This is a genomic window from Clostridium sp. CTA-5 (assembly GCF_054768135.1).
This window is the reverse complement of the sequence record NZ_BAAAAT010000005.1, coordinates 173,015-288,357: the sequence shown is the minus strand read 5'-3', so window position 1 is coordinate 288,357 and position 115,343 is coordinate 173,015. Positions and strand designations below refer to the sequence as shown.

The window sequence follows — 115,343 nt, the reverse complement described above, 5'->3', positions numbered from 1 at the left end:
CATTTAATATTGTTGGCATAAGTCCACCTATTTTTCCAGCTTTAAATGCAAGCTTTAATGCTTTAAAAGTTTCTAAATCAGGTTTTTCAAATGTCAACTTAGAAACTTCATAAAAATCTAATGTATTAGCAATAAGATTTTTTCTTTCTGTATAATTAAGTGCATATTGTATTGGTAACCTCATATCGGGTGCACCTAACTGTGCAATTATACTTCCATCAGTATATTCAACCATTGAATGTACTACACTTTGAGGATGAACTACTACTTGTATATCTTCATATGCACATTCAAAAAGCCAATGAGCTTCTATTACTTCAAGACCTTTGTTCATTAAAGTAGCAGAATCAATCGAAATCTTTCTTCCCATATTCCATTTAGGATGTTTTAATGCATCTTCTACTTCTATAGATTTTAACTCATCTAATTTTTTACCTCTAAAAGGTCCTCCAGAAGCAGTTAAGATTATTTTCTTTAAAGTTTTTAAATTATTTCCCCTTAATGATTGGTATATTGCACTATGTTCTGAATCCACTGGTAATATTTTTACACCATATTTTTTAGCTTCATTCATAACAAGTTCTCCAGCAACAACTAAAGTTTCTTTATTAGCTAAAGCTATGTCTTTTTTAGCTCTTATCGCTTTTATAGTAGGTTCCAATCCTATCATACCAACTAAAGATGTCAATACTATGTCAACCTCTTCTAACGAAGCTATTTTATTAATTCCATCCATTCCTGAAAATACTTTTGTGCATTTATTATTATTCTTACAATATTTTTCTATTTCTTCTGCACACTCTATATTCATCATTCCCACATATAAAGGATCAAATTCATTTATTATTTTAATCATCTTCTCAACTGATGAATTAGCTGTAGCACCAATTAGTTTTAATTCTCCTTTAGATTTTTTAATTACATCTAGAGTTTGAGTTCCAATAGAACCTGTAACCCCTAATATAGAAAGTTTCTTCATTAATTTATCCTCCTAAAAGTATATTATGGATATTATAAAAATAATATTTGTGTATTAATTTTACATTTTAAAATACATCTAACTATAAATTATTTCTTTAGCTAAAATACTATACATAGGCCCAACTAATATTCCAAGTATACCAAAAATTTGTACACCAATATATATAGAAATTAGTACTAATAAAGGATGTATATCTAGTTTATCACTTAAAAATTTAGCCTCTAAAATTTCTCTTATCACTTGAACTAATATATATAAGCACATAAGACCAAAGGCATGTATAAAATCTTTCATTATAATATTGTATATTATAATTGGAATAAATACAATTATAGTCCCAACATATGGCAATATATCTAATGCACCACAAAGGGTTCCTAGAATAAATGAATTCGGTATTCTAAGTATCAAAAAACCAACCATAATCTCAAGAGTAGAAATTAATACTAAAATTATTTCTATAGTAAACATTTTACCAAAATTCTCTTTTTGTTTTTTTATTTTTATCATCATTTCTTGAGGAAATAATATTAAAATTATATTTTGAAGTTTTTCCATATCCACCAATATAAAAAAAGCTGATATATTACCTATAAAATATGCTATTATTCCTTCCCCAGTAGTTAAAGCACCTTTTCTTATAGTTTCCTGATTTATAATAGAAATTACACTTTTCCCAAACTCCAACTTTTCAAATTTAAAGTTAATTGCAGAGCATATATCCTGTATAATTCTATTTATAGTTTCCATATTTTTTATATATATCTTTTGAACAATATCAAAAATTCCACTCCCCAAATATAATATCAAGAGAATCATTAAAATATTTATTATAACAATACTTAAAGCCCCTGCTATTTTATCAGGAATATCTAATTTAATAAGCACTTTATATAAAGGACTCGCTATTAAGAATATTATAATCATAGATAAAAATGGCTTAAAATAATATTTAATAACATATGTAATTATAAGCATTATTAAGAGTAATATAACTAACGAAATAATTTTTTTATATTTTTGAAAAATACTATCCACCACCCATAAATTACTTTTTATAATATATGCTTTAAGTTACATTTAAATTATTATTTTATAGTAAAAAAATAGCCAAAATAATTATAGAACTGTCGTTTTTTATTTTTTTAAAGGTTTATAAAAAACAAAAAACTATCCCAAAACATAAAAATGTTTTTGAGATAGTTTTTTATATAACAATAATTATATATTAACTATAAAAGTTAAATAATAAAATAACACTGTAGCTGAAAATAGTATACTATCAAATCTATCAAGTATTCCTCCATGTCCCGGAATAAGATTACTATAATCCTTAATTCCAACATACCTTTTAATTGATGAAGCAACTAAATCACCAAATTGACTAAATACTCCACATAAAGCACCTATAATTAAATAATGGTATAACGGCATAATAAATTGATAATTGTTAACTATAAATCCAAAAATACCACAAAATAAAATAGAACCTAAAAGTCCTCCTATAGACCCTTCTATTGTTTTCTTTGGTGAAACCTTAGGACACAGTTTATTCTTTCCAAAAAATCTTCCTGCATAATACGCACTTGTATCAGTCATCCAAGAACCTATAAATATAAGCCACACTAAAAATTCCCCATTAGGTTTTGTATTAACTAAATATACAAAGCTAAAAAGAATTCCTGCATAAATAAAACCTAATAGTGTTAAAGAGACATCTATAAAAGTATACTTTAAATTTATAACAGGTATTATCAATAATATAAACATAGCAAATATAATAACATACATCATAATATTAAAATCATTATTCAAAAAATAATATGCTATTAGTAATAAATATCCTATTAATGATACTGGTTTAAATTTTGCATTTTTTAAAGCCTCATAAAATTCCCAAAGTCCCATAGCTGATAATAAAATTACAAAAGTTTTAAGATAAATTCCTCCAAGAAAAATAAATATTATAAATGGAGCAATCATAAGCGCGCCTAAGTATCTGTTATTAGATTTCAAAAAACAATCACTCCTTTTTTTACTTTATTCCACCAAATCTTCTATCTCTATTTTGGTAATCTAATATAGCTTTTTGTAAATCATCTTCGTTAAAGTCAGGCCAAGCTATATCAGAATACCAGAATTCTGAATAAGCACATTGCCATAATAAAAAATTACTAAGCCTTTGTTCCCCTGAAGGTCTAATAATCAAATCTGGATCTGGCATTCCTTTAGTATATATGTAATTTGATATTAACTCTTCATTAATATTATCAGTTTTTATTTTTGCTTCTTCCAAATCTTTTATTATAAGTTTTACAGCTCTAACTAATTCATCTCTTCCACCATAATTTAATGCAAGATTTAAATTTATATCAACATTTTTGCTTGTTATTTCCATGGCTCTTTCTAAACTTACTTTGCATTCTGTAGGAAATTTTTCTATATCACCCAGAACATTTATTTTAACTCCATTTTTATTAAGTTCATCTACTTCTTTTTTTAAATACAAAACTAAAAGTTTCATTAATGCATTTACTTCTTCTTTAGGTCTTTTCCAATTCTCAGTAGAAAATGCATATAAAGTTAAATATTTAACTCCTAATCTTTTAGCTTCTTTAACTATTTTTCTTATAGTTTCAACTCCAGCTTTATGTCCAATACTTCTAGGTAAATTTCTTTTTTTAGCCCAACGTCCATTCCCATCCATTATTATAGCTATATGTTTAGGTACGTTATTCATATCTAAAATAAGTTCTTCTTTATAACGCTTTTTTGCCTTAAATATTTCTAACATGTTCATCCCCCTTTTGATCTGTGCTTTTATCTTTTCCTTATATAAGGATTTTAGACATATGAATGAAAATAACGAGTCCAAAATACCATGATTATTTTTCATTAGACAAGAAAGTAAATTGGTCTCATAGCCATCATGTTAGGCAAATCTATTGACTCAGTATAATGAAAAATAAGCTTGGCAGATGGACTTGTTATTTTTTTGATTATGCCTTAAAACACAAATTTAAGATTTAGCCATATTAAAGAAAACAATAGTTTAAAGATACTTCTTATATCTTGTTTCAAACAAGGAAATAAAATCAAGATAATAGTAAGATTATTATCTAAATTTACTAACAAAGCATGAAATAAAATATAAAAGCATAGTAATCTATTATTTTTTTGAATATTACATTATTAATTAAGGAAAAAACCTGCTAAATAGCAGGTTTTTAAGATTTATATTGACAGAATCTCTTTTTCTTTTGCAACTATTATATTATCTATTTCTTTTATAATAGCATCAGTCTTCTTCTGAACATCATCTTCACCTTTTTTGATTTCGTCCTCAGATATTTCACCGTCTTTTTTTAATCCTTTAATTTTTTCATTAGCATCTCTTCTTATCGATCTTACTGCTACTTTAGACTCTTCTCCTGTTTTCTTTACTTTCTTAACAAGATCTTTTCTAGTTTCTTCAGTTAATTCAGGTATAATTAATCTGATTACTGAACCATCATTTGAAGGATTTAAACCTAAATCTGATTTTAGTATAGATTTTTCTATATCTTTTAATAGTGTTTTTTCCCATGGTGTTATCATTAATACTCTAGGTTCTGGAGCAGAAATATTTGCCACTTGTGATAATGGACACATGCTTCCATAATAATCTACCTGAATTCTATCAAGCATACTTGGATTCGCTCTTCCTGCCTTCATAGTGCTTAAATCTGTTTCTAAAACAGATATAGTTTTTTTCATTTTGGTTTCTGCATTTTTAATGATATCCTTGATCATGATTATCCTCCTATTTCTTTTTTACCAAGGTTCCGATGTTTTCACCAGTTATTGCTCTTTTAATATTTCCTGGTTCATCCAATCCAAATACAAGTATTGGAATTTCATTATCCATACATAATGAAGTTGCAGTTGAATCCATTACTTGTAATCCTTGATCTAAAACTTCTATATATGATAGTGTATCATATTTTTTAGCATCTGGATACTTTACTGGATCTTTATCGTATACTCCATCAACTTTTTTTGCTAGAAGGATTACTTCTGCTTCAATTTCAGCTGCTCTTAAAGCTGCAGTAGTATCAGTTGAGAAATAAGGATTTCCAGTTCCCGCTGCGAAAATAACAACTCTTCCCTTTTCTAAATGTCTCATCGCTCTTCTTCTGATAAAAGGTTCAGCAACTTCTTTCATCTCTATAGCAGTTTGGACTCTTGTTTTAACTCCAACTTGTTCTAAAGAATCTTGTAATGCTAATGCATTTATACAAGTTGCCATCATACCCATGTAATCTGCAGTAGTTCTATCCATACCTTCTCCGCTTCTACCTCTCCAGATATTTCCTCCTCCAACTACAGCTCCTACTTCTACACCCATATCAATCAATTCTTTGATTTCTAAAGCTATTCTTTTAGCTACATTAAAATCAAGACCAAATCCACTAACTCCTGCTAGCGCTTCTCCTGAAAGTTTTAAAATTACTCTCTTGTATTTACAATTTGTCATTAAAAAATCCCTCCCGAATATTAGGTGTTATAAAAATGTATGAAATTCAAGTTATTCTCTTTAAAAAAAGAGAACACAGAGTGTCCTCTTTAGTTTTATATATTTTACTATTTTCCGATTTGTTTAGCAACTTCTTCAGCGAAGTTTTCTTCAACTTTTTCGATTCCTTCTCCTCTTTCGAATCTTACATATCTATTAACTGTAATTGGAGAACCTACTTCTTTAGATTTTTCTTCAATAAACTTAGTTATTGTTTTATCTCCGTCTTTAACCCAAAGTTGTTCAAGAAGACAAACTTCTTTATAGTACTTTTGAATTCTTCCCATAACCATTTTATCAACGATTTTTTCTGGTTTTCCTTCATTTAGAGCTTGAACTCTGTAGATTTCTTTTTCTTTTTCAATAGCGTCTTGATCCACTTGATCTTTTGATAAGAATAATGGATTTGCAGCAGCTATTTGCATACAAAGTTCTTTTGCTACTTCTTCAACTACTGGTGATTCTGTATCACAAGCAACTTCTACTAAAACTCCGATTCTTCCGCCACCATGGATATAGCTCTTAACTACACCATTATCTAATGAGAATTTAACAAATCTTCTTACAGTCATGTTTTCGCCAAGTTTAGCGATCAATCCTGTTAAAGCTTCAGTAACTGTAGCTTCTCCATCAAATTTTCCATTAACAAACTCTTCTACTGTTGTAGCTGATGTTGTAACAGCTATTTTAGCTAAAGTATCAGCGAATGCTATAAATTCATCATTTGCAGCAACGAAATCTGTTTCACAGTTAAGTTCAACAATTGCTCCGCTCTTTTTATCTTCAGAAATATATGTTTTAACTAGACCTTCAGCAGCAACTCTTCCTGATTTCTTAGCAGCAGCCGCAAGTCCTTTTTCTCTTAATACTTCGATAGCTTTTTCGATATCACCATCTGTTTCTGTTAATGCTTTTTTGCAGTCCATCATTCCTGCGCCAGTTCTTTCTCTTAATTCTTTAACTGATTTTGCAGTTATCATTATTAAATTCCTCCTTAAATATCTATTAATCCTTATATTTAGTTTAATAATTTATCAAACTAAATTTTAGAAGAACTTATCTAAGAGTATACGTTTATATTAGACTTTATAAAAGTTAATTTTCTATATTCTTAGATAAAGGTAACCCTTGCAATTTAGGGTAGAAGACAAAACATATATGTTTTGCCTTCTATTATCTAAACTATTCAGCTAATTCTTCGCCTTGTCTTCCTTCCATGATAGCATCAGCCATTTTAGCAGTTATTAACTTAACAGCTCTTATAGCATCATCATTACCAGGAATCACATAGTCAACTTCTTCTGGATCACAGTTAGTATCTACAATAGCAACTACAGGTATTCCAAGAATTTTTGCTTCTGATATAGCATTCTTTTCTTTTCTTGGATCAACTACGAACATAGCACCTATGTTACCTGCATCTAAGTTTTTGATACCGCCAAGATTCTTTTCTAGTTTTTCCATTTCTCCCTTTAATTTTATAACTTCTTTCTTAGGAAGAACTTCGAATGTTCCATCTTCTTGCATTGTTTCTATTTCAGCTAATCTCTTAATTCTTGCTTTAATAGTACTGAAGTTTGTTAACATTCCACCTAACCATCTATTGTTTACAAAGTGCATGTTGCTTCTGATAGCTTCATCTTTGATAGCTTCTTGTGCTTGCTTCTTTGTTCCAACGAAAAGTACATCTTTACCTTCAGTAGCTACTTCTTTAATAAAGTTGTAAGCTTCTTCAGCCTTTTTAACTGTTTTTTGAAGGTCTATGATATAAATACCATTTCTTTCTGTGAAAATATATGGAGCCATTTTAGGGTTCCATCTTCTTGTTTGGTGTCCGAAGTGTACACCTGCTTCTAATAATTGTTTCATTGATATTACTGACATTTTGTTACCTCCTTGGTTTTTACCTCCATCATCTTCTACTCACAATTCTTCCCTAAAAGGGCACCAAAATTATGAATTGGATAATGTGTGTATTTGTTACCTTAAACAGTATAACATAAGGTATTTAAGGTATCAACAAAAAAAAATCTTTTTTTTATTTATTTCAATAAATAATTTAATAAAATAAAAGAAACTAAGTTTTGCTTAGTTTCTTTTATTTATAGCTCGTCTAATTTTAATATAGAATATACCAATAATTCAAAATATTATTTTATTTTTTTAAGTTCTTCTAATAATTTTTCATTTAATACTCTAATATAAGTACCCTTCATTCCTAAAGATCTAGATTCAATTACTCCTGCACTTTCAAATTTTCTTAATGCATTAACAATAACACTTCTAGTTATTCCTACTTTATCAGCAATTTTTGAAGCAACCAAAAGACCTTCATTTCCATTTAGTTCTTCAAATATATGTTCTACTGCTTCTAGTTCTGAATATGAAAGAGTACCTATAGCTAATTGAACAACAGCTTTTTTTCTTGTTTGCTCACTAATTTCTTCTTGCATTGCTCTAAGCATTTCCATTCCTACTATAGTAGCACTATACTCTACTAATACTAAATCATCATCAGTAAATTCTGTACCAAATCTTGCCAATATAAGTGTACCTAATCTTTCTCTACTTCCCATAATAGGAACTATTGTAGATACCTTATCTTTTGCTTTGCAATCTCCGATTTCAGCAAATACACATCTACCTTGATTATAAAGATTAGCTAAAGTTTCATTACTTTCTAAAAGTGTAAGGTTATAATCTTCTGGAAATTGTTTATCTTCTATAACTTTTTTCTTCATTGCTTCACATTCAAAGCCTTTAGAAAAAGTATATCCTAGAACTTTACCTTTTTTGCTTACTATATATGCATTACATTCTAAAACTTCACTTAAAAGTGAACATATATCTTGAAATGCTAAAGGATCAGTTCCTGATTTTTGTAAAATTTTATTTAATCTTCTTGTCTTATTTAATAGAGACGACATCTTTTATCCTCCTTGTTAACCTCACAATAATATTTGATTATACAAACAGAATATAATCTTTTTGAAAATTCTTAATTTAATGAATTTTCTTGTAAGTCCTAATAGTTTTAGTCTATCACATAAAATATAGGTTTACAACAGTATTTTTTTAAATTCGACATAATAATATAAGTATTTTTTATATTTAGGCTATTCATTTTTTTCTTCAGGTAATTCTTTGGTATAATCACATTCTTGATTAGAACATTTAACATAATTTCCTTTATTTTTTGAGTATTTAAGAACCATATAGGAATTACACTTAGGACATTTTTCCTCAACTGGTTCATACCAAGTTACAAATGTACATTCAGGATATCCTGAACATCCAAAAAATTTCTTTCCTTTTTTGCTCTTTTTGACAACTATTTTCTTTCCACATTCAGGACATGGAACATCTAATTCTTCAACTATAGGTTTAGCATTCTTACATTCTGGATAACCCGGACAAGCTAAAAATTCCCCATACCTTCCTCTTTTTATTACCATCATACGTCCACATTTATCACATTTAACATCACTTACTTTATCTTCTATAACTACTTTAGATATTTCCTTTTCTGCTTTTTCAATAGCTTCTTTTAACGGAATAAAGAATTCTTCAACTATTTTAGTCCAATTTTCTTTTCCTTCTTCAACATTATCAAGCTTTTTCTCCATATCTGCAGTAAAATCCACATCTACAATTTGTTTAAAATATTCACTCACTATATTATTTACTATAAATCCTAGTTCTGTAGGAATTAAATTTTTCTTTTCACGAACTACATAAGCTCTTCCAAGCAATGTTGAAATAGTTGGAACATAAGTACTAGGTCTTCCAATACCTTTTTCTTCTAATAGCTTAACAAAAGAAGCTTCTGTATACCTTGGAGATGGTTGAGTAAAATGTTGTTTTCCTTCAATAGAAGAACTGCTTAATTCTTCTCCTTCTTCTAATATAGGTAAAGTAACTGATTTTTCATCATCTTCATTTAAATATTCATATAATTTCATAAAACCGTCGAATTCTATTGTTGAACCAGATGCCTTCAATTTATATTCTCCATTTAATATATCAATTGAATTTGTATTTAAATTGCATGATGCCATTTGGCTAGCAACAAATCTATTCCATATTAAAGAATATAATTTATATTGTTCAGGTGTTAAATTTTTCTTTGCAACTTCTGGAGTAATATCAACATACGTAGGTCTAATAGCTTCATGCGCATCTTGTATATTTTTCTTTCCTTTATATACTCTTGGTGAAGCTGGTAAATACTCTTTTCCATATTCGTTTTCTATAAACGTCTTAGTGCTTGCTTGTGCTTCATCTGAAATTCTTACAGAATCTGTTCTCATATAAGTAATTAAACCAACAGTGCCATATCCTTTTACTTCTACTCCTTCATAAAGAACTTGTGCAATTGACATAGTTCTTTTAGTCATAAAATTTAATTTTTTACTTGCATCTTGTTGAAGAGTACTTGTTGTAAATGGTGGTAAAGGATTTTTAATTTTTTTTCCTTTTTTTATTGATTTTACTATAAATTTATCTGCATTTAATTCTTCTATTATTTTATTAGCTTCTTCTTCAGTATTAATTTCAAATTTTTTACCTTTATATGTTGAAAGTCTTACCGGGAATTTTTTTCGTTCTTTTTTTAATATACAATCAACTGACCAATATTCTTTTGGAACAAAAGCCTTAATTTCCTCTTCTCTATCACATATTAATTTTAATGCTGCTGATTGCACTCTTCCTGCACTAAGTCCCCATTTAACATTTTTCCATAAAATCGGACTTATTTCATAACCTACAAGTCTGTCTAATATTCTTCTGGCTTGTTGTGCATCAACTAAATCTAAATCTACTGTTCTCGCTTGTTTTATAGCCTCTTTAACCGCTGTTTTAGTAACCTCATTAAAAACTATTCTGCAATTTTCTTCTTCAGATATTTTTAAAATATTAGCTAAATGCCATGAAATTGCTTCTCCTTCACGGTCGGGGTCAGTTGCCAAATATACTTTATCAGCTTTTTTAGCAGCTTTTCTAAGCTTATCTATTAATTCTCCCTTACCTCTAATAGTTATATACTTAGGTGTATAATTATTTTCTATATCTACACCTAATTTACTTTTGGGCAAATCTCTAACATGCCCCATAGAGGCTTCCACGATATAATTTTTTCCTAAATATTTGCCGATTGTTTTTGCTTTTGCCGGCGACTCTACAATTACAAGTTTTTGACCCATAGCTACCACTTCATAAAAATTTTATGAAGTACTCACCCCCTAAATTCTTTAGATTATTTTTATATAGTAATTACCAGGAAGGCAAATTATTTCATTCTTTATTTGCATTTCAAATAATAACGCATATAAAGCCCCTCTGTCAACACAGGTATTTTTAAATATCTCATCAATATGAACCGGCGAATCCGTAATAATGTCTAAAATTTCACTTTTTTCTGGCCTAATTGGCATAGGTCTTATATTTATATTATTTCCTTCAAAAAACCTATACAAATCTTCCACCTCTGTTAAAATTTCACATCCATCTCTTATCAGTTTATTAGATCCAGCTGATCCTTTATATAAGATAGAACCTGGTACAACTAAAACTGGCTTACTTTGTTCTTGTGCTTTTCTAGCTGTAATCAAAGAACCACTTTTTTCTGTTGCTTCTATAACGATTACGCCATCACTTAATCCACTAATTATTCTATTTCTTAATGGAAAATTGCACTTTAACGGTGGCATTCCAAATGGAAACTCTGAAAGAATTAATCCATTTTGAATAATTTTAGAAAATAAAACTTTATTTTCTGGAGGATAAACAATATCTATACCGCATCCTAGCACTACTATTGTTTCACCATTATTTTCTAATGAAGTTTTATGAGCAATAGAATCTATTCCTCTTGCTCCACCGCTTATAATCGCTATATTATTAGTAATAATCTCCTTTGTCAAGAGCTTTGTTACAGCCAAACCATAATTAGAGCATTTTCTTGCACCTACAATGGCTAAAGATTTTTTATTTATTAAGTCAATATTTCCTTTATAAAATAAATAATAAGGTGGATTATCCATTTGCCTTAACTTCTCTTTATATAAAGGATTAGAGTAGGTTATATATCCTACTCCACTCTTATTTAATAGTTTATTTAAATTTATTACTTGATATAACAAATTATTCTTTTCAAAATTTTTTAATTTTTTTGATAAACTCTTGTTTTGTTTTAAAATGTCCTCAAAATTATTATATATATTTTCTTCATTTTCATACTTATCTATTAATTTAATTTTTTGATTATTACTTATATCTAATAACATTAACCATAATTCATAATTAATCATATAAATTCTCCTTTTACTATTTATATAACTTCTCCATTTATATTTTTTCTATAACTAAAAGCCTCTAATATATGGCCTTCTAAAATTTCTTCACTTTTTTCTATATCTGCTATTGTTCTTGCTAACTTAATTACCTTTCCATATCCTCTTAGGGATACACTAGAAGTATTATAATAATGTTTTAATATTTGTTCACATTTCTTACCTATTTTACATATATCAAATATATCTTTTCCTTTTATATCAGAATTATATTTATACTTAGTATTTTTAAATCTTTCTTTTTGAACTTCTCTTGCTTTCATTACATTTTCTTTCATTGCTTCAGAATCATAGGAATCTTCCCTCTTTTCAATATCTTCATAATTTAATCTAGGCACAAAATTTAATATATCAATTCTATCTAACAAAGCACTTGAAAATTTTTTAAAATACTTTTTAGTATGATATCCTGAATATAGTCCACCATCTAAAACCTCATCTTGTCTTTCTTCTGTCGGATTAAAGGCACCCACTAATAAAAAATTAGCTGGCATTGTATAACTTCCACTAATTCTAGTTATATTAATATGTTTTTCTTCTAATGGTTCTCTTAATGCTTCTAAAACATCTTTTTTAAATTCTAATACTTCATCTAAAAATAATATTCCATTATGTGCTAGTGTTATTTCTCCAGCCTTAACTTCTCTTCCTCCGCCAGTTAAAGCCGTTTTTGTTGTTGTATGATGTGGCGCTCTAAAAGGACGTCTTAAAACTGAATTTTTTATCATAAGACCTGATGCACTATATATCTTAGCAACCTCTATTAATTCTTCTTTAGATAATGGTGGTAATATTGATGTTAATGCTTTTGCAAGCATTGTTTTTCCTGATCCTGGTTCCCCGTACAGTAGTATATTATGATTACCAGCAGCAGCAATTTCTAATGCTCTTTTAGAGGAATATTGCCCTATAACTTCTCCATAATCTAATATTCCTATATCATTGTCTCTAACTATTAAATTAGCATTCTCATAAGGAAGTAAGTCATTATATGTAATATAAGAAATAACTTCTTTTAAATTCTTAAATGGATAATACTTTCCTTCTTCAAAATAATAACTTTCTTCTAGATTTTCATAAGGAAAAATGAATTTATTTATGTCTTTCTTTATGCCTTCTATTATTATTGGTATTGTTCCTTTAACACTTTTTAATTCTCCAGATAAAGATAATTCTCCAAATACTATATGTTCATTTGTTAAATTATTTTTTATCTGCCCAGATGCAATAAGTATTCCTATTGCAATAGGTAAATCTAAAAGCGAACCTATTTTCCTTACATCGGCTGGCGCCAAATTAATAGTTATCCTCCCTAAAGGAAAATCAAAACCACTATTTAAAATAGCTGCCCGTACTCTTTCTTTTGATTCTTTAACAGATGTATCTGCAAGACCTACTATTGAAAACATGGGTAGACCCTTTGATATATCAACTTCTACTTCTATTAAAAATCCTTCTAAACCGTTATTTGTTGCACTTATTATTTTTACAGACATATATATCACCCCTTTAAGATTATAGACATAGATTACCAAATTAATCATATTAACATTTTTTTCGAATGATTTGCTTTTTGAAACATGTGTCGAAAAAAATTATAGGGAAATATATCTTATTTTTTTATATCCTTTGTAAATATTTTTATAAATTACATTTTTATATAAGTTATTATTAGATTTGAATTTATTATAAATCACTAAAAGAATCTTTTTGATAATATTCTTATAAGATATGTATAAAGTTTATTTAAGTAGTTAATTAATAAAATAACGATTTTTAAGCTTTATCTAACAATTAGAACTTAATAATATGTTTTAGGAGAATTTATTAATGAAAAAATTAAACAAAGATATTGGTGATTATTGTGAATTATTAGCAAAAAATTATTTAATTAAAAATAAATATAAAATTTTGGATTGTAATTTTAGAAATTTTTTAGGTGAGATAGATATTATCTGTTTAAAGAATGATATATTAATAATATTAGAAGTAAAAGGAAGATATAATTATGATTATGGAATGCCAAAAGAAGCTGTATCTATTTCTAAACAAAATTCTATAATAAAAGTTACCAAATCATATATGGTCTATAAAAATATTCAATATATAAATGTAAGATTTGATGTTATTGAAGTATATTTAAATCTATATAATCAATTATTTAAAATAAATCATATAAAAGATGCTTTTAGATTATATTAAAAATCGTCCTACAAATGTTTTTCTTTACATTTATAGGACGATTTTTTTAATTGTGCCTTATTAAATATTATCAGATAAAATTTTAGTTAAAAAACTATCTCTATGTATATCACACTTTCCATATTTTTTTAATCCATCTATATGTTTTTGTGTTCCATATCCCATATTATTTTCAAAATCGTAATAAGGATATTTTAAAGCATATTCAGTCATAAGCTTATCTCTATAAACTTTAGCAAGTATCGATGCTGCTGCAATACTTGCACTTTTAGTGTCTCCTTTTATTACAGATTTATTATCTATTTTTACATTCTTAATTAAATATCCATCTGATAAAACTAAGTCTGGTTTTATTTCTAAAGAATTGCATGCATCTAGAAAAACTTTATTATTTGAAAAAGCTATTCCTTTCTCATCTATTTCATAACTTGATGAAATTCCTATATGATATGCCAACGCTTTTTCTTTAATAATCTCTGCAAGTTCCTCTCTCTTACTAGGTTTTAACTTTTTTGAATCATTTAAATATAAAATTAAATTTTCTTCTAATACATCTAAATCCAAAATAACAGCACAAGCAACAATTGGTCCTGCTAAAGGTCCTCTTCCAACTTCATCAACCCCTGCAATAATCTTGTAATCTCCAAAAGATTTATCAAAATTATACATTGTTTTTACTCTTTTAATTTCATTTAAATATAAATTTAATTCTTTCTTTATATGATTTCCTAGTGAAGATACATTCTTTCTTTTATCATTTAATAAAACTTCAATTAAATCTATTAGTTGTTTATTTTTATAATTTTCTTGAATCGAAATACAATTTATCTCTTCTTTTATGTTTTTATATGATAATTTACTTATGTCAAGATTAAGAAAGTTCTTCATTTTTAACACCTGGACGTTCTAATGATATTTTTCCGATTTTTCCACCTCTAAATTCATCTAATAAAATAACTGCTATTCTATTATAGTCAATTTGACCACCTGAAATTAATGTACCTCTTTTTCTTGCTATAGCGTTTAAAGTTTCTAATGGATCTTCAAAAGTTTCTAATATCTTATATCTCTCTTTTAGTTTATCAGCATAGTACATTTGTAATCTTTCAACAAGCTTATAAGAAAGCTCTTCGATATCCATTATTTCATCCTTTATAGCACCTGTAAAAGCTAAGTTTAAAGCTGTTTCATCATCCTCAAATTTAGGCCATAATACGCCTGGAGTATCTAAAAGTTCTATACCTATAGAAGTTTTTATCCATTGTTTACTCTTAGTAACCCCTGGTCTATCTCCTGTCTTAGCTATACTATTTCTAGCCATTTTATTAATAAAAGTTGATTTACCTACATTAGGAATACCTACTACCATAACTCTAGTGGTTATATTAACCATTCCCTTTGCTTTTAACCTATCGTGTTTTTCTTTTAGTAATGATAATAACAGTGGTTTAATAGCCTTTAATCCATCACCTTTTAAACAATTTACTTCTAATACCTTAACCTCTTCTTTTATTAAATCTTTAATCCATTGTTTAGTAACCTTATCTTCTGTTAAATCACTTTTATTTAAAAGTATTATTCTTGGTTTACCTTTTAATAAATTATCAATATCTGGATTAGCCGAACTTCTTGGTATTCTAGCATCTCTTATTTCTATGACAGCATCAACTAACTTTAAATTTTCTTTTATCTCTCTTTGGGTTTTTTTCATATGCCCTGGGAACCAATTAATTGCCATTTGTTATTCCTCCTTAAATGTATATGTTCTAATTAAGTTAATACATTTATAATTTTTATTTAATTTTTATAAAAATTAATATCTATATTAACATTATCCTCTTTAGAATCATATATAATAATTTTTTTATATAAGTTCTTTACTATAATAGTTAAATTATAGAATTTATAAATATCGTAAAAGTTATATTAATAAATAAATTTTATTAGAACTTATATACTTTTAATTAACTATTTATTTTTATAAACTTAATTTTTATTCTTTAGATTATCTAGCCTTATTTTCTCTAAACTTCGTTTAATAAAATTATCTTAAATTCTAATTTTTATATCTGTTACAAGTTTACATCTACAGTAAAATCATAAAAAGTAATATTAAATAAAGATGGATAATTGCAACATCTTTATAGTATTCTAGAGAATAAAAAGGGGCTTAAAGCCCCCCAATCAGCATACTTTTTATTTAATATAGAAAAAAAGAGGACTGAAACAGTCCACCTTTTAATCTAACTATCTAGTTAATAATTCTTTAACTTTTGCAGCCTTACCAACTCTATCTCTTAAGTAGTAAAGTTTAGCTCTTCTTACTTTACCTCTTCTTGAGATTTCGATCTTTTCGATTATTGGTGCATGCATTGGGAATGTTCTTTCAACACCACATCCATAAGCAACTCTTCTTACAGTGAAAGTTTCTCTTAATCCACCGTTTTGTTTCTTAATTACAGTACCTTCGAACATTTGTACTCTTTCTCTTGTACCTTCTTTAACCTTAACATAAACTTTTACGTTATCACCAATCTTAAAGTTTGGTAGGTCAGTTCTTAATTGTTCAGCTTCAATAGCTCTTATTATTTCGTTCATTGTGCATTCCCTCCTTAAAAGATAATTTGACGTTCTTAACAGAATTTCTACGTGACAGAGGAACGCCCGTACTAGCACAGAGTCAATAATAACATATTTTTTTATATGTTTCAATATAATTTATTTATTTTTTATTCCTAAAAGTTTTTTATCTTCTTTTGTTAAATTAATATTTTTATATAAATCTGGCCTTTTTTGTTTTGTTATATTTAATGATTGTAGTCTTCGCCATTTTCTTATATTTTCATGATGACCTGATAAAAGTATTCCCGGTACACTCTCACCTTCAAATTCATATGGTCTTGTATACTGAGGATATTCTAACAACCCATCTGAAAATGATTCTTCCATAAAACTTTCTTCTTTTCCTAAAACTCCCGGTATAAGCCTAAGTATAGAATCAATAACTGGAATTGCAGCCATTTCACCACCTGTTAAAATAAAATCACCTAAAGAAAATTCCATATCAATATATTTATATACACGTTCATCTATTCCCTCATAATGTCCACACAAAAATATTAATCCATCTTCTTTTGATAATTCTTTTGCAACTTCTTGATTAAATGTTTTTCCTCTAGGACCTAAAAAAATCACCTTAGCATTATTAGTTTCTTTAGCAACTTTTATTGTATCTACAATAGGTTGAGGAGCCATAACCATCCCAGCACCTCCACCATATGGATAATCATCTACTTTTTTATGCTTGCTTAAAGTATAATCACGTATATTAAATATATCAAAATTTATTATATTATTTTCTTGTGCTCTTCCTATAATGCTATGATTAAAAATTGAAAACATTTCTGGAAATAATGTAAGTATACTAATCTTCATCTTGCCACTGCCCAACTGGTTTAATTACTATTTTCTTTTCTGTTATATCAATACTTAAAACTATATCTTTTAAAACAGGAATTAATAATTCTTTAGGCTCCTTTATCCAGTATACATCATTATTAGGAGTATTTATTACATCAAATATTTTTCCTAGTTCTACTCCTTCAGTATCATATACGTTGCAACCTATTAGATCTACAATATAATATGTATCTTCTTCAAGTGGCTGTTGCTCATTTCTAGGTGTCTCAATATATTTTTGTTTATAAGTTTCAGCATCATTCATAGAGTCTATACCTTCTATTTTTAAAATAACTCTATCTTTTTGAAATTTAACACTTTGTATTTCTCGTTCTTCACCATTAATTAAAACAGTTTTTAACTTTTTAAACTTTTTAACATCATCAGTTAATGGATATACCTTAACTTCCCCTTTAATTCCATGAGTATTTATTATTTGTCCAATCTTAAATAACTCCGCCAATATTTTCACTTCCTTCAGCTTTTTGTTTAATTCATATATATTTTACTATATTATAATCAATGTTGATATTTTATTATAATATTAAAACAAGTTTTTATACTAAAATATCAACACTGATTTTAAAATATAATCTTTATTTTAAATGCTTAAAAAGAGTTAGGACTAACCCTAACTCTTTATTTTTAAATAATTTCTACTATAACTCGTTTATTTTGTTTAATGGCTACGGATTTTATAACGGTTCTTATGGCTTTTGCTATTCTTCCTTGCTTACCAATAACCCTGCCCATATCTTCTGGGGCTACTTTCAACTCTAAAATTATTGATTGCTCTCCAATTATTTCATTAACAGTAACTTCATCTGGATTATCAACAAGTGATTTAGCTATAAACTCAACTAATTCCTTCATAAACCTCTATAATTAGTAATACTAATTATAGACTTCACCTCCACAAAATTACTTGCTAATACCTGCTTGAGCAAAAAGCTTTTTAACTACATCTGTTGGTTGTGCACCATCTTGTAACCATTTGTTAGCTTTTTCTTCGTTAATCTTAACTTCAGCTGGTTCAGTTATTGGATTGTAGTAACCAATTTCTTCGATGAATCTACCATCTCTTGGGCTTCTTGAATCTGCAACAACTACTCTGTAGAAAGGTGCTTTTTTAGCTCCCATTCTTCTTAATCTAATTTTAACTGCCATTTTAATTTCACCTCCTTCAAAAAATAACTATCTATAATTCTACTCTAGAAAGGCATCTTTCCAAACAAACCTTTTTTAGCTTGTTTTTGTAATGATTTCATTTGTTTCATGTTCTTTTTCATCATATCATAGCTTTTCATGAGTTTATTAACTTCTTGTACTGTTGTACCTGCTCCTTTTGCTATTCTCTTCTTTCTAGAACCTGCTGTAGATCCTGAAGTAAGCAAACTAGGATTTCTTCTTTCTTTAGCTGTCATTGATTGAATTACAGCCTTTGTTTTATTCATAGCTTCTTCACCTTTAGCTAAATCAACACCTTGAAGTTCTTTTGAATTCATTCCAGGTATCATTTCTAAGATTTTGTTTAAAGGTCCAAGCTTTTTCATTTGTTCCATAGCCATTAGGTAATCATCAAAATTAAATTCTTGATTTAACATCCTTTTACCTAAATCAGCTGCTTCTTTTTCATCTATTGCTGATTGTGCTTTTTCTATAAGAGACAATACATCTCCCATACCTAAAATTCTTGAAGACATTCTATCTGGATGGAACACTTCAAAATCATTCATCTTTTCACCAGTACCAATATATTTTATTGGTCTATCAGTAATTGTTCTGATAGAAAGTGCAGCTCCACCTCTAGTATCACCATCTAACTTAGTTAATACAACTCCAGTTATATCTAAATCATTATTAAAACTTTCTGCAACATTTACTGCATCTTGACCTGTCATCGAGTCAACAACTAAAAGTATTTCTGACGGCTTAACATTTTCCTTAATATCTTGTAATTCCTTCATAAGACCTTCATCTATATGAAGTCTACCAGCTGTATCTATAATAACAACATTATTACCATTATCTTTAGCATGAGCTATACCAGCTTTTGCAATATCAACTGGATTAACTTTATCCCCCATAGAGAATACTGGAATTTCAATTTGCTTTCCAACTACCTCTAATTGTTTTATAGCTGCTGGTCTATAAATATCACATGCAACTAATAATGGTTTTTTATTGTTTTTTCTAAGTTGTAATGCAAGTTTACCACACATTGTAGTTTTACCTGCCCCTTGTAAACCAACTAACATAATAACTGTAGTGCCTGAACTAGAGTAATTAAGTTTACTCTCACTTCCACCCATAAGATTAGTAAGTTCTTCGTTAACTATTTTAATAACTTGTTGCCCTGGTGTTAAGCTTTCAAGTACTTCACTTCCAACACATTTAGAGCTAACATTTGAAATAAATCCTCTAACAACTTTATAGTTAACATCTGCTTCTAATAATGCAAGCTTTACTTCTCTCATGGCTTCTTTTATATCTTTTTCAGTTAGCTTTCCTTTACCCTTTAACTTTCTAAAAGTTTCCTGTAATTTTTCGCCTAAACCTTCAAAAGCCATGTTTACCTCCTCCTTATAAATTTTCTAGTCTTTCTTTTAATATTAAATATTCATCGTTATTTATAGAATACTTTTCTTTTATATCTTCTAAAAAATTCATAATATCTTTTTCTCTTTTTATACTCTTTTGAAGTAAGTTAAGCTTACTTTCATATAACAGAAGTTGTTTATAGCATCTTTTAATTAAATCATGAATTGCTTGACGACTTGTTTTGTTTAATTCAGCTATTTCTGCTAAAGATAAATCGTCATTATAGTACAATTCCATAATGCTACGTTGTTTTTCAGTTAATAACGGACCATATAAATCCATAAATAATGAAATTTCAACTCGATCTTCCATAAAATCACCTTACCCACAAAAGAGATTTTAACAGGATTTATTATAGCTGTCAAGTATTTTTACTTAACAGCAGATTTTTTAATACCATTCAAAAGTAATATACCAGTATATTTATATATTTTCCTACTTACTTTGTCAGACAAATAATCTAATAACCGATTTTTAACTTATTTTTCTTCTTACATTTGAAACAAAATTTACAGTATATCTTTAAGATATTGTTTTTATTTAATATATATATGTTCTAATTAAGTTATTATCTTTATAAATATTCTAAGATTTATATTAACGGACAAATTTTATCAGAACTTATATACTTAAATTAATGCTTCTGCAAAACTTTCTGCATCAAATTCTTGTAAATCATCTATTCCTTCTCCTACCCCTATATATCTAACAGGAATATTTAAACTTTGTTTTATAGAAAGTACTACCCCTCCTTTTGCAGTTCCATCTAATTTAGTTAAAATTATACCATCAATCGGGCATACTTCCATAAATTGTTTTGCTTGAATAACTGCATTTTGACCTGTTGTTGCATCTAGTACTAATAAAGTTTCTTTTTTTACACCAACCAATTCTCTATCAATTATTCTATTTATCTTTTCTAATTCATTCATTAAATTCTTTTTATTATGAAGTCTTCCTGCAGTATCACATATCAACACTTCAGTATTTCTAGCTTTTGATGCTTCAATAGCATCAAATACTACTGCTGCTGGATCTGCTCCTTCTGTATGTTTTATTAAATCAACCTCTGCTCTTTTACTCCACACTTCTAGTTGGTCTATTGCAGCTGCTCTAAATGTGTCTGCTGCAACAAGTAAAACTTTTTTTCCATTTCTTCTATTTTTAGCTGCTAACTTTCCTATTGATGTAGTTTTTCCTACGCCATTAACTCCAATTACTAGCATCACTTTCTTTTCATCATTATTATCTTCATAGTTACCTTCTAAAAGCATTTCTTTTATTACTTCTTTTAATGCTGGTTTAACTTCTTGTGGATCATTGATTTTTTCTTTACGTATTTTACTTCTTAATCTTTCTATTATATCTATAGTTGTATCCATACCTATATCAGATGTTATTAATATTTCTTCTAATTCTTCATATAAATCTTCATCTATAGATATAGCTATATTTAAAGCTTCATTTATTTTATCAGTTAAGTTATCCCTAGTTTTAGTTAATCCATCTTTTAATTTATTAAACAAATTTCCAAACAAGTCTAATTCCTCCTAAATTTTAAGTATATTTATACTATAATACAAATGTTATTTCAAAACATAACTTTATAGTAATATCTATTATTTTAATTATTTGATAAATCTACAGATACAACTTTGGAAATTCCTTTTTCCTCCATAGTAATTCCATATATAACATCACTTACTTCCATAGTTCCTTTTCTGTGAGTTATAACTATAAATTGTGTGTTCTTTGAAAACTTAGTTAAAAACTCAGCATATCTATAAACATTAGCATCATCTAACGCTGCTTCTATTTCATCTAATATACAAAATGGTGTTGGTTTCATTTTTAATATTGAAAATAATAATGCTATAGCAGATAAAACTTTCTCTCCACCAGACATTAGATTTATATTTTGTAATTTTTTTCCTGGTGGCTGTACATTTATTTCTATATTAGCTGTAAGTTCATCACCGTCAGATAAAATAAGTTCAGCACTTCCACCTTTAAATAATTCTTTAAAAGTTTGATTAAAATTATAATTTAACACCTTAAAATTTTCTTTAAACAACTCTTTCATCTTAATTGTCATTTCTTCAATTACAGACTGCAATTCTTTTTTAGCATTTTCTAAATCATTTTCTTGAGATGACATAAATTCAAACTTTTCTTTAACTTCTTCATATTCTTGAATAGATGCTAAATTCACTATACCTAATGCTGTTATCTGAGACTTTAATTTAAAAATTATTTCTTTTACTTTTTCTTCATCTTCGACTTCTGCTGCGATATCTAAAGCTTCTACATATGTTAATTCCAATTCTTCATTTAATTTTTTATAATAATTTTCTTTTTCTATTTCTTTTTTAGCCTTACTAAGTTCACTCTTATTAAGATCTTTTTCTTCAAGAGTAATCATTTGAAAAATATTATTTATTAAATTATCCTTTTCTGTGAACTTTTCTTTTAGTTTTTCCTTCAATAATTCTTTATCTTTAAATATTTTTTCTAAACCTTGAATTTTATTATTATTTTCTTTAATTTTAACTAATTTATTCTCTATATCATCTTCATTTTTTTTCAGATTATAGATATTATTTTGATTTTCATTTTTAAATTCTTTTTCTTTTATAAATAAACTTTGTAAATCTTTTTCTAGCCTTAAAAACTCATTTTTTTTATTTTGAATTGTTTCATCTAGTGTTGCTTTATATATTTTAGCTTCAGTGATTTTTTCATTATTCTCATTTATTTCTTTAGATTTATTTTTTATAAGTTCATCTAATTGTAAACTTCTATCCTTATTAAATGTATTTTTATTTTCAATAGACTTAATTTCTATTTTTTTATTTTCGAGTTTATTATTAAAGTTAATTATTTCATTAGCTATTCGTAAAATTTCATTATTAGTAATCTCTAAGTTATCTTTAAATTTCTTTGTATCGGTTTGTAGCCTTTGAACTTCACTTTGTTTTTTAGTTATTTCAATATTTTTATCATGAATTTCATCTTTTTTATTTAATATCTCTTCATCTAAAACTTTAATCTTCTCTTTTAAATCAACTATTTCTTTTTGGTATTCAATATACTTTAGTTTACTTTTTTCTATTTGTAATGAGATTTCTTCAATTTCTCTTTTTCTACCAAGTACATTAGTATGTTTTGAATATATACTTCCTCCTGTCAATGCTCCACCAGGACTTATTATTTCTCCACCCAAAGTAACAATTTTATATTTATAGCTACCTAATTTTGATATTTGTAACGCTGAGTCCATGTCTTTACATATTATTATTCTTCCTAATGCATAATCTAAGACATCTTTATATTCTGGTGCACATGAAATTATTTCACTTCCCAAACCAATATAGCCATTAACACTTGCGATTTTGTTATCTAAAATTAATCTTTTACCTTTTATTATATTTAAAGGTAAAAATGTAGCTCTTCCTAAATGATTATCCTTTAAATATTTAATTAATCTCTTAGCATTTTCTTCATTTTCGGTAATTACATTAGAAATTGATGCTCCTAGCGCTATCTCTATAGCAACTTCATATTCCTTAGATACACTAAAAATATCGCCTAATACTTTAGTATTTTTTACATTCGATATTTTTTCTTTTTCAATAGCTTCCATTAGTCTTTTAACTGACTTATTATATCCTTCGTACTGCTTTTCTAGATTCTCTAACATGTTTTTATTCGCATCTAGCTTGGCCAAATTATTGTTTAAATTTCTAAGTTCATTTTCTGTATTCGATAATTTTCTAACTAATGCAGTCATAGAACTCTTTTCTTCTAATATAGCTTTTTCAAGAGAATTTATTTTATCTTTTTCATTGTTTATAATATCTAATAATTTTTCATAAGTCGCTGCATTGATAGATATATTATGACTTATAAACTCACATGACTTCTCTAATTCAAGTTTCTTTTCTTCTTTTAATGAAATATCTCTGCTTATTAATGTTATTTCATTTTTTATATCTGAATTACTTCTTAAAAGTTCAAATTCATTTTCCTTTAATTCATTAAATTCTTCTTCCATTTTCTTAAATTCATTTGAAGAATTTAATTGTGATTTTTCTAATTCATCTATAAACAACTTCTTTTGTTCTTGTTCACATAATTTAGAATCTAAAGATACATTTAGTTTATCTTTTTCTTCAGTCAACTGCTTAATCTTAGATTCTATATTCTTAATTTCTTCCTCATTCTTTTCTATTTTCTCTTGAAGATTTTTTATTCTCTCTCTAGCTAATTCTATATTTTTAGAATCTTCATTAATTATATCTTTAATTTCATAATATAAATCCTTATCTTTATTAGTTTCTTCTTCTAAATTTTCTATATCTTTTTCAATTAATTTAAGTTCTTGTTTTTGAATATTTAACTTATTTCTTTTTTCTTCTATAATATAATTCTTTTTATTCAATTCATCATTGAAGTATTTTAATTCTTCCTCTTTTGTTTTTATATGTTTAACTAAAAGAGAAACCTCATTTTTTCTTAAATCACAAGAAATCTCATTAAATTTAATCGCTTTTTCTCTTTCAAGTTTTAATGGTTCTATTCTCTCTTCATAAGTGGATATTATGTCTCTTATTCTAATTAAATTATTATCAGTATTAGATAATTTTTTTTCTGCTTCTTCTTTTCTAGTTTTAAACTTAACTATTCCTGCTGCTTCTTCTAAGAGTGCTCTTCGTTCTTCAGGTTTCCCACTTAAAATAGATTCTATTTTCCCTTGTCCAATTAGTGAATAACCTTCTTTACCTATACCAGTATCCATAAAAAGATTGGTTACATCTTTTAATCTACATTTCTTATTGTTGATTAAATATTCAGATTCTCCTGATCTAAATATTCTTCTAGATACAGTAACTTCATTATATTCCGTTGAAAGCTTCTGATCACTATTATCTAAAGTTAAAGAAACTTGTGCTAATCCTACTGGTTTTCTGTATTGAGTTCCAGCAAAGATTACATCTTCCATCTTCCCCCCTCTTAGAATCTTAATGCTTTGTTCTCCTAAAACCCATCTTACCGCATCTGAAATATTACTTTTACCACTACCATTGGGTCCTACTACTGCAGTTACTCCATTGTTAAACTTTAATTCTGTCTTATCTGCAAAGGATTTAAATCCTCTTATATCTAGTGATTTTAAAAACACTCATCCCACTCCTTATAGTAAAAATAATGCTGGTAAAAATCCTATAATGAAACTTAAAATAATAAAAACAATCATTACTATTTTCAATTTTTCTCTAGTCTTTCTTTTCATAAACAACACTCCTTATTTCTATTAATTTTATCTTAAAGACACTAAAATATCAATAAATTCTGATATACACTTAAAAAGCGAGAGTCCCCTCTCGCTAATATTTTATAATTAAATTTTTACCTTTAACTGATAATTCTATACTACCCCTATCAATTTTAGGATTTTGTATTACCGAAATATCTTTATTTTTTATCATATTAAAATATTTCTTCTTATTTGAATAAAGTTTACTTATATCTTTAGGATTTATATTAATTATCAATTTATCTGATTCTTTTATATTTTTAATAATTAAATTTGAAATTAAACTTCCTTCAACTAGTTCTCTAAATGCTGGATGAAATGGTCCTGCAACTATATCTCCACCTTCATTTATGCTTTCTGTAGGCTGTAATCCAATTCTAATTACAGTTATATTATTCTCCCTATATAACTCATACATAGTTCCACTTATTTCAACAGCCTGATCTAATGAATAAGGAGTATACTCTCCTCTATAATACATTTCTTCCATAGGTGTATCTTTTATAACTAAAGATGGATATATTCTACAAATATCTGGTTTCATCTGAATTGATAATTTAGTTGTTTTAATATCTGTTTCAAATGTATCTCCAGGTAATCCCGGCATGATTTGATGCCCTAAAATAAACCCATATTTTTTAATTAACTCCGAGGCATTCTTAACATCTAAAACACTATGTCCTCTTCCAGCTCTCCTTAAAATTTCATCATCCAAAGATTGAACACCAAGTTCTATTATATCAACACTGTATTCTTTTAAATATGTTAATATATAATCATTAATTGCATCTGGTCTTGTAGATAACCTTATTTTATTTATAAGCTTTTTATCTTTATACTCTTTTGCAATTTCTAAAAATTCTCGCTGCTTTTTTTCTTTGATAGCTGTAAATGTTCCTCCAAAGAATGAAACTTCTATAGTTGCTTCTTTATTTTTTATAGTTTCTAAATATTCATCTATAGTTTTTCTTACAATCTCTGTAGTTACAGTATCCTTAAGACCTGTTATTCTATCCTGATTACAAAATACACAATTATGTGGACAACCTTCATGTGGCACAAATATAGGTATTATATAATAATTTTTACTCATTAATACTTTCCAATCTTCTTAATGCTTCTTTTGCTGAATTTTGTTCTGCTTCTTTTTTACTATATCCAGATCCTTCTCCCATAACCTCACCATCTATAATTACATTTGTAAAAAACTTTCTTCTATGTGGCGGACCCTCATATTTAACTAATTCATATTGTATTAAAATTTCTCCATCTTTTTGTAGTAATTCTTGAAGCTTAGTTTTAAAATCTAAAACTATTTCATTGTTTATTGCTTTTTTTATTATTTCTTCAAAATGAAGTAATATAAAATCTTGAGCAAACCCACTACCTTTATCTAAGTAAACAGCAGCTATTACTGCTTCTACTGCATCTGCTTGTATTGATATTCTATCTCTACCACCAGTAAGTTCTTCACCTTTACTCATACGTATATATTCACCAAGATTTAATTTCTTTGCAATTTCATAAAGCGAATTTTCACAAACTATTAAGCTTCTAATTTTAGTTAATTCACCTTCTGATTTAGTTTTAAAATTATTAAACAGATACTCTGTAATACAAAGTTGTAATACAGCATCTCCTAAAAATTCTAATCTTTCATTATATTTAGCATCTTTAAATTGATTTCCAAATGAACTATGAGTTAATGCCGTCTTTAATAATGAAGGATTGTTAAAATAAACTCCTAAGTTATTTTCTATATCACCAATTTTATATTTATTCATTTTATACACTCCTTGAAGTTTATTCTTCAACTTGCTAGAGAGTTTTAAATAAATAATATTTACCATTTATTTTTCTAACATAACAAATTCAAGAATAAACTAGTTATAAATAAAATCCCGCTTATAGGCGGGATTATTTTATTCTTCGTGATGAGCTTTTACATAGTTAACGACATCTCCAACTGTCTTAAAGCCTTCAACATCTTCGTCTGGTATTTCCATATCTAATTCATCTTCTAACGCCATTATAAGTTCAACTATATCTAATGAATCAGCATTTAAATCTTCAATAAATGATGAGTCCATAGTAATACTTTCTAAATCTATGCTTAGCTTATCAGCTACAATATTTTGAATCTTTTCAAACATTTATTTCACCTCCCAAACTCTACATTTAGATAATAGTATATATTATCTTGCTCGTCAATATGAATTTTATAGTTTATTAAGAAGATTTATATTTCACTTGAAAATTCTTTTTTTATTTCTTCTAATACACCACTATCATAAAAAGTTTTTGTTTGTCTAATAGCATTCTTAAAAGCCCTTCCATCTGAACTTCCATGCGCTTTTATACAAATACCATTGACACCAAGAAAAGGTGCTCCACCATATTCTTTATAATCAAACTTTTTCATTATACCTTTTAAAAATGGTTTTAAAAGTAAAACTCCTAGTTTGCTTTTAATGTCCGTCTTAATTACTTCATCTTTTATCATACCCAAAAGATTACTAGCTGATCCTTCATACATTTTTAATGCTGTATTTCCTGAAAAACCATCACTTACTAAGATATTAGTATCACCTGTTGGTATATCCCTTGGTTCTATATTTCCTATAAATTTAATAGAATTTTCTTCTTTTAAAAGTTTATATGTTGCTTTTGTAAGCTCATTTCCCTTTTCTTCTTCAACCCCAATATTTAAAAGTCCAACGCTAGGTTCATTTACATTAAAAATATTTTTATAATATATACTACCCATTTTTCCAAACTGAACTAAATATTCTGGTTTACAATCTACATTTGCTCCAACATCAACAATCATAAAGCTTCCTCTTCTACCTGGCATTATAGGAGCTAGAGCTGGTCTTTCAACACCTTTTATTCTTCCTACAATCAACGTACATCCAGCTAAGAATGCACCTGTGCTTCCTGCTGATATTATCCCATCACATGTTCCTTCTTTCACTAAATTTAAAGCCTTAACTATACTAGAATCTTTCTTTTTTCTTAAAGCCATAACTGGATGCTCATTAGTTGATATTACTTCTTTTGCATCAATTAATATTACTCTTTCTTTTGGATAATCATATTTAGAAAGTTCTGATAAAATTTTTTCTTCTGGCCCTGTAATGTAAAATGTAATTTCTTTATATTCATTTATCGCCTTTATAACTCCATCTATAACAGCGCTTGGTGCATTATCGCCACCCATTCCATCAATAGCTATCTTCATAAATTTAACCTCTCTCTTTAGAAATTTTAAAGAAAATACTAATTGTAGTATTTTCTTTAAAATTTCTAAATATATAAATAAAAGAAAGTCAAAAGACTTTCTTTTATTTTTCTGAAGATACAACTTCTTTACCTTTGTAGAATCCACAGTTTTTACATACTCTATGAGCAAGCTTCATTTCGTGGCATTGAGGACACTCAATTATGCCAGGTAAGCTAGCTTTAAAAGTTTGAGCTCTTCTAGAATCTCTTCTTGCGCTACAACACTTTCTTGCAGGATTTCCCATAATTACACCTCCTTATTGTTGAACAGACTTTTTAGGACATCAAATCGAATATCTACATCACCTTTAATACAAGAACAAGATTCTTTATTAAGGTTAGCACCACATTCTTGACATAGTCCTTTACAGTCGTCCTTACAAAGTCTTTTAATAGGTAAGGTTGAAATTATATTATTTTCAACAATTTCTGTGATGTCTAAAACGTCATCAAGTACAATAATAATCTCTTCTGATTGAAGCTCATTATTATTTGTAAACCTCTCCTCTATATCAATATCTATTGGATAGATAAAGGTATCTAAACATCTTGAACAAATCATTTCTAAAGTAACTATTGCTTTAGCTTCCATTATTAAAATGTCTTTATCTGATTTGATCACTCCTACTACTTCACAATCGCTTATAGGAGTAATTATATCGCCTTCAAACTCAAATTTAGGCATTTGAAATTTGTAGTCAATTTTTTTACTTCTTTCTTTTCTTGAAATAAGATCTGAAACTCGTATTTTCATAATCACGGAATCTCATTACACAATATAAATAATTTTTATTATGTAACAAACTCTTCCTTCACTCCTTAGCTTCTATATTTGTTAAACAAACACAATTTATTATATAAAGTGTGTCGATAAAAGTCAAGAATTTTATTATTTAAATTGCTTTTAATATTACACTAATGCCAAAGTTTCTTTAGCTATCATTAATTCTTCATTTGTAGGAATAACATAAACTTTAACTCTAGAGTCTTCAGTAGAAATTATCATTCCATCTCCAACATCATGGCTATCATTCTTAGTTACATCTAATTTTATTCCTATAAATTCAAGGCCAGTTAATGCTCTTATTCTAACTTCAGGTGCATGTTCTCCAATTCCTGCTGTAAATACAATAGCATCAACCCCACCCATAGCAGCTGCATATGCTCCTATTTGTTTCTTTATTTGATATCCAAATATATCTGTTGCAAGAATTGCTCTTTTATTATTTTCTCCAATAGCACTTCTTATATCTCTGAAATCTGTTCCAACACCTGAAACACCTAAAATCCCAGATTTCTTATTTAAAATTTCATTTACTTCATCAATATTATGACCCTTTTCTTTAACTAAATACATAACTATTGCAGGATCTATATCTCCACATCTTGATCCCATTATAGTTCCAGCAAGCGGAGTGAATCCCATTGTAGTATCTACTGATTTTCCACCATCAACAGCTGTAACACTAACTCCATTTCCTAAATGACATGTTATAATTTTTAAATCTTTAATATCTTTTTCCATAGTTTCTGCAACCTTGTTAGCTACATATTTATGAGATGTTCCATGGAATCCATATCTTCTAATATGATCATTTTCATAGTATTCATAAGATAATGGATATACATATGCCTTTTCTGGCATTGTTTGATGAAATGCTGTATCAAATACACAAACCATAGGAGTATTTGGCATAAGTTTTTGACATGCCTTTATTCCTATTATATTTGGTGGATTATGAAGAGGTGCTAACTTAATAAACTCTTCTATATTTTTCATAACTTCTTCATCAACTAATACTGATTGAGAATATTTTTCTCCTCCATGGACTACTCTATGACCAACAGCACTTATTTCATCCATTGATTTTATAACTCCAAATTTTTCATGAACTAAACTATTTAATACAAGTTCAATCGCATCTTGGTGATCCTTTAAAGGATTTTCTACTATATATTTATCTCTTCCTTTAACCTTTTGAGTTAATATAGAACCTTCAATTCCTATTCTTTCAACAAGACCTTCAGCTAAAGCTTCCTCAGTACTCATATCTATAAGTTGATATTTTAATGAAGAACTTCCACAGTTTATAACTAGTACTTTCATTTTTCCATCTCCTTGTAAAACTTATTTAATATTTTGTGCTTGAACAGCAGTTAATGCAACAACATTAACTATATCATCTGCACTACATCCTCTTGATAAATCATTTATAGGCTTTGCAAACCCTTGACAAACTGGTCCAATAGCGTCTGCATTAGCAAATCTTTGAACTAATTTATAACCTATATTTCCTGATTGTAAATCAGGGAATACTAAAACATTGGCCTTTCCTGCCACTTTACTATTTGGTGCTTTTTGATCAGCTACTTTTTTTACTATTGCAGCATCTAATTGTAATTCACCATCTATCATTAAATCCGGTCTTAAAGCCTTTGCTTTTTCTGTTGCATTTCTAACTTTATCTACCATTTCATTATCTGCACTTCCCATTGTAGAGAATGATAACATTGCTACTCTTGGTTCCATATTACAAAGTCTTTTAGCTGTTTCAGCTGTAGTAATAGCAATTTCAGCTAATTGATCTTCATTTGGATTTGGATTAACTGCACAATCTGCAAATATTAAAGTACCATCAACTCCATAATTTGAATTTGGCACATTCATTATAAAAAAGCTTGAAACAACTGATGCACCTGGTGCAGTTTTTATGATTTGTAATCCTGGTCTAAGTAAATCTCCTGTAGTGTGTACAGCTCCTGAAACCATTCCATCTGCATCATCTAATTTTACCATCATTGTAGCAAAGTAAAGTGGATCTCTTACAATCTTTTCAGCCTTTGCCATAGTCATCCCTTTATTTTTTCTAAGTTCATAGAAAGCTTCTATATATTTTCCCAAGTTTTCTGAGTCATTAGGATCTATTATTTTTACTTGAGATATATCTATATCAATTTCATTTGCTTTATTTAATATTTCTTCTCTATTTCCAATTAGAATTGGATTTGCTAAACCTAGTTCAACTATTTTTTGAGCTGCTGTAATATTTCTTTCCTCATTACCTTCAGGTAATACTATATTTTTTTTATCAGCCTTAGCTCTATCCCACATTTTTTCCATAAGTTGCATATAAAATTCTCCTTTCAACTTTATCGCTCTTTTCTAATATACTCCTATATGACTAACTTTTTCAACTAGTTTTCATCATAAAAATAGAAGTTTATACATTTCAAATACTCAAAATTATCTGACAATTTTTTTTACTTTTTATTTATTTTTACCCTGTCTAAATAATAAATTCAATTTTATACATACTTTTTTTTATTATATTGATATTTTTTTAACGATAAACAGCTATCTTTTTAATATGTTATAATAACATAATATTATACTTAATTAAGGAGTGTTTTTATTATGATAACAGGAATAATTACAGAATATAATCCATTTCATAAAGGTCATGAATATCACTTGAATAATTGCAAATCAGATACAAATTCAGAATACATAGTTTGTGTTATGAGTGGTAACTTTATGCAAAGAGGAATTCCTGCTTTAATAGATAAATGGAAAAGAACTGAAATGGCTCTTAAAAATGGTATTGATTTAGTAATTGAACTACCATTAGTATATTCATTATCATCTGCTGAACATTTTGCTTTTGGCTCAGTATCATTATTAAATTCATTAAATATAATTGACAATTTGTATTTTGGAAGTGAAGAAGGAAATGTTAAAACATTAGAAAATATAGCTTCTGTATTAATATCTGAGCCAGAAAAGTTCAAGAGTATGTTAAAAAATTATTTAAGTTTAGGGCTCCCTTTTCATTTAAGTAGAGCGAAATCTCTTAATGATTTTTTTAAATTAGATAACATTTCTGATGTAATTTCAAACTCAAATAATATTTTAGGCATTGAATATATTAAGGCTTTAAAATTACTTAACAGTTCTATAACACCTATGACTATAAAAAGAACAGGTTCTAAATATAATGAAAAAAGCTTAAACAATAATTTTTCATCAGCAACTTCTATAAGAAATCATTTAAAAAATGGTTCCTTAGAAGATTTAAAAAATTATTTACCTACAGAAAGTTATGATATTTTATACAAATTATCATGCGAAAACTACCCTTTTATATTTGAGGAAGACATGTTTAAATATATTAAATATAAATTATTAATAGGTGATGATTCACTAAAAAATTTACCTGATATTTCAGAAGGCTTAGATAATAAGATACTAAACGAATTATCAACATCCTTTTCTTTAGATGACTTGATACTAAATTCAAAAAGTAAAAGATATACTTATACTAGAATAAATAGAATTTTAGCTCAATCATTCTTAAACCTTGAAAAATATGATTTATTAAATTTATCTAAACAACCTACCCCTTATTGTAGAGTACTCGGGTTCACTTCTAAAGGAAAAGAGATTTTAAAAAACATAAAAAAGAATAGTGATATTGATATCATTACAAAAGTCCCTAAAAAAAATCTTAACGATCATATGAAAATTGATATTATGGGTACTAAAGCATATTCCATATTAAATCCTAAAGTAAACCCTATGCAGGATTATTTAACTAGTCCTATCATAATATAATAATATTTAACATAACCATAAAATATATATACTAAAGGTGGGAGTGATTTTATGAATTATATTTTTATTTTATGGTTAATGATTATATTATTAATTATTCTGCTTATAAAACAATTAAACATAAATAAAAATTTTATTTTATGTATACTTTTCTCTATATTTATAGTACTTTTTGTAATCAATATACAAAAATGTACTTCAGCAGCTATTGATGGATGTAAACTTTGGTATAAAGCTGTTATTCCAGTCACTTTTCCATTTTTAGTGATTTGTAATTTATTAATTTCTTATGATGGTATATCACTTTATTCTAAAATTCTTGGACCATTAATTTGTAAACCATTAGGCTTATCAAAAAATTGCTCTTTTCCTATGGTTGCTAGCTTCTTATGTGGTTATCCATTAGGAGCTAAATATTCTATTGATTTATGGAATTTAGGCTATATTGATGATTCTGAATGTCAAAGATTATTAAATATAGCCTCTAACGCAGGACCATTATTTTTAATAGGATCTGTAGGTTCAGCTCTTTTAGGAAACCCCAAATTAGGCTATTTATTACTTGTAGGTAATTATATATCATCAATTTTAATTGGAATTATAACAAAAAAAAATAGAATCATAAGTAAAATTTCTCATTATGATTCTACAAATCAGAAAAAAATTAATTTTGGACAAGCAATAAAAGATGCAGTTAGTAACGGAATAAATACAACTTTGTCTATAGGCGGGTTTATTGTTATTTTTTCCGTTATAATATCCTTTATTAAAGATAGTACTTATATAAAACATATGTTTATGTGTATTGAAAATTTATTAAATATAACAGATGGAACTTTATTTCCATTATTTTTAGGAAGTATAGAAATGACTAACGGTTGCAATCTTATTTCTAATTTAAGCATATCACTCCCTATGAAATTAGGAATTATAAGTTTTTTATGTTCTTTTTCTGGTCTTTCTGTAATTGCACAAATTAGTTCATTTATGAACAATTTTAAAATATGTTATTCAAAATATATTTTTCTTAAGCTTGTCCAAGGCACTTTTAGTTTTATAATAACGTATTTTTTAATTAACATTCTACCTACAACTGTTACTACATCTACTTTAAATTTAAGTTATAATATAAAACCATATGTTAATATTTTACCTATAATACTACTTATAATATTAACATTATTACTTAAGATATTTTATAATTTATTTTTTCATTCCTCTTAGCTCTTTAATATTTTCTCTAATTGTTGTACATGCACTTGCTAAAGTTTCATCAACATCTTTAGCTACAGTTTCAAAACTATTTTGAAGACCTTTAATTAATAATGCTTTTTGTGCTTCTATCTCTCTATCAAGTTCAGATAAAATTTCATCTGAATAATCTCTTGATCCTAATCTTATGGCCTTAGCATCTCTTTGTGCTGAGGCTATAATCTCTTGTGCTCTAATTTTAGCTTCTTTAACAACATCATGATTTTCAACGTTTTGTCTCATTATAATCATTGTTTCTTGCTTAACAGAATCATACTCTTTTTTAGCTTCTCCGAGTATTCGTTCTCTTTCATTCATAACCCATTGTGCTTTTTTAAATTGATCTGGTAAGTAATTTATTATCTGATCTATTACTTCAAGAATTTCTTTTTTATCCACCATTACCTTTCCACTGATAGGTACTTTAGGTGAAGTATCAACTAAATCCTGTAAATATTCTAATAATTCCATAATATTTACATCCACTTTATCCATAATATCACTCCTTAAACTTTGATCCTATTCATAACATCAGGAATAATCTCTTTTGGTACAAGACCCTCAATACATCCCCCAAATTTAGCTACTTGTTTAACTGATGAAGAACTTAAATATGAATATTGTGCAGATGTCATCATGAAAACAGTTTCTATATTAGGATCTAATTTATTATTCATAAGAGCCATTTTAAATTCATATTCAAAGTCAGATACTGCTCTAAGACCTTTTAAAATAACTTGCGCTTCTCTTTCTCTTAAAAAATCTATTAAAAGTCCATTAAAACTAACAACTTCTACATTTTTTAAATGTTTAGTTACTCTTTTTATCAATTCTACTCTTTCCTCAATCTCAAAAAGTCCTTTTTTATCAACATTAACCAAAACGCCTATGATAAGTTTATCAAAAACCTTAGCTCCTCTTTCTATTATATCAATGTGCCCATTTGTTACTGGATCAAAACTTCCTGGATAAACAGCAACTTTCACGTTTAGTCCTCCTTATATGCATAAAAACATACAGTAGTATTTCCATACTTCCTGCTTTTTGTTAAAATTATATCTTCATAACCATCATAAATTTCTTCTATACTATCGATTTTAGTTACAATTATTCCATTTCTATTTAAAATATTTTCTTTTTTAATAATTTCAATAGCCTTTGGAATCATTTCTTTACAATATGGTGGATCAATAAAAATCAAGTCAAAAACCTTTCCCTTTTTAGATAAACTTTTTAACACTTCATAAGAATCCATATTTAAAGGGAAACAAAAATCTTGAAATTTTAAATTTTCCACATTTTGTTTAAGCAAAGGAAAAGTAACTGCACTTTTATCTACTAAATAAACTTCTTTTGCTCCTCTACTTGCTGATTCTAATCCCAGACTTCCAGTTCCTGCAAAAACATCAATAACAACAGCATCAGGTATATAACCTTGAATCATACTAAACATAGCTTCTTTTACTCTATCAAGTGTTGGTCTAGTTTCCATTGTTGCAGGAGGTATTAATTTACGTCCTCTAGCTTTTCCTGATATTATTCTCAAAATTATTCCTCCTTAACAGCATATATTAAATATATTAACATATTTATATATATTAATTCAAATTAATTGAAACAAATGTATCTGCTGCTTTTCTCTAAGTTTTTTTGCATTTGATCTATTAGTTGAAAACCCTCTTCATAATTATTATGTATCACATTATAAGCTTCAGCTTTTGCTGCTCTTAATATATTAACATCTTCATATAAATTAGCTAAAACAAATCCCTCATCTCCGCTTTGTTTTCTTCCAAACATCTCTCCTGCTCCTCTTAATTTCAAATCTTCTTCTGAAATAAAAAAACCATCAGAAGATTCAGTCATTATCATCATTCTTTTCTTAGTTATATTACTTTTAGCTTTAGCTATTAGAATACAATATGAAGCATATTTTCCTCTTCCAACTCTACCCCTTAACTGATGAAGCTGCGCTAATCCAAATCTTTCAGCATTTTCAATAATCATAACAGAAGCATTAGGTACATTAACCCCTACTTCTATTACTGTTGTAGCTATCAATACCTTAAATTCATCATTTTTAAATCTAGTTATAATATCTTGTTTTTCACTAGCTTTCATCTTTCCATGAAGTATTTCAACACCTATATCTTTAAATTCACCATTTACTAACTTATTATGTAAAGTTTCAACTGAATTTAATTGTTCTTTTTCATCTTCTTCAATTAAAGGACATACAATATATACTTGCCTTCCTTTTTTTATTTCTTCAAGTGCTAATTCATAAGCAAGATTTTTATTATTATCTTGATAAAATCTAGTATCTATTTTTTTTCTACCAGGTGGCAACTCATCAATTATTGAAACATCTAAATCTGAATATAAATAAAGAGCTAATGTTCTTGGAATAGGTGTAGCTGTCATAACAAGACAGTCTGCTTGTTTTCCTTTATTTATTAATTTACTTCTTTGTTCAACGCCAAATCTATGTTGTTCATCAGTAATTATTAAACCCAACCTTTTAAATTCAACATCTTCTTGAAAAAGGGCATGTGTACCTATTATTAATATAGGTTGTTCTTTTTTTATTCTTTCTTTAATACGTCTTTTTTCTTTTAACGATGTACTACCAGTCAATAATTCAATTTCTATATCAAAACCATCAAAGAGCCTTTTTGCTTCTTCATAATGTTGAGTAGCTAAAATTTCAGTTGGTGCCATAAATGCACATTGATAGCCATTTTTTATAGCATTAAATATAGCAATCAAAGCAACTACTGTTTTTCCACTTCCAACATCTCCTTGAACTAACCTATTCATTGGATGCGAAGATTTTTGATCTCTTAGAATTTCTCTAACGACCTTTGTCTGTGCATTAGTAAGTTGATATGGTATTTTATTTTTTAAGTCTCTAAGTTCATCAACCCACTCAAATATTATTCCATTTCTATTTTCTTTAAGTTTATATTTTATTAATAGTAATTTTAGAGAATAAGTAAATAATTCTTGAAATTTTAATCTAATAGTAGCCTTTTCTAAACTAATTTTATCATCTGGAAAATGTATGCTTTTTATCGCATTATTTAATGATATAAGAGAATATCTATTTAATATATCAATTGGTAAATTCTCTTGTATTTCTATAGATGAAATTATATTATTTATTAATTTTTCAATTGTTTTGTTACTTATATCACCTTTTAAAGGGTATTTAGGTAAAATATTATTTTTTAATGCTTCTTCACAAACAATAACAGGATTAATTACTTCTAGTGTTTTTCCTATCCTTTTAAATTTGCCCATTAAATTATATGTCTTATTTATATAAATAGTATTTCTTATATAACGCTGATTAAACCATTTTGCAACCACTTTATGATTGCAATAATCAAATTCTATTGTTGTTAAAATCTTACCTGTTTTAGTTTTAAAATCACTTTTTACCTTTATCGTTTTGCACATTAGAATCTGCTTTTCATCATCAATTATTTCATCGAATTCTAAATTTCCACTTACAAATTCATAATCTCTAGGAAAATATAATAAAAGATCTAAGATATTAAAAATTCCACATTTATTTAATTTTTCTGTTAGTTTTGGGCCTACCCCTTTTAATGAAGAAATATTACTATATATATCCATTAAATTTATCCTCCAAAAAAAGCACCAATTAAGGTGCTTTTTTAATTCTTTAACATCTATAAATTTATTTTCATTGATAAAGAATTACTTTTCATTAGGCATATGAAGGAAAACAACAAGTCTAAAATGCCCTAATTATTTTTCATTAGACAAATCTACTGACGCAGTATAATGAAAAATAGATTTGGCATATGAACTTATTATTTTTTGATTATGCCTTATTCTACTGACATTAAGAAATAGTATAAAGGTTGATTTCCTTTGTAAGCTTGAATATCTAAATCACCATATTCATCTTCTAATTCACTTATAAACTCATTAACCTTATCTTCTTCCATTTCTTCACCATAGTAAATACTAACTAATTCACTTTCGTCATCTAACATATCTTGTAAAACTTTTTTAGCAACAGATATTGAATCTTCTCCTACTTCTTTAATTTTACCTTCTATTAGACCTAGCATGTTTCCTTCTTTAATTTCTATTCCATCAATTTCAGTATCTCTAACAGCATAAGTTACAGAACCTGTTTTTACTGATTTTATAATTTCATTTAATTCTTCAACATTTTCATCAACTTCATGTTCTGGATTAAACATAGTTATACATGCAATACCTTGTGGAATAGTTGTTGTAGGTATTACTATTATATTTTTATCAGAGATTTCTGCTGCTTGATTAGCTGCCATAATTATATTTTTATTATTTGGCATTATAAAAATATTATCAGCACTTAATTTATCAATACAGTCTAATATATCTTGAGTAGATGGATTCATTGTTTGACCACCCTCTATAACATAATCAACACCTGAATCTTTAAATATCTTTACAAGCCCATCTCCCATTGCCACAGTTATAAATGCATACTTTTTATGTTCAGCCTTATCTACAGCTATATCATCTACCAATTTTTCATTAGATTCTTCAGTTTCAGATAACAATTCTCTATGCTCTTCTCTCATATTATCAATTTTAATTTTTGATAATTCACCTATTTTTACAGCATGAGATAAAACTAATCCTGGATCATTAGTATGAATATGCACCTTAATTACATCTTCATATCCAACAACAATCATAGAATCTCCTAGAGACTCTATCTTATCTTGAAATTCTTTTGCTCTCTTTGCATCTCCAAGTATTATAAACTCAGTGCAATATCCAAATTTAATATCTATGTCTTCTATTGACTGCGCCCCAACTTTTTGACCTTCTGAACTAATATTTATGTCTTTGATTTCCGCTTCAATTCCTTCTGTTAATGCTTCAAGCATACCTTCAAGTATAATATAAAGTCCCATACCACCGGAATCTACTACTTTTGCTTTCTTTAAAGCTGGTAATAATTCTGGTGTTTTATCAAGCATTATTTTAGCTTCTTTATTTACTTCTTTCATTAAAGTTACAATATCACCAGCATTAGAAGCCACTGCTGCCTCTGACGCTGCTCTTATTACTGAAAGTATAGTTCCCTCTGTTGGTCTCATAACTGCTTTATAAGCTGCATTACACCCTTCAAAAAAGCCAATTGCAAATTCAGTTGGGTCTACTTCACCTTTACCATCTAAACCTTTAGAAAATCCTCTTAGTATTTGAGATAAAATAACTCCAGAGTTTCCTCTTGCACCCATAAGTGCACCTTTTGCTAACTTTTTAGATATTTCTCCAATTGAACTAGAATTTATATTTTCTATTTCTTTAACTGCCGCTTTAAAAGTCATTGACATATTTGTTCCTGTGTCACCATCGGGTACAGGAAATACATTTAAAGCATTTACGAAATCACTTTGTTCTAATAATCTATTGCTAGCATTTACAACCATGTTATAAAAATCATGGCCATTTATTTTTTTAAATTCCATCTAATTTAACCTCCTAGACTCTTACCGCTTGAACATTTACTGTTATTGATGAAACCTTTAACCCTGTGTAATTCTCAACACTATAACGAACTTTTTGAATTATATTATTAGCTATAACAGATATTTTCGTTCCATATTCAACCATAACAAATAACTCTACTTGTAATCTATTTTCTTCTATTAATTTTAATTTTACACCTTTGCTCAAGTTTTCTATACGCATAAGCTCCCAAAATCCATCAGTAGCATTTTTAGAAACCATGCCAACTACACCATAACATTCCATTGTTGATAATCCAACAATTTTAGCTAAGACTTCTTCTGAATAACTTATATTACCATTTTCGTTTGAAAATCCAACCATTGCTATTCCTCCTAAATATTATATCCTTATTGTATATTCTATATTAGAACGGTATTTTATTCAAGAAATATCTCTTTAAATAATAATATTATTGCCTTTTCTTTTAAAAATTAACTTGCATCCTTTATACTTTATGTGATATAATTCATTCTGTCCTATTGAAGATAATTATCTTTACAATATAAGGAGGTGTTTTCTAGTGGCAAGAAGATGCGAAATTTGTGATAAAGGTGTTGTATCTGGTGTACAATTCAGCCATTCACATCGTCAATCAAAGAGAACTTGGGCTCCTAACATAAAGAAAGTAAAGGCTTTAGTTAACGGAACACCAAAAACTGTTCATGTATGTACAAGATGCCTTAGATCTGGTAAGGTTCAAAGAGCAATATAGTTCAAATAAAAAATGCAATTGTTATCCCAATTGCATTTTTTATTTTTCTTATTTTTAGAGTTATATGTATACTCTATTTATTTTTTCTAAAGAATTTTATTATACTTGAAAAAAATCTAGGTAATTTAAATGCTACAATCTTCATTCTAGTCCTCCTGAAAATTAATATATAAATACTCTTAATATATTAATATTCATAAATGATAAAAATGTTCCTGTTTTTATCATTTTATATAAAAATAAATTCAATAAATACAGATTGAAATACTATTTCTATTATTATCTTAAAGTAAAAAAAGTATACTTAAGACATCTCTAAATAAATAACTAATTTAAATTACAAAATTATTTTTTCTTTTATAAAAATTTAATCAAAAGAATGTAATATTAATAATTCTCCTTCTTTATACTCAACCTCAATTGGAGTATCTATAAATTCATTACATATTGCCCTTGGCGCGAGCAATGGTACATCACATTCTAACAAGTTATACTTAGCGCCTTTTATTTTTAAAGACTTCACTTCATCAGATAAAGCATGAAAAGATATGTTTTCTCCATATTTTCCAAACAGCGTTATCTTTTTATCACCTAAATACATTCTGTTATTATTGTCTATAATTTCAAGATATACACCTTTCTTTTTTGCATTTAAAAGTAATCCTATATTCCCTAGTGTATGATCTAACCTCGTACCTGTTGCTCCAAATAAATATATTTTATCTCCACCTCTTTTTATTGACTCTAAAAGTGCAATTTCTGTATCAGTAAAGTCTTTTTCTGGTGGATATTGTATAACTTCATTTACTTTATTTTCAAGTTCTTTTAAAACTTCTTTTTTCATTGAATCAAAATCTCCAAGAAGCACATTCGGAGTAATTCCATAATTTAAAAGACACTCTCCACCTTTATCTGCTGCTATAATAAAATCTTTATCTTTAATATAATTCTCTAAAAGCTCTTTAGATGGGGGATTGCCTCCACTTACAATTATTACTCTCATTTTGTTAGTTACCCCCTTAAGGCATTTATGTTCTCTTCTATATTACCACTATTGAATACTGCTGAACCAGCTACTATTACATTGGCTCCTGCTTCAATTACTGATTTTACATTAGAAGAATCAACTCCTCCATCTACCTGTATTAATAATGATGGATTTAATGTCTTACTTAATTCCTTTACTTCTTTAATTTTTTCTAAAGCATATGGAATAAACTTTTGACCCCCAAATCCAGGATTTACAGACATTATTAAAACCATATCTAATTGAGGTATTAAATCTTTTAATACTATTGTTGGTGTTCCAGGATTTAATGAAACAGCCGCTTTTTTTCCTTTTGATTTAATATATTGAATTGTTCTATCAATGTGTTTATCTGCCTCATAATGCACAGTTATAATGTCTGCTCCTGCTGCTATAAATTCATCTATATATTTTGATGGATTTTCTATCATTAAATGCACATCAAAAACTTTTTTAGTTTTATTTCTTATAGCTTTTATAACTGGAAAACCAAACGATATATTAGGTACAAAAGACCCATCCATAACATCTATATGAATAAAATCTGCTCCTGCTTTATCTATTCTTGCTATATCCTCTCCTAATTTTGAAAAATCTGCTGATAATATTGATGGTGCTACTTTTACCATTTATTTTTTTCCCCCTCTATTATTTCTTCTAATGTTCTTATATAAAATTCATACCTGTATTTATTGATTTTACCTTCTTCTACATCTTTTTTTATTGCACATTGAGGTTCTTTATTATGCAAACAACCCCTATATTTACAACTTTCATTATGTTCTTCAAATTCTGGGAAACAGTATTTCAACTCCTCTTTACTCATAAGTTCCTTTACCTCTAAAGTTGAAAAACCTGGTGTATCAACAATATACCCATCTGCAACCTCTATTAATTCGCTGTGCCTTGTTGTATGCTTACCTCTTCCTATTTTTTCACTAACAGTTCCTGTTTGCATATGTTCTTTAGATGTAAGTTTATTAATTAAAGTAGATTTTCCTGCACCTGATGGACCACATAAAACTGTTATATTTCCATTAATTCTATCTTTAAGAAGCTCTATACCTAGTCCTTCTTTAGCATTTATGTATAACACTTCATATCCTATATCATTAATTTTATTCTTAATTTCTTCTCTTTCTTCTTCTGATACTAAATCCACCTTATTTAAACAAACTATAGCTTCAATATTATTATACTCACATAAAACCAAAAACCTATTTAATAAGTCGAAATTTATATCAGGATTTTTAATTGCAAATACCACAAATGCTAATGATATGTTAGCAACAGCTGGTCTAACTAATTTAGAAGTTCTTTCACTAATCTCTTCAATAACACCTTTACCATTTTCAAGTTTTATAATAACGTTATCTCCAACCATTGGTTTAATATCTTTATGTCTAAATTTCCCTCTTGCTTTACATTCTATTAATTTATCACCAACTTTTACATAGTAAAATCCAGCTATTCCTTTTATTATTTTTCCCTTCATACATTCCTCCATAATTAAATTTTTCTTATTACTATAATAAACAAAATTTTATAAATAATTCAACTTTTATAAAAAAGAGAGGTTGGTTTTACCCCTTGCCTCTCTATTATTATTAATGTGGTTTATTGTTAGTCATTTTTCCTGGACCTTGAGTTGGTACATCTTGGTTTTCTGCTTGATCTTCAGATATTGGAGGGGTAGTACCTGGTTTATTATTATTGTTATTATTACCAGGTGTTGTTCCTCCAGGTGTATTTGTTCCAGGTGTATTTGTTCCAGGTGTCTCTTGTGGTGGAGTAATTGGTTCTGGTTTAGGTTCTGGTTTTACATATTTACCAACAGTAATTGTAACTGTACTCCATTGTTTTACATTACCACCTTCATTAGATTGTGATAATACTTTACCATTATTAGACTCATCATCTGTTTCTTTTTCTACAATTGAAACTTTTAATTTTGCATTTTCAAGTTTAACTTTTGCTTCATCCAAAGTTAATCCTGTAACACTAGGAACAGTTGAATATTTCACCTCTGATCCCTTACTTATAACTACCGAAACCTTTGTAGATGTAGTTATCTCTGTATCTTTACTTGGATTTTGACTTATTATTTGTCCTTTTGGAATATCATTACTATATTCTTCTGTAGTATTATCTATCTTTAAGCCAAGTGATTCTAAAATCTTTTTAGCTGTATCTAAATCATCTTCTCTTAAATCAGGCATTTTAACCTTAGTTTCACCCGAACTTACAATAACTCTAACTTTACTTTTCACCTTTACTTTAGTTCCTTCTTTAGGATCTATTTTTATGATTGTTCCTTCTGGTTGATCACTTTTTTCAGTTCCAGCATCTACTAAAACTAAATCCATACCTTCAAGTTTAGTTTTTGCTTCATCTAATGTACTACCTACAATATTAGGAACTTCTACCTCTTTATTCGCACCTGCTGAACTAAATAATGTAAATAATCCCATACACAATAATATTAGAAGTACTACGCCTCCTATTGCCATTCCAATTTTCATAATATTTTTCTTATTAATTTTTTTTGATTTTGGTTCATCATCATCTTCATAATCATCATCATAATAGTAATCATCATCTTCTTCATAATCACTATTATTTAAATTAGATTGTTTTGACATTTCTTCTGTTACTGCTGACATTATTATTGTATGTTCGTTATCTGCAACACTATCTATTATAGCATTAGGATTTTCTTTTATCTTTTCAAGATCTAATATTACTTCTTTAGCAGTTTGATACCTTTTATTAGGATCTTTTTCCATACATTTTAATATTAACTTATTTAAACTGTCTGGTATTTTTGAATTAAGATTTTTAGGTGGTATAACACTTTCTTGTAAATGCTTTAATGCAATAGTTACAGCAGTATCTGCTTGGAATGGTAGAACACCTGTAACCATTTCATATAATACAACTCCTAGTGAATATAAATCCGTTCTATAATCTATAAAGCTTCCTTTGGCTTGTTCTGGAGAAAGATAATGAGCTGATCCCATTATAGTGCTAGTATTAGTAATAGTTGATGAGGAGGTTGATTTAGCTATTCCAAAATCAGTTACTTTAATTGTACCATTTTCAGCAACTAAAATATTTTGTGGTTTAACATCCCTATGAATTATTTTGTTCCTATGCGCACAATCTAATGCTTTCGCTATTTGTATAGCTGTTACTATAGCTTTTTCATAATTCATTTTACCAAATTTATTTATGATATCTTTTAATGTTTTACCATCAACTAACTCCATAACTATATAATTTAAATCATCTTGTGTTCCTACATCTAATATATTTACAATATTGTTATCGGATAAAGTAGCAATTGCAGTAGCTTCTCCTTTAAACTTTTCAACAATATCAGCATTATTACAAAACTCTTTTTTAAGAATTTTAACTGCTACAAATCTATTTAATTTGTTACATCTTGCTTTAAAAACTTCAGACATTCCACCTTCGCCTATTTTTTCAAGCAATTCATATCTATTACCTAATATAATACCCTTCATGTTACATCTCTCCTCCAAACAACAATACGGTTATGTTATCTCTCCCACCTTTTTCTTTCGCCAAATTTACCAATCTATTAGCTGCATTAGTATAATCATTTTCCTCATTAATTATAGACAATATTTCTTCATTTGTTAATTCATTTGTAAGTCCATCTGAACATAAAATATATAAATCATATTCATTGTTTTTTAATGGGAAAATATCTACGTCTACTTTTCTACTAGTTCCTAATGCTCTTGTTATTATATTTTTTTTAGGATGATTTATTGCATCTTCTTCTGTTATACTTCCACTATCTATCAATTCTTGTACTAAAGAATGATCTTTTGTTATCTTTGTGATTTTTCTATCTTTTACTGCTAAGCACGAACTATCTCCTACATTTGCAATATGAATAAAATCTTTAGTTATTAAACAAGCAGTAACTGTAGTCCCCATTCCATTTAGAGTTTCATTAGTCTTTGAGTATTCAAAAATTAATTCATTTGATTTTTGAATTGCCGATTCAATTAATTCTTCTTTAGTTATAGAAAAAAACTTTTCCTCTACATATTTTACAATTTGTTCTGCTGCCATTTTGCTAGCCACTTCACCAGCATTATGTCCACCCATCCCATCTGCAACTACGTATATTTTAAAATCTTCTTTTTCTAAATAAATAGTAAAATCTTCATTTAAAGTTCTTTTTAATCCTACATCACTAACTAAGCCAACCAATTTATTCTCCCCCTATCTTTTGGGTATTTATATAACTACGTCTAAGTTGTCCACAAGCTGCATTAATATCGCTTCCCATTTCTCGCCTTACAGTTACCTCTACTCCTAGGTTTTTTAATACATTTGAAAAATTTTGTATAGATTCTTTAGAAGATCTTTTAAAGAAGCTTTCCTTTATTTCATTAACTGGTATTAAATTAACATGACAAAGTAATCCCTTTAATAATTTACCTAAAGCTTTGGCATCTTCTTTAGTATCATTAATTCCTCTTACTAAGGCATATTCAAAAGTAACTCTTCTATTTGTCTTATTAATAAAATATCTACAAGCTTCTAAAATTTCTTCTATACTATATTTATTAGCTATAGGCATAATTTCTTTTCTTTTTTCATCACTGAATGCATGAAGTGATATTGCTAAAGTAATACTTAAGTTTTTATCTGCAAGTTCATATATTTTAGGAACTATACCACAAGTAGATAATGTTATATGCCTTTGACCTATATTTAATCCATAATCTGCACAAACTAAATCTAAAAATTTCGTAACATTATCATAGTTGTCCAACGGTTCTCCACTTCCCATTAAAACAACATTTGATATTCTTTCTCCAATATAATCCTGTACTACAATTATCTCAGATAAAATTTCCCCAGCTGTTAAATTCCTAACTCTTCCATCAATTGTTGATGCACAGAATTTACATCCCATTCTACAACCTACTTGAGTTGATATACATATAGAATTTCCATGTTTATATCTCATAAGTACACTCTCTATTAAATTTCCATCTGAAAATTTTAATAGAAATTTTTCAGTGCCATCAATATTAGATTTATAGACTTCCTCTATTTTAGGAAAACTAATTTCAAAATTTTCTTCAAGTTTATTAATTAAAGATTTAGATATGTTTTTCATATCCTTAAAATCTTTAATTCCTTTATATATCCATGAAATTATTTGCTTTGCTCTAAAAGAACTTTCATTATTTTCTTTCATCCATAACATAAGTTCTTCTAGAGTGTAATCTAATAAATTTCTCATTTATTCACCTACTATGTTATTGCTTTTCTAATTTTGCAACAAAGAATCCATCCATATTTTCATTAGGCATTATAGTTAATGAACCATCCCTATTATAAACTAAATTATCTTGCTTACCTATGAAAATTTTCTTTATTTTGCAATCTTTATTAGCATTTAAAAACCACTCTATATTTTCCTCATTTTCTTCTTTATTAAGAGTACAAGTTGAATATATCATGATTCCACCTGTTTTTAAATATTCCCATGCATTTTTCATTATCTCTCTTTGAATAGGAATAATTTCTCTTAAATCAGTTCTTTTTTTATTCCATTTTATTTCAGGTTTTTTTCTTATTATACCTATTCCAGAACATGGAACATCTATTAATACTCTATCTGCAGAAGATATAAGTTTAGGATCTAACTTAGTTGCATCCCCTAATTGGACTTTTACATTAGTAACTCCTAGTCTTTCGCAATTTTCTTCTATTAAAGCTAACTTAGAATCATGAACATCAAAAGCTAATACTTCTCCTGTATTCTCCATTATTTCTGATATATGAGTTGTTTTTCCTCCTGGTGCACTACATAAATCTAAAACTCTCATATTTTGTTCTAATTCAAGTAATGGTGCAACTAACATAGCACTTTCATCTTGTACTGTAATTTTACCATCTTTAAATAAAGGATTTTCTTGAATTGAACTTCCACCCTTAATAGAAATAGCTTCAGGACAAACAAAACCTTCCTCAATACAATATCCCATTTCATCTAATTCATCATAAACATCATCATAATTACATTTAATGTCATTCACTCTAACACTAATTTTAGGCGTTTGATTCAGTCCTGCTAATATTCTTTTTCCTACTTCTTCTCCATATTGTTTAATTAAAAGTCTTATCATCCAAGGTTCAAATGAAAATTTATATGCATATTCATCAATTTTATTACCTTCAACTTTAATATCATCTGGATTTTTAGTATAGTTTCTAAGTATACCATTTACAAGTTTAGATGCATCTTCAGATATATTTTTCGCATCATCAACAGCTTCATTACAAGCTGCATAACTTGGTATCTTATCTAAGAATGCCATTTGATATATTGCTACTCTTAATATATTTAAAACATCATTATCCATTATTTTAATATCTTTTACAAAATTGGAAATAATTATATCAAGTGTTTTCTTTCTTCTTAAAACTCCATATACTATTTCTGTTAATAATGCTTTATCCTTTTCAGATAAATCTGAATTACTTAATTCTTTTGAAATAACTATATTTGAATACGCTCCTTCATTTATAACTCTTTTTAATATTTTTACTGCTAAATTTCTACAATTCATATACTACCTCTTTTACTTAATCTCTATTACTAATTGCAATAAGTCTAATTAATTGTGATATTGACATTAATGCGGCTGCAACATAAGTCATAGCTGCTGCATCCAAAACTTTTGTTGCTCCATTAACTTCATCATTATATAAAATATTTCTGGATTTTAATATATTTAACGCTCTACTTGATGCATTAAATTCAACAGGTAATGTAATTAATTGAAAAATTACAGCTCCTGAAAATAATACTATTCCTAAAGTCACTAAACCTTTAAATCCCATTAATATCCCTATAAAAAATAAAATCCATGAAGCACTTGAACTAATATTAACAACTGGTACAATTGAATTTCTTACTACTAAAGGCTTATATGCCTCTTTATGTTGCATCGCATGCCCTACTTCATGTGCTGCAATACCAGCTGACGCTATTGTTTGACCTGAATAAACTTCTGGTGATAATCTTAAAACTCTACTTGAAGGATCATAATGATCTCCTAATTTAGAATTTATAACTTCTATTGAAATATCCCAAAGACCTGCTTCATCTAACATCATCCTGGCTACCTGTTGACCAGTATAACCATTCATTGTTCTTACTTTACTATACTTGTTATAGGCAGAATTAACCTTATTTTGTGCCCAAAAAGCAATTATTATTGCAGGAAGTAATATTATCATTGTAGGATCAAAATAAAACATAATTTTTCCCTCCTATATTCCTAAAATAATACCCTTTTCTATACTATTACCATTTATGTATTGTGCTATAGTAAGTGGCTTACCATTAGGGAATTGTACTTTTTCTATAAGAATTACTTTTTCTTTACAAGCAACCTTTATTCCATCTTTTGTTACATCAACTATAGTTCCTGGAACTTTGGCTGTTTGCTCTTCTAAAACCTTTGTTTTATATATTTTCATTCTTTCACCCTTATATTGTGTATAAGCAATTGGCCAAGGGCTTAAACCTCTTACAAGATTATGAATATCTTTTGCACTTTCTGACCAATTTATATTGGCTAATTCCTTATCAAGCATCTTTGCATAAAAAGTTTTATCATTTTGCTTTATAGGATTTATTTCACCTTTATAAAGTCCTTCCATAGTTTTAATTAAAAGATTTGCTCCTCTTATCATTAAAATATCATGTAATTCTCCACTTGTCATGTCATTACTTATTTCAACTTCATCTTTAAGAAGCATATCTCCTGTATCTAAACCTACATCCATCAGCATAGTAGTATTTCCTGACATTTTTTCACCTTTTATTATAGCCCAATTTAGTGGTGCTGCACCCCTATACATAGGAAGAAGTGATGCATGTAGATTTATGCAACCATATTTCGGTATATCCAATACCTCTTTTGTTAAAATTTGTCCAAATGCAACTACAATGATAAAGTCTGGATTTATTTCTTTTAATTTATTAATTAATTCTCTATCTTCTTTAAGCTTTATAGGCTGATAGATTGGAATATCATATTTTAATGCTTCTTCCTTTACAGCCGAATAAGCCATTTTCTTACCTCTACCTTTTGGCTTATCTGGTTGAGTTATTACAGCTTTAACATCATATGTTTCTATTATCTTTTTCAACGATGGAACTGCAAAATCTGGTGTTCCCATAAATACTACTTTCATTTATTATGGCCTCCTATTTTCTTTTGGCTCTATCTACAAATAGAGTTCCATTTAAATGATCATACTCATGACATATAGCTCTTGCTAAAAGGTCTTCAGCTTCTATTTCGAACTCTTCGCCTTTTTCATTTAATGCTCTAGCTCTAACAAATTTAGGTCTTTTTACTGGTGCTGTTTCACCTGGTAAACTTAAACAGCCTTCTTCATCTACTTGTATTCCTTCTGTTTCTAATATTTCAGGATTTACAAATACCAAAGGACCTTCTCCAATATCTATAACAAATAATCTTTTTAGTATTCCTACTTGTGGTGCAGCTAAACCAACACCATCTGCATCATACATTGTTTCAAACATATCTTTAATTAAAGTTACTAGTCTATCATCAATATTTTCAACTTCTCTACATTTCTTTCTTAAGATTGGATCTCCAAATTTTCTTACATTTCTTAATGCCATTTTAATTGTTCCCCCTAAGTCATATTATTTGGGTTTATATCGATACTAACCCTTATTTCATTATATACACTCTTATTTAATAGATAAAGTGTCTCTTTTACTTTTTTGTTAAAATTATCAGTTAAATTTCCTTTTATAAGTATTTGCCAACGATATTTTTCCTTTAATTTGGTAATTACGCATGGTACTGGGCCTAATAACGTTAAATCTTTCTCGTTTATTAATTTTTCCAATTCTTCTCCTAAATTATACATAAAGTTCTTTAATTTTTCTTCAAACCTACTAGAAGCATTAATTAAAAGTATTTTTCCAAAAGGTGGATTATTCATAACTTTTCGCAAAGTTAACTCTTCTTTAAATAAAGATTCATAATCTTCTTCTTTCGCATATTTTATACTATAATGCTCTGGATTATAAGTTTGAACTATAACTTTCCCTTCTTTTTCTCCTCTTCCTGCTCTTCCTGCAACTTGAGTAATTATTTGAAATGTTCTTTCTCCAGATCTATAATCAGGAATGTTTATTGAAATGTCAGCCGCTAATACTCCAACCAAAGTAACATTAGGGAAATCTAAACCTTTAGCAATCATTTGAGTCCCTACTAAAATATCACCCTCACCTTTTTTAAATGAGTTATAAATAGATTCATGTGAATTTTTATGTCTTGTTGTATCCACATCCATTCTCAACACCTTAGCTTTAGGAAAATATTTTTTAACTTCTAATTCAACTCTTTCAGTTCCAGCTCCAAAAAATTTGACATATTTACTTTTACATTTAGGACACACCTTAGCAACCTTTTCCGCTCTACCACAATAATGACATATTAAATATCCATTTTTGTGGTAAGTCATAGAAACATCACATTCTGGACATTTAAACACATAACCACAACTTCTGCATGAAACAAAAGTAGATAATCCTCTTCTATTTAAAAATAAGATTATTTGATTCTTATCCTTTAAATTCATATCAATAGCATTGTAAAGTTTTCTACTAAATAAAGAAAGATTGTTAGCCTTTAATTCTTCTCTCATATCTATTATATCAAATTTAGGCATTTTTCTCATATTAACTCTTTTAGTCATCTCTATTAATGTATATTCACCTTTTAATGCTTTATAATAACTTTCAACACTTGGAGTAGCTGAACCTAAGACTAATTTACACTTTTTCATTTGACTTATAAACTCTGCTACTTCAATTGTATGATATTTAGGATTTTGTTCAGACTTATAACTTGATTCATGTTCTTCATCTATTATTATTAATCCTAAATCATTCATTGGTAAGAAAAGTGCACTTCTTGCACCAATAACAAGCTTAGCTTTTCCTTGCTTAATTCTATACCATTCATCAAACCTTTCCCCATCAGAAAGTCTACTATGGAAAAGTGCAATATTACTACCAAATCGACCTTTAAACCTTTCAATCATTTGAGGTGTTAAAGATATTTCTGGAACTAAAACTATACAACTTTTGCCTTTTTTTAAAGTTTCATTTACTAAGTTCATATAAACTTCCGTTTTTCCAGAACCTGTAACTCCCTTTATTAAATATTTTAAATTATCTCCATTCAAAATTGTATTTAATGCATGTGTTTGTTCATCATTTAATACTTTTGATATATCTTTATCATAATTACGGACATTATATCTAAATACTACTTTTTCTTCACATTTTAAGAAACCATTCTTTATTAAATTATTTAAAGAATAAAGTGAAAACCCTTTTTCTTTAGTTAATTCAGTTTTGGTAAAGATACCTTCATTTAAAGATATAAAATTATAAAGATTTATATAATTTTCTTTTTTAAATTTTTCTTCATTTAACGGTTTTTCTGTAAATATCACTATCTTTTTCTTATTTTTAGATCCCTTCATAATTCCAACTGGAATTAATAATCTTATAGCATCAATAAATTTACAAAGATATTTTTCTCTTAAAAACTTAATAAGTTCAATATCGCTATTAGTTAAAATAGCTTTATCATCAGAACAACTTATAATATTTTTAACTCTATATTTTAAATCTACTTCTTCTGTTAAAATTGAAAATACAAAACCATCAATGATCCTATTACCTCTTCCAAATGGTACCTTAACTCTAAATCCAATATTAACTTTATCAAAAAGTTCATCAGGAATTTTATAGGTAAAAGGTCTATCAACCTCGTTTGCATCACTATTTATAATTATTTCAGCATAAATGCCCATATAAATTCACCCTTTTTCAAGATGCATTTGATTTAAGCCACACAAAATAAAATAATAGCACTAGGATAAGTTGTATATTCTATGTCAGACAAGAAAACAAGTTCATGTTAATAGCCAATCTTTTAGCTAAATTTGCTGATACAGTATGACATAAAATATACGAACATACTGGTCCATTATTTTTTGAATGTGCCTAATATAAGAAGAAAGCGCAAATTTAGCGCTTTCCAACAATAATATCAAATAAATTTCTAGCAACTTCAGTCTTACTCATCTTATCTAATTTAATTTCTTTACCTTCTTTAGATAAAATAACAACTTTATTATCCTCTGAGCCAAAGCCAGTATCATTGCTTGTTATATCATTTGCCACAATATAATCTAAATTTTTCTTTAAAAGTTTCTTTTGTGCATTTTCTTTTAAATTTTGACTTTCTGCTGCAAAACCAATTAAAATTTGCTTACTTTTTTTATTTCCTAATTCCATTAAAATATCACTATCTCTAGTGAAAGTTAACTCTAGGTCTCCTTCAGCTTTCTTTATCTTTTGTGTGCTATATTTTTTAATTTTATAATCAGCTACTGCTGCTGATTTTATTATGATATCGGAATCTCCAAAATATTTATTTATCTCGTCTTTCATTTCACTATTAGTTGAAATTTTAACAAGATTAATATTTTGAGGTATGTCTAATGTTGTAGGTCCAGATATTAATGTAACATCAGCACCTCTATCTCTAGCTTCTTTAGCTATTGCATATCCCATTTTACCAGTAGATTTATTAGTAATAAACCTAACTGGATCTATTGGTGATACAGTAGGCCCCGCTGTAACTAACACTTTTTTTCCTAGTAAATCTTTATTTACAAACTCTGACATTACTTTGTCAACTATTATTTCTGGACTTTCAAGTTTACCTTTACCAATATCACCACAAGCAAGTCTTCCAGATGCTGGTTCTATAAACTCATATCCTAAACTCTTAAGTTTTTCTATATTTTCTTGAAGTATAGGATTATTGTACATATTTGTATTCATAGCAGGTGCAAAAATAACCTTTGCTTTAGTAGCCATTATAGTTGTAGAGAGCATATCATCAGCTATACCATTCGCTACTTTTCCAATTATATTTGCAGTAGCTGGTGCTACTAAAAAAATATCTGCTTTTTCTGCTAAACTTATATGCTGAATTTCCCAAGCTTTCGGTTCAGAAAACATATCATAAGTTACCATATTTTGACTAAGTGATTGAAAAGAAAGCGGTGTAACAAATTCAGTAGCTGATTTTGTCATTATTACTCTAACTTCAACGTCTTTTTTTCTAAGCAAACTTACTATCTCAAGAGCTTTATAAACCGCAATTCCTCCACTTACTCCTAATACAACACATTTTTTCATTTTTCTTAAATTCCTTCTTCCGAATTTGCATATTTAACTGCATCTTCATTTACTTCATTTATTGCGATTGTTAAAGGTTTATTGGAATCAACATTAACTAAAGGTTCTGCACCTTCAATTATTTCTCTAGCTCTCTTTGAAGTTAAAATAACTAAAGAATATCTGTCCTCCACCTTTGTTAATAAGTCTACTATTGATGGATTAATCATAGAGTTGTTCATGTATTAAGTCCTCCTTTGAATCTAATATACTGTGTTTTAATCTATCTACTCTACATTTTTCAGCTAATATTATAGCTTCTAATTTTGAAACTGCAACATCAACTTCATCATTTACTACTGCATAATTATACTTAGAAACAAAATTTATTTCTTTATATGCAGATTTAAATCTCTTCATAAGAGATTCTGGAGTTTCACTTCCTCTTTTTATAATTCTTTGCTTTAATTCTTCCATAGATGGAGGAAGAATAAATACAAATACTCCTTCTTCAGTGTTTTCTTTTACTTTTAGTGCTCCTTGTATATCTATTTCTAAAATAACATCCTTACCACTTTCTAATATTTCTTCAACATTAGATTTAGGAGTTCCATAGTAATTTCCATAGACTTCTGCACTTTCTAAAAAATCATTTTCTTCAATTCTTCTTAAGAATTCTTCTTTAGATAAAAAATGATAATTAATACCATCTATTTCTCCATTTCTTGGAGATCGTGTAGTTGCAGAAACAGATAAAGATAAATTATCATTATTTTTAATTAATTCCTTACATATTGTACCTTTTCCCGCACCTGATGGTCCTGATATAACAATCAATAAGCCTCTCTTTTTTTTATTCATTATTCATCAACCTCATCAACAACATCTTCTTTAGTAGCTAATCTATGTGCTACAGTTTCTGGTTGAACTGCTGATAAAATAACATGATCACTATCTGTTATTATTACTGCTCTTGTTCTTCTTCCATAGGTCGCATCTATTAACATTCCTCTGTCTCTTGCTTCTTGTATTATTCTTTTAATTGGTGCTGATTCTGGGCTTACAATAGCAACTAATCTATTAGCAGAAACTATATTACCAAAACCTATGTTTATTAATTTTATTCCCATTTTTTTCCTCCTAATTACTCTATATTTTGAACCTGTTCTCTTATTTTTTCAATTATGTTTTTTATATTTATAACTTTATTAGTCATATCTATATCTGTAGATTTTGATCCTATTGTATTAACTTCTCTATTCATTTCTTGAATTATAAAATCTAATTTTCTACCAACTGGTTCCTCTAAATTTAAAGTTTGTCTAACTTGGCTTAAATGACTTCTAAGTCTTACAATTTCTTCATCAACCGCTGCTTTATCAGATAAAATTGCTACTTCTTGTGCTATTCTAGATTCATCTACCTCTACACCTATCAACATATCTTTTAATCTTTCTTCAAGCTTTTGTTTATAAGTCTTAGGAATCTGATCTGCTATCTCTTCAATTTCTTCAACATATACTTCTATAATATTTAATTTTTTTAAAATATCACCTTTTAATTTTTCTCCTTCTTTTAATCTCATTTCTTCCATTAAATCAAGTGAATTTTCTATTAAAGGTCTTATTTCATTTAAAATATCATCTAAATTTTCTTCTTTTTCAACTAAAGTAATAACTTCAGGTAATGACGTTATTTTAGTAGTAGTTATATCATCAACCAAATTTAATTCTTGTTGTACTTTTCTTAAACAATCATAATACTTTTGAGCTAACTCACTATTTAAGATTGGTTCAGCATTTCCTTTAGAATAGTTTTTATAATTAATAAAAACATCTACTTTACCTCTATTTAATCTCTCATTAATTACACTTCTAATTTTCTCTTCTAGTGCTAACATAGATTTAGGCATTCTAATATTTATGTCCAAATATCTATGATTAACACTTTTCATTTCAACTGAAAAACATAATTCTTTACCCTCTTGGCTTTGAGCCCTTCCAAAACTGGTCATACTCCTTGTCATATATCACACCTCCTCTTAGAATTTCATTACATAACTAGCATATGTAAAATTCTATAATTCATAAATAACTATTGAGCGTTCATGAATAGTTCTTTCTAGATTCCATATAAGAATTAAATATCAAGCAATATTTAACGAAGTTTACTTCTTAATCGAATACAATCTCCAATTAATACTAAGAATTCTGCTTATATCCTGTAAATATAATAATTAATTATATATTTTTAGTCAATTATTTATTCACATTTTGTTCATATTTATTTTATAAAATTATAAAAGGTACAGAATTTAGCAATAAACTAAATTCTGTACCTTATTTTATCATTATTTCTTTATAAGAAAAATAATTTTAATAAAAATATTATTGCTAAAATTACCATAACTAAAGATACTTTTTTCTTCTCTTCTTTATTTTTAGCAAAGAATATATTATAAATTACATTTATAAACACATATGATAATACTCCCATAATCAATCCATCACCAATACTATATGTAAGCGGCATTAAAGCAATTGTTATAAAAGCTGGAAGACCTTCTGTTATTTCATTAAAATCTATATTTTTAACTGAGCCAAGCATTAAATATCCAACATAAATCAAAGCAGGCGCAGTTGCACATGATGGAATTGCTATAAATATTGGTGAAAAGAACATCGCAATTAAAAATAATATTCCAACCGTAATTGCTGTCCAACCTGTTCTACCACCTTCTTCAACACCTGTTGAACTTTCAACATAAACTGTTATAGCTGAAACACCAAGACAAGCTCCTACTGTAGTACCAACTGCATCTGCAAGTAGTGCTCTACCTGCGTTAGGTACATTTCCTTCTTTATCTAACATTCCAGCTCTTGAACTAACTCCAACTAGTGTTCCAACACTATCAAAAAAATCTACAAATAGAAAAGTAAATACTACAGTACCAAAAACCATTATATTATCCGGATTTAATAAATAGTTAAAGTTTATCTTCCCTGCAACTGGCGCAATATTTTCAAATTTAAATATCCCACTTGGTAAATATATACCAAGTTCTGCTGCTGTAGTTGGATTTATCAGTGCATATCCCCATGCTAATAAAGTACTAACTAAAATACCAATTAACATAGAACCTTTTATTCCTTTTTTATCAAAAACTGCAATAATTATTATACCAATACAAGTAATCAAAACTGTTGGAAGAGTAAAATTTCCTAAAGTTAAAAAAGTAGCATCACTTTTTATTACTAGCTTACTTCCTGTAAAACCTATAAATGCAATAAATAACCCAATTCCTGCTGTAACTGCATATTTCATATTCATTGGAATGGCATTTACAACCCATTCACGTATTTTACATAATGACATTAAAATAAATAAAATACCTTCTACAAATACTGCTGTTAAAGCTATTTCCCATGGAATACCTTTTCCTAAAACTACCGAAAAAGCGAAATATGCATTTAATCCCATACCTGATGCTAATGCAAAAGGTAAATTAGCGAACATCCCCATAAGTATTGTTGTAAATGCTGCTGATAAACACGTTGCTGTTACAAGAGCACCTCTATCCATTCCAGTTTGTCCTAATATATTAGGATTTACAGCTATTATGTACGACATTGTTAAAAATGTTGTAATACCTGCTATTATCTCTCTTTTAAAATCAACTTTTTCATTTGAAAATATCTCCAATATTCTTTTTGGTTTTTTTTCTTGTTGCATTTTTCTTCCTCCTAATTCATAGAACTAAAAAAGTCACCAGGATTTCTATAACAGATAACCCATAGCGACTTAAATTTAATAAAAATTAATACAGCCATACTCATAGTCAGATTATTTACGGCATCTGGTAGATACTTGTGAACCATATTATCACAATTATATGAGCTATCTCATCACGAATATTATTATATATTTTAATCCGAACGTTGTCAATTAATTTTCATATATTCTATGCATTTTTGCTTATTTTTACGAATATTACCTTTCTATTTCAAGAGTTTTATTCAGCTTTTCAATTTCATAAACACCATATTCGAACATTTTTCTTATTTGTTGTATATTAAATCCGTAATTTATAGCTATCAATAACTTAATCCTAGCTTTTTGACCAGTTAATACATCTCCAAATATAGCACCATATCCTCTTATGTTTTTTCCGCCACCTTCATATCCATATGATTCAAACACTCTTCCTTCAAAACATCTAGATACAATTATCACCGGAATATTTTTTTCTATTGCTCTTTTAATTCCTAACGCCATTAAAGGTGGTACATTACCTCTTCCTAATGCTTCTATAACTATACCAGAATATCCACTATCTATTGCAAAATCTATAAAATCAGACTTCATTCCAGCAACACATTTAATTAATGCAACATCTTTTTTAACATTATTAATTTTAATATGTATAGATTCTGGACTATTTCTATAAAAAATAACTTTATTATTGTCTACAATTCCTATTGGTCCAAAATTAGGTGTACTAAAAGCATTTAAAGCCATAGAATTTTCTTTTGTAACTTCTTTCGCACTATGTAATTCTCCATTAAAACAAACCAGCACTCCTCTATTTTTTGCTGCTTCTGAAATAGCAGTACATATAGATGTAGCTAAATTAAACGGTCCATCATATCCTAATTCATCACTACTTCTCATAGCACCTGTAACCACAACTGGTTTATCAGTTTTTAAAGTTAAATCTAAAAAATAAGCTGTTTCCTCTAAAGTATCAGTTCCATGTGTTAAAACAACTCCATTTATATCTTCTCTATCTAATAAATCCTGTACTAGTTTTGATAATTTCAACATTAATTCTGGTGTCATATGAGGTGATGGTAAATTAGAAAAAGTATAATTTTCTATTTGAGCATATTCGGGAATCCCCGTAACCATTGCCATTATATCCTCTCCACTCAAACTTGGAACTGCTGCTTTAATTTTTTCATCTACCTTCATTGAAATAGTTCCACCGTTAAATACCACTGCTACTTTCTTCATTATTATTCCTCCAAATTTAATTTATATTCCAATATTTTATAATTCCTTTTAAAAAAATCATCAAGACAACTATAACCTCATATTTTTTATTCATTTGCCTATTTATTCATATATAGGAAATTTATTACAAGTAAATATATTTTATTTTTTAGGTTATATATACACTTTTCTAAACTATATTTTTGTATAACTTGTCTACAGATTTAATTTTTATATAACTTATCTAAAGAATAAAAATACTCTTGGTAATCCAAGAGTATAAAAATTATTTTTGGCAGGTCGGCGTATCCTGCATCTCTGTTTACTAAATAATATAGCGTATGAGGAGCCTTTTCTCACCTCAAAAATTAATTTTATTTATAAATTTTAATAGTCTATTTTAATACATCATTACAACTTATCAAACGTCCACTATTTAATCTAGCATTTATTTTTGATTGTGTGATAGGATACATAGTTGCTACGTATATATATTGTTCTTCTTCATCAACTTCTAAACCTAAAAGAAGACTATTGTCAACTTTTTTTATTAATTCTAAAGATCCACTTTCTCCTCTTAATTTATCTAAACCAATATAATCAGGATTTTTAATTATTTCTTCCATAGTTTCTATTATATTGTGTTTAACCTTTTTTGTGAGTTGTTTTCCATGTTTTTTTATTATATGATTTATAACTCCTGGAGAGGCATAAACAGTGGATGGAAATTCAAATTTCACAAGTTTAGTTATTGAGAGTTTTAATTTCCCAACTTTTCTGTAGGCTTTATATACTCTTCTCATGATATCCCTCATTTATATCCTTTCTTTTATTATATAATATTAAAACATTATTTACTATGTATTTATTAAAAATATTTCTTATCTTAACTGTTTAATTTATGTATATATTTATTTTTTAAAATTATTATTTAAAATTAAAATGGAGTTTAAAAGTATACTCTTAAACTCCACTAATTATTACCTATTATTTATTAAAGTATTATACAAATTAATCCACCATTACCTTCATTAATAATCTTTTGAAGTGTTTTTTGAATTTTAACTTGTACATCTTCAGGCATTTTATATAATTTATTTTGGAGTCCTTCTTTAACAAGAACTTCTAATGATTTACCAAACATATTACTTTGCCACAATAATGCTGGATCAGTTTCAAATTGTTCAAGCAATCCTTTAACAAGTTCTTCAGATTCTTTTTCTGAACCCATTATAGGACTTATCTCTGTTTTTATATCACATTTTATAAAGTGCAAACTTGGTGCACTAGCTTTAAGTTTTACCCCATACTTATTTCCTTGTTTTACTATTTCTGGTTCTTCAAATTTCATTTCAGCTAGTTGTGGTGCTACTAATCCATATCCTGTTTCTTTAACATCTTCTAATGCATCTTTAACTTTATCATACTCCATTTTTGCATGAGTCAAATCTTTAATTATACCTAGAAGGTCACTTTCTGAATTAACTTCTAAATCACAGATTTCACTAAGTACTTTATAGAATATTCCATCTTTAGGCTTCATAAGTATATCAGCTGTTCCGTCTCCTAAATCAATCTCTTTTATTGAAGCTACTCCAATAAATTCTTTTTCTCCAAAACTATCTAGTATAAACTTAATGTCTCTTACTTTTGAAACATCATTACTCATATCCATAATTATGTTGAAAAAGTCTTTTTTTAACCAATGATTCCCATCTAATTTTTCTAACCATTCCGGAATATTTATATTAATTTCTTTTATTGGGAATTCTTTAAGTACATGCTCAAATAAATTTTCAATATCTTCTTCATTCATGTTGTATATATCCATAATTTTAACTGAAACATTATATTTTTCTTCTAATTCTTTTTTTAAAACTTTAGTTTCTTGAGAATTTGGTCTATTTGTATTAAGAACAACAACAAATGGTTTATTTAATGATTGAAGTTCATGAATAACCCTTTCTTCTGCTTCTACATAATCTTCTCTAGGTATTCCTGTAATGCTACCATCTGTTGTAATTACTAGGCCTATGGTTGAATGATCACTTATAACCTTTCTTGTACCAATTTCAGCTGCATCTTCAAAAGGAATTTCATACTCATACCATGGTGTATGTACCATTTTACTTTCTTCCCCTTCCAAGTATCCTAATGCACTCTTTACAATATATCCTACACAATCCACCATTCTTATTTTAAATTTAGTTTCATCTCCCAAATTGATTTCAACTGCTTCATTTGGAACAAATTTAGGTTCTGTTGTATGAATACTTTTCCCTGATCCACTTTGTGGTAATTCATCTTTTGCTCTCTCTTTTTTATAAGTATTATCAATCTTTGGTATAACCATAAGGTCCATAAACTTCTTAATAAAAGTAGATTTTCCTGTTCTTACAGGTCCAACTACTCCTACATATATGTCCCCTTGAGTTCTTTCAGCTATATCTTTGTATATGTTAAAGCTGTCCACACGATTCCCTCCTTATTCTTTTTACCAATATATATATATTCTGGTAAGATAAAAAATATACAACTTATAAAAAATAATAATAAATTTTTATTACACCTTGAGTAATCATTCACATAATGTATAAAAAACTTAATATTAAAAATTACTTTTTAAAAATAATTAAACTTTAAAATAAAAAGTCCCAAAAAGACCTTCTACCAATATTTATGGTTTGAAATTTCTTTTTAGGACTAAATATTAAAATATTTCATTTTTTTTATCTCTAAGCATAAGTTCTTTAACCCCTTGCTTAGGGTCTTTAGAATCAAATAAAACTTTATATAACATATCCGTTATAGGCATTGATATATTTATTTTTTCTTTTAATTCATAAAAGGCTTTACATGCCTTTATACCTTCTACTACCATTCCAATGTTTTCAAGTACTTTATCAACTGGCATACCTTCTCCTATTAGTAATCCTGCTCTTCTGTTTCTCGAATGCATAGAGGTACAGGTTACTATTAAATCTCCCATACCAGTTAAACCATAAAAAGTTTCTTCTTTTCCACCAAGTTCTATTCCAACTCTTGCAATTTCTTTCATTCCGCGTGTCATTAAAGCAGCCTTAGTATTATCTCCATATCCTATACCATCTAAAACACCTGCTGCTAATGCAATTATATTCTTTACTGCACCACCAACTTCTACACCTATTATGTCATCATTAGTATAAACTCTTAAAAAAGGTGACATAAATAAATTTTGAACGTCATCTGCATATTTCATAACTTTTGATGTTGCAACCAAAGTAGTTGGAAGTTCTAATGCTACTTCTTCAGCATGACTAGGTCCAGATAAAACCACCACTGGGTTATCTAACTCTTCATTAATCACAACGGATAATCTTTTATTACTATTTTCTTCAATACCTTTAGCAATTGAGATTATTGGTATATTATTTGGTATCTTACCTTTTAATCTTTTTGAAACACTTCTTATAACATGAGAAGGTACTGCTAAAACTATATATTCTGCACCATTAACAGTTGCTTCTATATCATTAAATGCCGTGACTCCACTAGGGATTTTTAAATTTTTAATATATTTATTGTTTTTTCTATTTCTATTTATATCATTAACAACATTTATATCTCTATCATATATACTTACAATATTTTTTTCTTTAGCAAGTAATACTCCTAATGCAGTTCCAAAACTACCTCCACCTATAAAAGCAACTTTCTTCATAACTATTCCTTTCTTTGTCTATATTCTATTTGTATACCTGTTCCTTTAAAATCAAAACTATTTCTTAATTGATTTTCTAAATATCTTTCATAAGAGAAATGTCTAGCTGTAACGTCATTAACAAAAAATACAAACTTAGGCGGCTTTGTTGCCACTTGTGTTGCATAGTATATCTTTAATCTCTTAATTCCAACCACTGGTGGTTCTTTCATAAGAACAGCTTTACTTATAACATCATTTAATATTCCTGTTGAAACTCTTTTATTATAATTATCATAGCATTTTTTAGCTACTTCTAATACTTTATGAGTTCTTTGTCCTGTTAATGCTGAAATAAATAAATATTCAGCATATGATAAGAATTTTAAATTACCTTGTAAATCTTTTTTAAATTTCTCCATTGTCTTATCATCTTTATCTATAAGATCCCACTTATTAACAATAATCATTATAGCTTTATTTAACTCATGAGCATAACCAATTATCTTTTCATCTTGTTCTGTTACACCTTCTTGTGCATCAATCATAAGTATACAAACATCTGCTCTTTCTATTGATGCATAAGTTCTTATAACACTATATTTTTCTATTTCTTCTTTAACCTTGCTTTTTCTTCTAAGCCCAGCTGTATCTATTAAGATGAATTTACCTTGCTCTGTATCTAAATAACTATCTATTGCATCTCTTGTAGTTCCAGCTATATCAGAAACAATAAGTCTTTCTTCTCCTAATAACTTATTAATTAAAGATGATTTTCCCACATTAGGTTTACCAATCATAGCAATTCTAACATATTCATCATCTTCATTCTCTGCTGCTACTCTATCAAAATGTTCAACCACTCTATCAAGCATATCTCCAAGTCCTAATGCTTGAGATGCTGAAATTGTTATTGGATCACCAATTCCTAAATTATAAAATTCCCAACTATTTTCTTCATATTTTAATGAATCAATTTTATTTACAACTAATACTACTGGTTTTTTACTTTTTCTTAACATATTAGCAACTTCTTGATCTGCAGCAGTTAGACCTTCTTTACCATCAACTATAAAAACTATTACGTCAGCTGTTTCAATAGCTATATTAGCTTGCCTTCTCATTTGTTTTACAATAATATCATCATTTTCTGGCTCTATTCCACCTGTATCAATCATTGTAAAGTTATAATTTAGCCATTCAGCTTCAGCATAAACTCTATCTCTTGTTACACCTGGTGTATCTTGTACAATTGAAATTCTTTTTCCTGCTAATTTATTAAATAATGTTGATTTTCCTACATTAGGTCTTCCTACTATAGCAACTATTGGTTTTCCCATTTAAATCTCCTCCTTATACTCGTTGAGTATTTCAATTAAATCTTCTCCTGTGTAATCCGTAACTATTACTTTAACATCTAAAGCTTCTTCAATATCTCTTATTTTAATATCATCTAACATAATTTTTTCACTTGAATCAGCTAATTCATATCCTCTTCTAAACATGTTATCAGACATCAATAAATATTTACTATTTATTTTTCCTTTTAATTGTTCTATTATATCTGTACCTGTTAAAAGTCCAGTTACTGTTATTGTTTTTCCAAAAAAATTATTTACTATTTTATATACATCCAATTTAAGATTAGGACTCTTTTTTAAAATCTTATCTCTAGCTTCTAAAAGTTGATCATATGCTAAAGCTCCTGTAGCAATAGAAAAACTTCCTTTAATATTTTCATCTAAATTTTCTATAGTTTCATCTATTACGTCTTTAAAGTATCTTACAATTCCAACCCCATCTTCTATCTGTTCATATCCGCCATAAAATTCTTCATTTGGAATTTCCTTTCCGGAAACTATGTAAAATTCATCAGATAATCTAACAAAAGGTTCATTAATCTCTTTTATGTATTTATCTTGAAGTTTTTTTATCATTTCAATTTCTTGAGCTGCCTGTTCAGGAGTAAATGTTTTTACATGAGCAAGCTTTTCTCTAAATTTAGTTATTCCAATCGGAACAACTGCTACACTTGAAACTGATGGATGAAGATTATATAAATCTTCAATTGTTTTTACAAGTTCTTCACCATTATTTATTTCTGGTATGCACACTATTTGAGCATTAATTTGTATTCCTGCTTGTGCTAGTCTTGTAAGTCTATCTAAGATGTTTCCAGCGAACCTATTATTTAACATTTTAACTCTAAGTTCTGGATTAGTTGTATGTACAGAAACATTTATAGGACTTATATGATATTTAATTATTCTATCAATATCTTCTTCTTTCATATTTGTTAAGGTAACAAAATTTCCTTGAAGAAATGATAATCTAGAATCATCATCTTTAAAATATAAGGTGTCTCTCATTCCTTTTGGTAATTGATCTATAAAGCAAAAAATGCATTTATTACTGCAACTTTTAGCTTTATCCATTATTCCGCCACCAAATTCTATCCCTAAATCTTCCCCATAATCTTTTTCAACTTCTATTTCCCAAATTTCCCCATTATTTTTTTCAATTTCTAGAAGTAATTCATCATCTGCTGCTAAGAATTTATAATCTATAATATCTTCTATTTTATTTTCATTAATAGATATTAAACTGTCATTTACTTCTATACCCACTTCTTCTGCAATACTACCTATTTCTACTTTTGTTATAATATTTTTCATCTTTTCACTCCTAATTATAACATTGCTATCTTTGTTATATTACATTAATACTAGAACTAAGTCAACAAAGCTTGTCTTATTATCTTATATAATTAAATTTCATTTTTTCTGGTTATATTATTTTTTTGAATGTGCCTAAAATAGCTTTCCTATTAAAAATAGAGATATATTTGTTTTAAATGCAAATTATTAATCTAATATTTACACTTAAAATAAACATATCTCCATATTAATAAATATCTTTTTAAAATAGTTTTATTCATTTAAATCTACATAAGTTCCTTTTTTTGAAAATATAGTCCATTCACATATATTAGTCACATGATCTGCTATTCTCTCTAAATATTTTATTACAAATAAAAGTTGAGTACCCTTATTAATTGAATTTCCATCTTGCTTGATTTCATCTATTAATATGCCAAATAATAATTTATATGATTCATCTATAGCATCATCCATTTTACATACTTCATATGCAAATTCTACATCATCTTTTATATATGCATTTATAGATAAATTTATCATATTTCTAACCTTTTCTTCCATATGCCATAAACTATCTATGTTTTCTTTAAATAAACTATCATTTAATCTCTTAGCTATTTTGCATATATCTACAGCATGATCCGCCATTCTTTCTAAGTCTGTTACAATTTTTGATGCAGTAAAAACTCTTCTTAAATCTATAGCTACAGGTTGTTCCATAGCAATAAATTTAATACATTCTTCTTCTATTATTTTTTGCAATTCATCAACCTTATCATCACCTTTTATAACCTTATCTGCCATTTCTGAATCATGACTTTTTAATGCAATCATGCTTTCATATATTTGTTTTTCTACTAGACTAGTCATTTTTAATAATTGTCTGTTTATTTCTTTTACCCTTATATCTTGAGATACTCTTGTCATAAATTCTCCTCCTTATTAACCAAATCTTCCTGTTATATAATCCTCCGTTCTTTTATCTCTTGGATTATAGAAAATATCTTCTGTTTTTCCATATTCAATTACTTCTCCATTTAAGAAAAATGCAGTTTTATCAGCAATTCTTCCTGCCTGTTGCATATTATGTGTTACTATTATTACCGTATATTGCTTTTTTAATTCATCCATAAGTTCTTCCATTTTACTAGTTGATATAGGGTCTAACGCTGATGTTGGTTCATCCATCAAAATTACTTCTGGTGATACTGCTAAAGTTCTAGCTATACATAACCTCTGTTGTTGCCCACCAGACATTCCAAGTGCACTAGATTTTAATCTATCTTTAGTTTCATCCCAAAGTGCAGCACCTTTTAGACTTTTCTCTACTATTTCATCTAAGACTTTTTTACTTTTTACACCATGTATTCTCGGACCATACGCAATATTATCATATATAGACATTGGAAAAGGATTAGGTCTTTGAAAGACCATTCCAACTCTTTTTCTTAAGTGTATCTCATCATAATCTTTATATATATCTTTATCCTCAAATAGAACTTCACCTGTTATTTTTACAATATCAATTAAATCATTCATTCTATTTAATGTTCTTAAATAGGTTGACTTTCCACATCCTGAAGGTCCAATTAATGCTGTAACTTCATTTTTATTTATAATCATATTTATATTTTTAAGAGCCTGCTTTTCTCCATAATACAGACATAAATTCTTTGTTTCTATAATCCCCATAAATATCCCCTACTTTCCACTATAAGATTTCATTAATTTATTTCCAAGCAATCTTGCAACAATATTAAATAACAAAACTGCAATTATAAGTACAGCTGCTGTTCCATTTGCTATTTGTGCTGCATCAACAACAGTTCCTTCTGAATTTAGTTTCCATATATGAACTGCTAATGTTTCAGCTGGCCTAAAAAGAGAAAATGCCGATTTATTTCCGATTAAACTTATAGTATTAAAATTTAATGTTTTTGAACTTAATCCAGCAGTGTATAAAAATGCAGCTGCTTCTCCAAATATTCTTCCTGCTGATAATATAATACCGGTTAAAATTTCACCCATAGCAGTTGGTACAGTAAGCTTAGCTAATGTTTGCCATTTAGTTGCCCCAAGCCCTAAAGATGCTTCTTTCACTTTTTTACTAGCTGCAATAATTGCATTTTCAGATATTCTAGTCATAGATGGTATGTTTAATATACTTACAGATAAAGCTCCAGCAAGTATTGAATAACCCCATCCAGTCATATTAACAAATACTAATAATCCAAACATTCCTATAACTATAGAAGGTAATGAAGACATTGTTTCAAGTGACATCCTTATAAAATTAAGAAGTGCCCCTTGCTTTGCATATTCAGCCAAATAAATTCCAGCTCCAATCCCAATAGGTACTGTTATTATTAAAGAAATAAATAACATATAAAACGAATTGAATAGCTGTGGACCGATTCCTCCTCCTGCTCCAGTTAATTTAGGCTTACCAAATAAGAATGAAGGTTTTAACATACTTCCACCCTTATATAATATATAAACAATAAAAGCCCCAAGCAATACTACTATAAACATGCTTATTATATAAAATACAACTGTTGCAATTTTATCTGCTTTTTTTGCATTCATTATACTCCACTCCTTTTTTCAATCTTTCTAACTACAACTATAAATCCAAAGGAAATTAAAAGTAATATCAATGCTAAACTCCATAGAGCATCATTCCAATAAGTTCCTGCAACAGTATTTGCCATTTCCATAGTTATAATACTTGTTAATGTAGCCATTGAAGAAAGAATTCCATCTGGTACTTTTATTGTATTTCCAATTACCATTTGAACTGCTAATGCTTCACCAAAAGCTCTTGCTATTCCAAGTACAACCCCCGTAAGTATTCCAGATTTTGCACCTGGAACTATTACCTTTGAAATTGTTTGCCATCTTGTAGCTCCTAATCCATATGATGCTTCAATATGATCTTGTGGTATATTTTTTATAGCATCTATAGATAATGTTGCAATTGTTGGTAATATCATCAGTGACAATACTAAAACTCCAGCTAGTAAAGAAAAACCCATACCACCAAAATAATTTTTTATTAACGGTACTAATACAGAAATACCTACCCAACCATATACAACTGACGGTATTCCAACTAAAATTTCTAATGAAGGTTTAATTATTTTATTTCCAAATCCTTTAGATATAATATTTACAAAAATCGCTAAAGCAACCGCAATCGGTGCACTTAATATTACTGCTCCTAATGATACAAACGTTGAACCTATTATGAATGCTAAAGCCCCAAAGGAAGGCCCTCCGCCTTGATTTGGCTTCCAATTGTTATTAAATAAGAAATCTACAAGACTGTATCCATCTGTTGTAAATAATCTTATTCCTTTTGAAACTATGAATATTATAATTGATATTGTTATTAATATAATTAATATTCCACATAGTCCTGCAAAGCTTTTACCTAAGTATTCATTTTTAAGCCTTTCTTTGAAACTTCTTTTTTTCATAATTTTACTCATCCTTTAATTGATTATTTTACTTTCATTTCACTACCTGATATAAATCCTAAATTATTTATAGATTCAGAATTATCACTACTTCCTACAAACTCTATAAAACTCTTAGATAAACCATCTGCTTCACCTTTAGTATACATATGCCCCCAAGACCAAAATAGATATGAACCATCACTTATGTTATTCTTTTCAGCACTAACTCCATCAATATCAGTTACATTTAAAGTCTTTTTAGCTTCTTCAGTATTCATATATGAAAGTGCTAAATAACTAATTGCTCCATCATTTTGTTTCATTGCTGTTAATACTGCACCATTTGAATCTTGAGTAGCTCCTAATGAATCATTTTCCAAAGTTTTATCTCCATCTAGTATTGTCTTTTCAAAAGTTGCTCTTGTTCCTGAACCTGATGGTCTATGAACTAAAAATATTTCTTTATCTGGGCCCCCAACATCTTTCCAATTCTTAACTTTCCCTGAGAATATATCTTTAATTTGATTTTTTGTTAAAGAGTTAATTCCTAATGATTTATTTACTACTATTCCAAATCCTTGAGCTATTACCTTATGATCAACTAATTTCGTTGCTTTATCTTTTTCTAATTTTTCTTCCGCAAATATATCCGAATTTCCAATATCAACTGTACCATCTAACACTTGAGTCAAACCAGTACCTGAACCACCTGCTTGAGCACTGATTTCAGCATCTGGGTTTTTTTCTGTAAATTTTTCAATTGATTGTTCCATTAATGGTAGTAGTGCAGATGAACCGCTTATTGTTATAGATCCACTTAAGTTTTCTTCTGTGCTATTACCTGCTTTAGGTTCATTTGATGTTTTTGATCCACACCCAACCATAGCTCCACCTATCATTGTTACTACTAATGCACTTATGATAAACTTTAAAGTTCTTTTTTTCATTCAAATACCTCCATTAATATTTCAATTTTTAACTTTCATATTGTTAATTCTATCTTTACTTATGTTATACCATTATAATATACCCAATAAGTTAATCTATTATTAGGAAAACGTTAAGTTATATTACGACTTTGTTAAAACAATTTAACACAAATACTTAAATGAAAAAAATTACAATTAATAAAAAAATAAGTAAAGTTATCTTTTATAACCTTACTTATTTAGTAATTTTTTTATTTTTTAACTTACATAAAATTAATTTGTTAATGAGTATTTTAATTAATTCTTTTAAAATACTCATTAATTAAATATATTTTATTTCTACTATAAATGTAGTTCCTTTACCTAATTCACTTTTAACACTAATATCGCCATTAAATGTTTTTACTATATGTTTTACAATAGCCAGTCCTAATCCTGTTCCCCCTTGTTTTCTAGACTTATCTACTCTATAAAATCTTTCAAATATTCTAGGAAGATCTTCTTCTGGAATCCCTGTACCATTATCACTTACTTCTAAATAATAATATCCACATTTACTGTAGCTTGTTATTTTAACACATGAACCTTTTTCTGAATACTTTATACTGTTTTCTATTAAATTTAAAACTAGCTGAAAAAATCTATCTTTATTTCCAACTATAAGTTCCTGATTATCATCACTATATTTTAAAAGTATTCCTTTATTATTTGCTATTTTTTTTACCATATTTATCACGTCTTCAATTACTACACCTGGTAAAAATTCATCTCTTTGAAATGCAACATTACTTTCAATATTAGATAATACTAATATATCATTAATTAACCTCGATAATCTTTCTGATTCTTTATCAATTATGTCTAAAAACTTTCCTCTTGTTTCTTCATCTTTAACATATCTTAATGTTTCTGCAAATCCCTTTATTGATGTTAGTGGTGTTTTTAATTCATGTGATACATTAGCAACAAATTGTGTACGCATAAGTTCTAATTTTTTTAAATCTGTTATATCCTGTATAGTTATTACTTTACCAATTTTTTCTATACCATTTATTATATTTGCTTTTTTTATTTTTAAATTGCGCTCTGTAGGATAAAGTATTTTTATCTCTTTATCCATTTCTTCTTCTATTAAAAATTTGTTTATATCATAATCAGTTATATAGTCTACCAATGGCTCTCCAACTATATTCTTTTTTATTCCAAACACCTTTTCTGAATAAGGATTTATTGCTATAACAAAATCATTATTATCTACTGCAATAACCCCACTTTCCATACTTCTTAATATAGATTCTATCCTTGTTTGCTTTTCCACTACTTCATTAATTTTTATTTGAAGTTGATCTGCAATATCGTTAAAATTTTTCCCCAAATTCCCTAATTCATCATTGCTACTTACTTTTACTCTTATTCTATGATCCCCATTAACCATTTCACCTGTTATACTTTCTAATTCTTTTACTGGATCAATAATCATCTTTATTAAATTTAATGATATTCCAGTTGAAATAATCATAACTACAATAATTATTGCTAAGTAGTATTTATAGTTTTCTTTTTGAAATACTTGAATCATATTTACCGGAATCGAACTTCTAATTATAATATTATCGTTTAATTTCTTCGCACAATATATTAAGTCTGTATTTGAAGTTTCACTATATCTTATAGCAGACCCTTCCCCATTTTTTAACGCATCCTTAATTTCTTTTCTATCACTATGATTATCTAGATTATTTCCTTGTGTATCATATAGTACATCTCCATTTTCATCTACAAATGTAAATCTGACAAAAATTCCTTTTACTTTTATATCCTTTAATTTTTCTTTATTAATATTATCAAACTTAGAAATAAGTAAATTAATATTTATAAGCTCCTCTTTTGTTTCCCTAATACTTTGAAAATTATTTAATAATATAAACGATGAAGTAATAATTATAAGTGCAAATAAAACTGTCACAATTACAGATATCAATATCTTTTTTCTCATTATTTTTCTTCTTGGTTAAACCTATAACCAACCCCTCTTATTGTTTCAATAAATTTAGGATTCTTATCATCTTCCTCTATTTTTTTTCTTAAATATCTAATATGAACATCTACAGTTCTTGTTTCACCAATGTATTCATATCCCCAAATTTTATCTAATAGAGTTTCTCTTTGAAGAATTTTTCCATTATTCTTTATAAGTATTTGTAAAAGTTCAAACTCTTTTAATGTTAATTCAACTTTATTATTATTTACAAATACTTCATGACGCTCAAAATCCACTTTTAAACTCTGTGATTGATAAATATTTTCATCGGAATCTATATTTGAATAAGTCCTCCTAAGAACTGCCTTTACTCTTGCAAGTAATTCTCTTACTGAAAAAGGTTTTGTTATATAATCATCTGCACCTAATTCTAGACCTAATATCTTGTCAATTTCCTCTCCTTTAGCTGTCAACATTATTATAGAAGTATTTTGAGTATTTTTATGTCTTTTTATTTCTTTACATACATCAAATCCATCTATACCTGGAAGCATTAAATCTAATAAAACTAAATCTGGATTTTCTTCTTTAGCTATCTTAAGTGCATCTATACCATTAGATGCTTCAAATACTTTATAACCTGCATTAAGTAAATTAAACTTTAATAATTCAATTATATGTTCTTCATCATCAACTATTAATACCTTTTCTTCTGCCATTTTTTATTCTCCTTATTCTAAAATTCCAAAAGCAAACATTCTTCCATAGTCTCCATTTGATTTTCTATATGAATATAGTTTTATATCATTATTACAATACGTACATAATCCTAAAGTATTTATGTTATTTTCTAGTATTCCTCCACTCCTTAAATCATTAGCTATACATACTTCTAAATTAAGATTTCTTCCATTAAATAAATCTTTTTCACTTATATCTATTTTCTTTTCAATAAATTTTTTCTTAAGTTCTTCAGAAACTTCATAACAACATGATCTAATATGAGGACCAATATATGCTTTAATATTTCTTGGTTCACAATTATAATCTTTTTTCATTTTTTCAATAGTCTTTAATGTTATTGAGTCAAAGGTTCCTCGCCAACCACTATGAACTGTAGCTAATACTTTATTAACTTCATCAATTAATATAACTGGAACACAATCTGCTGTAAAAACACCAATAATAACATTTTTTTTATTTGTTATTATTGCATCTCCCTCTTCATTGTTAATTTCTGTATTTTTATCATCATAATAAAATACGTTATCACTATGTATTTGTTTAAGATATACTACATCTTTTACACCAAATTCATCTTTTAATGAAACTAATTCATTAATTCCTTCTTTTGTATTTCTATTAAAACTTCTTTCACTTTCAGCAGTTGAAAATATAATTTTAGCAATATTATTTATTTTAATTATAATAAAACCATCTTTTTTATCCAACTCTTTATAATCTATATTATTCAGAATTATTCCTCCTTAAAATCTCTATAATTATTTTAACATTTTATTTATAATATAAGAAATTTATTAACTGATTTTTAACATTAAAATAACATACAGTATAATTTATTCAAAATCAAAATTGCTGTAAATATGCCAAAAAGGACTTGAAAATTATTTTCAATATCCTTTATATATAATACTAAGAACATTAAATATTACAGTAATACTATTTAACACTCTTAAACTATAAGATTTTTAATTTCTTCTAAAAAAGTATTTATATCCTTAAACTGCCTATAAACAGATGCAAATCTAACATATGATATTTCGTCTACTTGTTTAAGTTTATCCATAACCATTTCACCTATATCTTTTGATGCAATTTCATTAACCATACTATTAGAAATTGATTTTTCTACTTCATAAGCTATATCTTCTATTTGTTTTCTTGATACAGGTCTTTTTTGACATGCAACAATTAAACCATTTATTATTTTCTCTTTATTAAAATTTTCCCTAGTTAAATCCTTTTTAATAACTGAAATCGGGAAATCTTCCACTTTTTCATAAGTCGTATATCTTTTATTGCACTTAAGGCATTCTCTTCTTCTTCTTATAGTAGTATTATCATCTGTTGCTCTTGAATCAATAACCTTACTTTCTTCAAAGTTACAAAATGGACATCTCATCCTTAATCACCTCTTTACTTTAGTACACAGAGTCCTTTAAGTATAGGTTTATTATACATAGTTTTTTTTAATCTGACTAGATATTATTTAAATTCTGATTTATTCTTTCTCCTGTATCTACAAGGATAACATCCACTCCTATTCTAACAATATCATTCCACATAATTTCTCTTTCATCTTCTTTTCCAAACCAAGACTTTGTTGATCCTGGTAAAATTAGTGATATAATTTTATTTTCCTCACAATCAACTTTAAAATCTTTGACAAAACCTAGTTTTCCACCTGTTGATATATCTATTACTTCCATATTTCTCATTGCATTAAGAGAATGCATTTCAAGTTCCATACTTTCTCCTCCTTAAAAATAAACCTTTAATTGTATTCTTTATAATATATGTATACTTATTTTACTTAATTACTATATATAAAAAATCAAAAACTCATTATAATACTATCAATTTTTATTTAAAAAATCTTATAAACTCTAATTTATATTCTCTTTATAATTCCTCTTATCTATCATTGATAATAATAACTATATAAACAAAATTTATACTAAAAAAACTGATATTAATTAATATCAGTTTTTTTATAACAATTTAAATATGTTTTCTCATATGTTTTAAAGCTGTTTTTTCTAACCTTGAAACCTGTGCCTGAGATATTCCAATCTCATCTGCTACTTCCATCTGCGTTCTTCCTCTAAAAAATCTTAAATTAAGTATTAACTTTTCTCTATCAGTAAGTTTTTTCATTGCTTCTTTTATAGATATGTTTTCTAACCAACTTTCATCAGTATTTTTTGAATCACTTATTTGATCCATAACATATATGGCATCTCCGCCATCATGGTAAATAGGTTCGAATAATGATACTGGATCTTGTATTGCATCTAATGCAAATACAACTTCTTCTCTTGGTAACTCAAGCTCCTTTGCTATTTGCGATATAGTAGGCTCTTTATTATTATCTTTTATAAATTTATCTCTTACTATTAATGCTTTATATGCAATATCTCTTAAAGATCTGCTTACTCTAATAGAATTATTATCTCTTAAATACCTTCTAATTTCACCTATTATCATAGGGACTGCATATGTTGAAAATTTAACATTTTGAGATAAATCAAAATTATCTATTGATTTCATTAACCCAATGCATCCAACTTGGAATAAATCATCAACATTTTCTCCTCTGTTATTAAATCTCTGAATAACACTAAGAACTAGCCTTAAATTTCCCTTTATAAAAGTCTCCCTAGCACTTATATCCCCTTCTTTTAAAGCTAAAAGAAGTTTTTTCTTTTCTTTTTCTTTAAGTACAGGAAGCTTAGAGGTATTTACTCCACATATTTCCACTTTATTAATAACCATAAGTACCATCCCTTTCGGAAGTAATAATCTACTGCATTAAAGAGTATCTCCGCTAGATGATACTTTTATACTTAAGACAAGCTAAATCATTTTGCTTATTTCTTTCTTTAATCTTCTAATTATTTTTTTTTCAAGTCTTGAAATATATGATTGAGATATACCAAGCATATCTGCCACCTCTTTTTGAGTCTTTTCTCTAGTTCCATTTAATCCAAATCTTAATCTTACTATTTCTTTTTCTCTATCATTTAAAATCTTAAGAGCCATTAATAATAACTGCTTGTCAACCTCATCTTCAATAAAATTATAAACTTCATCATTTTCAGTTCCTAAAATATCTGATAATAAAAGCTCATTTCCATCCCAATCAATATTCAAAGGTTCATAAAATGAAATCTCTGCTTTTATTTTACTATTTCTTCTTAGATACATTAAAATTTCATTTTCTATACATCTAGATGCATATGTTGCAAGTTTTATTTTTTTTTCAGGATTAAATGTATTTACAGCCTTTATTAAACCAATTGTTCCTACAGATATTAAATCTTCTATATGAACTCCTGTATTTTCAAATTTCCTTGCTATATATACAACTAACCTTAAATTTCTTTCTATCAATACAGTTCTGATACTCTCATCACCATGCATCAAATTATTTACTAAACTCTCTTCTTCGTCTTTTGAAAGTGGTGGTGGAAGAGCATCACTTCCCCCCACATAATATAACTTTTTTCTTAAAAATTTAAATCTTGATATTATGTTATTAAAAATTACACTTAAATTAATCATGTGATACACTCCTTTATACTACTCCTCTTGATAATAATGCGTTAAAATCGTTTTCTTTGCTCAATTTCTGATTGCATGGACATATAATTGCATCTACCTTATTATTAAAATGTGCACCTATTATGTTAATAGATTCAACCTTTATACCTTTTAACTTTCCTTCATATCCAATCGATGCATAGGGAACATAATATGTGTTCTTATTATTAAAATCAATATTACTTATTAACTCTTTTTCTATTAAAATACAAGGTAAATTAGTAACTGGTTCTCTTAACTCATTTCCTGTATCTAAAAAACTTTCTACATCATATGTTTTATCTTCTATAGTAAATTCAATCTTAAATTTATAATTATTTATAAAGACTCTATTTTTAATGTATTCTATTAATCTATTAAAAAACATATATATAATCATAACCGATAATAATAGATATTTTATTGAATAATTTCTTATTTCAAAACTTGAACCTAAAATATATCCATTTTGGTTCATAGAAAACATAAAGCATATTCCACTTAATGTAAATGTTAATAATAAAAATATACTAATAGACTTAAGAGTATTCACTATGTTTGTTTTTCCAAAGCTTATTCTAATCATCATATAAAGTACTAAAAATCTAAAAGGTAATGATGTTAATATATACAATTGAGGAATCACGAGTACAATTGTATATATTGCTCCTATAAATGCAGAACAAACTAATTGAACATCTCTACACTTATATTTTAATACTTTCATTGTTAAACTAATTAAAAATAAGTTTACTATAAAGTTTTCAAAAATCAGAATATCTACATATACTTCCATATTGCAAATCCTCCTATTGAGTTTTATTATAGACTTATCTGATTTAAAAATTTGTCATAATAGCATATAATTTTCTAAGTTTCAGAACATAACTTTTTACATATATTTACAGAATATTTTTTATATCTCCGAAAAACCTTTTACTAAATATAAACACCTGTATAATTCAATGTTTCTTTATAAAAAATTTTTAAACCGTCGATTACTTTTTATTCTTTAGGTTTTATTTCTTAATCTTTAAGCAAAAACATAATCTAAGTTATCCACAAATTTTAAAAAATATAATTTCCTAAAGAATAAAAAAAATGGATGTAGTTATAATCTACATCCATTTTTATATAAAAATATTTGTTTTAATGTTTTTTAGTTCTTCTTAAGAAAACTGGTATATCTAATAAATCATCATCTTCATACTTCTTTGAACTAGTCTCTGGCTTTTCTTCTACTTCAGAAGTAGCCGCAACTTCTGATACATTTGTTTTTTCACTAGCTGTAGTTGGTTGTTGTGTAGCCTTATTTATTACTTCTGAAGGCATTTCATTTTTATCACATTCAAATCCTGTTGCTATAACAGTAATTCTAATTTCTTCTGTAAGAGTTTCATCAATTACTGCTCCTACTATTATATTAGCATCTGGGTCAACAGCTTCACGGACAACATCAGCTGCATCATAAACTTCTAATGCTCCCATATCTACTCCTCCAGTGAAGTTTATTACAACATCAGTAGCACCTTCTATTGATGTTTCTAATAACGGAGAAGATATAGCTTGTTGAACAGCATCTTGAGTTCTATTATCGCCTTTTCCAAATCCTACACCCATATGAGCTAATCCTTTATTAAGCATAACTGCTTTTATATCTGCGAAGTCTGCATTAATTACACCTGTAATTGTAATTAAGTCAGAAATTGCTTGAACACCTTGTCTTAAAACATCATCAGCTAATTTAAATGAATCTAATAATGTAGTTTTCTTGTCAGCCATTCTAAGTAATCTTTCATTTGGAATTATTACTAATGTATCGACTTTTGACTTTAGTGTTTCAATTCCCATTTCAGCATGTCTCATTCTTCTTTTTCCTTCAAATGGGAAAGGTTTTGTAACTACGCCTACTGTTAATATCTCCATAGACTTAGCAACTTCTGCAACAATAGGTGCTGCCCCAGTTCCAGTTCCACCGCCCATTCCTGCAGTTATAAATACCATATTAGCACCTTTTATAGCTGCTGATATTTCTTCTCTACTTTCTTCGGCTGCTTTTTTACCTATTTCTGGATTAGCTCCTGCGCCTAGTCCTTTAGTTAATTTTTCTCCAATTTGAATTTTTTGATTTGCATGTGAAAGCATTAACGCTTGTTTATCTGTATTAATAGCTATAAATTCAACATTTTTCAATCCTTCAACTATCATTCGGTTTACAGCATTACTACCTCCACCTCCACATCCTATTACTTTTATATTGGTTAATTCTTGCATATCCCCATCAAAATCTAACAAAATAACTCCTCCTTTAGAAAATTCCCTCTAAAAAATTTCTAACTTTCTTTAAAACACTTTTAAATTCTTTTTCTTCATTTTTTTCTAGTTTTTCTGCTTCATTTATGTTTTTGTTCATAACAACATCATTAACTTTACTTAAGTCTCTGTTATAGCAAAACTGATTTATTCCATCATATACTTCCTTTAATACAGCTAAAGATGTTATATTCTCTGGATTCTTTATTCCCAAATCATCTTTTGTTATAACGTTAGTTTTTATTTTTAAAATATCGTTAACAAGTTTATTTATATTTTCAAAATAATTTAATCCTGTACCATATAGAATTATACTACAAATTCTATCATAATGACCAGTATTTTTTAACTCTCTGTTAATGTAATTTAAAATTTCTTCAATTCTAGCATTTACAACTTCATAAAATAAAGATTTCGATATTTTTAATGTCCCCACTTCTATTTCGTCAGAAATTGAATTATCTTTATACAAAGTTTTATAATTACTAGAATAAATTGTTTTTATATTATCCGCTTCTGAAAAAGAAAATTCTCCACAAATAGCTAAGTCTTTAGAAATATTATTTCCTCCTAAAGGAATATTACCTATATATTTTGGAATCCCGTTGCTAAATACAGCTATATCAGTAGTACCTGCCCCTATATCTACTAGAACCTTTTCTCCCATAGAATTCTTATCATTTAAAAATATTTCTCTTCCAGATAAAATATTAAGTTTTAAAGAAAATATTTTATAATTTGTCTCTTTGAAAACTTCATAATATTTAGAAACCTCTTCTTTTTTAGCTATTACTAAAGTTAAATTTAAGTCAAGATTATGACCCTTCCAATTTAATATATCTCTATGTAAAACCTTACCATCTAAAATGTAAAAATTAACCATAGAATCTATTACAATTTCATCATTACTAATAGCTATTATCTTTTCACTCTTTTTAAATGCATTCGCTATATCTTCTTTCCTAACAATTCCTTCGGATAAAGAAACTGAAACAGTTGCTTCACTAATTCTAACTTTCCTTGTAGATATTCCTACTGAAACATTTGTTATTTTTTTACCTACTTTGTCTTCCAAATCTTTTAACAAGTTTTTTAAGCTTTCTCTACATTTATCAACGTTTTTAATTAATCCTTTTTCTATCCCTTTAGATTTACAAGATTTAACTCCTAGTATTTCTATTTCTTCTTCATTATTTTTTGCTGCAAGAGAAGCTGACAGCTTCTTACTTCCAAAATCTACGGATGCAATTATTTCTTCTTGCATTATTATTTTTCTTCCCTCCTTGCAGAAAAAGTATAATAAATATATTCAACATAATTATCAAAATTCCTTTTAATAATTTATTAATCCATAAAAAATATTCTTTTTTATAATTTAAAACTTAATAGATTTATATCTTTTTTAATTATTTATACAAATAAAAAAGATATATTTTTTAACTTTACTAAATTCTATTAGATTGCCATTTAAAATACTCTTCTTTAGTTATTATGTTTTCATTAACTAATCTTTTTAAATCCATATCTATAGTTTGCATACCATATTTAAATCCCATCTGAATAAAACTATTTATTTGTTCATAATTACCTTCTCTAATTAAATTTTTTATACTAGTAGTACATGTCATTATTTCTAACGCCGCCGTCCTGCCTTCCCCACTAGCATTAGGTAATAATACTTGTGAAATTACCCCTCTTAATAAGGATGCTAACTGTACCTTAATTTCATTTTGATGTGCATTATCAAATGAATTAATTATTCTATAAATACTATTTGCAGCTCCCATTGTATGAAGTGTTGAAAAAACTAAATGCCCTGTTTGAGCTGCTCTTAAAGCCACTTCAACAGTTTCTGTATCTCTCATTTCTCCAATTAATATAACATCTGGATCTTGTCTTAAAGCTGCTCTTAATCCTAAAGCATAACTTTTAGTATCTTGCCCAACTTCCCTTTGATTTATCATTGATTTATTATTCTTATATATATATTCGATTGGTTCTTCTAATGTAATTATATGTTTTTCTTTTGTATTATTTATTTCATTTATCATTGCAGCTAAAGTTGTACTTTTACCAGACCCAGTTGGCCCTGTTACCAAGACCAAACCATCATTCAATTTAGTAAAGTCTTTTAAAGCTTGTGCTGATGTTATATCACTAATTTTAGGTATTCTTTGTTTGACTACCCTCATGCATATAGAATAATTACCTTTACTCTTAAAAGCATTAACTCTAAAATTTCCTATTCCCTCTAAAGTATATTTAAAATCAACATCACCATTTACTAAAAAATCATTATATCTATCTGGTATTAACTCTTTGATGTATTCATTAATCATTTCATGAGAAATTATATTATTATTAGCATTTTTTAATTTCCCATCAACTCTAATGATTGGAGGTAAATCTGAAGAAATATGAATATCTGATGCATTTTTTATATCTATATTATTTAATAAACTATCTATTTTTAACATAATAACTCTCCTATAAATATTTATTTTTATTAAAAAATCATTATATTATAATTTTATCATATTATGGAAATTTAAAGTGTTAGAAACATGAAAATAAATAATAAATCTATTATTTAAAATAGTCTAGCAAATGAACTTGTTATTTTTTTGATTCTGCCTAAAAAAAATAAGGTGTACTTTTTAGCATACACCTTGTTTTCAAAATATATAAGTTCCACTAAAGTTTGTTGATTAATATAAATATTAGAATATTTATAAATAGTATGATTTACCAACATAGTGAGGGACTTATATAAAAAATTTATGATATATATGATTCTAATTCGATATTATTAATCAAAAATCTACTTGTTTATAAAGATATTATATATCTGATTATAAATGTATTAACCTAATTAGAACATATATATTAATTTAATATTAATTTAATATTTATTAAATAACTCCTTTCTTAATTTTTTCAAAGCTTTCTTTTCTATTCTGGATACATATGAACGTGAAATTCCTAAAGTAGCAGCTATTTCCCTTTGAGTTTTACGATTTCCATCTATTAATCCGTATCTCATTACTAGTATTGTACTTTCTCTTTTAGTTAAAGAATCAGTAATTTTATTGTATAAAGCTTTAATCTGTAAATTATTTTCTACCTTTTCTAATACTGAATCGTTATCACTACTCAATATATCAATAAGACAAATTTCGTTTCCTTCTTTATCAACTCCAATCGGATCTTGAAGATATACCTCACTCTTTTGTTTTTTGTTATTTCTAAATAACATTAAAATTTCATTTTCTATGCATCTAGATGCATAGGTAGCAAGCCTAGTACCTTTACTAGAATCAAAGGAATCTATAGCTTTAATTAATCCAACTGTTCCTATAGAGATTAATTCATCTACATCCTTATTGGGGAAAGAATACTTCTTTACAATATGTGCTACTAACCTTAAGTTTCTTTCAATTAGAATACCCTTAGCTGTCTTATCTCCTTCTTTAAGTTTTTTTAGATATTCTTCCTCCTCTTTCTCGTCAAGAGGAAGTGGAAATGTATTACTATTTGTTATATATCCAGTTAAAAATAGCGAGTTACATATCAAATCTATGAAACCATTTAATACAAACACCTTTTTCCTCCATAACAGTGCTTGATATTATAATATGTTTGGAAATTAAAAAAGTTGCTTATTCGTATTTTTATTTTTAATTTTATTTTTATAGGTTCTATTTAGAATTTAATACTGTAACTATATCTTTAAAAATTGGAGCTGCTGTATCTCCTCCTCCTAATCCTTCTTTTGACCCTATATCAGGTATAAAAACAACCATAGTATAAGTTTTATTTGCTACAGTAAAATATCCTGCAAACCATCCATGAGTATTTCCATCATAACTCGTAGCTGATCCTGTTTTGCCTCCTATATTTAAATTAGAAGAATATGCTTTTATTCCAGTTCCTCTTATAACAACTTCTTTCATTGCATCTTTTATTAGTTTGGAAGTTATTTCACTATATATTTTCTTTTCTTCAGTTTTAAATTCTTTAATAATATTATCATCTTTATCTAAAATATCTTCTACTAAATATGGGTTTTCATATACTCCATTATTTATTACTGTATTAATTGCTCCTAACATTTGTATTGGAGAAACATTCATACATTGACCTATAGAAATATTATTCATTCCTGCTTCCTCTTTAGGCTTTACTCCAGCTGTTTCATTTTTATTTTCTCCTTGTAAATTTAAAACTCTACCATATAAACCTTGGACTTCTGAAAATTCCATTAACTTTTGATATCCAACTAAACTTCCAATTTTAGCAAAGACATCATTACATGATTTAACAAATGCATCTTTCACACTTAATCTACCGTGAACTCCCTTACATATTTCACCTGTACAAGTAAAATTATCATTCATATTTACCAATCCCATTTCTAATGCTGATCCCAATGTAATGATTTTGTAAATTGACCCTGGCTCATATCCAAATTCTTGTATTCCTAAATTTACATTTGATGCACTTTCATCTTTTTGCATTAAAGCTCTTATTTTTCCTGTAGAACTTTCCATTATAGTAACACCAACATTTTTTAAATAACTATATTCACTCTTATCTAATACTCCCCTAATTTTTTCTTCCATATCTTTATCAATAGTTAATTTTAAATTTTTATTATTATCGCTAATATTTACTTTTTTATCAGCATATACTGCTCTAGCATCTAAATAAAAATTATTTTTAGGTTGTTCATTATCCTTTAAATATTTATATAGTTCAGCTTGAAGTGAATCATCAACATACTCCTCATCTAAAATTTTAGATAAGAAACTACTAACACTCCATGCTTTTTTAGTATCCACTTCATCAGTAGTATACGTATATATACCTTTAATATTTTTAAGTTTATTTATTTTATTATAAGTTTCCTCTGAAATATTATAATAAAGTTTCCCTTGTGATTTCATTATATCAGTATAGTTAAAATCAGGATTTTCAGATTTCATTATAAAATTTAATGCCATTAAATCTTCTAATGTTTCTTCATAATTATTTAAACTAAAAGGTTTTATATCAATAACTAAAACATACTTTTTATTATATTTCATTAAATCTTTGCCATTTGTATCTAAGATCATATATTTTGTATCGCTAATTTTTTCTTCCTGATGATTTTGATATGATCCTTGGACCTTCTCGGATGGATGTACTTGTAACATATATAATCTCATACCTATTACTATCATTATAGTAATAAACAAAGATAAAATTAATAGTAATCTTTTTTTCATATTATATCTATCAATAAAAATACAAAACACCTCTCTTCAACTAAATTTTAGCCTTAGAAAAGGTGTTTTATTCAATACACAATATTTTATTATCTATTTTTTATTATTAAATCTTTTTCTTTTAAAGGAATATCTGATTTTATTTTATATATCATTTGAGCTCTAGCTGCTGATTCAATAGGAGTACCATTTTCCTCTGTCATGTCCTTTAATACAATCTCAAAATTATCCCCTTCAGGTCTTAGTATTTCTACTGTATCTCCATTTAAAACTTTATTTTTTTGTTCAACAGTTGCTATTTTAGTTTCTTCATCATATGCTCTTACTATTCCTATTATGTCAGCTGTTCTAACATATGATGAATCATCATACACTTGTTCATTATTTTTACCATAGTAAAAACCTGTATGATATTGTCTATGGCTTACTTTATTTAAATTTTCCATCCATTTTGGATTAAATTTATAGTTTTCTGGATCTTTTAAATAAGCATCTACTGCTTGCCTATATGATTTTACTACTGCTGCAACATAGTAAGCACTTTTCATTCTTCCTTCTATTTTAAGTGAATATACTCCCGCATTAATAACATCATCAATATGTTCCACCATACATAAATCTTTTGAATTCATTATATATGCTCCATTACCATCCTCAACTATTGGGAAATATTCTCCTGGTCTCTTTTCTTCCACCAAATGATATTTATATCTGCATGGTTGTGCACAAGCTCCTCTATTAGCATCTCTTCCCGTCATATAGTTTGATAATAAACATCTGCCTGAATAACTTATGCACATTGCTCCATGAATAAATGCTTCAATTTCACATTCTTCCGGTAAGTTCTCTCTCATTTGTTTTATTTCATTTAAACTAAGTTCTCTTGCCATTACTATTCTTTTAACACCTTGGTCATACCAGAACTTAGCAGCTCTCCAATTAACATTGTTAGCTTGAGTACTTAAATGTATTTCTAAATTTGGTACAACTTCTTTAGCTATAGATATTATTCCTGGATCTGATACTATTACAGCATCAATCCCAATATTATATAAATCTATTAAATAATCTTCCACACCATCTAAATCTGAATTATGCGGAAATACATTTAAAGTTACATAAACTTTTCTATTTCTTTCGTGTGCATATTCTACACCTTCTTTTAATTGTTCATTTGTAAAATTATCTGCAAAAGCTCTTAAATTTAGTTTACTTCCTCCTAAATATACAGCATCTGCACCAAAATCTATCGCTATTTTAAGTTTATCTAAATTTCCAGCTGGTGCTAAAATTTCTGGTCTTATCATTTTTTAATTTACCTCCTCTTTGTAACTGCTATACCATCACCCATAGGTATTACAGTTGTAATTAAATTTTCATCATGAGTTACTAAATCTAAATAAGTTCTCATTCTTTTTACTATAGTTATCTTTCTTCTTTTCACCAAATCATCACACGCAACCATACCTCTAAATAACACATTATCAGCTATAATTACTCCATCTTCCTTAAGTAATCTTAAACAATGTGGGAGAAAATGATTGTAGTGACCTTTTCCTGCATCCATAAAAATTAAATCAAAAGGTTCTTGCAATTTTTCTAAAACCTCTAAACAATCCCCTTCTTCTATTTTAATTTTTTCACTCAAATTAAATTTATTTAAATTTAATTTAGCAAGTTCTATCATCTTTTCATCTCTTTCAATCGTTACAATATCCGGATTGGTTCCAGAAGCCTCATACATTAAAATTGATGAAAATCCTACAGCTGTTCCAAGTTCTAGAATTCTTAATGGCTTTTTCATACCAACCATAAATTCTAAAAATACTCCAGTCTCTTTTTGAACTATAGGAACACCATTTTCTCTTGCAAAATCTTCTATATCCTTTAAAATTCCTTTTCTATCTGGAATAAGATTTCTTATATAGTCTTCCATATAATCATATGTAATTTTACTCATCTAACTCCTCCAAATAAACTAATATCCTAACTCTTTCTTTTTCTTTAAAAAATCATCATAATTATTACAGAAATAATGATAACCATTATCTTGTAGAATATAAAATAAATAATCTGTTTTTTCTGGATTTAATGCTGCTTTAATTGATTCTTTTCCGGGATTACATATAGCACCAACTGGTAAACCACTATATTTATATGTATTATATGGTGAATCAATAGCTAAATGTTTATTTAATACTACATCTACATGATATCCTAAAGCATAAATTACTGTTGCATCTAATTGAAGCTTCATATTATCATTTAATCTATTATAAATAACTGATGAAATTAAACTTCTATCTTTGTCATATCTTGCTTCATTCTCTATCATAGATGCAATTGTAATAGTTTTCTCTAAGTCCTCATTTTTTATATCAATACCTAGATCATTCTCAATATTACCTAAAACTTCAGTAAATCTTCTAAGCATAACCTTAATTATAAAATCTGGAGTAACATCATCTTTTAATAAATATGTATCTGGATATAAAAAACCCTCTAAATTATATCTTTTATTTTCATCTTGTTTTACAAATTCCGGTACTGGATAATTTTTTACTGCATTTAAGAAAGCGTCTTTTGAGCAAAAACCTTCTTCTTCTACTTTTTTAGCTATTTTATCTATATCATATCCTTCAGGAATTGTTAACTTTTTAAGTTTTTGATTATCACTTTCATTATTTAATATTGAAATTAATTCATTTAAATTAACCTTAGAATTCACTTCATATATTCCTTCTTTTAAATCTATATTTTTCTTATTTAACATAAGGTTAAGTTTAATAAAATATTTATTAGTTAATTTTCCTTCTTTTTGCAACCTATCTAAAACCCCATAAACCCCTTCACCGTATCTTACTTCTACTATGGTTACATTTTCATTACTCTTTAAAGGCTTATTGATAGCATTTTTATAAAGAATAACTCCTATAGATGAAATTAAAATTACAGTTATTAATATTATAAAAAACACTAATCTTTTTAAGGATTTAAACTTAATCATAAAGTTCCTCCTAATACAATAAAGTAAATAGCCTAAAAGACTATTTACTTTAATTATAATATCTTTTTATATTATTTAAAACAAGATTTGAGTTTATTTTTTACTTCTGCTAACTATCTTCTTTCTTTCACCACTTGCTAATACTGTTTTTCTCATTCTAATATTTTTTGGTGTAACTTCAACTAATTCATCATCGTTGATAAATTCTAAACATTGTTCAAGTGTCATTTCAATTGGTGGAATTAATTTTACAGCTTCATCAGCTCCTGATGATCTTGTATTAGTAAGTTTCTTACCTTTACATACATTAATATCAATATCCTCTGCTCTAGATGATACTCCAACAATCATACCTTCATATACAGGAATAGCAGCTCCTATAAATAATTGCCCTCTTTCTTGAGCATTAAATAATCCGTAAGCTATTGATTCTCCATCTCCAAAAGAAACTATAGAACCTCTACTTCTAGTTGGGATTTCACCTTTAAATTTGTCATAGCTGTGGAATACATGGTTCATTATTCCATTACCCTTTGTATCAGTCATAAATTCATTTCTAAATCCGATTAATCCTCTAGCAGGAACTATGAATTCCAATCTTGTATAACCATTTACAGCTGATGTCATATTAACCATTTCAGCTTTTCTTGGTCCTAATTTTTCCATAACAGGTCCCATAAATTCTTCTGGAACGTCAATTGTTAAATATTCCATAGGCTCTACTTTATGACCATTTTCTTCTTTAATAATAACGCTAGCCTTTGAAACTTGGAATTCAAATCCTTCTCTTCTCATAGTTTCTATAAGTATTGAAAGATGAAGTTCTCCTCTTCCTGAAACCTCAAAGCAGTCAGGTGTAAGTTCATTTACTCTTAAACTAACATTTGTTTCAAGTTCCTTAAGTAATCTATCTCTTAAATGTCTTGATGTTACAAATTCTCCTTCTTTTCCTGCAAATGGAGAATTATTAACCATAAAGTTCATACTAAGAGTTGGTTCATCTATACTAACAAATGGAAGTGCTTCAGGGTTTTGTGAATCCGCAATAGTTTCACCTATATTAGCATCAGTAACTCCACTTACTGCAACTATATCACCTAATGAAGCTTCATCTGCTTCTACTCTTTTTAATCCATCATAAGTAAATACACTTGTAATTTTGTAATTTGAAGTTGATCCATCATTTCTAACTAAAGCAACCGTTTGATTTTTCTTTACTTTACCTCTATGTATTTTACCTATCGCAATTTTACCAACATATTCATTAGTATCTAATGTTGTAACTAGCATTTGTAATGGTTCATCTATATATCCTTCTGGGGCTTCTACATGTTCTATTATTTTTTCAAATAATGGAAGCATATCATTGTTTGTATCTTCTACATTGTTTCTTGCAAAGCCTTCTCTAGCTGATGCATAAAGTATTGGGAAATCTAATTGTTCATCATTAGCACCTAATTCTAAGAATAAATCAAATACTTCATCAATAACATCCACTGGTCTTGCATCTGGTTTGTCTATCTTATTTATTACAACTATAGGTTTTAATCCTAATTCTAAAGCTTTCTTTAAAACGAATTTAGTTTGTGGCATTGGTCCTTCATATGAATCAACTACTAATAAAACAGAATCAACCATCTTTAACACACGTTCAACTTCGCCCCCGAAATCAGCATGTCCTGGTGTGTCTACAATATTAATTTTAATTCCATTGTAATGTACTGCAGTATTCTTTGAAAGAATTGTAATACCTCTTTCTTTTTCAAGGTCATTTGAATCCATAACTCTTTCTTGAACTTTTTCATTACTTCTAAAAACATGACTTTGTTTTAATAAAGCATCTACTAAAGTAGTTTTACCATGGTCAACGTGAGCTATAATCGCAATATTTCTTATATCTTCTCTTTTTATTAATTCCATTTCCATTCCTCCAAAGTAAATATTTAATGTATGGAAAGTCTAACTTTTACTCTATGTAAACCTATAACTTTTTTTCTCCAAAATAAAATTGGATACAAAAGTATCCAATTTCTAAATCACTATTCTTTATTTTAACCTTTTATTTTACAAAAGTCAACTTTATTATACAATATCTTATTTTCCAATATTTTTAAGTTTCCATTATTATTGGCAAAATCATAGGTTTTCTCTTTGTTCTTTCATAAAGTAGTTCTCTAAGTTCATCTCTCATTTTCGATTTCAATGTAGCCCAATCAGCAATCTTCTTTTCTTCACATTCTTTTAATACATTTCTTACAAGATTTTTAGCTTCATCCATAAGATCTTCTGATTCTCTTACATATACAAATCCTCTTGAAATAATATCAGGACCCGCTATTACATTAGCAGTCTTCTTTTCTAAAGTAACTACAACTGTTAATATACCATCTTGTGATAAATGTTTTCTATCTCTTAATACTATATTACCAACATCTCCAACACCAAGACCATCAACAAATACTTGACCTGATGAAACAGTAGAAGTTTTCTTTATATAATTCCTTGTTATTTCTATCACATCACCATTGTCTGGTATTAAAAGATTTTTTTCTGGAAGACCAAGCTCTATAGCAAGTTCTCCATGTTGTTTTAAATGTCTATACTCCCCATGAACTGGAATAAAAAATCTTGGTTTAACCAATCTTTGCATTAATTTTAATTCTTCTTGACATGCATGACCTGATACATGAACTTTTTCTAAAGATTCATAAATTACTTCAGCACCTTTTTTAAATAACTGATTTATAACTTTAGAAACAAGCTTTTCATTTCCTGGAATTGGTGTTGCAGAAATAATTACTGTATCACCTTCCACTATATTAATTTTTCTATGTTCTGATGCAGCCATTCTTGCTAATGCTGACATTGGTTCGCCTTGGCTTCCAGTTGTTATTATAACAACCTTTTCATTTGGATACTTTGATATTTGATCAACAGAAATAAGAACTTCTTTTTCAATATTTAAATATCCTAACTCTATCGCAACTTGCACTATATTTTCCATACTTCTTCCAGATACTGCTACTTTTTTGCCATAAATTTGTGCAGCAGTTATTATCTGCTGAATCCTATGAACATTCGAAGCAAATGTTGCAACTATAATTCTACCTTTTGCATTATCAAAAAGTCTTACAAAGCTTTCTCCAACAGTCCTTTCAGACATTGTATATCCTGGTCTTTCAACATTAGTTGAATCAGCCATCATGACTAATACACCTTTTTTACCTAATTCTGCAAATCTTGCAAAATCCATTATCTCTCCATCAATAGGAGTATAATCAATTTTAAAATCACCAGTATGAAGTACTGCACCAAGCGGTGTATGAATAGCAATTGCTACTGAATCCGCAATGGAATGATTAGTTTTAATAAATTCTACAGAAACACTATTTAACTTTATTGTATCTTTTGGCTTTACTCTTATCAATTCTGTTGAACTAAGTAAACCGTGCTCTTTTAGTTTTGTTTCAACAATCCCAAGAGTAAGTTTGGTACCATAAACAGGAACATTTAATTGCTTTAGAACATATGGCAATGCTCCTATATGGTCTTCATGTCCGTGAGTTAAAAATATCCCTCTGACTTTATCTATATTTCTTATAAGATACGAAACATCTGGTATTACAATATCTATTCCAAACATATCATCATCTGGAAATTTAAGACCACAATCTATTACAACAATATCATCTTTATATTCAATAGCTGTGATATTCTTACCTATTTCGTTTATACCACCTAAAGGAATAATTTTAACCTTAGCCCTTTCGTTTTTCATGTTTCCCCTCCTTTTCTATATATTTATATTATGAATAAATAACTTCTCTTTGTAAAAATAGAAAATTATTTTATTCTTTATTATCTTTTTTTTGACATTCCTCACATACTCCATAAAATTTTACACTATGATCGGATATCTTAAACTTATATTGTGTTTCAATTTGTGTTTCCAACTCCTCTAATAGGTCATCTTGTACCTCTAATACTTTGTTACACAAATTACACACGAGATGATGGTGTCTATGAGTTTCATCACCATGTACTAACTCATATCTATTACATCCATCATTTAATTCTAATCTACATATTACACCTAATTCTTCTAATAAAATGATAGTTCTATATACAGTAGCTAAACCAATTTCAGGACAGCTACGCTTAACTTCATCATATATTTCTTCTGCTGTTAAATGCTTTCCTTCAGTTTCAATAATTGCATTAACAATAGATCTTCTTTGTGCAGTTAATTTATATCCCTTTTTTTTCAAATCTTCTTTTAAGGCATCCATATCTATTGAAGTTAATTGCTCCATAATAACACCTCACTTTTACAATTATAATATATATTAATTTTGCTCTTCCATAATAAGATTGTAAGCTTCTTCAACCAAATCAAACTCTTTTTCATCTTCTATGCTTATAAGATTTTCACTTCCATCTTCATCTATAACAATTTTTAAAACAAATGCCTCATCTGTTTCACCTACTGCTGGTGTTACAACTACATATTCACCGTTTATTTCATCTATTTGAAAATAAGTAATAACTTTAAATTTAACTTGTTCACCATTTTCATCTAATAATTCTATAAATTCTACGTCTTTTTCCATAAAAATTACCTCCATAAATGTATTTCATTTAAATATTTCAAATTTAATGTTTTTTAATTTTATTTAGAAATCCTATCTAAATATCCTTGAAGTATATAAGTTGATGCAATTTTATCTACTATTTTCTTTCTTTTATTTCTTGAAAGATCTGCTTCTAACATAGCTTTATGTGCTGCTACAGTTGTTAAACGTTCATCCCAAAATTCTACTTTTATTTGCAACTCTTCCTCAATTAATTTGCCGAATACCATAGTTATTTCTCCAGATGGTCCTATTGTTCCATTCATATTTTTAGGAAGACCAACAACTATAGTTTCAACTTTATATTCTTCACAAATTTTTTTGATTTCATCTATATCTTTTTCTTTATTAGTTCTTCTTATTGTAGTTATTCCTTGCGCAGTAAATCCTAATGGATCCGATATAGCTACTCCAATAGTTTTCTGCCCTACATCTAAACCTAGTATCCTCAAATTAAAACACCTCTTATAAAAATAAAAGTGCCCGCCATACGGGCACTCTTTACTTTATCTCTAAATAAGACTTTATAACTTCTTCGAGTATTTCATCTCTTTCAAGCTTTCTTACTAAAGCTCTTGCTCCGTTGTAATTAGTAATGTAAGTAGGGTCTCCTGAAATTAAATATCCAACTAACTGATTTATAGGATTATAACCCTTTTCCTTTAATGAATCATAAACCTCTGTCAAAATAGATTTTGTTAAAACTTCTTTATTTTTAGTTAAATCAAATTGCATTGTATGTTCAATATTATTACTCATAGTATCGCTGCTTCAAGCAGCACACCCCCCTTACCAATAGTCTAAGGAAACGATATCCATATTTATTATTAACTTAATATTTAAAACTTATTCACTAAGTATATATACTATATAAAATCATGATTTTATCGAACTTTAATAATCTATATATAGATTATACCCTATATTGTCTAAAAAGTATACTACTTTGCTAAAGTTTCAACTATTTTGTAGACTTCATTAAGTGCTTCTTCTACTTTTTCTGGTAATTTTCCTCCAGCTTGAGCCATGTCCGGTCTTCCTCCACCGCCACCGCCAAGTATAGACGATACCTCTTTTATTACTTTACCACAATGTACTCCATTAGAAACCGCATCTTTTGTAGCCATTGCGCAAATTATTACTTTTCCATCAACTTCACTTGTAAGTAATGTTAACGAATTTTCAACCTTATCTCTTACCTTTTCACAAAGATTTCTTAGTGCCTCTCCATCAACATCTTTTAATCCGTAAGAAATAACATTTATACCCTTAACTTGCTTAGTTGAATTAATTATATCCTCAATTCCCATTGATGCAAATTTAGATTTTAAACTTGATATTTCTTTATCTTTTTCTTTAATTTCTTTACCTTGTTGATCAAGTTTTCCTAATATTTCTTTTTCTGAACACTTAAACTTATTTGAAATTTGTTTTAATAATTCTGCTTTTTCATTAATTAATTTATAAGCTTCTAAACCTGTTACTGCTTCTATTCTTCTAGTACCCGCAGCTATTCCACTTTCAGATATTATTTTGAATAATCCTATTTTACCAGTATTGTCTATATGAGTACCTCCACATAATTCTTTAGAATACTCACCTGCACACACAACTCTAACCTTATCTGCATATTTATCATCAAATATTCCAATTGCTCCACTGTTTTTTGCAGATTGTAAATCCATTTCTTGTGTAATTACTGGTGTAACACTCATAATAGCTTCATTAACTAGTTTTTCAACATTAAGAATTTCTTCCTCTTTTAAACCTTCAAAGTGAGAAAAATCAAATCTTAATCTATCTACACTTACATATGATCCTGCTTGATGAACGTGATTTCCTAACACCTTAACTAAAGCTGTATCTAAAAGATGAGTAGCTGTATGATTTCTTTTAATGTTTTCTCTTCTAGCTTTATCTACTTCTAATGTAACCTTATCTCCTATTTTAAGCTCTCCGTTTAATACTTCTACAAAATGAACTATCTTTCCACCAATGTTCTTTTTAGTATCAAGTACTTTTCCATTAAATGTATCATTAGATATTACACCCGTATCTCCTATTTGTCCACCCATTTCTGCATAGAATGGAGTAATATCAGTAACTATAACAGCACTATCCCCTTCTCTTACAACATCTACAAAATTTTCTCCATTAATCAAACATTTTACTTTAGCAACTAATTGATCATTATTATATCCATCAAATTTAGTTTCAATAGTTTCTTCTATAATATCTAAAGTCTTTATATCCGCACCCATATAGTTTGAAGTTTTTCTTGCACTTCTAGCTCTCTCTCTTTGCTCTTTCATTTCTTTATCAAAACCTTCTTCATCAAGAGAAAGACCAGCATCTTCCAAGATTTCTTTTGTAAGCTCCATTGGAAATCCAAAAGTATCATATAACTTAAATCCATCAGTTCCATTTAATACTTTTTTATTTTTTTCTTTTAATTCTGATATAAATGTATTTAATATATCCATTCCACCATCTAAAGTTTCTCTAAATTTATCTTCTTCTATTTTAATTACTTTTTTAATATATTCTTTTTTCTCTTCTAAATCTGGATAAGCGTCTTTAGCATCTCTAATAACTATATCACATAAATCACATAAAAATGCTTCCTTTATTCCTAAAGTTTTTCCATGTCTAGCTGCTCTTCTTAATAATCTTCTAAGAACATATCCTCTTCCTTCATTTGAAGGCATAACTTCATCAGATATTAAAAATGTTATAGATCTAATATGATCAGTTATAATTCTTAAAGAAACATCTGTTTTATATTCTTTTCCATATTCTACATTAGCAAGTTTACATATTCCTTTTAATATATTTTCTATTGTGTCTATTTCAAAGATATTATTTTTTTCTTGCATTATAGTTGCAAGTCTTTCTAGACCCATACCTGTATCTATATTTGTTTTTTCAAGTTTCTCATAATTCCCTTTTCCATCACCGTCAAATTGAGTGAATACAAGATTCCAAAATTCTACTATTTCATCCGCATCAGCAAATTCAACAAATTCTTCAGCATTTTTTGGTACTTTATCTGTTCTATTAAAATGGATTTCAGTACAAGGACCACAAGGGCCTGAACCATGTTCCCAGAAATTATCTTCTTTACCTAATCTAAAGATATGAGTTTTATCTACATCTGTAAGAGTAGTCCAATATTCATATGCTTCATCATCATCTAAGTATATTGTCACATATAATTTTTCTTTTGGAAGTTCTAAAACTTCTGTTATAAACTCCCAAGCCCATGGAATTATTTCTTTTTTAAAATAATCTCCAAAAGAAAAGTTTCCAAGCATTTCAAAAAATGTACCATGTCTGCTTGTTATTCCTACATTTTCAATATCTCCAGTTCTCACACATTTTTGACAAGTTGTAATTCTTGTTTTAGGTGGCTTTTGTAAGCCTGTAAAATATGGTTTAAGTGGTGCCATTCCTGCATTTATTAATAATAAGCTTTTATCATTTTGTGGCACTAAAGAAAAACTATCTAATCTTAAATGCTCTTTGCTTTCAAAAAACTTTAAATAAGCTTCTCTTAAATCATTTGTTTTTATAAATTTCATAAATATTCCTCCATTTAATAAATAATTTGTATTAATACAAGAAAATCCGTTCCGCAGACTATGTGTCTCTGCCAATTTCAAAAGTTATCCACAGATTTAGCTGCATTATAATTTCCTAAAGAATAAAAAATCATCAAGGTGATTGTAAAGCTGTGGACTTTATAATTTCCTATACATAAAAAAAGCCTCATCCCTAAAAATAAAGGGACGAAAGCTAATATTTCCGCGGTACCACCCTAATTATGTATAATTAATACATCACTCAGTTATTTATAGCTCCTAGGTAGCTTCGAAATACATAAATAAGGAATTCTCACCATCCATTCCTTCTCTGAATATCTACAATATATCTACTTTTCCTATTCATCGCTTAATATTTAATTATTTCATGAAAATTATATTTCATCTAAATAATTATGTCAATAATCAATATATCTTTGTTTCAAAATAGTTATTATCTTTTTTCTAAACAAAACTCTTAATTACAACTAAAATTTTAATCACAATTTTTTTATATTTACACTAAAATATTAGCCTTTTTAATTATTTTAGGCACATAAAATAAAATAATAGATAAAAGAGGCGTTATATATCTTGTGTCAGACAAGGAAGTAAATTTAGTCAATAGCGAGTTATTAGCTAAACTTGCTGATGCAGTATCACACAAAATAGACGAGCATACTGGTATATTATTTTTTTGATTGTGCCTTAACTATTCTTAAAATAAATAATAGTTTATATCATCATATAAAACCTTTATAACTACTCCTATAGGAACTGCTAAAACCATTCCTATAAATCCTCCAAATTTATCTCCAATAAGAAGCAATATAATTATAACAATCGGATGCATATCTGTACTATCTCCAGTTATTTTAGGTGATAAAATATTCCCTTCTATTTGTTGAATTACAAATATTCCACATGCTACCCAAAATGCTTTTATAGGAGAATCTAAAAGTGCTACTATAACAGCTGGTATTCCTCCAAAAATTGGTCCAAAATAAGGTATTATATTTAATACAGCATTTAATAGAGAAATCCAAACTGGAAACTTAACTTTAAATATTATCAATAAAACAAAAGTCATAAAACCTATTATTACCGAAAGAAATATTTGACTAGCAATGTATCTTCCTAGAACTTTATCTATATCATTTAATATTCTTTTAGTTAAAGCTCTTTTTTCAGTTGGTAATATTAATAATATCTTATTGTATATTTTTTCTCCATCACATAAAAAATAATAAATTACTACTGGTAAAATTGCACAGGAAATAATATTTTCAGTGATTAATATAAAATTATTAATTATACTTTTAGAAAAATTAATAACTATTGTATTTCCCTTCTCTAAAATCTCATTATATATTGAATTTAATACTGGGAAATTAATCATTTTAAATCTTCCTGATATTGAATCTAAAAATTCTGCAATATTATCAAATATAATTCCAATATTAGATACTTCTTTAACTAATTCAGGAATTATTATTACTATACATGTAATAATAAGGCCTAAAATTCCAAGAATTATTAATAATGATGCTGTAGTTTTTTTTATTTTAAATCTATATTCAATTAAATCCCTAGCCGGTGAGATAAGATAAGATAAGATAAATGAAATTATTATTATATTTGCAACACTCTTTATTGAGTCATTAAATAAATATATTAATATTATTGCAAATAATATTAATAATAATATTATTGGTATAATTTTATTTTTATATCTTTTTAACAGCTTCATAATTATTCATATTATGCGGCATAGTCTTAAATGAAATGCCTCTTTTTCCAGTATATAATATATAATCTTCTCCTAATATGCACTCATTTAAAAGAATAATTTCTTTTCCTCTTATCATCTTATCAATAATTCCTGATGTTACTACGATTGCTTTTATCGAATAATCTTTTCCATCAATTAATAAATCTTCCACAACTCCTTTTACAGTACTACCTGTATCAACAATATCCATATCTTTAATATTTCTAAATTTCAATCCTGAATCTATTTTTAAATTACTTGCAACTACATCTTCTCCAATTTCAATCACATCATCTATTGATATATAGTTTTTTTTAGAAAAGAATGCTAAATTAGAAATTTCAAATCCAACCATTTGCTCCCCATAAAAGTCAATATAAATATCCTGTATAACACCAATTTTTTTACCATTCATATCATATACTTTCTTCAAATAAAAATCTTTAGTTTTAAACATTATTTATAATACTCCTTATCTTAATAGTTCTCTACTATCTAATTGGTATTCTATCCATAATGTAAGAAATAAATTCTATAAATAATTAATTTTTGGATAAAAAAAGTAACAAGAAAAAGTGAAATTCACTTTTTTCTTGTTACTTTAAAATAACAGAATTAACCGATATATAATACTCTTATTTAAACAAACAAAAATTAAATGATAGCTTCAATTATTCCTCCACCAATTACAATGTTTCCATTATAAAATACAACCGATTGGCCTTTTGTTATAGCTCTTTGTTTTTCTTTAAATATCACTTTAACTCTTCCATCTTTTAAAGGAGAAATAATTGCCTTAGCTGGTCTTGCAGAATATCTTATTTTAGCTTCAACTTCAAGTGGTTTATCTAAAGTATCAAAAGTAATAAAATTCAAATTTCCAGCTATCAATTCAGTTTTAAATATATCTTCTTCAGCACCTAAAACAACCTCATTTGTTTTAGGATTTATATCTGTTACAAATATAGGTCTTCCAAGTGCAATACCTAACCCTTTTCTTTGACCAATAGTATAATATACAATTCCTTTGTGTTTTCCAAGTATAATACCATTTTTATCAACAAAATTGCCTGGTTTTATAACACCTGGTCTTGCATTTAATATATATTTTCCATGATCATTATCAGGAATAAAGCATATCTCTTCACTATCTTTCTTATTATGAACCGCTAACCCTATTTCTTTAGCAATTTCTCTTATTCTATCTTTTGTATATTCTCCACAAGGCATAAGGGTATGCTTTAATTGATCTTGGGTAAAATTATACAAAGCATAAGTTTGATCTTTTCTATCATCATCTGATCTTATAAGAAGATATCTACCATCTTTTTCTTCAATTTTTGCATAATGGCCTGTAGCTACATAATCTGCACCTATTCCTCTTGCTCTTCTTAAAAGTTCATCAAACTTTAAGTGTTTATTACATTCTATACAAGGATTAGGAGTTCTTCCATCTATATATTCTTGCACAAAATAATCTATAACCTTATCCTTAAAATAATCTCTAAAATTTAAAACATAAAAAGGTATATCTAACTTGTCACATACTCTTCTAGCATCATTTACAGCAGAAAGGGAACAACATCCCCCTTCTTTTTCTGCATATTCATTGTCTTCTTGCCATATCTGCATTGTGGCCCCAATAACTTCATAACCTTGTTGTTTTAATAAATATGCAGCAACAGAGCTATCAACTCCACCGCTCATACCTATTAATACCTTTTTCTTAGTAGAGTTATTCATCTATTCTTCTCCATGAACCATGTTGTGTAATTCATCATGATTATGTTCTTTCATCGGTTTTATGTCTAAACCATTTTTTTCTCTATAATCATTTATAGCCTTATGAATAGCTTCTTCTGCAAGCACTGAACAATGCATTTTTACTGGTGGAAGTCCATCTAATGCTTCCGCAACAGCTTTATTACTTAATTCCCATGCTTCATCTAAACTCTTACCTTTTATCATTTCTGTTGCCATTGATGACGATGCTATAGCTGATCCACAGCCAAAAGTTTTAAACTTTACATCTTTTATAATATTATCTTCAACCTTTAAATATATTTTCATTATATCGCCACACTTGGCATTTCCAACTTCACCTATTCCGTTAGCATCTTCAATTTCTCCAACATTTCTTGGATTTTTAAAATGGTCCATTACTTTATCTGTATATATCATATTAATTTTCTCCCTTCTTTAAAAAGTCATCCCATAATGGTGACATATTTCTTAGTCTTTCAATAATTGGTGGTACAGTCTCAATAACATAATCTACATCTTCTATAGTTGAGCCTTCACCTAATGTTAATCTTAATGACCCATGTGCTCTTTCATGTGGTAGACCAATCGCTAATAATACATGAGATGGATCTAATGATCCTGATGTACATGCACTTCCGCTTGATGCACATATTCCTTCAAAGTCTAAAGATAATAAAATTGATTCTCCTTCAATAAATCTAAAACATACATTCACATTTCCTGGTAATCTTTTATCACCTGTTGGTCCATTTAATCTAGTATACGGAATTTTTAGAAGTCCCTCTATTAATCTATCTCTTAATTCTGTCATTTTCTTCATGTGAGATTCTAAATTATCATTTGCTAGTTCAATTGCTTTCCCAAGACCAACTATTCCTGCTATATTTTCAGTTCCCGCTCTTCTTGATTTTTCTTGAGCACCACCATGAATTAAATTATCAATCTTAATTCCTTGTTTTATATATAAAACTCCGATTCCTTTAGGTCCATAAACCTTATGTCCTGCTAAAGATAACATATCTATATTCATTTCTTTTACATCAATTGGCACATTACCAACTGCTTGAACTGCATCTGTATGGAAATATATATTGTTTTCTTTACATATTTCTCCTATTTCTTTAATAGGTTGAATAGTTCCTATTTCATTATTAGCAAACATAATTGAAACTAATATAGTTTTATCTGTTATAGCATTTTTTAAATCATCTAAGTTAATAAATCCTTCTTTATCAACATCTAAATATGTAACTTCATAACCTTGTTTTTCTAAGTATTCACAAGTATGAAGAACTGCATGATGTTCTATTTTTGTTGTTATAATATGGTTTCCTTTATTTTTGTGTGCAGAAGCAATTCCTTTTATTGCCCAGTTATCAGCTTCTGATCCACCACCTGTAAAGTATACTTCTTGTGCTTTACAATTTAATGCTTTTGCAATTTTAGCTCTTGCTTCATCTATCGCCATTTTAGTTGTTCTTGATATTCCATAAAAAGAAGATGGATTACCAAATTTCTCTGTAAAATATGGTAACATTTCTTCTAGAACTTCAGGTTTAACATAAGTTGTAGCTGCATAGTCCATATAAACGTTTCTCATTATTTATTCACTCCTATCAACAATCTCTATTGATGTTTTTTTTCCATCATAGTCATCTATTATATCTTGTAACGTAATTGAATTCATAACATCATCAATACTATCTTTTATCTTTTGCCATAATAATTTTGTTGCACAACTGTCAACATTTGAACACTCTACTCCATCAATACAATCTGCTATTTCAACTGGTCCTTCTAAAACATGCATGATATCTCCAACAGTAATTTCTGCTGGGGGTTTACTTAATACATATCCTCCCTGAGCACCTCTTATACTTCTGATTATATTGGCTTTTCTAAGTGGACTAAATAGTTGTTCTAAATAATATTCAGAAAGACCTTGTCTTTTAGATATAGTTTTTATTGATGTCGGTGGCCCTCCATAGTTAAATGCTAGGTCAACCATAGCTCTAACTCCATATCTACCTTTTGTAGAAAGTTTCATTCATTTCACCCACTTAATTATTTATTAATTATAAATTCCGTTTATATCTTATCAAAACACTCGGCTTTTGTCAATTAGTTAAAATTACTTTTTTATTGTATCCCAATATTTTTTTATACTTTCTTCATATTTATTATTCTGTTCAATGTAATACTTTTTTTCTCTTAATTCTAAAGGTAAATATTCCTGTTTCACATAATTATTAGGATAATCATGTGGATACTTGTATCCTCCAACCCCTAATTTTTTTGCACCATTATAATGAGCATCTTTTAAATGCTTAGGTATATCACCAATATTTATTGACTCTAAATCACTCATTGCGGAATTTAGAGCCCTATAAGTACTATTTGATTTAGGAAGTGTTGCTAAATAAACAACTAGTTCTGATAAAATTATACCCGCTTCAGGGAATCCAACTTTTAAAGCTAATTCAATCCCAGAATTAACAACAGTTAATGCATTTGGATGCGCAAGCCCTATATCTTCTGCCACTATTACAGATATTCTTCTTATAATTGCTGACATATTCCCACCTTTTATAAGTCTTGCTAAATAATGTACCGCTGCGTCTGGGTGACTTCCTCTAATACTTTTTTGCAAAGCACTTAATAAGTTATAAAATTCATCTCCACTACTATCAGATCTTAAATTAGACTGACCAAGAGACTCTATATACTCAGTTGAAATTTCTTTAACTAACTTAACTTGAGAATTTATAGCTAATTCTAAAATATTATACGCTTTTCTATAATCTCCTTGAGATATTTCTCCAATATACTCTAAAGCTTTCTCAGAGTAGTCAACTTCTATACCTTCATTTAATAATTTATCTAAAGACTTTTTAAGTCCTAATACTATATCAGAAACTTTTAATGGTTCAAATTGAAATATATTGCACCTGCTTATTATAGCCTTATGTATTACAAAATAAGGATTTTCTGTAGTACTTGCTATCAATGTTATTCTTCCATCTTCTATGAATTCTAATAAAGCTTGTTGCTGTTTTTTATTAAAATGTTGTAATTCATCTATATAAAGAACTATACCACCATAATTTAATAAATTATCTAAACTTCCCGTTATTTCCTGAATATCTTTTACAGATGCTGTTGTTGCATTCAATTTATAGAACTTTTTATCAACATAATTGGCCATTATATTAGCCAATGTTGTTTTTCCAGTTCCCGGCGGTCCATAAAATATACAATTACATATTTGATTACTTTTTATCAAATTATATAATGGGCTTTTTTCACTTAATATATGCTTCTGCCCAACAAAATCCTCTAATTTACTTGGCCTCATTAAATCTGCTAATGGCCTCATATTTTCACCTCATCAAAATTACATATTATATATTTAATTATATATTAATAAGCTATTTCTAACTATATTGTTAATACATGTAACATAATTTATATATAGTTAATAGTAGAATAAAGCATAAAAAAAAGCAAACCTTTTATAAGTTTGCATCTCTTACATATAGTGAATATTATTAACATAAACATCTATTACTTAATAGTTGCTTAATATTATTATTTTTAATAAAATCATATTTTTTACCCAAATCCACTATATAGAAATAGCTCTGTGCCCTATTCCTATAACCACTTCATCTAAATGAAGCAATCCAATACTTAAAAATATACAGACTGATATATGTTCACCACCTCTGGCTATTCCAATTTTTCCACCAACATTTTGAGCATTTGCTCTATTAGAAATTTGATTTATAGCATCTCTAGTAGCACCTATAACAGCACCTTCATGTAAATGTTCTTCTCTTATAAGACCATTTCTCTTTGAAGCTACTAAAGCACTTTCTAATATCTTAGATATAGATGAATTAATATTTCCTCCTATATTAACTGCTGTAACCTTAACATCTTGTTTATTATAAATTCTTTTTAATTCTTCCTCTTCATGTCTATCACATATGGCCATCTTAGTTGCAATTTTAGCAACTCTAGTACTATTACTATCCATATTCTTTCTGCTCCTTTTTATAAAATATTTAAAATTATATTAACATTTAAATTATTCTATATTTTAAAATATATCCTTAGACTATTATTATCGACAGATATTCTAATAATCTATTAAGTATATTTACTTCTCTATCCGAAAAGAAATTTGTATATTCTGCATAAGTAACCTCAATATATTCATTTAAAACTAAAGCTATTGAAAGTAACATTAAAGTATTTTTCTTTAAATATTTTTTTTCATAAAGACATTTATGAACTTCAAGTACATTATCAACAAATTTGTCACTTTTTTCAACAATCAATGATGATAGTCCTAGTAATAAATAATATTCTTTATCTAATACAATATTATTATCATAAAATATTTTTTTTATATCTTTAAGCTTTTCTAGTCTACCTAGATAATTTTTATTATCTGAGAGCATTAAAGTAGATACTGAATATAATCCTTTCTCTTTATTTATCCCTTCATTAATTAATGTATCATAAATTTCAAAATAATCTTTTAATACCTCATCACTCTCTTTTGTAAACATTGAAAGGTTTAAAAAGCATAAATTTCTTAAGCTACATTCTTTTCCTATACTATATCTAGATTCTATATTTTCTTTTATGTATATCATTTTTTTTATAATATTATCATATTCTATTTCAGGAAATCTAACACTTATATTAAATGATATAAATTCAGTTAACTTGTCCAATTCAAACCCTTTACTAATCAAATGATTGTATATCATTGATGTGTCTTTAATTATTTTCTCATAATTATTATTTGAATATAAAAAAATAGACATTACTTTTTTCATTTCTGAATTAAAGTTAAATCCTATATCACTCTTTTTTATATATTTTCTTATTTCTTTTAGTTTTATATAATCAATTTCTTCATTAGTTATAGTATATAAAAAACTTTCCAAAACTTTAATTTTACTACTATCAAGTCTTAATGACTTATTTACATTATCATAGTATTCTTTAAAAATATTTACTTTACTTCTCAGATCTACATCCATACTACCAACCTCTTAATTTTAACAATATATTTAATACTATATTATTTCTACATACTATTATTGTCAATATTATTATATATAAATTTATGCTAGAATATTTCTACTATTTTGGATATTTTATATTTAATGTGTATGAAATAAACTAATATACCAAAGTGACGTTGTATATTCTCTGTGTCAAACAAGAAAGCAAGTTCAGTTAATAGCAAGCTATTGTGGCTAGATTTGTTTACTCAGTATTACACAAAATAGACGAGTTTACTGGTATATTATTTTTTTAATGTGCCTAAAGAAGCTCTAGGATACCATAATCCTTAGAGCTTCTTTAATATATGTTCTAAAAAAATTTGTTCATTAAAATTACATTGTTATATTTAAATATCAGATATAACACTTATGATATTTATGAATTTTATTAATTAGAACGTATATATTACAATATTAATTATTATTTAAATTCCTATTTTTCTAAATTTATCATATCTTTCATTTAATAATTCATCTATTTCTGTAAATCTAACTTCTTTTAGTGAAATTAAAATTTCTTCCTTTATCATAAGAGTTTGCTTAAGTGGATTCTTATGTGCTCCCCCTTTAGGTTCCCTTACTATTCTATCTATAATACCAAAGTTTTTTAAATCTTGTGCTGTTATTTTCATAACTTCAGCAGCTTCTTTTGCTCTTTTACTATCTTTCCATAAAATCGAAGCAAAACCTTCTGGTGAAAGTATTGAATATACAGCATTTTCTAGCATAAGTATTCTATCACCAACAGTTAATGCCAAAGCACCACCGCTTCCACCTTCTCCAATAACAATTGAAATAACTGGTACTTTAAGTCTACTTAATTCAACAAGGTTATTTGCTATAGCACTTCCTTGACCTCTTTCTTCTGCTCCAACACCACAAAATGCTCCTGGTGTATCTATAAAACAAATCACTGGTCTATTAAATTTTTCCGCTTGTTTCATAAGTCTTAAAGCTTTTCTATATCCTTCAGGGTTTGGCATACCAAAGTTTCTTTCAATATTTTCATTAGTACTAGAACCTTTTGTTATAGCAACTACAGTAACATTTATACCTTCTATTGAAGCGACTCCACCTATAACAGCTTTATCATCTCCAAATAATCTGTCACCATGAAATTCAATAAAGTCTTTAAATATATTATCAATATAATATTTTGCCGTAGGTCTTTCCTTGTGTCTAGCAATCTCCACCTTTTCCCATGGTGTTACTGTTATAGCTTTCATTAATTCTTTATTCATATCTACCAACTCCATGTAAAACAAGAATTTTATATATACATGATCTTATATTTTTTCTTTCTACAATCTTATCAACAAAACCTTTTTTAAGTAAAAATTCCGCTTTTTGAAATGAATCAGGGAGAGTTTCTTTAATTGTATTTTCTATTACTCTTCTTCCTGCAAATCCTACCAAAGCATTTGGTTCACTTAAAATAATATCACCTTCCATAGCAAAACTTGCTGTTACACCTCCAGTAGTTGGATCTGTTAAAACAGTAATATATAAAAGTCCTGCATCATCATGTTTTGCTATTGCACTACTTATCTTAGCCATTTGCATTAATGAATATATTCCTTCTTGCATTCTTGCACCACCAGAAGCAGTAAAGATAACAACTGGCATTTTATTTTCAGTAGCATATTCTACTATTCTAGTTATCTTTTCTCCAACAACAGTTCCCATGCTTCCCATCATAAAGAAACTATCCATTATAGCACATGCTATCTCTACTCCATTAAGTCTTCCTACTCCTGTAACTACTGCTTCATTGCTATCTACAGCACTTTTAGCCTTTTTAAGTTTTTCTTCATACCCTTCAAAGTTAATTGGATCATTAGTTGTTAAACCTCTCCACATTTCTTTAAATGTATCTTTGTCAAAAAACTGTTTTATTCTTTCTTGTGGACTTATTCTAAAGTGATAACCACACTTTGTACAGACATGTTTATGATTTTCTAAATCTTCATAATAAATCATACTATTACAACTATTACATTTGGTCCACATACCTGAAGGGATATTAGGTTTATCTTCAGGTATTTTTGCAGTAACATTATTTTTAAGTACTGAAGGATTAACAGTAGCATATTGATTTTTTCTAAACAAATCTTTAAGCATTATTCTTCACCATCTTTTCTGCTAAAAATGACGTATCATACTCTCCTCTTAAGAATTCTTCAGTTTCAAGTATAGAAAATTGAAAATCTATGTTTGTCCTAACCCCACCTACTGCAAATTCACCTAAAGCTCTTTTCATCTTAACAATTGCTTCATCTCGTGTTTTTCCATAGGTAATAAGTTTGGCAACCATTGAATCATAACAATATGGAATTTTGTATCCACAAAATATTGCTGAATCTATTCTTACTCCCATCCCACCTGGAAGACAAAGTTCTGAAATTTCTCCTGGACATGGTCTAAAATCATTTTCTGGATCTTCTGCATTAACTCTACATTCTATAGCATGACCTGTTATCTTTATATCTTCTTGAGTTAATGATAATTTTTCACCATAAGCTATCTTTAATTGTTCTTTAACTAAATCTACTCCTGTAATCATCTCTGTTATAGGATGCTCTACTTGTATTCTCGTATTCATTTCCATAAAATAAAAATTATTATTTTTATCAAATAAGAACTCTATTGTACCAGCATTCTTATAATTAACAGCTTTTGCTGCTTTTTTTGCAATTTCACCCATGTTAGTTCTAATTTCTTCAGTTAGTATATTAGAAGGAGCCTCCTCTAGTACCTTTTGATTTTTTCTTTGAAGAGAACATTCTCTTTCTCCTAAATGAATAACATTACCATGTTCATCAGCTAAGATTTGAAACTCAATATGTCTTGGATTTTCAATAAATTTTTCTATATATAATCTATCATCACCAAAACATGCCTTAGCTTCTGATTTTGCAGTTTTATATCCTTTTAAAAATTCTTCATCATTTCTTGCAACTCTTATTCCTTTACCGCCGCCACCTGCTGCTGCTTTTATCATTATTGGATAACCAATTTCTTTAGCAATACTTAAAGCATGTTCTTCATTCTCTATAGAACCTTCATATCCTGGTACAACTGGAACATTAGCTTTTTTCATTATTTCTCTAGCTCTTGCTTTATCACCCATTAATTCAATAGATTCATAGTCTGGCCCTATAAATTTTATATTACATTCTCTACACATCTTTGCAAATTTAGGGTTTTCTGATAAAAATCCAAATCCCGGATGTATTGCATCTGCGCCTGTTAAAACACAAGCACTTAAGATATTGGTAATATTTAAATAACTGTCTTTAGCTGCAGCTGGTCCTATGCAAATTGCTTCATCAGCTAATTGAGTATGAAGTGCTTCTTTATCAATTTCTGAGTAAACAGCAACTGTAAGAATTCCCATCTCTCTACAAGCTCTAATTATTCTAACTGCAATTTCTCCTCTGTTTGCAATAAGCACTTTTTTAAACATAAACTTCACCTATCCTATAGCAAAAAGTATTTCAGCTTCACAAACTGTTTTCCCATCAACTGATGCTATTCCTTTACCTATTCCTATTGGTCCTTTTAATTTAATTATTTCACAATATAAATCTAATCTATCTCCTGGTACAACTTTAGCTTTAAATCTTACTTTATTAGTTCCAGCAAATAATGGTGTTTTACCTTTAAACTTTTCCATAGAAAGAATCGCTACTGCTCCTGTTTGAGCTAACGCTTCTATTTGTAAAACCCCTGGCATAATAGGTTCTTCTGGATAATGTCCTTGGAAGAATTCTTCATTTGCAGAAACATTTTTATATCCTCTTACAAATAATTTTTCTTCTATATCCATCTCAGTAACTCTATCAATAAGTAAAAATGGATATCTATGAGGTAAAATTTCCTTTATTTCTTTTATATTTAACATCTAATTACTCCCCCTTTATAGCAAATAATTTTTGACCATACTCTACCATATCTCCATCTTTTGCAAAACACTTAACTATTTTTCCGCTATATTCACTTTCAATTTCATTCATAAGTTTCATTGCTTCGATTATGCAGATAGTTTGACCTTTTTTTATATCATCTCCCTCTTTAGCAAAAGGATCACTTTCAGGAGATGGTGATGAATAGAATGTACCCACCATTGGTGAAGTAATTATTGTTGCATCACCTAAATCATCATTTTCAACTTCTTTTTTAGCTATAGTTACTTCTTCTTTTAAATTTGTTTTATTAATTTTTTCATTCTTTTCATAAGCAACCTCTTTTGATGTTTGTTTTTCTATATTGGTATCCTTATTAGAAGCTTCTCCTAAATTTCTAGTTAATGATTTATCCATTTTTATATAACTTTCATCAGTCTTTATTTCAAAAAATGCTAAATCAGAAGAATTTACCACATTAATAAGTTCTTTAATTTTTTCAAAATCCATAAAAATTCCCTCCTAAATTACTATTCCCATCTTTTAAATAGTAATGTTGCGTTATGTCCACCAAAACCTAAAGAGTTTGTTAAAGCATACTTAACATCTTGTTTTCTTCCTATATTAGGTACATAATCTAAATCTAACTCTTCATCTTTTGTTTCATACCCTATTGTTGGAGGAATAAATCCTTCTTCTAAAGCTTTTATACAGATTACTGATTCAATAGCTCCAGCTGCTCCTAATAGGTGACCTGTCATTGATTTTGTAGAAGATATTGGTATGTTATAAGCATCTTCTCCAAAAACTCTTTTAATTGCAGCTGTTTCAAATTTATCATTTAATTGAGTTGAAGTTCCATGTGCATTAATGTAAGAAACTTCATTTTCTTTTATTCCAGCTTCATTTATTGCTTGAAGCATAGATTCTGCTGCTCCAACTCCATCTGGATGTGGAGATGTAATATGATAAGCATCACAAGTTGAACCATAACCAACTATTTCAGCTAAAATTTTAGCTCCTCTTGCTTGTGCTGATTCTAAAGATTCAAGTAATAAAATCCCTGCTCCTTCTCCCATTACAAAACCACTTCTATTTTTATCAAAAGGAGTAGATGCTTTAGATGGATCATTAGATGAATTAAGTGCTTTCATGCTATGAAAACCACCTATTCCAATTCTTGTGATTGGAGCTTCTGCTCCCCCTGCTAACATTATGTCTGCATATCCATGCTTTATTGCTCTAAACGCATCTCCTATATTGTTAGTTCCAGTTGCACATGCTGTTACTACCGATGTACAAGTTCCTTCTAAACCATATTGAATTGCAATATTTCCTGCTGCTAAATTTATAATAGCCATTGGAACAAAAAACGGAGACATTCTTTTTGATTTTCCTGTAACTAACTTGCTACACTCACTCTCAATTGTAGCAAATCCACCTATTCCTGAACCTACCATAACTCCAAATCTCTTTTTATCAACTTTATCTAAATCTATGCAAGAATCTTTTATTGCTTCATCTGCTGCAACCATTGCCATTTGAGCAAATCTATCTAGTCTCTTACACTCTTTTTTTCCTATTATATCTTCTGGATTAAAATCTTTAAGTTCTCCAGCAATCTTAACATCAATTAAATCATTATCGATTAATTTTATAAAATCTATTCCTAATTTACCTTCTTTACTATTTTCCCAAAACGTATCTACATTATTACCTATAGGAGTTAATGCTCCCATTCCTGTAACTACAACTCTTCTTTCCATAACTCTCTAATCCTCCACTACATTACCATTCCACCGTCAACGTTTATAACTTGACCTGTGATATATTTTGACTCTTCACTAGCAAGAAAAGCTACAACACCTGCAACATCTTCTGTAGTTCCAAATTTCTTTAATGGTATGTTTTTCTTTGCTTCTTCTTTTACTTTATCACCTAAAGTGCTTGTCATATCAGTTTCAATAAATCCTGGTGCTACTGCATTTACATTAATGCCTCTTCCACCTAACTCTTTAGCTAAAGATTTAGTCATTCCTATAACCCCTGCTTTAGAAGCAGCATAATTTACTTGCCCTGCATTCCCAACAACACCAACTACTGATGAAATATTTATTATTTTTCCATGCTTTTGTTTTACCATAACAGGAGTAACTGATTTTAAACAATTAAAAACTCCTTTTAAATTTACATCAATAATGCTATCAAAGTCTTCTTCTTTCATTCTAAGTATAAGTGTATCTTTTGTAATTCCAGCGTTATTTACAATAATATCTATAATTCCGAATCTTTCTTTTGCTGTATTTATAAGATTTTCCACTTCATTTAAATTACTTATGTCACCTTTAACAGTTAAAACTTCAACACCCATTTTTTCTATTTCAGCAGCAACTATTTTAGCTTCTTCTTCACTACTTCTATAATTTAAAACTATATTTGCTCCAAGTGAAGCAAGCTTTAATGCAATGGCTTTACCTATTCCTCTTGCTGCACCTGTAATAATCGCACATTTTCCTTTTAACATATTAATATAAATCCTCCTTAAGCTAGTTAGCTTCTAAGCTCTTTAATACTTTATTTAATGATTCCATATTTTCAACATTTAAAATTTGAACATTTCTATTAATCTTTTTTACAAATCCGCTAAGTACCTTACCTGGACCTACTTCAATAAATGTATCTACACCATTTTCTATCATATCTTCAATAGTTTTATCAAAAAGTACTGATGACCTTATATGTCTCTTTAATAAATCCTTAATATCATCATCTTCTTTATACGGTAATCCCTTAACATTTGAATACACAACTTTATTTAATTCTTTTATATTTACTTTTTCTAATGCATTGTAAAATTCTTCACTTGCTGGTTTTAAAAGTGAACTATGAAATGGTCCACTTACTTTTAAAGGTATACCTAAGCCACCAAGTTCTTTAGCTATTTTTACTGCTTCATCAATTGCTTTATTTTCTCCTGCAATTGCTACTTGTTTAGGACAATTATAATTTGCAGCTTCAACTATTCCAAATTCACTTGCTTTTTCTAATAACTCATCTATTTTATTATTATCAAGTTTTAATATAGCAGCCATCTTTCCAAGACCTTTTGGAAGTGAATTACCCATTATTCTTCCTCTTTCTTTTACAAGAAGTAATCCATCTTCTAATGAAAGTGCTCCACCATATATTAAAGCTCCATATTCACCTAAACTTAGTCCAGCAGTATATTCAGCATTAATGTTATTAACTTCAAGAGCTTTTAAAGCAACTAAAGAAGCAATTACTATTGTAGGTTGAGCATTTTCAGTTTGCATCAATGCTTCTTCTGGACCATTAAATATCATATCCTTTATAGGCATATTTAATATTTTTTCTGCATTGTCTACTATTTCTTTACATTCTGGTATTTCTTCATAAAATTCCTTTGCCATACCTACATATTGAGCTCCTTGCCCAGGAAAAAGGAATGCTATTTTTCTCTTATTCATTATTTCCTCCAAACAGCTTGAATCTTTCTTTTGCTTCATTAAACATTTCTTCAATTATTTCTTTAGAAGTTTGTTCTTTGTTAACTAATCCTGCAATTTGACCTGACATTATAGAACCATTATCCATATCGCCTTCAACAACAGCTTTTCTTAATGTACCTGCACCTAGTTTTTCTAGCTCTTCAACATCTGCTCCACTTTTTTCTAATTTAACATAATTTCTAGAAAGTTTATTTTTTATAACTCTTACTGGATGTCCTGTTGATCTTCCTGTTACTTCTGTATCTATATCTTTAGCTTTTAAAATCTTATCTTTATAATTTTGATTTACAGTACATTCCTTAGACACTAAAAATCTAGTTCCAACTTGAACACCTTCAGCTCCTAGCATAAATGAGGCTGCAACTCCTCTTCCATCACCTATTCCACCTGCTGCTATTACCGGAATACTCACTGCGTCTACAACTTGTGGTATTAAAGCCATAGTAGTTAATTGACCTACGTGTCCACCTGACTCTGTTCCTTCAGCTATAATGGCATCCGCACCTGCTTTTTCCATTCTTTTAGCAAGAGCTACTGATGCAACAACTGGAATTACTTTTATATTATGACTTTTCCACTTTTCCATGTATTTTCCTGGACTTCCTGCACCTGTTGTAACAATAGATACTTCTTCTTCACATACTAAATCTGCTATTTCTTCTGCATTTTCAGACATTAACATTATGTTTACACCAAATGGCTTCTTAGTTAATTTTTTAGCTTCTCTTATTTGATTTCTAACCCATTCAGTTGGTGCTGCACCTGTTATTATTCCTATTCCACCAGCTTCACTTACAGATGCTGCTAAAGAAGCATCTGCTATCCAAGCCATACCTCCTTGAAATATAGGGTATTCTATATTAAGTAATTCGCATACTCTATTATTCTTCACTAAAATTTCCTCCTAGTAATTTTATAAAAATACTAAACTTTATAAGTAAATCGGGAATACTTATAATTGCATACCCGATTTATTTGTCTTTTATTTTTTTATATTAGTTGTTTGTATGTTTTTCTACATATGCAACAGCATCTTTTAAACTCTTTAAATTTTCAACCTCTTCTATTTGAATATCATATTTTTCCTCTAATTCAATTACAACTTGGAATAAGTCTAAAGAATCAGCTCCTAATTCTTCAAATGTTGTATCTAAAGTTATTCCATCGCTTTCTACTCCTAATTGTTCACATATTACATCTCTAATTTCTTCAAATAACATATTTTTTTCCTCCTAAATTTTCCTTATATCTTATCTATTTAAATTTTAATTTTATAACTCTTTATTTTAATATATATGTTCTAATTAAGTTATTACATTTATAATCTTTTATATAATTTTTATACAAATATTATCTTTAATTAATAATATCAAGTTAGAAGCATATATATCATAAATTTTCTATATAAGTTCCTCACTATAGTGGGCAGTAATATAATTTATAAATATTTAAAAATTTATATTAATGAACAAACTTTATTGGAACTTATATAAATTATTTGTATTTATATTTTTAATTACCATTCTACTAATGTAGCTCCATAACTTAAGCCTCCACCAAAAGCAACTAAAAGTATTTTGTCACCATCATTTAACATATTTTTTTCATACATTTCATTTAATGCTAATGGGACAGATGCTGATGATGTATTACCTACTTTATCTAAATTCAAATAAAATTTATTTATATCTAAATTTAATTTTCTAGCAACATAATCTAAAATTCTTACATTAGCTTGATGTGGTACTATATATTTTATGTCATTTAGCGAAACATCTGTGTTTTCTAGTACTCCATCAATTGCTTTAATAATCGCTGATGTAGCGAATTTAAAAACTTCTCGGCCATTCATCTCTACATATTGTTTAGTTTCAGATTTTTCTTTAGTAAATGGAGTATTAAATTCTAATGCTCCTATAGTTAAAGAGTCTCCTTTTTTACCTTCTGTTTTTAAATATGAATTTATTATTCCCTTTTTTTCATCCTTTACAAGTACAGCTGCTCCTGCTCCATCACCAAATAGTATACAAGTTGATCTATCAGTCCAATCAACAACCTTTGAAAGTGTTTCTGCACCAATAACTAATGCATTCTTGTAATTTAATGATTTCATTAATGAATTTGCAGTTTCTAATGCATATACAAACCCTGAACAAGCAACATTTATATCAAATGCTGCTGCATTATCAGCATTTAACTCTTTTTGAACTAAACATGCTACTGATGGCATAAACATATCTGGAGTAATTGTTGCTACAATTATTAAATCTAAATCTTCTCCTTTAATTCCAGCTCTTTTAAGGGCAACACTAGATGCTTTTATAGCAATTTGTGATGTATTTTCACCTTCAGATATTCTTCTCTCTTTTATACCTGTTCTTTCTACTATCCACTCATCATTTGTAGTAACAAATTCACTAATTCTATCATTAGTCACTACTAATTCTGGTAAATATGCCCCTATTCCCCCTATTTTAATGTTCATAACATTCTCCTTAATTATTCTAATTTATATTTTTCTTTTAAAAATTTATTTATTTTGCTTAATGAGGAAGTTAAGATCTCTTCTTCATTTGGATTTAATCCTTCTATTGAACTAGTAACCATATCTTCATGAAATTTTTCATGTAATCTATAAGCAAGTTTTCCCCTTTTAGTTAAACTAATTAAAACCACTCTTCTATCTTCTTCTATCCTATTTCTCTCAACATATCCTTTTTTTATAAGTTTATTAATTGCTGTGGTTAAAGTTCCAACAGTTATTTTCAAGTCTTGAGCTACTTCAGACATAGTTCTTTTAGTATACATTCCTATTGCTTCAATTGTATGTATTTCAGTAATTGAAAGATCTGATATTACGCCCTCTCTCAATGTATGTTCTTCTATTTGTAAAATATCATTAAACAATTGTACTAAAAGTTCATTAACCACCTTTTTAGATTTTTCCATTTATATTTTCCTCCAGTTAAAGCATTGATAGAATTTTACCCCAAGCCTCAATAATTTATACAATCAAATATTTTGATAATCAAAATATACTACAATCAAATTAAGTTGTCAATCTTTACTTTTGACAAAATTTAATAAATAAGCGTAATATTATACCCGAATCTTTTATTTGGTATACATTTATGCTATAATTATTACAATATTTTAAACTGATTAATTATTTTTACATAAGAAGGAGGACAAAAATAATGAATAAAAAATTAATTTTAACTATAGTATTGACATTAAGTATGTTTTTAGTAGGATGTTCTTCAAACTCAACTAGCAACCCTAAAAATGATAATAATACAAATAATACTGTGGTAGAAGATTCAAAAGACACAGATAAAAATGCTACTAATAATAAAGAAAATAAACCTGTTGAAACTCCAAAAAACGACAAACAAGAAAAAGAGAAATTTTCTATATATACAATGGATGCTGATAGTATGAGCATTAAAGAAATTTCAAATATTGAGTTATCTAAAGACTTAAGTTTAGATAATAAATTAAAAGAATTATCAAAAGCTCTTTCTGAAAAAGTTTTTGAAGGATTACCAATTGAAGTTAAATCTATCGATAATATAGATGGTAAAAAAATCGCTACTATTAATTTAGAAGAAAATGCTACAAATAAAAATGTTACTTCTAATGCTGATTTAAAGAAACCAAACTGGGTAGCTAATAAATTACAAGGTTCTACTGGTGGAGAAGTTTCAGAATCTAGCTTATTAGAAACATTCCTTCAAGTAAAATATAAAGGTGAATGGATTGATGGGGTTAAATTCTTATATAAAAATGAACCAATCGAATTTGAACACACACCTAATTTATCAGGAATTCAATATAGAAAATAATATAAAAGGAGAATCTTTAAAGATTCTCCTTTTATATTAAACTTATAATATTCTATTTTATATAATCTTCTACTATTTCACCAAAATATAATACGTGCTTTGATTCTCCTATGCCATAAAATTTTTGCTTTATTTCTTCATCAAGAGTATCAAAGTCCATACTTTGTTTAAACATTATTTTACATTCATAATATTTATTACATCCATTAACTATAGGTGTTTTTACTTTTTTGCTAGGTATAAATTTAATATTAGCTTCCTTCTCTTTATCTATATCTCTACCTGATTTTGTGCCACATATAGCTAACTCTTCTTTCATAGTTCCATCATAAGGGATACTTACTGTATAACTATCTCCAGAATCTAAAAATTGTTTTGTATATCTTGTTTCTCTGACT

The 115,343-nt window shown here is 27.8% G+C and carries 116 protein-coding genes, 1 riboswitch and 1 other annotated feature (2 of these 118 running past the window's edge); of the genes, 5 read left to right on the top strand and 111 right to left on the bottom strand.

Features of this window, described 5'->3' with window-relative positions; translation table 11 throughout:
- The 12 genes from dxr to ACYUET_RS11960 all read right to left on the bottom strand — a co-directional run.
- Positions 1-979: the 5' portion of a 1-deoxy-D-xylulose-5-phosphate reductoisomerase gene (gene dxr, locus ACYUET_RS12015; RefSeq protein ID WP_460279901.1), read on the bottom strand. It extends 179 nt beyond the left edge of the window; 979 of the gene's 1,158 nt are visible here — the first part of the coding sequence; its start codon is at positions 977-979; its stop codon lies off the left edge, out of view.
- 78 nt (positions 980-1,057) lie between these two features.
- Positions 1,058-2,020: an AI-2E family transporter gene (locus tag ACYUET_RS12010; RefSeq protein WP_460279899.1), complete on the bottom strand. Its 963-nt coding sequence runs from the start codon at positions 2,018-2,020 to the stop codon at positions 1,058-1,060.
- A 183-nt stretch (positions 2,021-2,203) separates the two neighbouring features.
- Positions 2,204-2,998 (bottom strand): phosphatidate cytidylyltransferase, encoded by a 795-nt coding sequence (locus tag ACYUET_RS12005; RefSeq protein WP_460279897.1) that lies wholly within the window; start codon positions 2,996-2,998, stop codon positions 2,204-2,206.
- Between the two features lie 19 nt (positions 2,999-3,017).
- Positions 3,018-3,776, bottom strand: a complete 759-nt coding sequence (locus ACYUET_RS12000; RefSeq protein WP_460279896.1) for an isoprenyl transferase — start codon at positions 3,774-3,776, stop codon at positions 3,018-3,020.
- 440 nt (positions 3,777-4,216) lie between these two features.
- Positions 4,217-4,774: a ribosome recycling factor gene (gene frr, locus ACYUET_RS11995; protein WP_460279894.1), complete on the bottom strand. Its 558-nt coding sequence runs from the start codon at positions 4,772-4,774 to the stop codon at positions 4,217-4,219.
- A 10-nt stretch (positions 4,775-4,784) separates the two neighbouring features.
- The gene (gene pyrH, locus ACYUET_RS11990; protein ID WP_460279892.1) at positions 4,785-5,498 is read right to left on the bottom strand and encodes a UMP kinase; all 714 of its coding nucleotides are present in this window, start codon (positions 5,496-5,498) and stop codon (positions 4,785-4,787) included.
- Positions 5,499-5,605: 107 nt separating this feature from the next.
- The gene (tsf, locus tag ACYUET_RS11985; protein ID WP_460279890.1) at positions 5,606-6,517 is read right to left on the bottom strand and encodes a translation elongation factor Ts; all 912 of its coding nucleotides are present in this window, start codon (positions 6,515-6,517) and stop codon (positions 5,606-5,608) included.
- A 202-nt stretch (positions 6,518-6,719) separates the two neighbouring features.
- Positions 6,720-7,421, bottom strand: a complete 702-nt coding sequence (gene rpsB, locus ACYUET_RS11980) for a 30S ribosomal protein S2 (protein ID WP_460279888.1) — start codon at positions 7,419-7,421, stop codon at positions 6,720-6,722.
- A gap of 266 nt (positions 7,422-7,687) precedes the next feature.
- Positions 7,688-8,464, bottom strand: a complete 777-nt coding sequence (gene codY / locus ACYUET_RS11975) for a GTP-sensing pleiotropic transcriptional regulator CodY (protein ID WP_460279886.1) — start codon at positions 8,462-8,464, stop codon at positions 7,688-7,690.
- Between the two features lie 189 nt (positions 8,465-8,653).
- Positions 8,654-10,741, bottom strand: coding sequence for a type I DNA topoisomerase (topA, locus tag ACYUET_RS11970; protein ID WP_460279884.1), 2,088 nt, complete (start codon positions 10,739-10,741; stop codon positions 8,654-8,656).
- A 48-nt stretch (positions 10,742-10,789) separates the two neighbouring features.
- Entirely contained in the window at positions 10,790-11,848 is a 1,059-nt protein-coding gene (gene dprA, locus ACYUET_RS11965; RefSeq protein ID WP_460279882.1) for a DNA-processing protein DprA, read from the bottom strand.
- A 20-nt stretch (positions 11,849-11,868) separates the two neighbouring features.
- The gene (locus ACYUET_RS11960) at positions 11,869-13,386 is read right to left on the bottom strand and encodes a YifB family Mg chelatase-like AAA ATPase (protein WP_460279880.1); all 1,518 of its coding nucleotides are present in this window, start codon (positions 13,384-13,386) and stop codon (positions 11,869-11,871) included.
- Between the two features lie 334 nt (positions 13,387-13,720).
- Between ACYUET_RS11960 and ACYUET_RS11955 the strand changes: the two genes are divergently transcribed.
- On the top strand, positions 13,721-14,092 hold the full coding sequence (locus tag ACYUET_RS11955) for a YraN family protein (RefSeq protein WP_460279879.1): 372 nt from the start codon (positions 13,721-13,723) through the stop codon (positions 14,090-14,092).
- 60 nt (positions 14,093-14,152) lie between these two features.
- Here the strand turns inward: ACYUET_RS11955 and ACYUET_RS11950 are convergent, their stop codons facing one another.
- From ACYUET_RS11950 to pta, 20 genes are all read right to left on the bottom strand, one after another.
- Positions 14,153-14,980 (bottom strand): ribonuclease HII, encoded by an 828-nt coding sequence (locus ACYUET_RS11950; protein ID WP_460279877.1) that lies wholly within the window; start codon positions 14,978-14,980, stop codon positions 14,153-14,155.
- Entirely contained in the window at positions 14,964-15,830 is an 867-nt protein-coding gene (gene ylqF / locus ACYUET_RS11945) for a ribosome biogenesis GTPase YlqF (protein ID WP_460279875.1), read from the bottom strand. The genes ACYUET_RS11950 and ylqF overlap by 17 nt, the downstream gene beginning before the upstream one ends.
- A 509-nt stretch (positions 15,831-16,339) precedes the next feature.
- Positions 16,340-16,690: a 50S ribosomal protein L19 gene (gene rplS, locus ACYUET_RS11940; RefSeq protein WP_460279873.1), complete on the bottom strand. Its 351-nt coding sequence runs from the start codon at positions 16,688-16,690 to the stop codon at positions 16,340-16,342.
- A gap of 120 nt (positions 16,691-16,810) precedes the next feature.
- Entirely contained in the window at positions 16,811-17,527 is a 717-nt protein-coding gene (gene trmD, locus ACYUET_RS11935; RefSeq protein ID WP_460279871.1) for a tRNA (guanosine(37)-N1)-methyltransferase TrmD, read from the bottom strand.
- Positions 17,517-18,014 (bottom strand): ribosome maturation factor RimM, encoded by a 498-nt coding sequence (rimM, locus tag ACYUET_RS11930; protein ID WP_460279870.1) that lies wholly within the window; start codon positions 18,012-18,014, stop codon positions 17,517-17,519. The genes trmD and rimM overlap by 11 nt, the downstream gene beginning before the upstream one ends.
- Positions 18,015-18,196: 182 nt before the next feature.
- The gene (locus ACYUET_RS11925; protein ID WP_219778819.1) at positions 18,197-18,424 is read right to left on the bottom strand and encodes a KH domain-containing protein; all 228 of its coding nucleotides are present in this window, start codon (positions 18,422-18,424) and stop codon (positions 18,197-18,199) included.
- A 48-nt stretch (positions 18,425-18,472) separates the two neighbouring features.
- Positions 18,473-18,718 (bottom strand): 30S ribosomal protein S16, encoded by a 246-nt coding sequence (gene rpsP / locus ACYUET_RS11920; RefSeq protein WP_219778820.1) that lies wholly within the window; start codon positions 18,716-18,718, stop codon positions 18,473-18,475.
- 44 nt (positions 18,719-18,762) lie between these two features.
- A complete protein-coding gene (gene ffh, locus ACYUET_RS11915; protein ID WP_460279868.1) occupies positions 18,763-20,121 on the bottom strand; it encodes a signal recognition particle protein in 1,359 nt (452 codons plus the stop codon).
- 13 nt (positions 20,122-20,134) lie between these two features.
- Entirely contained in the window at positions 20,135-20,464 is a 330-nt protein-coding gene (locus ACYUET_RS11910; RefSeq protein ID WP_460279866.1) for a putative DNA-binding protein, read from the bottom strand.
- A gap of 317 nt (positions 20,465-20,781) precedes the next feature.
- Positions 20,782-21,690, bottom strand: a complete 909-nt coding sequence (gene ftsY / locus ACYUET_RS11905) for a signal recognition particle-docking protein FtsY (protein ID WP_460279865.1) — start codon at positions 21,688-21,690, stop codon at positions 20,782-20,784.
- Between the two features lie 86 nt (positions 21,691-21,776).
- Positions 21,777-25,334 (bottom strand): chromosome segregation protein SMC, encoded by a 3,558-nt coding sequence (smc, locus tag ACYUET_RS11900; RefSeq protein WP_460279864.1) that lies wholly within the window; start codon positions 25,332-25,334, stop codon positions 21,777-21,779.
- A gap of 12 nt (positions 25,335-25,346) precedes the next feature.
- Positions 25,347-25,445 carry a DUF4044 domain-containing protein gene (locus tag ACYUET_RS11895; RefSeq protein WP_219778825.1) on the bottom strand — a complete coding sequence of 33 codons (99 nt, stop codon included), beginning with the start codon at positions 25,443-25,445 and terminating at the stop codon, positions 25,347-25,349.
- A 94-nt stretch (positions 25,446-25,539) separates the two neighbouring features.
- Positions 25,540-26,562, bottom strand: coding sequence for an elongator complex protein 3 (locus ACYUET_RS11890; protein ID WP_460279863.1), 1,023 nt, complete (start codon positions 26,560-26,562; stop codon positions 25,540-25,542).
- Complete coding sequence (gene rnc / locus ACYUET_RS11885) at positions 26,555-27,253, bottom strand: ribonuclease III (protein ID WP_460279861.1); 699 nt, start codon at positions 27,251-27,253, stop codon at positions 26,555-26,557. The genes ACYUET_RS11890 and rnc overlap by 8 nt, the downstream gene beginning before the upstream one ends.
- A gap of 138 nt (positions 27,254-27,391) precedes the next feature.
- On the bottom strand, positions 27,392-27,622 hold the full coding sequence (gene acpP, locus ACYUET_RS11880; RefSeq protein ID WP_219778828.1) for an acyl carrier protein: 231 nt from the start codon (positions 27,620-27,622) through the stop codon (positions 27,392-27,394).
- Between the two features lie 86 nt (positions 27,623-27,708).
- A complete protein-coding gene (gene plsX / locus ACYUET_RS11875) occupies positions 27,709-28,710 on the bottom strand; it encodes a phosphate acyltransferase PlsX (protein WP_460279860.1) in 1,002 nt (333 codons plus the stop codon).
- A 103-nt stretch (positions 28,711-28,813) separates the two neighbouring features.
- Positions 28,814-28,996, bottom strand: coding sequence for a 50S ribosomal protein L32 (gene rpmF / locus ACYUET_RS11870; RefSeq protein ID WP_219778830.1), 183 nt, complete (start codon positions 28,994-28,996; stop codon positions 28,814-28,816).
- Positions 28,997-28,998: 2 nt separating this feature from the next.
- Positions 28,999-29,505 (bottom strand): YceD family protein, encoded by a 507-nt coding sequence (locus ACYUET_RS11865; RefSeq protein WP_460279858.1) that lies wholly within the window; start codon positions 29,503-29,505, stop codon positions 28,999-29,001.
- A 156-nt stretch (positions 29,506-29,661) separates the two neighbouring features.
- Entirely contained in the window at positions 29,662-30,858 is a 1,197-nt protein-coding gene (locus tag ACYUET_RS11860; protein WP_460279857.1) for an acetate kinase, read from the bottom strand.
- Between the two features lie 21 nt (positions 30,859-30,879).
- Entirely contained in the window at positions 30,880-31,881 is a 1,002-nt protein-coding gene (gene pta / locus ACYUET_RS11855; RefSeq protein WP_460279855.1) for a phosphate acetyltransferase, read from the bottom strand.
- Positions 31,882-32,166: 285 nt separating this feature from the next.
- Here pta and ACYUET_RS11850 point away from each other — a divergent pair, with 285 nt between their 5' ends.
- Both ACYUET_RS11850 and ylbJ read left to right on the top strand, forming a co-directional pair.
- Positions 32,167-33,363: a nucleotidyltransferase gene (locus ACYUET_RS11850; protein ID WP_460279854.1), complete on the top strand. Its 1,197-nt coding sequence runs from the start codon at positions 32,167-32,169 to the stop codon at positions 33,361-33,363.
- A 51-nt stretch (positions 33,364-33,414) separates the two neighbouring features.
- Positions 33,415-34,587, top strand: coding sequence for a sporulation integral membrane protein YlbJ (ylbJ, locus tag ACYUET_RS11845; RefSeq protein ID WP_460279853.1), 1,173 nt, complete (start codon positions 33,415-33,417; stop codon positions 34,585-34,587).
- Here the strand turns inward: ylbJ and ACYUET_RS11840 are convergent.
- The 6 genes from ACYUET_RS11840 to ACYUET_RS11815 all read right to left on the bottom strand — a co-directional run bounded on the left by ACYUET_RS11840 (position 34,567) and on the right by ACYUET_RS11815 (position 40,485).
- A complete protein-coding gene (locus tag ACYUET_RS11840) occupies positions 34,567-35,109 on the bottom strand; it encodes an ATPase (protein ID WP_460279852.1) in 543 nt (180 codons plus the stop codon). The genes ylbJ and ACYUET_RS11840 overlap by 21 nt on opposite strands.
- Before the next feature lie 11 nt (positions 35,110-35,120).
- A complete protein-coding gene (gene coaD / locus ACYUET_RS11835) occupies positions 35,121-35,600 on the bottom strand; it encodes a pantetheine-phosphate adenylyltransferase (RefSeq protein WP_460279851.1) in 480 nt (159 codons plus the stop codon).
- 2 nt (positions 35,601-35,602) lie between these two features.
- A complete protein-coding gene (gene rsmD, locus ACYUET_RS11830; protein WP_460279850.1) occupies positions 35,603-36,160 on the bottom strand; it encodes a 16S rRNA (guanine(966)-N(2))-methyltransferase RsmD in 558 nt (185 codons plus the stop codon).
- Positions 36,161-36,222: 62 nt separating this feature from the next.
- A complete protein-coding gene (gene recG / locus ACYUET_RS11825) occupies positions 36,223-38,256 on the bottom strand; it encodes an ATP-dependent DNA helicase RecG (protein ID WP_460279849.1) in 2,034 nt (677 codons plus the stop codon).
- A gap of 218 nt (positions 38,257-38,474) precedes the next feature.
- Complete coding sequence (locus ACYUET_RS11820) at positions 38,475-40,121, bottom strand: DAK2 domain-containing protein (RefSeq protein ID WP_460279848.1); 1,647 nt, start codon at positions 40,119-40,121, stop codon at positions 38,475-38,477.
- 13 nt (positions 40,122-40,134) lie between these two features.
- Positions 40,135-40,485 (bottom strand): Asp23/Gls24 family envelope stress response protein, encoded by a 351-nt coding sequence (locus ACYUET_RS11815; protein ID WP_460279847.1) that lies wholly within the window; start codon positions 40,483-40,485, stop codon positions 40,135-40,137.
- Between the two features lie 199 nt (positions 40,486-40,684).
- Here ACYUET_RS11815 and rpmB point away from each other — a divergent pair, with 199 nt between their 5' ends.
- A complete protein-coding gene (rpmB, locus tag ACYUET_RS11810; protein WP_090090232.1) occupies positions 40,685-40,876 on the top strand; it encodes a 50S ribosomal protein L28 in 192 nt (63 codons plus the stop codon).
- Positions 40,877-41,243: 367 nt separating this feature from the next.
- Here the strand turns inward: rpmB and ACYUET_RS11805 are convergent, their stop codons facing one another.
- The 72 genes from ACYUET_RS11805 to ACYUET_RS11450 form a co-directional block, all read right to left on the bottom strand.
- Positions 41,244-41,879 (bottom strand): thiamine diphosphokinase, encoded by a 636-nt coding sequence (locus tag ACYUET_RS11805; protein ID WP_460279845.1) that lies wholly within the window; start codon positions 41,877-41,879, stop codon positions 41,244-41,246.
- Between the two features lie 8 nt (positions 41,880-41,887).
- Positions 41,888-42,532, bottom strand: a complete 645-nt coding sequence (gene rpe, locus ACYUET_RS11800; RefSeq protein WP_460279844.1) for a ribulose-phosphate 3-epimerase — start codon at positions 42,530-42,532, stop codon at positions 41,888-41,890.
- The gene (rsgA, locus tag ACYUET_RS11795; RefSeq protein WP_460279843.1) at positions 42,526-43,398 is read right to left on the bottom strand and encodes a ribosome small subunit-dependent GTPase A; all 873 of its coding nucleotides are present in this window, start codon (positions 43,396-43,398) and stop codon (positions 42,526-42,528) included. Before rsgA ends, rpe begins: the two co-directional genes overlap by 7 nt.
- Before the next feature lie 112 nt (positions 43,399-43,510).
- Positions 43,511-45,430, bottom strand: a complete 1,920-nt coding sequence (gene pknB, locus ACYUET_RS11790) for a Stk1 family PASTA domain-containing Ser/Thr kinase (RefSeq protein ID WP_460279841.1) — start codon at positions 45,428-45,430, stop codon at positions 43,511-43,513.
- A gap of 1 nt (position 45,431) precedes the next feature.
- Positions 45,432-46,151, bottom strand: coding sequence for a Stp1/IreP family PP2C-type Ser/Thr phosphatase (locus ACYUET_RS11785; RefSeq protein WP_460279839.1), 720 nt, complete (start codon positions 46,149-46,151; stop codon positions 45,432-45,434).
- Position 46,152: 1 nt separating this feature from the next.
- Entirely contained in the window at positions 46,153-47,196 is a 1,044-nt protein-coding gene (gene rlmN, locus ACYUET_RS11780; protein ID WP_460279837.1) for a dual-specificity RNA methyltransferase RlmN, read from the bottom strand.
- 16 nt (positions 47,197-47,212) lie between these two features.
- Positions 47,213-48,529, bottom strand: coding sequence for a 16S rRNA (cytosine(967)-C(5))-methyltransferase RsmB (rsmB, locus tag ACYUET_RS11775; RefSeq protein ID WP_460279835.1), 1,317 nt, complete (start codon positions 48,527-48,529; stop codon positions 47,213-47,215).
- A 16-nt stretch (positions 48,530-48,545) separates the two neighbouring features.
- Positions 48,546-49,223 carry a zinc metallopeptidase gene (locus ACYUET_RS11770; RefSeq protein WP_460279833.1) on the bottom strand — a complete coding sequence of 226 codons (678 nt, stop codon included), beginning with the start codon at positions 49,221-49,223 and terminating at the stop codon, positions 48,546-48,548.
- Between the two features lie 12 nt (positions 49,224-49,235).
- Positions 49,236-50,165: a methionyl-tRNA formyltransferase gene (gene fmt / locus ACYUET_RS11765; protein ID WP_460279831.1), complete on the bottom strand. Its 930-nt coding sequence runs from the start codon at positions 50,163-50,165 to the stop codon at positions 49,236-49,238.
- A gap of 13 nt (positions 50,166-50,178) precedes the next feature.
- Complete coding sequence (gene def, locus ACYUET_RS11760; protein WP_460279830.1) at positions 50,179-50,622, bottom strand: peptide deformylase; 444 nt, start codon at positions 50,620-50,622, stop codon at positions 50,179-50,181.
- A 14-nt stretch (positions 50,623-50,636) separates the two neighbouring features.
- Complete coding sequence (gene priA / locus ACYUET_RS11755; protein ID WP_460279829.1) at positions 50,637-52,838, bottom strand: primosomal protein N'; 2,202 nt, start codon at positions 52,836-52,838, stop codon at positions 50,637-50,639.
- A gap of 217 nt (positions 52,839-53,055) precedes the next feature.
- On the bottom strand, positions 53,056-54,237 hold the full coding sequence (gene coaBC, locus ACYUET_RS11750; RefSeq protein WP_460279827.1) for a bifunctional phosphopantothenoylcysteine decarboxylase/phosphopantothenate--cysteine ligase CoaBC: 1,182 nt from the start codon (positions 54,235-54,237) through the stop codon (positions 53,056-53,058).
- A gap of 5 nt (positions 54,238-54,242) precedes the next feature.
- Complete coding sequence (gene rpoZ, locus ACYUET_RS11745) at positions 54,243-54,458, bottom strand: DNA-directed RNA polymerase subunit omega (protein ID WP_460279826.1); 216 nt, start codon at positions 54,456-54,458, stop codon at positions 54,243-54,245.
- Complete coding sequence (gmk, locus tag ACYUET_RS11740; RefSeq protein WP_460279824.1) at positions 54,439-55,077, bottom strand: guanylate kinase; 639 nt, start codon at positions 55,075-55,077, stop codon at positions 54,439-54,441. The genes rpoZ and gmk overlap by 20 nt, the downstream gene beginning before the upstream one ends.
- Positions 55,077-55,346: an extracellular matrix/biofilm regulator RemA gene (remA, locus tag ACYUET_RS11735; protein ID WP_219778856.1), complete on the bottom strand. Its 270-nt coding sequence runs from the start codon at positions 55,344-55,346 to the stop codon at positions 55,077-55,079. The genes gmk and remA overlap by 1 nt, the downstream gene beginning before the upstream one ends.
- A gap of 14 nt (positions 55,347-55,360) precedes the next feature.
- The gene (locus tag ACYUET_RS11730; protein ID WP_460279822.1) at positions 55,361-56,242 is read right to left on the bottom strand and encodes a YicC/YloC family endoribonuclease; all 882 of its coding nucleotides are present in this window, start codon (positions 56,240-56,242) and stop codon (positions 55,361-55,363) included.
- Positions 56,243-56,574: 332 nt separating this feature from the next.
- Positions 56,575-57,948: an NCS2 family permease gene (locus ACYUET_RS11725; RefSeq protein WP_460279821.1), complete on the bottom strand. Its 1,374-nt coding sequence runs from the start codon at positions 57,946-57,948 to the stop codon at positions 56,575-56,577.
- Positions 57,949-58,031: 83 nt separating this feature from the next.
- Positions 58,032-58,132: riboswitch (purine riboswitch) on the bottom strand.
- Positions 58,133-58,206: 74 nt separating this feature from the next.
- Positions 58,207-59,229: an asparaginase gene (locus tag ACYUET_RS11720; RefSeq protein WP_460279819.1), complete on the bottom strand. Its 1,023-nt coding sequence runs from the start codon at positions 59,227-59,229 to the stop codon at positions 58,207-58,209.
- Positions 59,230-59,603: 374 nt separating this feature from the next.
- On the bottom strand, positions 59,604-60,011 hold the full coding sequence (locus tag ACYUET_RS11715; RefSeq protein WP_460279817.1) for a PBECR3 domain-containing polyvalent protein: 408 nt from the start codon (positions 60,009-60,011) through the stop codon (positions 59,604-59,606).
- Positions 60,012-60,202: 191 nt separating this feature from the next.
- Positions 60,203-61,681: a stage IV sporulation protein A gene (gene spoIVA, locus ACYUET_RS11710; RefSeq protein ID WP_460279816.1), complete on the bottom strand. Its 1,479-nt coding sequence runs from the start codon at positions 61,679-61,681 to the stop codon at positions 60,203-60,205.
- A 237-nt stretch (positions 61,682-61,918) separates the two neighbouring features.
- Positions 61,919-62,911: an NAD(P)H-dependent glycerol-3-phosphate dehydrogenase gene (locus tag ACYUET_RS11705; protein WP_460279814.1), complete on the bottom strand. Its 993-nt coding sequence runs from the start codon at positions 62,909-62,911 to the stop codon at positions 61,919-61,921.
- A 2-nt stretch (positions 62,912-62,913) separates the two neighbouring features.
- Positions 62,914-64,230 (bottom strand): ribosome biogenesis GTPase Der, encoded by a 1,317-nt coding sequence (gene der / locus ACYUET_RS11700; protein ID WP_460279813.1) that lies wholly within the window; start codon positions 64,228-64,230, stop codon positions 62,914-62,916.
- Positions 64,231-65,565, bottom strand: a complete 1,335-nt coding sequence (locus tag ACYUET_RS11695; RefSeq protein ID WP_460279811.1) for a DUF512 domain-containing protein — start codon at positions 65,563-65,565, stop codon at positions 64,231-64,233.
- A gap of 255 nt (positions 65,566-65,820) precedes the next feature.
- Complete coding sequence (phoU, locus tag ACYUET_RS11690; RefSeq protein WP_460279809.1) at positions 65,821-66,477, bottom strand: phosphate signaling complex protein PhoU; 657 nt, start codon at positions 66,475-66,477, stop codon at positions 65,821-65,823.
- 15 nt (positions 66,478-66,492) lie between these two features.
- A complete protein-coding gene (gene pstB / locus ACYUET_RS11685; RefSeq protein ID WP_460279808.1) occupies positions 66,493-67,242 on the bottom strand; it encodes a phosphate ABC transporter ATP-binding protein PstB in 750 nt (249 codons plus the stop codon).
- Between the two features lie 9 nt (positions 67,243-67,251).
- A complete protein-coding gene (pstA, locus tag ACYUET_RS11680) occupies positions 67,252-68,136 on the bottom strand; it encodes a phosphate ABC transporter permease PstA (protein WP_460279806.1) in 885 nt (294 codons plus the stop codon).
- Positions 68,136-69,029: a phosphate ABC transporter permease subunit PstC gene (gene pstC, locus ACYUET_RS11675; RefSeq protein ID WP_460279805.1), complete on the bottom strand. Its 894-nt coding sequence runs from the start codon at positions 69,027-69,029 to the stop codon at positions 68,136-68,138. The genes pstA and pstC overlap by 1 nt, the downstream gene beginning before the upstream one ends.
- Before the next feature lie 23 nt (positions 69,030-69,052).
- Entirely contained in the window at positions 69,053-69,958 is a 906-nt protein-coding gene (locus ACYUET_RS11670; RefSeq protein ID WP_460279803.1) for a phosphate ABC transporter substrate-binding protein, read from the bottom strand.
- 304 nt (positions 69,959-70,262) lie between these two features.
- Complete coding sequence (locus ACYUET_RS11665) at positions 70,263-71,936, bottom strand: HAMP domain-containing sensor histidine kinase (protein ID WP_460279802.1); 1,674 nt, start codon at positions 71,934-71,936, stop codon at positions 70,263-70,265.
- Entirely contained in the window at positions 71,936-72,640 is a 705-nt protein-coding gene (locus ACYUET_RS11660) for a response regulator transcription factor (RefSeq protein ID WP_460279800.1), read from the bottom strand. Before ACYUET_RS11660 ends, ACYUET_RS11665 begins: the two co-directional genes overlap by 1 nt.
- Positions 72,641-72,652: 12 nt before the next feature.
- Positions 72,653-73,396 (bottom strand): peptidoglycan editing factor PgeF, encoded by a 744-nt coding sequence (gene pgeF, locus ACYUET_RS11655; RefSeq protein WP_460280054.1) that lies wholly within the window; start codon positions 73,394-73,396, stop codon positions 72,653-72,655.
- A 218-nt stretch (positions 73,397-73,614) separates the two neighbouring features.
- Positions 73,615-74,064: a transcriptional regulator NrdR gene (nrdR, locus tag ACYUET_RS11650; RefSeq protein ID WP_460279799.1), complete on the bottom strand. Its 450-nt coding sequence runs from the start codon at positions 74,062-74,064 to the stop codon at positions 73,615-73,617.
- A gap of 76 nt (positions 74,065-74,140) precedes the next feature.
- Positions 74,141-74,410: a YlmC/YmxH family sporulation protein gene (locus ACYUET_RS11645; RefSeq protein WP_460279797.1), complete on the bottom strand. Its 270-nt coding sequence runs from the start codon at positions 74,408-74,410 to the stop codon at positions 74,141-74,143.
- A 253-nt stretch (positions 74,411-74,663) separates the two neighbouring features.
- Entirely contained in the window at positions 74,664-75,437 is a 774-nt protein-coding gene (gene sigG, locus ACYUET_RS11640; protein WP_460279795.1) for an RNA polymerase sporulation sigma factor SigG, read from the bottom strand.
- 81 nt (positions 75,438-75,518) lie between these two features.
- Positions 75,519-76,226, bottom strand: coding sequence for an RNA polymerase sporulation sigma factor SigE (gene sigE / locus ACYUET_RS11635; RefSeq protein WP_460279793.1), 708 nt, complete (start codon positions 76,224-76,226; stop codon positions 75,519-75,521).
- 13 nt (positions 76,227-76,239) lie between these two features.
- Positions 76,240-77,040 (bottom strand): sigma-E processing peptidase SpoIIGA, encoded by an 801-nt coding sequence (locus ACYUET_RS11630; protein ID WP_460279791.1) that lies wholly within the window; start codon positions 77,038-77,040, stop codon positions 76,240-76,242.
- 353 nt (positions 77,041-77,393) lie between these two features.
- Positions 77,394-78,539: a cell division protein FtsZ gene (gene ftsZ, locus ACYUET_RS11625; protein WP_460279790.1), complete on the bottom strand. Its 1,146-nt coding sequence runs from the start codon at positions 78,537-78,539 to the stop codon at positions 77,394-77,396.
- Between the two features lie 13 nt (positions 78,540-78,552).
- The gene (locus ACYUET_RS11620; protein ID WP_460279789.1) at positions 78,553-79,821 is read right to left on the bottom strand and encodes a cell division FtsA domain-containing protein; all 1,269 of its coding nucleotides are present in this window, start codon (positions 79,819-79,821) and stop codon (positions 78,553-78,555) included.
- A gap of 181 nt (positions 79,822-80,002) precedes the next feature.
- Positions 80,003-81,034, bottom strand: a complete 1,032-nt coding sequence (locus tag ACYUET_RS11615; RefSeq protein ID WP_460279787.1) for a type IV pilus twitching motility protein PilT — start codon at positions 81,032-81,034, stop codon at positions 80,003-80,005.
- Positions 81,035-81,459: 425 nt separating this feature from the next.
- Positions 81,460-82,158 (bottom strand): RNA polymerase sporulation sigma factor SigK, encoded by a 699-nt coding sequence (gene sigK / locus ACYUET_RS11610; RefSeq protein WP_460279785.1) that lies wholly within the window; start codon positions 82,156-82,158, stop codon positions 81,460-81,462.
- A gap of 97 nt (positions 82,159-82,255) precedes the next feature.
- Complete coding sequence (locus ACYUET_RS11605) at positions 82,256-83,827, bottom strand: penicillin-binding transpeptidase domain-containing protein (RefSeq protein WP_460279783.1); 1,572 nt, start codon at positions 83,825-83,827, stop codon at positions 82,256-82,258.
- Between the two features lie 89 nt (positions 83,828-83,916).
- The gene (locus ACYUET_RS11600) at positions 83,917-85,134 is read right to left on the bottom strand and encodes a peptidase U32 family protein (RefSeq protein ID WP_460279781.1); all 1,218 of its coding nucleotides are present in this window, start codon (positions 85,132-85,134) and stop codon (positions 83,917-83,919) included.
- An 8-nt stretch (positions 85,135-85,142) separates the two neighbouring features.
- Positions 85,143-85,787, bottom strand: coding sequence for an O-methyltransferase (locus ACYUET_RS11595; RefSeq protein ID WP_460279780.1), 645 nt, complete (start codon positions 85,785-85,787; stop codon positions 85,143-85,145).
- 18 nt (positions 85,788-85,805) lie between these two features.
- Positions 85,806-86,834, bottom strand: a complete 1,029-nt coding sequence (gene mltG, locus ACYUET_RS11590; RefSeq protein WP_460279778.1) for an endolytic transglycosylase MltG — start codon at positions 86,832-86,834, stop codon at positions 85,806-85,808.
- A 93-nt stretch (positions 86,835-86,927) separates the two neighbouring features.
- Positions 86,928-88,754, bottom strand: a complete 1,827-nt coding sequence (typA, locus tag ACYUET_RS11585) for a translational GTPase TypA (protein WP_460279776.1) — start codon at positions 88,752-88,754, stop codon at positions 86,928-86,930.
- 190 nt (positions 88,755-88,944) lie between these two features.
- Entirely contained in the window at positions 88,945-90,612 is a 1,668-nt protein-coding gene (locus ACYUET_RS11580; protein WP_460279774.1) for a ribonuclease J, read from the bottom strand.
- A 70-nt stretch (positions 90,613-90,682) separates the two neighbouring features.
- Entirely contained in the window at positions 90,683-91,147 is a 465-nt protein-coding gene (locus ACYUET_RS11575) for a Fur family transcriptional regulator (protein WP_460279772.1), read from the bottom strand.
- 33 nt (positions 91,148-91,180) lie between these two features.
- Positions 91,181-91,444, bottom strand: a complete 264-nt coding sequence (locus tag ACYUET_RS11570; protein ID WP_460279771.1) for a DUF1292 domain-containing protein — start codon at positions 91,442-91,444, stop codon at positions 91,181-91,183.
- A 59-nt stretch (positions 91,445-91,503) separates the two neighbouring features.
- Positions 91,504-91,917, bottom strand: a complete 414-nt coding sequence (gene ruvX / locus ACYUET_RS11565; RefSeq protein WP_460279769.1) for a Holliday junction resolvase RuvX — start codon at positions 91,915-91,917, stop codon at positions 91,504-91,506.
- Between the two features lie 49 nt (positions 91,918-91,966).
- Positions 91,967-92,224 (bottom strand): IreB family regulatory phosphoprotein, encoded by a 258-nt coding sequence (locus tag ACYUET_RS11560; protein ID WP_219778890.1) that lies wholly within the window; start codon positions 92,222-92,224, stop codon positions 91,967-91,969.
- Between the two features lie 182 nt (positions 92,225-92,406).
- Positions 92,407-95,046: an alanine--tRNA ligase gene (alaS, locus tag ACYUET_RS11555; RefSeq protein WP_460279767.1), complete on the bottom strand. Its 2,640-nt coding sequence runs from the start codon at positions 95,044-95,046 to the stop codon at positions 92,407-92,409.
- 200 nt (positions 95,047-95,246) lie between these two features.
- Positions 95,247-95,422 (bottom strand) — a binding site (T-box leader).
- 342 nt (positions 95,423-95,764) lie between these two features.
- Complete coding sequence (locus ACYUET_RS11550) at positions 95,765-96,796, bottom strand: AI-2E family transporter (protein WP_460279765.1); 1,032 nt, start codon at positions 96,794-96,796, stop codon at positions 95,765-95,767.
- Positions 96,774-97,274: a PRC-barrel domain-containing protein gene (locus tag ACYUET_RS11545; protein ID WP_460279764.1), complete on the bottom strand. Its 501-nt coding sequence runs from the start codon at positions 97,272-97,274 to the stop codon at positions 96,774-96,776. Before ACYUET_RS11545 ends, ACYUET_RS11550 begins: the two co-directional genes overlap by 23 nt.
- 197 nt (positions 97,275-97,471) lie before the next feature.
- Complete coding sequence (mnmA, locus tag ACYUET_RS11540; protein WP_460279762.1) at positions 97,472-98,560, bottom strand: tRNA 2-thiouridine(34) synthase MnmA; 1,089 nt, start codon at positions 98,558-98,560, stop codon at positions 97,472-97,474.
- A complete protein-coding gene (gene nifU / locus ACYUET_RS11535; RefSeq protein ID WP_460279760.1) occupies positions 98,561-98,998 on the bottom strand; it encodes a Fe-S cluster assembly scaffold protein NifU in 438 nt (145 codons plus the stop codon).
- Between the two features lies 1 nt (position 98,999).
- Positions 99,000-100,181: a cysteine desulfurase NifS gene (gene nifS, locus ACYUET_RS11530; RefSeq protein ID WP_460279758.1), complete on the bottom strand. Its 1,182-nt coding sequence runs from the start codon at positions 100,179-100,181 to the stop codon at positions 99,000-99,002.
- A gap of 3 nt (positions 100,182-100,184) precedes the next feature.
- Positions 100,185-100,628 carry an RrF2 family transcriptional regulator gene (locus ACYUET_RS11525; protein ID WP_219778897.1) on the bottom strand — a complete coding sequence of 148 codons (444 nt, stop codon included), beginning with the start codon at positions 100,626-100,628 and terminating at the stop codon, positions 100,185-100,187.
- 84 nt (positions 100,629-100,712) lie between these two features.
- The gene (locus ACYUET_RS11520) at positions 100,713-101,957 is read right to left on the bottom strand and encodes a replication-associated recombination protein A (protein WP_460279756.1); all 1,245 of its coding nucleotides are present in this window, start codon (positions 101,955-101,957) and stop codon (positions 100,713-100,715) included.
- Positions 101,958-102,206: 249 nt separating this feature from the next.
- Positions 102,207-102,620 (bottom strand): HutP family protein, encoded by a 414-nt coding sequence (locus ACYUET_RS11515; RefSeq protein ID WP_219778899.1) that lies wholly within the window; start codon positions 102,618-102,620, stop codon positions 102,207-102,209.
- 76 nt (positions 102,621-102,696) lie between these two features.
- A complete protein-coding gene (locus ACYUET_RS11510; protein ID WP_460279755.1) occupies positions 102,697-103,638 on the bottom strand; it encodes a DUF4003 family protein in 942 nt (313 codons plus the stop codon).
- Positions 103,639-104,090: 452 nt separating this feature from the next.
- Positions 104,091-104,906 (bottom strand): acetyl-CoA carboxylase carboxyltransferase subunit alpha, encoded by an 816-nt coding sequence (locus tag ACYUET_RS11505; RefSeq protein ID WP_460279753.1) that lies wholly within the window; start codon positions 104,904-104,906, stop codon positions 104,091-104,093.
- Positions 104,899-105,786, bottom strand: coding sequence for an acetyl-CoA carboxylase, carboxyltransferase subunit beta (gene accD / locus ACYUET_RS11500; RefSeq protein WP_460279751.1), 888 nt, complete (start codon positions 105,784-105,786; stop codon positions 104,899-104,901). The genes ACYUET_RS11505 and accD overlap by 8 nt, the downstream gene beginning before the upstream one ends.
- Positions 105,779-107,131: an acetyl-CoA carboxylase biotin carboxylase subunit gene (locus tag ACYUET_RS11495; RefSeq protein WP_460279749.1), complete on the bottom strand. Its 1,353-nt coding sequence runs from the start codon at positions 107,129-107,131 to the stop codon at positions 105,779-105,781. The genes accD and ACYUET_RS11495 overlap by 8 nt, the downstream gene beginning before the upstream one ends.
- A 9-nt stretch (positions 107,132-107,140) precedes the next feature.
- A complete protein-coding gene (gene fabZ / locus ACYUET_RS11490; RefSeq protein ID WP_460279747.1) occupies positions 107,141-107,569 on the bottom strand; it encodes a 3-hydroxyacyl-ACP dehydratase FabZ in 429 nt (142 codons plus the stop codon).
- A 4-nt stretch (positions 107,570-107,573) separates the two neighbouring features.
- Positions 107,574-108,080, bottom strand: a complete 507-nt coding sequence (accB, locus tag ACYUET_RS11485; RefSeq protein ID WP_460279745.1) for an acetyl-CoA carboxylase biotin carboxyl carrier protein — start codon at positions 108,078-108,080, stop codon at positions 107,574-107,576.
- 20 nt (positions 108,081-108,100) lie between these two features.
- A complete protein-coding gene (gene fabF, locus ACYUET_RS11480; RefSeq protein WP_460279743.1) occupies positions 108,101-109,336 on the bottom strand; it encodes a beta-ketoacyl-ACP synthase II in 1,236 nt (411 codons plus the stop codon).
- 17 nt (positions 109,337-109,353) lie between these two features.
- Complete coding sequence (fabG, locus tag ACYUET_RS11475; RefSeq protein ID WP_460279740.1) at positions 109,354-110,094, bottom strand: 3-oxoacyl-[acyl-carrier-protein] reductase; 741 nt, start codon at positions 110,092-110,094, stop codon at positions 109,354-109,356.
- A gap of 22 nt (positions 110,095-110,116) precedes the next feature.
- On the bottom strand, positions 110,117-111,058 hold the full coding sequence (gene fabD, locus ACYUET_RS11470) for an ACP S-malonyltransferase (protein ID WP_460279738.1): 942 nt from the start codon (positions 111,056-111,058) through the stop codon (positions 110,117-110,119).
- Positions 111,051-111,992: an enoyl-[acyl-carrier-protein] reductase FabK gene (gene fabK / locus ACYUET_RS11465; protein ID WP_460279736.1), complete on the bottom strand. Its 942-nt coding sequence runs from the start codon at positions 111,990-111,992 to the stop codon at positions 111,051-111,053. The genes fabD and fabK overlap by 8 nt, the downstream gene beginning before the upstream one ends.
- A 103-nt stretch (positions 111,993-112,095) precedes the next feature.
- Positions 112,096-112,320, bottom strand: coding sequence for an acyl carrier protein (locus ACYUET_RS11460; RefSeq protein ID WP_460279734.1), 225 nt, complete (start codon positions 112,318-112,320; stop codon positions 112,096-112,098).
- A 296-nt stretch (positions 112,321-112,616) separates the two neighbouring features.
- On the bottom strand, positions 112,617-113,585 hold the full coding sequence (locus tag ACYUET_RS11455) for a beta-ketoacyl-ACP synthase III (protein WP_460279732.1): 969 nt from the start codon (positions 113,583-113,585) through the stop codon (positions 112,617-112,619).
- Between the two features lie 14 nt (positions 113,586-113,599).
- A complete protein-coding gene (locus ACYUET_RS11450; protein WP_219778912.1) occupies positions 113,600-114,049 on the bottom strand; it encodes a MarR family winged helix-turn-helix transcriptional regulator in 450 nt (149 codons plus the stop codon).
- A gap of 248 nt (positions 114,050-114,297) precedes the next feature.
- On the opposite strand from ACYUET_RS11450, the gene ACYUET_RS11445 reads away from it, so the two are divergent.
- On the top strand, positions 114,298-114,945 hold the full coding sequence (locus tag ACYUET_RS11445) for a hypothetical protein (protein WP_460279729.1): 648 nt from the start codon (positions 114,298-114,300) through the stop codon (positions 114,943-114,945).
- A 52-nt stretch (positions 114,946-114,997) separates the two neighbouring features.
- Here ACYUET_RS11445 and ACYUET_RS11440 read toward each other — a convergent pair whose 3' ends face one another.
- Positions 114,998-115,343: the 3' portion of a flavin reductase family protein gene (locus ACYUET_RS11440; protein WP_460279727.1), read on the bottom strand. The gene runs 158 nt beyond the window's last position; only the last 346 of its 504 coding nucleotides appear in the window; its start codon lies off the right edge, out of view; its stop codon occupies positions 114,998-115,000.

Coding starts and splice junctions, on each gene's coding strand:
- rpoZ (WP_460279826.1), bottom strand. CDS start 54,458: ATGAACAACTCTATGATTAATCCATCAATAGTAGACTTATTAACAAAG.
- ACYUET_RS11550 (WP_460279765.1), bottom strand. CDS start 96,796: ATGAAGCTGTTAAAAAGATATAAAAATAAAATTATACCAATAATATTA.
- ACYUET_RS11580 (WP_460279774.1), bottom strand. CDS start 90,612: ATGAAAAACGAAAGGGCTAAGGTTAAAATTATTCCTTTAGGTGGTATA.
- ACYUET_RS11910 (WP_460279866.1), bottom strand. CDS start 20,464: ATGGAAGATCGAGTTGAAATTTCATTATTTATGGATTTATATGGTCCG.
- accD (WP_460279751.1), bottom strand. CDS start 105,786: ATGCTTAAAGATTTGTTTAGAAAAAATCAATATGCTACTGTTAATCCT.
- ACYUET_RS11520 (WP_460279756.1), bottom strand. CDS start 101,957: ATGAGGCCATTAGCAGATTTAATGAGGCCAAGTAAATTAGAGGATTTT.
- der (WP_460279813.1), bottom strand. CDS start 64,230: ATGGGAAAACCAATAGTTGCTATAGTAGGAAGACCTAATGTAGGAAAA.
- ACYUET_RS11770 (WP_460279833.1), bottom strand. CDS start 49,223: ATGTTTTATTTTGATCCTACAATGATAATATTACTTCCTGCAATAATA.
- ACYUET_RS11560 (WP_219778890.1), bottom strand. CDS start 92,224: ATGAGTAATAATATTGAACATACAATGCAATTTGATTTAACTAAAAAT.
- ACYUET_RS11670 (WP_460279803.1), bottom strand. CDS start 69,958: ATGAAAAAAAGAACTTTAAAGTTTATCATAAGTGCATTAGTAGTAACA.
- sigG (WP_460279795.1), bottom strand. CDS start 75,437: ATGGTTATTAATAAAGTGGAAATATGTGGAGTAAATACCTCTAAGCTT.
- ACYUET_RS11665 (WP_460279802.1), bottom strand. CDS start 71,936: ATGAGAAAAAAGATATTGATATCTGTAATTGTGACAGTTTTATTTGCA.
- ACYUET_RS11645 (WP_460279797.1), bottom strand. CDS start 74,410: ATGGAACTTGAAATGCATTCTCTTAATGCAATGAGAAATATGGAAGTA.
- rsmB (WP_460279835.1), bottom strand. CDS start 48,529: ATGAATTGTAGAAATTTAGCAGTAAAAATATTAAAAAGAGTTATAAAT.
- nifU (WP_460279760.1), bottom strand. CDS start 98,998: ATGATATATACAGATAAAGTAATGGACCATTTTAAAAATCCAAGAAAT.
- alaS (WP_460279767.1), bottom strand. CDS start 95,046: ATGAAATTTATAAAAACAAATGATTTAAGAGAAGCTTATTTAAAGTTT.
- pstC (WP_460279805.1), bottom strand. CDS start 69,029: ATGAAAAAAAGAAGTTTCAAAGAAAGGCTTAAAAATGAATACTTAGGT.
- fmt (WP_460279831.1), bottom strand. CDS start 50,165: ATGAAAGTAGTATTTATGGGAACACCAGATTTTGCAGTTCCATCGTTG.
- rlmN (WP_460279837.1), bottom strand. CDS start 47,196: ATGAGAAATTTATTAGATTACACTCTAGAAGAACTTATGTTATGGATG.
- ACYUET_RS11630 (WP_460279791.1), bottom strand. CDS start 77,040: ATGGAAGTATATGTAGATATTCTGATTTTTGAAAACTTTATAGTAAAC.
- rpe (WP_460279844.1), bottom strand. CDS start 42,532: ATGGTAAAAGTAGCACCATCAATATTATCAGCAGATTTTTCAAAATTA.
- acpP (WP_219778828.1), bottom strand. CDS start 27,622: ATGTTTGAAAAGATTCAAAATATTGTAGCTGATAAGCTAAGCATAGAT.
- rplS (WP_460279873.1), bottom strand. CDS start 16,690: ATGAACGAAATAATAAGAGCTATTGAAGCTGAACAATTAAGAACTGAC.
- pstA (WP_460279806.1), bottom strand. CDS start 68,136: ATGAATGCAAAAAAAGCAGATAAAATTGCAACAGTTGTATTTTATATA.
- fabG (WP_460279740.1), bottom strand. CDS start 110,094: ATGTTAAAAGGAAAATGTGCGATTATTACAGGTGCAGCAAGAGGAATA.
- trmD (WP_460279871.1), bottom strand. CDS start 17,527: ATGAAGATTAGTATACTTACATTATTTCCAGAAATGTTTTCAATTTTT.
- nrdR (WP_460279799.1), bottom strand. CDS start 74,064: ATGAGATGTCCATTTTGTAACTTTGAAGAAAGTAAGGTTATTGATTCA.
- rsgA (WP_460279843.1), bottom strand. CDS start 43,398: ATGAAGGGAAAAATAATAAAAGGAATAGCTGGATTTTACTATGTAAAA.
- ACYUET_RS11595 (WP_460279780.1), bottom strand. CDS start 85,787: ATGAGTAAAATTACATATGATTATATGGAAGACTATATAAGAAATCTT.
- pknB (WP_460279841.1), bottom strand. CDS start 45,430: ATGAAGGGTATTATATTAGGTAATAGATATGAATTGCTTGAAAAAATA.
- ACYUET_RS11720 (WP_460279819.1), bottom strand. CDS start 59,229: ATGAAGAAAGTAGCAGTGGTATTTAACGGTGGAACTATTTCAATGAAG.
- rpmF (WP_219778830.1), bottom strand. CDS start 28,996: ATGGGAAATCCTGCAAGAAAGTGTTGTAGCGCAAGAAGAGATTCTAGA.
- nifS (WP_460279758.1), bottom strand. CDS start 100,181: ATGAGAAACGTTTATATGGACTATGCAGCTACAACTTATGTTAAACCT.
- ACYUET_RS11575 (WP_460279772.1), bottom strand. CDS start 91,147: ATGGAGCAATTAACTTCAATAGATATGGATGCCTTAAAAGAAGATTTG.
- ACYUET_RS11715 (WP_460279817.1), bottom strand. CDS start 60,011: ATGAGAAGAGTATATAAAGCCTACAGAAAAGTTGGGAAATTAAAACTC.
- ACYUET_RS11515 (WP_219778899.1), bottom strand. CDS start 102,620: ATGGATAGTAATAGTACTAGAGTTGCTAAAATTGCAACTAAGATGGCC.
- ylbJ (WP_460279853.1), top strand. CDS start 33,415: ATGAATTATATTTTTATTTTATGGTTAATGATTATATTATTAATTATT.
- plsX (WP_460279860.1), bottom strand. CDS start 28,710: ATGAAGATAGCTATTGATGGAATGGGTGGCGATAATGCACCAAGCGCT.
- ffh (WP_460279868.1), bottom strand. CDS start 20,121: ATGGCTTTTGAAGGTTTAGGCGAAAAATTACAGGAAACTTTTAGAAAG.
- topA (WP_460279884.1), bottom strand. CDS start 10,741: ATGGGTCAAAAACTTGTAATTGTAGAGTCGCCGGCAAAAGCAAAAACA.
- ACYUET_RS11960 (WP_460279880.1), bottom strand. CDS start 13,386: ATGTCTGTAAAAATAATAAGTGCAACAAATAACGGTTTAGAAGGATTT.
- typA (WP_460279776.1), bottom strand. CDS start 88,754: ATGGAATTAATAAAAAGAGAAGATATAAGAAATATTGCGATTATAGCT.
- mnmA (WP_460279762.1), bottom strand. CDS start 98,560: ATGAATAACTCTACTAAGAAAAAGGTATTAATAGGTATGAGCGGTGGA.
- fabD (WP_460279738.1), bottom strand. CDS start 111,058: ATGAATAAGAGAAAAATAGCATTCCTTTTTCCTGGGCAAGGAGCTCAA.
- ACYUET_RS11890 (WP_460279863.1), bottom strand. CDS start 26,562: ATGAGTAAAAATTATTATATAATACCTATATTTGTGCCACATGAAGGT.
- remA (WP_219778856.1), bottom strand. CDS start 55,346: ATGGGAATAAAATTAATAAACATAGGTTTTGGTAATATAGTTTCTGCT.
- ACYUET_RS11805 (WP_460279845.1), bottom strand. CDS start 41,879: ATGAGAGTAATAATTGTAAGTGGAGGCAATCCCCCATCTAAAGAGCTT.
- ACYUET_RS11545 (WP_460279764.1), bottom strand. CDS start 97,274: ATGTTTAAAACTAAAGATTTTTATTTGAAGAAAGTATATGATATGAAT.
- ACYUET_RS11865 (WP_460279858.1), bottom strand. CDS start 29,505: ATGAAAATACGAGTTTCAGATCTTATTTCAAGAAAAGAAAGAAGTAAA.
- pstB (WP_460279808.1), bottom strand. CDS start 67,242: ATGGGGATTATAGAAACAAAGAATTTATGTCTGTATTATGGAGAAAAG.
- ACYUET_RS11505 (WP_460279753.1), bottom strand. CDS start 104,906: ATGAATAAAGAATTAATGAAAGCTATAACAGTAACACCATGGGAAAAG.
- gmk (WP_460279824.1), bottom strand. CDS start 55,077: ATGAATAAAAAAAAGAGAGGCTTATTGATTGTTATATCAGGACCATCA.
- accB (WP_460279745.1), bottom strand. CDS start 108,080: ATGGATTTTGAAAAAATTAAAGAACTTATTAATGTGGTAAATTCTTCT.
- pyrH (WP_460279892.1), bottom strand. CDS start 5,498: ATGACAAATTGTAAATACAAGAGAGTAATTTTAAAACTTTCAGGAGAA.
- priA (WP_460279829.1), bottom strand. CDS start 52,838: ATGGGCATTTATGCTGAAATAATTATAAATAGTGATGCAAACGAGGTT.
- ACYUET_RS11860 (WP_460279857.1), bottom strand. CDS start 30,858: ATGAAAGTACTAGTTATAAACTGTGGAAGTTCTTCATTAAAATATCAA.
- ACYUET_RS11615 (WP_460279787.1), bottom strand. CDS start 81,034: ATGTTAAAAATAGATAGTTTATTAAATAATATAGATATAAAAAATGCA.
- ylqF (WP_460279875.1), bottom strand. CDS start 15,830: ATGGCAATTAATTGGTTCCCAGGGCATATGAAAAAAACCCAAAGAGAG.
- sigE (WP_460279793.1), bottom strand. CDS start 76,226: ATGATTAATTTAAGTGTAATTTTTAATAACATAATATCAAGATTTAAA.
- pta (WP_460279855.1), bottom strand. CDS start 31,881: ATGCAACTTATGGAAAAAATGTGGGATAGAGCTAAGGCTGATAAAAAA.
- ACYUET_RS11450 (WP_219778912.1), bottom strand. CDS start 114,049: ATGGAAAAATCTAAAAAGGTGGTTAATGAACTTTTAGTACAATTGTTT.
- phoU (WP_460279809.1), bottom strand. CDS start 66,477: ATGACAAGAGTATCTCAAGATATAAGGGTAAAAGAAATAAACAGACAA.
- ACYUET_RS11955 (WP_460279879.1), top strand. CDS start 13,721: ATGAAAAAATTAAACAAAGATATTGGTGATTATTGTGAATTATTAGCA.
- ACYUET_RS11510 (WP_460279755.1), bottom strand. CDS start 103,638: ATGGATGTAGATCTGAGAAGTAAAGTAAATATTTTTAAAGAATACTAT.
- ACYUET_RS11620 (WP_460279789.1), bottom strand. CDS start 79,821: ATGCAAGAAGAAATAATTGCATCCGTAGATTTTGGAAGTAAGAAGCTG.
- tsf (WP_460279890.1), bottom strand. CDS start 6,517: ATGATAACTGCAAAATCAGTTAAAGAATTAAGAGAAAGAACTGGCGCA.
- ACYUET_RS11495 (WP_460279749.1), bottom strand. CDS start 107,131: ATGTTTAAAAAAGTGCTTATTGCAAACAGAGGAGAAATTGCAGTTAGA.
- ACYUET_RS11820 (WP_460279848.1), bottom strand. CDS start 40,121: ATGGAATTTAAAAAAATAAATGGCCATGATTTTTATAACATGGTTGTA.
- ACYUET_RS11455 (WP_460279732.1), bottom strand. CDS start 113,585: ATGAACATTAAAATAGGGGGAATAGGGGCATATTTACCAGAATTAGTA.
- coaBC (WP_460279827.1), bottom strand. CDS start 54,237: ATGAAAAAATGTGTTGTATTAGGAGTAAGTGGAGGAATTGCGGTTTAT.
- ACYUET_RS11840 (WP_460279852.1), bottom strand. CDS start 35,109: ATGGATAAAGTGGATGTAAATATTATGGAATTATTAGAATATTTACAG.
- ACYUET_RS11705 (WP_460279814.1), bottom strand. CDS start 62,911: ATGAAGAAAGTTGCTTTTATAGGTGGAGGTAGTTTTGGAACTGCATTA.
- mltG (WP_460279778.1), bottom strand. CDS start 86,834: ATGATTAAGTTTAAATCCTTAAAAAGATTAGTGTTTTTTATAATATTA.
- ACYUET_RS11730 (WP_460279822.1), bottom strand. CDS start 56,242: ATGACAAGGAGTATGACCAGTTTTGGAAGGGCTCAAAGCCAAGAGGGT.
- frr (WP_460279894.1), bottom strand. CDS start 4,774: ATGATCAAGGATATCATTAAAAATGCAGAAACCAAAATGAAAAAAACT.
- codY (WP_460279886.1), bottom strand. CDS start 8,464: ATGTCGTCTCTATTAAATAAGACAAGAAGATTAAATAAAATTTTACAA.
- ACYUET_RS11445 (WP_460279729.1), top strand. CDS start 114,298: ATGAATAAAAAATTAATTTTAACTATAGTATTGACATTAAGTATGTTT.
- ACYUET_RS11725 (WP_460279821.1), bottom strand. CDS start 57,948: ATGCAACAAGAAAAAAAACCAAAAAGAATATTGGAGATATTTTCAAAT.
- ACYUET_RS11525 (WP_219778897.1), bottom strand. CDS start 100,628: ATGAAACTTTCTACAAAAGGTAGATATGGAGTTAGAGCTATGGTTGAC.
- dprA (WP_460279882.1), bottom strand. CDS start 11,848: ATGATTAATTATGAATTATGGTTAATGTTATTAGATATAAGTAATAAT.
- ACYUET_RS11925 (WP_219778819.1), bottom strand. CDS start 18,424: ATGAAGGAATTAGTTGAGTTTATAGCTAAATCACTTGTTGATAATCCA.
- rpsP (WP_219778820.1), bottom strand. CDS start 18,718: ATGGCAGTTAAAATTAGATTAAGAAGAATGGGAGCTAAAAAAGCACCT.
- def (WP_460279830.1), bottom strand. CDS start 50,622: ATGGCATTAAGAAATGTAAGAAAATTTGGAGATCCAATCTTAAGAAAG.
- rnc (WP_460279861.1), bottom strand. CDS start 27,253: ATGAATAAATATAAAATTGGTGATATAGAAAATAACTTAGGAGTTTAT.
- ACYUET_RS11695 (WP_460279811.1), bottom strand. CDS start 65,565: ATGAAAAATATTATAACAAAAGTAGAAATAGGTAGTATTGCAGAAGAA.
- fabZ (WP_460279747.1), bottom strand. CDS start 107,569: ATGTTAAATATAAAAGAAATAAAGGAAATTTTACCTCATAGATATCCA.
- ACYUET_RS11815 (WP_460279847.1), bottom strand. CDS start 40,485: ATGGTTGGATTTTCAAACGAAAATGGTAATATAAGTTATTCAGAAGAA.
- ACYUET_RS11570 (WP_460279771.1), bottom strand. CDS start 91,444: ATGGAAAAAGACGTAGAATTTATAGAATTATTAGATGAAAATGGTGAA.
- ACYUET_RS11600 (WP_460279781.1), bottom strand. CDS start 85,134: ATGATAAGACCAGAAATTTTAGCACCAGCTGGAAATTTAGATAAACTT.
- ACYUET_RS11460 (WP_460279734.1), bottom strand. CDS start 112,320: ATGTTATTTGAAGAAATTAGAGATGTAATATGTGAACAATTAGGAGTA.
- ACYUET_RS11850 (WP_460279854.1), top strand. CDS start 32,167: ATGATAACAGGAATAATTACAGAATATAATCCATTTCATAAAGGTCAT.
- ACYUET_RS11605 (WP_460279783.1), bottom strand. CDS start 83,827: ATGAAAAAAAGATTACTATTAATTTTATCTTTGTTTATTACTATAATG.
- recG (WP_460279849.1), bottom strand. CDS start 38,256: ATGGATATATATAGTAATATTTCTTCATTAAAAGGGGTAGGCCCAAAA.
- fabF (WP_460279743.1), bottom strand. CDS start 109,336: ATGGAAAGAAGAGTTGTAGTTACAGGAATGGGAGCATTAACTCCTATA.
- ACYUET_RS11950 (WP_460279877.1), bottom strand. CDS start 14,980: ATGAAGAACTTTCTTAATCTTGACATAAGTAAATTATCATATAAAAAC.
- ACYUET_RS11895 (WP_219778825.1), bottom strand. CDS start 25,445: ATGAAAAGAAAGACTAGAGAAAAATTGAAAATAGTAATGATTGTTTTT.
- ACYUET_RS11660 (WP_460279800.1), bottom strand. CDS start 72,640: ATGGCAGAAGAAAAGGTATTAATAGTTGATGATGAAGAACATATAATT.
- rpsB (WP_460279888.1), bottom strand. CDS start 7,421: ATGTCAGTAATATCAATGAAACAATTATTAGAAGCAGGTGTACACTTC.
- ACYUET_RS12000 (WP_460279896.1), bottom strand. CDS start 3,776: ATGTTAGAAATATTTAAGGCAAAAAAGCGTTATAAAGAAGAACTTATT.